Genomic DNA, 115,343 nt, shown 5'->3' with positions numbered 1-115,343 from the left:
GAACAAGAAGTGGCTGCGTGCGCAGTTCGCCTGATCGGATACAAGGAGCAAATACGATGAGCATCAAGGAATACAGCATCGCGACGATCGAGGACTTCGTCGGTCGCGAACTGGGTCTATCGGATTGGGTCGTCGTCGACCAGGCGCGCATCGATGCATTCGCGCAATGTACGGGCGACACGCAATGGATCCACGTGGATGTCGAACGCGCGAAACGCGAGAGTCCCTTCGGCGGAACGATTGCACATGGCTATCTGACGCTCGCGATGCTGGCGGCGCTGGCGATCGAGATCGGTCTCATTCCGGAGGACGCGTCCGCCGGCCTCAACTACGGGCTGGACAAGGTGCGCTTCATGACGCCTGTGAAAGCCGGAGCGCGTGTGCGAAACCGCGTGACGTTGCTGGCGGTGGAGAGAAAGGGCGGCGGCCGGATCATCGTCAAGACGATGAACGAGTTGCAGATCGACGGCGAGGATAAACCAGCATTGATTGCCGAGACACTGGCAATGCTGGTTGCGTAACCGGATGTGTTTAACAAGGCTGAAAAAAGTCGTTTGAGGAGCAGCAAAATGGCGGTAAGCACTGAAAACCTGTCGCAAGGCGAACAAGTGGACGATCTCGCGGCGTCTGCGACGCAAGGCATGTTAGGCCCCAACCCGTTTGTTGGACTGCGTCCGTGTGACGTTCTCGCCACCGCGCAACAGATCGGCGCACAGGCGTTGCGGCAACCCGCTCTCGTCGTGGAGCAGGAAGCGAAGCTGGCCCGTGAGCTGATCGCGGTGCTGAGCGGCAATGGGCAATGCACGCCGCCGCAGGGTGACAAGCGCTTCGGCGACGCAGCGTGGCAGGACAATTCGCTGTACCGCATGACGCTCCAGGGCTATTTCGCGTGGCGTGAAGCACTTTGCGGGTTTGTCGATCGCTCCGCACTCGATCCGAAGACCAAGGAGCGTGCGCAGTTCGTGATGTCGCTGTTCACCGACGCGATGTCGCCGACCAACACGCTGCTCGGCAACCCAGCGGCGCTCAAGAAGATCGTCGATTCCGGCGGCGCGAGCCTGCTCGGCGGCTTCAGGAACATCGTGACGGACATGCTGAAGAATCAGGGCATGCCGGCCCAGGTCGATAAGACGGCATTCGAGGTGGGCAAGAGCCTTGGTACGTCGCGCGGCGCCGTGGTGTTTCGCAACGAAGTGCTGGAATTGATCCAGTACGCGCCGAAGACCACGCACGTCTACAGTCGCCCGCAACTGATCGTGCCGCCACAGATCAACAAGTTCTACGTGTTCGATCTTTCGGAAGGCAAGAGCATTGTCGACTATCTGGTGAAGAGCGAGTTCCAGGTCTTTGCGGTGAGCTGGCGCAATCCCACCGCCGCCCAATCTCACTGGGATCTCGATACCTACGTCACGGCACTGCTCGAAGCGATCGCGGCGGTGCGCGATATCACGGGCAGCGACGATGTCAATCTGCACGGTGCATGCTCCGGCGCGATGACCATCTCGGCATTGCTCGGACATCTGGCAAGCCGCGGCGAAAAAACGGTCAATGCTGCCACGCTGATGGTGGCCGTACTGGACAACACGGCGGACTCGCAACTCGGTCTTTTCGCGACGCCCGAGGCGATCGCGGCGGCCAAGCAAAACAGCACGTCCCGAGGCGTGCTCGCCGGTGAGGAAATGGGCCGCGTGTTCGCCTGGATGAGACCCAACGATCTGGTGTGGAACTACTGGGTCAACAACTACCTGATGGGCAAGACGCCGCCCGCGTTCGACATCCTGTACTGGAACAACGACACAACGCGCTTACCCGCCGGTCTGCACGGGCAGTTGCTCGACATTTTCATGGACAACCTGTTCACGAAGCCTCGCGCTCTGAGCGTCCTCGGCACGCCGATCGACCTGTCCGAGGTGACGTGCGACAAGTACGTGGTGGCCGGCATCACCGATCACATTACGCCCTGGAAAGGCGTCTACAACACGGCTCGGCTGTTTGGCGGCGATACGCGGTTCGTACTGAGTTCGAGCGGCCACATCCAGAGTCTGATCAACCCGCCTGGCAATCCGAAAGCGAAGTTTTACCTCAATCCCGAATTGCCCGCGAACGCCGACGCATGGCTCGCGCGTGCGCAGGCCGAGAAGGACTCGTGGTGGGGCAACTGGCGAGACTGGCTGTGCGCGCGTTCCGGCGAACGGCGAGCCGCGCCAACGGTGCTCGGCAACGAGCGGCATCCGTCGATCACGGCGGCGCCGGGAATCTACGTCATGCAAGCCTGACGTGCCACACGCTGGCGGCGTGGCCGTCATTGAATCAACATACTTTGTCTGGAGAACCGATTATGGAATCAACCCATCCCAACACCCTTTTTGCTGAATACATCAAACTCATCAAGCAGTTCAAGCTGCCCGGAATCGACGCGAGCGCCATTCTGGAGTCGCGCCGCAAGGACATCGAGGCGCTGGCAGCCGCCAACACCACGGCGCTGACGGGCATGCAGTCGCTCGGTCAGAAACAGATGGAGATTTTGAGCGCGACGATGACGCGGCTCCAGTCGCTGGTCGCGCAGCAGAGCGGATCGCAGAGCAAGCCGGCCGCGGGCGAAGCGGTGCAACAGGCGTTGCACAAGGCGCTGTCGGACATGCAGGAACTCGCCGAAACGGCGTATCGCGCCCAGGCTGACAGCTACGTGGTGATCTCGAAGCGCGTAGCCGAGAATGTCGAGGAGTTGAAGGCACTCCTGCAACCGGCGAGATAACGCAGCAAAGTAAAGCGGCACGGCGCCGCGTGGCGCCGATGCTATGACGAAGCGTGTCGCGAGGAGTTTGTGTCCGGATGGGAGAAATGAATAACAGTCCTGAGTCAGTCAGCAGCATGGAAATCCAGATGATCGATCTGGATGGCCAGATCGTGCGCGTCGGCGTCCGGCATGGCAGTGACGCCTCCCCGCCGCTTCTGATCTTCAACGGCATTGGCGCCAATCTGGAACTTGTCGAGCCATTCGTCGAAGCACTGGGCGATGTCAGCGTCATCATCTTCGACATTCCCGGAGTGGGCGGATCACCGGCGCCTCTCGCGCCCTATCGGTTTTCGACACTCTGCGTGCTGGCCGACAAGCTGTTGCGGCGGCTGGGGCATGACGGACCCGTCGATGTGCTCGGTGTGTCGTGGGGCGGCGCGCTCGCGCAGCAGTTCGCGCGGCATTATCCCGTGCGCTGCCGCAGACTGATCCTCGCTGCGACTTCGCCGGGTGTTCTAATGATGCCGGCCAAATTCTCCGTTCTGTCGAAGCTGATCGGTCCCAGGCGTTATACCGATCCGGCCTATCTGGAACGGATCGGGCCGGAGATCTACGGTGGCGCTTACCGGCGCGATCCGGGGTTGCTCAAGGAGCACAGCCGCCATATTCAGCCGCCGCGCGGTCGCGGATACATTTATCAGTTGATGGCCGCCTGGGGCTGGACCAGTCTTCACTGGCTCCGTACGTTGCGTCAGACGACGCTCGTCATGCACGGCAACGACGATCCCATCGTGCCCTTGTCCAACGCCAAGATTCTTGCGTCGCACATCCGCAATGCGACGCTCTATGTCATTGACGACGGTCATCTGTTTCTCATTACGCGAGCGAAAGAAGTCGCACCCGTCGTGCGCAGGTTTCTTCGTCAGGAGGGGACTTGATTTTCCGGATTCGCGACGATCGAAGCGTAAGCCGCGCCTCACCCGATACACGGGAGAACCACAAGGAACTTCGTTTGACCCGTATGCGGCGCGCCGCGACATGTCTGCTCGCTTGCATGATCGTGCTGCTGCTCGTGTGCGCCGTTCATCAGGCGGCGTATCCATGGCTTGCGTGGCTACGATCGTTTGCCGAGGCCGGCACGGTCGGGGCGATTGCGGACTGGTATGCGGTGGTTGCCCTTTTTCGGCATCCGTTCGGTCTGCCGATCCCGCACACGGCGATCATCCCGCAGAACCAGCAACGCATCGCCGAAAGCCTTGGCAATTTCGTCGACGAGAATTTTTTGGCACCGGACCTGGTCACCGGAAGGCTGAAGAACCACAACGCCGCAAAGGCGCTGGCGCAATGGCTGGCCGACGGGGCGAACAGCGAGACTGTCGCGGATGCCGTTGCCGAGTCTCTGCCCGGATTGCTGAACGCAATCGACGAAGAAGACGTAGCGCGGTTCTTCGATCGAATCGTGATGCCGCGACTGCGAACGTTCGATTTGTCTCACGCCGCCGGGCACTGGCTGCAGATTTTCGCTGACGGCGATCGGCACCAGCCATTGGTCGATCGAGGACTTCACGCGTTGGAGCAGTGGCTCGTCAACAACTCGGGCTTGCTGAAGGCGAAATTCAGCGAGGCTTCGCGATACACGCCCGCCAGATTAGATGGTTATATCGTCGACAGATTCGTCGAAGGCATCGTCGCGCTCGTGCATGAAGTGACCGACAACCCGGATCATGTGCTGCGGCGGCAGTTCGACAGCGCCTTGCTGGATCTCGTCGTGCAGTTGCAGACCTCGAGCGCACACCGCCGCTTCGGCAAATTGCTGATGCGGGATTGCATCCGGCATTTCAGGAATGGAGACTACTGTCGCGTGCTGCTGGAGAACGTCCGGCGGCACGTGGCAAATGATCTCGAGCGCGAGTACTCAGTTGCACGCGACATCGCGACCGCTTTGCTCGTTTCACTGGGCAAGGGCATCGCAGGCGCGCCCGCGATCCAGCACAAGCTGAACGCATGGTGGCTCGACGTAGCCCACTCGCTGGCCGTGCGCTATCGCGGCCAACTGCCGGCGCTGATCACCGAGGTCGTGAAAAGCTGGAACGCCCAGGAGGTCAGCCGGAAAATCGAAGCGGAGATCGGCCGTGACCTGCAATATGTTCGTATCAACGGCACGCTGGTCGGTGGCATGGCGGGCGTGTTGCTTCACGCTGCCACGTTCGTCGTGGTGCGGTGAACGCGTGCGCTTCGCTCAATCATCGTTCGAGGAGAGACAATCATGGACATTTGCGGCAACACCTTTCTGGTTACGGGCGGCGGTTCGGGGTTGGGGCGCGCAACTGTCGAGATGCTTGCAGCGGGCGGCGCCAACGTAGTCATCGCCGACTTAAATCATGACGCGGGCCTGCAACTGGCCGCCGCGCTCGGTGAAAAGGTGCACTTTTGCCCGACCGATGTGACGAGTGAAACAGATGTCGAGGCCGCCATTGCGAGCGCGCGCGAACTCGGGGGGAGCCTGCAAGGCGTCGTTCAGTGTGCCGGAATCGTTATCCCGCACAAAGTCCTCGGCAAGGATGGCACGGTCCATCCACTGGCGCTCTTTACCAAGGGTGTCGAGGTGAACCTGATTGGAACCTTCAACGTCGTCCGGCTGGCCGCAAAGACGATGGCTGATAATCTGCCTGATATCGAAGGCGAGCGTGGGGTCATCATCAACACGGCGTCGATCGCCGCATTCGATGGACAGATTGGTCAGGCGTGCTACGCGGCAAGCAAGGCGGGCGTGGCCGGCATGACTTTGCCGCTTGCCCGGGAAATGGCCCGCGCAGGCATCCGCGTGGTGACGATCGCCCCCGGCGTCTTTGAGACGCCAATGGCGGCAGACGTTTCACCGACCGTGCGCGACGCGCTGGCACAAAACGTCCTGTTCCCGCCGCGTCTCGGACGCGCCCTGGAGTTCGCGAGCCTGGTGGCGCATGTACTCGGCAACCTGATGCTGAATGGGGAAGTGATCCGCCTCGATGGGGCGGTGCGGATGCCGCCAAAATAGCGGCCCTATGTGTCAGTTCACCGCACAATGCCGGGTCTAGCTATGCCCGACCAGCCCCAGCGCTTGCGCGCGTGCGACGGCATGCGCGCGTTTGTCGACCGCCAGTTTCACGAAAATGCTCTTGACGTGGGATTTGACCGTTTCAGGGGCAATCCCGAGGTCGCGAGCTATCTCCTTGTTCGACCGGCCCTGCGCGATCAGATCGACGATATTGCGCTCCCTCGCGCTCAGCGCTTCGCGTTCCGCATCCCGTTGACGCTTGCCGTTGGGTTGATGGAGCGCACGCCAGCCGTCAAGCAGACGGTCCAGGTAATTCACCATCCCCCTCGTCTGCGCTGTGTTGCGTGTATCGTCGCGCACGGCCTGCAATAGCGGCCCGATTTCGGGCCCCTGGTCGAGGATCGACTGGTAGATGCCTGCGGGCGCACCCGCTTTCAGCACCTCGCCAAAGACTTCCATGGCCTCGTTACGTTGATTCGCTCGCATCCGGGCAAGTGCGAGCGCAGTGCTCAAACGTAACGCGAGGTAGTCGCCATGTCGGTATTCGGCGCTTCGCCGTGCGGCGTTCAACCATTCGACGGCTTCGTGTGTCCGGTTCTGGGTCATCGCAATGCAGGCCGCGGCGAGCGCGCGATAGTTGTCGATCTCTGCTGACACGGGAGGGGATGCTTGCGGGTCGCGAACTGCGAGTTCATCGAGTTGGGACACGCACGCCGAGGCTTCTGCCATCCTTCCTTCACTGATATGCATGCGCGTGCGCTCGACGAGCGCTGCTGCAATCAGCCGATGCCAACCTCGCCTGTGCCCGAGGGCCTGCGCACGGTCGAGCAACGCGTACGCCTCGGCGGTATTGGAACGCCCGATGGCAATCCGGATGAGCAGGCGATATGCAATCAGCGCGCTATCCAGCAAGGCGGCCAGATCGACGACCGGCATCAGATCGAGGACGAGCGCTTCGGCCTCATCCAGGCGGCCTTGCTCATACCGGATCTGTGCGATCATCGGCGCGCACAGTGCGGCGGAGATGGACTGCGGGCCGGAGTAGCGCTCGGCCAGACGCATCGATTCCATAAAATACTGTTCGGCAAGTACGAAGTGCATCTGTTGCATTTCCGCATGGCCAAGCAGGCATAGCCGGTACACCGAGGAGAACACATTGCGCTGATCTTCCTCGATCGAATAGGGGATCCAGGGGGTCGCATAAAGCGCTTCGAGGTCACCCGCTTTCCAGTGCCCGAACCGCACAACATTGGAAACGACGTTGGTGGTCCAGACATCGGTCGACGGCCGGTCGAGACATGGCTGTGCAATAGCGAGCGCGCGTTGCGGATCGTCCTGCAACGCAGCCAGCACCGAATGAATCGCCTGACATTCCCAATGGATGCGCTCAGTCTCGGTGCCCGTGCCGGCGGCAGCGTCTCGCTCCAGTGCATCGAGCATCGCAAGCGCATCGTCGAAGCGCATTGCCAGCGCCATTCCCCAGGCGATCGCCAGCCTGACCTGCACCTGCCCTCGCATCAGGTGCGCCGGGAACTGGCGTTGCCAGCCCAGCAGCGTGAGCAGATCGCCTTTCGTGACGAGCGCCATCGCGCAGCGGCCCATCAGCGAAATGGCGTCGTCGGTCGCGCCTGCTGCGATTGCGTGCCTGACAGCGTCCGTCCATTGCTCCTGTTGCGCGTACCACTGACACGCGCGGCGGTGCACGTCCGCCACCTCGCCGCGGTACTGCGTTTCCAGCCGCTGGCGCAAGTAGTCTTGCATCAGATGGTGATAGCGGAACCAGTGCCCTTCCACATCCATCGGTTCCAGCAGAAGCTGGCGCGCGGCGATCGCTTCCAGCATGGACTGGCTGCTCTCGGCGCCCGTCACCGCCTCGCACAGCGACGCGCTCAGCCGGTCGAGTATCGCCGTGCGCAGCATGAACTCGACCATCTGCGCGGGCAGACGTTTCAGCATGTCTTCGAGGTAGGACGCGAACGGCCGGGACGCGCCGGATGGCGTGCCTGATTCCGAACCCGGTTTGTATTCTTCGCGTACCAGCACGGAAGCCGAAATGCGTAGTGCCGCGGCCCAACCCTCGGTGTTCGCGAACAGCGACTTGATGGTGGAAGCGCTCAGCTTGCCCGGACACTCGCGCTCGATAAAGCATTGCGTTTCCTGGAAGTTGAAGCGCAGTGTCGAGGCGTCGATTTCCAGCAGTTCATTCCTTGCCCGCAAGCGCGCCAGCGGAAGCGTGGAATCGGCGCGGGTGCAGACCACCAGATGCACGTGCGACGGCACGTGCTCGATGAAGAACGCGACGACATCGTGAATGACGGGAAGGCTGATCAGGTGATAGTCGTCGAGGAAGAGATAGACCTCGTCATCGACTTCGACCAGTTCGTTGATCAGCGTCGCCACGATGGACTGCGCGGGAACGAGGGAGGCTTCGGCTGTCAGGCCGATCGCCGATGCACCGACGTTGCCGCAAGCGTGCCGCAATGCCTGCGCGAGATGGTGGAGAAAGCGGGCGGGTTCGTCGTCGTCTGTATCGAGCGAGAGCCACGCAACGTGCGCGCCGCACGTACGCAGGCGGTTGAGCCACGCGAGCGCCAGCGAAGTCTTGCCGAAACCCGCGGGCGCCTTGATGACCGTGAGCCGCTTGTCTTCGGCGAGCGCCGCCAGCTCGATCAGCCGCGGGCGATCGATCAACCCCGTCGGCAAGCGTGGTGGAAGAAGCTTCGTGGCAAGAAGCAGAGAAGGCCTGCCTGGCGCTATCACGTCGGTCATTTGCATCGGCGGCTCCGGGCACTCGGGTCAACCCTGGCTGCCATCCCCCGTCCATGCGATCGCGCTCCCCTGTACGGGGGATATTGCGCAGCGCCACGCTCAGTCACTATGGATTCCATAGAGGAGATCGAAGTGCAGCCGGACAACAGTCCAGTGCGCCGACTCACCGCTCGCGGCAGCTAACCGGGCGTGCGCCAGTACGGTGCACTGTTCACCCGATGATACGCCAACCACCTCGAAGGAGGAGACATGTCTACCGCATCGAATCACGTTGCAGCGCACAAACTCGGACCGCTTGGCGCGGAGCCGGAGTTCTCTGAAATGAGCCAGATGGTCCAGCAGACGGTGCATCGTTATGCACAAGAAGTGATGCGTCCGGTGGGTATCAAGCTGGACCGCATGACGCCTGAAGAAGTGATCGCGCCGGGCTCGCCGTACTGGGAGGCTCGCGAGAAATTCATCGGACTCGGATTCGGCGTCGACGGACTGCTGGAGCTCGAACCCGCCGAGCGGGCGAAGACGATGTGCATCCTCTTCGAAGAACTGGGCTGGGGCGATGCCGGACTCGCCATCACATACGGCGCAGGGCTGCTGCCCGCGTTGATGAGCGCGTCGTTTGGCAACACATTCTGCCGGGAGCTTTCACCGGACGAAAAGCTCGGCTGCTGGGCGATCACAGAGCCCGATCACGGCTCCGACATGCTGGACGCGAACGGCATGATCTTTCACCCGCAAGGCTCGTACGGCCGGCCCAACTGCGTGGCGACGTTGCGCGGCGATGAAGTGATCATCAACGGGCAAAAGTCGGCGTGGGTGTCCAATGGCATCGTCGCGGACGTATGCATTCTCTACTGCGCCGCGGACAGTGGTTCCGGCGTCGATACGAAGCGCGGAGCGGTGATCATCGTTCCGCTGGATGCCAAAGGCGTGTCGCGCGGCAAGCCGCTCGACAAGGTGGGCCAGCGCCCGCTCAACCAGGGTGAGCTCTTCTTCGAAGACGTCAGACTGTCGAAGGACCACATCCTTGCCGGACCCGACCAGTACCTCGAAGCCGTCTACGCCATTCACACGTTTGCCAACGCGATCATGGCCACTGTGTTCACGGGCACGGCACGCGCCGCGTTCGAACTGGCGCTCGCCTATGCACATGAACGCAAGCAGGGCGGCTTGCCGATCATCCGGCACCAGTCGGTTGCATCGCGTCTCTTTCACATGTTCCGCAAAGTAGAGGCGGCTCGTGCGCTCTCGCAGCGCGTCGTGCACTACAACTTCACGGCGCCGCAACCGTCACTGCATGCGGCGATGACCGCGAAGGTGACGGCAACCCAGACCGCCTTCGAAGTCGCCAACGATGCCCTGCAGATTTTCTGCGGCAACGGCCTCACCCGGGAGTACCCGATCGAAAAGATCTGGCGCGATGCACGCGCGTCGCTGATCGAAGACGGCTGCAACGAAATCCTCGCGATCAAGGGCGGCTACTACCTGATCGACCCGGAACTGCTTTGAACGAGAAGGGACGCTCACACATTCCAATGAAACCGGAAGGAGACGAAGAAATGGCAACGATATACGAAGTGGTGCTGTATGGCGCAAGTGGCTACACGGGCAAATTGACGGCGTGGAAGCTGGCCGAGCGCGGAATCCCCTTTATCGCCGCGGGGCGCAACAAGGAGCGGCTGGAAGAGGAAATGGCGAAGGTGCCCGAACTGGACGGACATGACTACCAGTGCGTAGGAGTCCAGCATGACACGGCTGCGTTGACCGAACTCTTCAGCGGCAAGAAGGCAGTGATCAACATCGTCGGGCCGTTCATGCAGCTGGGACAACCTGTGGTCGAGGCGAGCCTCGCTGCGGGTTGCCATTACTTCGACACGACAGGCGAAACCGACTGGATGTCGCTGCTCAAGCACTCATACGGCGAGGCTTTTGCGGCGAAAGATCTGGCACTGTGTCCGGGCAACTCGTACATGTGGACCGAAGGCAATCTGGCGACCGAGATCGCGCTGGAGACGCCGGGCATCGATACGCTCGACCTGGTTTATCTCGCCAATTCCGAAGTAAGTGTCGCGTCGACGATGTCGTTTCTGCGGATGTGCACGAAGCAGCAGTTTTTCCTGTCCAACAATGAACTGGTGCAATGGCCATGGGCGACGCCGTATCAGGTTCATGTGCCAGGAGAGCACGTGCTGCTGAATGCATTGCCCTGGGGCGGCGGCGGAGAGCCGATCTGGTACGCAGACGATCCGCGCGTGCGCAATTGCCAGACGCTCGTGTCGTTCAGGAACCAGGAGCGCTTTAACGCCGTGGTCGGCCTGTTGAAGAAGTTCGAGGCAGAGTGCCGCCCGCTCGATGCGGCCAGGCAGGAAGAGATCACCAACGAGTGGGGCAAGGCCGTGACCCAGGTCGAGCCCGGGCGCGAGGACCCCGACATCCACCGCTGCACGCTCTCGTGTCAGGGGCGAGGCAATACGAACTCGGTCAGCGTGATTCTGCGCGGCAATTCGCCGTATGCGCAGACGGGTGTACTGGGTGCGGAAGCCGCGCGCCGGGTCCTACGCGGGCAACTGCATGCAACCGGCTTTGTGTCACCGGCGCGCGCGTTCGGCGCACGCAACCTCGTCGCCGCACTGGCGGAAGAAGGCTATCTGGCACACGAGGTGAAAAGCGTATGACAACGGCGGCGGGCGCCGTGCGCTCGCCGCACCCGGAACTCAGTGGTGGAGAGACGAGATGAGCAGCGAAGTGTACATCGCGGGCGTTGGGATGACGTCCTTCGGCAAGCACCTGGACACGAGTGTGAAGCAGCTCACGCGCGTGGCCGTGGGAGATGCGCTCGCCGACGCAGGTTGTGACAGCAGACAAGTGCAAGGGGCGTTTTTCGGCAATTCCACGCAGGGGCATATGGAGGGTCAGCATATGATCCGCGGCCAGCTCGCGTTGCGTGCAATGGGCATCGATAGGATTCCTGTGATCAACGTCGAGAATGCGTGCGCAAGCGCGAGCACCGCGTTTCACCTCGCGGTCAACTACGTCAAGGCGGGCGCCGCCGATATCGTACTGGCGGTGGGCGCGGAGAAGATGTTCTCGCCGGACAAGGCGCGCACGTTCAGCGCATTCGATGGTGCGTGGGACGTGCACGACACGGAAAACGGCAAGCGCAGGCTACTGGAAATGGGCCACGGCATCGAGCCGCCCGAGGGCAGCGTATCGACGAAGCCCTACAGCGTATTCATGGACATCTACGCGTCGATGGGGCGCATGCATATGCGCGAGTTCGGGACCACGCAGCGGCAGTTCGCCGCCGTGTCCGCGAAGAACCACGGGCATTCCGTCCACAATCCGCTCGCGCAGTATCAGCAGGCCTACTCGATCGAAGAGATCCTCAGCGCTGCGCCGATCACGTATCCGCTCACGCTGCCGATGTGCTCGCCTGTCAGCGACGGCGCGGCGGCGGCGATCGTATGCAGCGAGGCCGGGCTCGAATTGCTCAGGGGACGGCGCTCGCGGGCCATCCGGGTTCTCGCATCCGTGCTGCAGACGGGAACCGATCGGCCGGCCGCGGCGCTTGACGAGCATCTGGTCCGGCTGGGTTCATCGAGCGCCTACGAGCAGGCTGGTATCGCGCCGCAGGACGTGTCGGTCGCCGAGGTACACGATGCGACGGCCATCGGCGAAATCATCCAGTCCGAGGTGCTCGGGTTGTGCGAGCGGGGAACAGGTGGCGTTTGCGCCGAACGGGGCGAAACCACGATCGGAGGACGGATTCCGATCAATCCGTCCGGCGGCCTCGAATCGAAAGGACATCCGATCGGCGCCACAGGGTTGGGCCAGATTCATGAGCTCGTCACGCAATTGCGCGGCGAGGCGGGAGCCCGCCAGGTGGAGGACGCGCGCATCGCGATCGCCGAAAACGGCGGCGGTCTGTGCGGTGTTGAGGAGGCCGTGGCCAGCATCACGATTCTGGGTCGATGAGACCGACGCGCCGCGTAAAGCCGAACAGCATCAGCAAGGAACCAAAGGAGAGTGTGTGCCATGAGCACGAGACCCGAAACCACGTTGGCCGCGTTGATCGCCAACCGCGTCGAGACCATGCCGGATCTCGGCGTGCTCACTGTCGAAGGAGCCGGTGTGCGGCCGGATGAGGTGCGCACCTACCGGCAGCTCTGGGAGAACGGCCAGCGGCTCGCGCAGGTACTGATCGATCAGGGCTTGCGTCCCGGCGAACACTTTGCGTTGCTGATGGCCAATCATGCGGAGTTCGTCGAAGCGATGGTCGCCGCATCGATTTCCGGCACCGTTTTCGTGCCGATCGATCCACGCGCGAAGGGCGACAAGCTCGCGTTCATGCTCGAGCACGCGCAATGCCGAGGCGTGATCGCGGCCGACTACACGCTCGATAACCTCATGGCCGTGCGGGGTTCGCTTGCACATCTATCCTGGATCATCGCGCTCGAAACGGATGAGGGCGGGAAGCCGCAGGCGGATTGCCCCGGTGTCGCGTCCTTGCGCGCGTTGCTGCCGGCGCACGTTCCTGATTTACCCGTCATGGCTCGCGACCCGGCCGGCGCGATGCAACTGATCTTCACGTCCGGCACGACCGGCGAGCCGAAGGGCATCGTGATGACGCATCAACGTTACTGCGCAACGTCGGCAGCGGTGTCGGCGCTGTTTGGTTACGTCTGCGATGACCGGCCGTACTCGGGACTCTCGCTCACGCATGCCAACGCCCAGATCGTGACGCTGGGTGCAGCGCTTACGGCAGGCATGCGCGCCGTGCTGTCGCGCCGCTTCACGAAATCGCGTCTGTGGGACATCGCCCGCAAATATGGCTGCACCACGTTCACGCTGCTTGGCGGCATGACGACGGCAATCTACAGCGAACCAGCGAAACCGGACGACGCGAACAACCCCGTGCGTTTCGTTATTTCCGCAGGGATGCCGGCGGCGATCTGGAATGCGTTCGAGGCGCGCTTCGGCGCTCGGATCGTCGAATTCTACGGCGCGGCGGAAGGCGGAATTACCGTGAATCCGCTCGGCGCCGGCCCCGTCGGCAGCATCGGCAAGCCAGTGCCTATCCTCAAGCATCGAATCGTCGACGACGACGGCAACGATTGCGCGCGGGGCGTGCCGGGAGAACTGCTGTTCAGGCCGGCGGACGGTTCGCCGTTCAACGTCGAATACTTCGGCAATCCGGAGGCGTCGGCGAAGAAGTGCAAGGATGGCTGGCTGCACATGGGCGACGTCGTACGCGAGGACGAGAACGGCTGGCTCTTCTTCGAATATCGCAAGGGCGGGGGGATTCGCCACAACGGCGAGTTCATCAATCCGGCACCGATCGAGAAGGTGATCGCCGAGTCGGGGGCGGTCGAGGACGTCTACGTCTATGGCGTGAAGGCGGCGTCCGGTGCGCCGGGTGAAAAAGACGTGGTGGCAGCCGTGGTGCCCAAACGCGCCAACGACTTCGACCCGCAACAGGTGTTCCGCGCCTGCCGCGCGAAGCTGGAAGCGAGTTCGGTCATTTCCTGGGTTCAAGTGGTCCCGGAAATACCGAAGACCGCCTCGGAAAAGCCACTTGAACGATATCTCGTCGACATGTTCGAGGGGCAGCCCGGCAGCGTGTTTGCGGAGCGCGCGTGACGCTTTGCGCAAGGACATCCGCAAGTCCAGAGACGCAGCGGATAACCCGCATATGAACCAAGCGACTTCCGTTCGGCCGGCGTGTGTAGTCGGCCCGAATGGAGCGCTTCTGTACCAACGGAGTAGTCAATGAAAGTACTTGTACCTATCAAGCGCGTCGTCGACGCGAACGTGAGGGTTCGCGTCAAGGCTGACGGCACCGCCGTCGATATCGCGAACGTGAAGATGTCCATGAATCCGTTCGACGAAATCAGCGTCGAAGAGGCCGTGCGCCTGAAGGAAGCGGGCGTCGTGACCGAGGTGATCGCGCTGTCCTGCGGCGTGCCCGCATGCCAGGAAACGCTGCGCACGGCGATGGCGATCGGCGCGGACCGCGGCGTTCTGGTCGAGACGGACGCCGAATTGCAGCCGCTCGCGGTTGCCAAGCTGCTCAAGGCGCTGGTCGACATGGAGCAGCCGCAACTGGTGCTGCTCGGCAAGCAGGCCATCGACGACGACGCCAATCAGGTTGGCCAGATGCTGGCGGCGCTGCTTGGCTGGCCGCAGGCGACGTTCGCATCGAAGGTGACGGTTGAGGCGGGCAAGGCCACCGTTACGCGCGAGATCGACGGCGGTCTGGAAACGATCGAGGTCGATCTGCCCGCCATCGTTACCACCGATTTGCGGTTGAACACGCCGCGCTACGCGACGCTGCCCAACATCATGAAGGCGAAGAAGAAGCCTCTCGATGTCGTGACGCCGGATGCGATGGGTGTCGACGTCACGCCGAGGCTGATGACGCTGAAGCTGGCAGAACCTGCGAAACGCGAAGCGGGCATTCGCGTAGCCGACGCCGCGGAATTGGTGAGCAAGCTGAAAAACGCACAAGTTATCTGATCGAAGGTGAGAAAAATGCCCGTACTCGTTATTGCAGAACACGACAACCAGACGCTCAGGATGGCCACGCTGAACGCCGTTACAGCCGCCGCGCGACTTGGCGAAGACATTCATGTTCTCGTGGCCGGATCGCAATGCGCAAAGGTGTCCGAACAGGCGGCCCACATTGCCGGCGTGACTCGCGTGCTTGCTGTCGACGCCACGCACTATGGCCACGCGTTGGCCGAAAACCTCGCCGCACTCATCGTGAAAGTCGCGGGGCAATACAGTCACATCATTGCGCCGGCCACCACGACCGCGAAGAATGTGATGCCCCGCGTGGCTGCGCTACTCGATGTCGCGCAGATCTCCGACATCGTTGCCGTCGAGTCCGCCGATACGTTCGTGCGACCCATCTACGCGGGCAATGTGCTCGCGACGGTGCGTAGCGCGGACGCCATCAAGGTCGTCACCGTGCGCACGACAGCCTTTGCAGCGGCACCGGCAGAAGGTGGAACGGCCGCGATCGAAGCGCTGGAGCCCGCTCCTGAAGTGCGAGGGTCGCGCTTTGTGAGCCAGCAACTGACGCGCTCGGAGCGCCCGGAGCTGACGTCCGCGAAACGGGTGATCTCGGGCGGCCGAGGCATGGGTTCCGGTGAGAACTTCGCACTGCTGGACGATATTGCCAACAAGCTTGATGCAGCCGTCGGCGCGTCGCGAGCGGCAGTGGACGCCGGATTCGCACCGAATGACTATCAGGTCGGCCAGACAGGCAAGGTGATCGCCCCGCAACTGTATATCGCGGTGGGCATTTCCGGCGCCATCCAGCATCTGGCCGGGATGAAGGACTCGAAGGTGATCGTCGCCATCAACAAGGACGAAGAAGCGCCGATCTTCCAGGTTGCCGACTACTGGATTGTCGGGGACCTCTTCAAGGTGTTGCCGGAGTTGTCCGGTGAACTGGACAGACTGCAACAGAACTGAATCGAGACTAACGATGAGCACCTATATTGCACCGCTGCGCGACATGCGCTTCGTGATGATGGAACTGGCCGACCTCGGCGCGCTGTCTTCATTGCCGGACCTCGAAGAGGTCACCCCGGAACTGGCCGACGCAGTACTCGAGGAGGCAGCGAAACTCGCCGCTGAAGTGCTTGCGCCGCTCAACAAGACAGGCGACGAGCAGGGTGCGCGCCTGACTCAGGGCGGCGTGGTTGCCGCAGACGGTTTTGCGCAAGCGTACCGGCAATTTTCCGCGGGAGGATGGTGCGGGCTCAGCGGCGATTCCGCGTTTGGCGGGCAGGGCCTGCCCGAACTGCTGCACGCGGCGACCGTGGAGATGTGGAATTCCTCCAATATGGCGTTCGCCCTGTGCCCGCTGTTGACGGCCGGCGCCACCGAGGCATTGCGGCAACATGGCTCGGAGGATCTCAAGCAGCGCTATCTGCCTGATCTGATCAGCGGCGCCTGGACAGGCACGATGAATCTGACCGAACCGCAAGCCGGATCGGATCTCGCCGCAGTGCGTACGAAGGCCGTGCCGGACGGCGATCATTATCGCCTTTACGGCCAGAAGATCTTCATCACGTGGGGCGACCACGACATGACGGACAACGTGATTCATCTCGTCCTCGCTCGCACGCCGGATGCGCCGGAGGGCGTGCGCGGCATTTCGCTGTTCCTCGTGCCGAAGTTCCTGCTGAACGCTGACGGCTCGCCGGGACAGCGCAACGATGTCCACTGCGTATCGCTTGAACACAAGTTGGGTATCCACGCAAGTCCAACCTGTGTGATGAGCTTTGGAGACAAGGACGGCGCGATCGGCTATCTCGTCGGACAGGAGAACAAAGGCCTCGCGCATATGTTCACGATGATGAACGAAGCCCGCCAGAAAGTGGGGATTCAGGGGCTGGCGATGGCGGAGCGCGCATATCAGCAAGCCCGCGAATACGCGAAGGAGCGCGTTCAGGGACGCCTTGCGGGCAGCCGTTCGGGCGAGGCGGTCGCCATCGTTCATCACCCGGATGTCCGTCGCATGTTGCTGACGATGAAGGCGCAGATCGAAGCGATGCGCGCGTTCGCCTATGTGATGGCGGCCGACATGGATCACACGCATAGGAACCCGGACGCCACTGAGCGCGCGCGACGCCAGGCACGTGTGGACCTGTTGATCCCGGTGCTGAAGGGATGGTGTACCGAGCTGGGCGTCGAGATCGCATCGCTGGGCGTGCAGGTGCATGGCGGGATGGGCTACATCGAAGAGACGGGCGCCTGCCAGTTTCTCCGCGATGCACGAATCGCGACCATCTACGAAGGCACGACAGGCATCCAGGCGGCAGACCTGGCGGGACGCAAGCTCGCGTCGGACGGTGGGGCGGCAATGTCCGGGCTTGTCGCGGAGATGCGAATCGTCGCACTGGAACTCGAGCGAAGCTCGGACGCGCAGCTTGCGTCGATTGGCACGGCCGTGTCGGCAAGTGTGCAGGCGCTTGAAGACGCCACCACGTGGATGCTGCGCACTTTAGCGGCAAACGTCGACGAGGCGCTTGCGAGTTCTGCCGACTATCTGATGATGACGGGCTATGTCTGCGGCGGATGGCAGATGGCGCGCGCTGCGCTGGCCGCGTCGAAGAAAGCTGCAGCAGGCGAAGATCAGGAATTTCACCGGACGAAGCTCGCGACTGCGCGGTTCTATGTGGAAAAGATCTTGCCGAAAGCCCACGCGCTTCGGGAGACGATCCTGCGCGGCGCCTCCGGTGCGATAGACATTGGGATCGAGCAGTTCTGAATCGAATGAGCAGGAAAGAATTTCTTTTATGGGCAAACGATTTTTCTGTAATTTTGGATAACTAATAAAAAATAGTTGGAGAGAAGTATGAAACGGATTGCATACCTCGCGCTCATAGCGGGTTTGATATGTGACAGCGCAATGGCGCAAAGTGCGGGGAGTTTCGTAACGAGTGTGGGCGGGGCATGGCTGGACTTCGGGTCGTCGTCTGCAACGGCGCTGCAGAGCACTTCGGCGGCAGGCACATTTACGTCGGCTGGAACGGGCGGTCAGATACATAATACGTTCACCGCGGAACTCGCATTCACGTATTTCATCACGGACCATATCGCGCTGGATCTGGCTTCGGGTGTGCCACCCAAGCTCAAACTCTACGCGCAGGGGACGGCCGCCCCATTCGGTTCAGGGGGGCCGACGCTCGCCTTCGGCAATCTGCAACCCCTCGCCACAACCAGATCCTGGCCGCCCATTGTCTTCCTCAAGTACTACTTTGGCGCGGCGCAGTCGCGGCTGCGTCCCTTTGTCGGTGTCGGTGTGAATTACACGTGGTATTCGCATACTGAACTAAATTCGACTTTCAGCTCGGCGTTGCAGCACGTCGCGGGGCCAGGCGGCCAGGCAAAGGCTTCGCTGAGCCCGTCGTGGAATCCGGCGTTCAATGCAGCCCTTCATTGTCTCCATGACTGGAGACAGAGAGGACGGCGGACTCACGCGGATTTTCGATGCCTGTCTGCAGAAGCTGTTCTCGCTCGAGGCAGTTTTGCAGGTGATTGAAGATGCTCAAAGCTGTGGCGATACGAGCGCTCTCCTTGCCGTCTAGGCATTGCTTGCTGTCATTGTTCCAGTAACTATAAGACCAACCAGACTGGTATTCGGCCTGCCGGCGAAAGGGCAACATGGCGTCATGAGCCCGTCATGACAAATATGTAGATTCGGTCCGCACCGAAAGAGTCGGTGTCGAATGCACAAAATATGATCTGAGAGAAGTTAGACAAATGAATCGACACACTCAAAGGATCGGTCATCTCGAGCGCAGTGCCGGGAATGACCGCCTGACGCGCGCCTTGGGCGCACGCCTCAATAGGGCATTGAAGCGCGCCGGCATCAGTTCGGCACGCGCAGCGAAGTGGGTGGGTGTGAGCGAATATGACGTGCAATATTGGCGAGGTGGAATCACCGTGCCGCCGCTGACCGCTTGTACGCGCCTCGCCGCCGTTCTCCATCTCGATGTTCACTGGCTTTGCACGGGGCAGTCTCCGGTCGCCTGATTCGCAGTTCGCGGGAATCGCGGGCCAAGGGGGTATGCTCCCTGGATTCCTGTACGTTGTGAAGTTCGCAGCCCGGTCGGCATCGCACTCGCAATGATGCCGTTTTTTTACGCATTTTTGATGCGGCACAGCAGGCGTCTCTTTCCGCAAACACGGAGGGAGTCGATGTGAAGGCAGTTAAACAAGATGCGGCGTTCGACCAGGCACGGCGCCTCAATAAGTACGAGATGGCGTTGTCGCGAGGCGCCTCGCATATCGCGAGCACGCTGTACGAGGAAAGCATGCTTGCGGCGGTGAGGGAGGTCATTCTTCACTTCGAGGCCTCGCACGGACGCGACGACTTGAAGGCATTTGCGTCCGCCGTTTCTCAGAAGACTGGCGCAGCGCGGGAATCGGCTGGCGGCCAAGGTGCTCCAGCACTTTTTTGAAAGCGGCTGTTTGCCAGAGAAGATACCCAGCGCGCGGCCAGTACCTGTTTCTGCTCGTCAACCTGTCGCCCGGAAGCTGAAAGGCACGTCCTCAGGCGAGGCGAGGCGCGCGAACAGCGTAAGCCGGATGTAGGTTGGCGATCCACAAGTGTCAATCCCGTCCTCGCGTTGTAGCGCTATAAGAGCCGTAATAAGCACTCAGATCGCTATCTCCGTGTTCTTCTGCCCCTCGAAGTACGTGGCGCGGAGGTGCCTCGTGATCGCTCTATCGATGGAAACATCAGTGGGTATACGTGAGCGCGACGCCTGCGATGAGCAATATCGCGCCCGGAACAAGCAGATGCCACAGATGACAAGCGGCCTTTCCCGAGGGAAACCGCTGCGCTAATGGCAGGGTTCAGCGCCGGGCAGCGGGTCGTCGACGACACACTCGTCCGGTGAACGAATTTCATCGCGGTTGATCGAAGGGCGGATGCTGTTTCGTTACGCTTAATGTCGGGCGCGTCCGGCAATTAGCCCGCGAGGGTACGCGGAGCCGATCCAGTCTTACCAGAAGTTCCGAACCCTGCTTTTGGATGTGAATGGGTATATTGGGTAGTGCAAGCACTGCGCGAATGCGCGTTCGCCAGTAGTCTGGTTGCATTACGACATTCGTCTTTGCGGTGTTGTGGCCGTAATCCAGATACTCCAACTCGGAGATCATCGTCTGGATATGAGCCAGATCTTTTTCCGCGTGGTTTGCGTTGACATAAGCGCTTGATGTCTCTCTGATTTATTGTTCGTCAATGTTCCATGGTCGTCAGGTTCGTACCGTTTTGCGCGCGACTTGTCGTGCTGTCGCATAGGAAGCCGTCACCGCCGGGACCGGGACCAGCGGCACCAGTCGTGGTGATCTAGGTTCCTGAGTAACTCTGCACGACGATATTCACGACAGTAGTGAGCGATCACGCCGGTTGCCGCAATCACCAATACGAACACACCGATCACAATCCCAAGCCAAGATTCACCCATTGCAGTCTCCTTCGTTGCGTCCGGTCTGCGATTACGGACCGGTTGACGGTGCACTACAGGCGTTTCTTCTATTCTTGCGTTGAACGTTCATTTGAACGACAGGCCGCAAGTCGGCGGACGTTGCTCAACAAGCCCGCCCGACGGCTTTCAGGACGGCATGGCCCTGTGGGGTGACGCTTAGTTGCCGCTGTCCGGTCGTCAGCAGTTCAATGTTCACCAGTTGACATGCCAGCAGCGTTTGAATTTCCTCTCGGTCGGGTCTGATCTGATCGGGTGCAGCGTTCACCAGCATCAAGGTGGTGAATTCATGCGGACTCAACATGCGTGCCTCCTTATGAAGCGGTATATCGTCAAACTGACGGGCTTAGTGCTGAAACCGATGTCCGGCGTCGCGATTACTGCTCGACATCTTTGCATTGATCTATTTAGTCGCCGTGCGGGGTCCCTTGGCAGTTTCGATGGCCTGCGTGGCCGCTTTGCGGACGGTCTCGCTCGCATGTAGGGAGGTCAGGAAGGTCGATTTCAATACGTTGGTCGCGGCTTCTGTCCCGGCGGGTGCGTTCTTCACAAGGTTGTCTACAAGTGTTCGTGCAGTGTGACTCTCATGCTCGTAATGTGCTTCGGCAACCTTCGTCAATTCCGCTTTGGTGTTCGACGCGATGTCGTATAACTGGCGGCTGTATGAAAGAGCCTGTTCGACTGCGGGCTGTATTAGACCGGCCTGCCACGTGAGGTATTCCTCGGGCGTCTTAACCGACAGCGCTTCATGCCAGTAAGCTTCGTTCGTTGCAAGTGCCGAATGGATAGTTTGCAGATTCAGTTCGATCAGAAGTTGGAAGCTCTCGAACGCCTTATTCGTCAAGGCGAACGTGGTGACAGCGTTGTCGGCCTGCGACGCGATGAATTGATCGGGTTCGAAAATGCTCATTCATGCTCTCCTTAATTATCGTCAATGAGCGCCCGATGGCGGTCGGCAGAGAAAACCGGATGCGCCACCGGACCGCCGGCCCGCAAGGCTGTACCTGACCGAGCGGATGCATTTCCCAATAAGTGGAATCATTCTAACGTCGTAAAAGCAACATTTGGAATGCTCTTATGTAGGGGCATCCCCTAGCTCTGAAGACATCAGAATGTCATCGGTGTGCCCGTCGAGCCTGTACTGGTAGATGGTGGCGAACGTGAGCGACAAAGGTATCGGCATCCCGGTATCGCAACTTGACCTTATGTTCGAAGCGTACGTTCAGCTAGCCATCCCCGGATGGCCGGTGGCGATCGGGTCTCGGCATCGGGCTGTCTGTCGTCCAGAACCCGGTTGATACGCATGGCGGCCGCGTCACCGCCGCAAGCGGCGGAGTAGGGAAGTGCCGGACAATATTGGACACCTTCATCGGAGAGTTGCAGCGGATGGGCCGGATGAACGCGCAGGGCGCGATATGCGGTTGCGTTGCTACGCTTTGTGGCAGCTATGCTTTCCTGCGAAGCTTGGGTTGGATTAGCGTGCAAAATCGTAAGACTGCCCCTTTCTTCTGTCGCTTCTCCGCCGCGAAATTGAGCTTTTTTCTCCGCGGTATTTCGCGTGGTATCTGCAAAAGCAGTTGGCGGAAAGCGCGCGCGGCGGGCGTTTTGCGAAAAGGCTCGCCCGGTTCCTGATCGAGCCATTTGCCAGCATGCCAGATACGCAGCCCTCGACGATGCGCCACGGGCTCAGCGTCGCAAGCAGCCTCATGCTCCATGCGAGACCCGGCGCCCGGCGTGCGGCGCGGGCAAATGCCAGCACCCAGCCGAGCAGCGCGATCTGGAGAAGCGGTACCACGACGATCATCATTGCAGCGGCGATCGCGATCGGTGCAACCGTGCCGTGCGCCAGCGCTGCCGCGGACCGCCAGAGCGTCGTCTCGCTGTGCAGGCCGGGCAGAGAAATCCGAATCACCGGGCAGACATTGGCGATCACGAAGACGATGGGTGCGGCGACGGTTAGCGCCAGCCGCCGATCAACGCCAAGCTGGTTCGCGAGATACAGGACGGCCGAACATTGCGCGCAGACGACGAGAGTCTGTGCGTGTCCAGGAACGAGTTCATGCATTCGAACGAAGATCTTGGGGCGACGGCAATTCCGCGGATGGTCGTCTGTCGAAAGATTAAAGGCATCAAGTTCAACGGTGATGTCTGGCCCGTCAAGAATCCAACCTGAGCTATCACGCCAGCGACCTTGGTGGCAGCGACCGACTGGTTGAGTCCCTCGCCACCGGCCACCTCGATAGTCATGTCCACGCCCTTGCCGCCGGTAAGTTCAAGGACTTGATCCTGCCAATTGGGGTATGTCTTGTAGTTGATTCCTGCATCAGCACCCAGCGCTCTAATTTTTTTCCAGGTTCGCATTGTTGCTGGACGTGCCGATAGCGCGCGCGCCATGTGCAACAGCAATCTGCGCGGCAAACGCCGCATCTTCAGCGTGACAACAGCGAAACGGTTGCAATGCCGAGGATGGTCATCGCGAGCGACGCGCTCACGTGAATGACAATCTCGCCTGCGGCCCAGCCGAGCCGGCCGTCTTGCAAGCGCTGCACGACTTCCGCTGAGAACGTCGAGAAAGTGGAAAGGCCGCCCATCAGGCCGGTAATGACGAAGAGCCGCCATTCGGGCGCGATCTGCGGAACCCGCGCAAATCCCGCGACCGCAACGCCGATGATGTAGCCCGCAATCACGTTGGTGGCGAGCGTGCCGAGCGGCAGGCCGCTAAACATACCGTTCAGGCGGATGCCGAGAAACCAGCGAAATAGCGAGCCGAGCGCGCCGCCAATGGCGACAGCGAGAAAGGACCAATACATGGAAGAAGACCTGACCAGACCGAAGTGTCGACAAACCGGGCTGAGCGTGGGCGAGGCGATGCCGCGTCCGCAGTCATCCGGGCGAAGCAGGCATCATCAGCCACGAGGGCGGTTAAAGGAGAATGCCATCTCCAGCGTCGAAGTCTAACATCGGCGGGGCATGTGGGGACAGGTCCAGGCCGCGCCGAGGGCGTGGCGCGCCGGTTTTTCGTCCGCGCCGGCGCTCGGATCGACGCGCCTCGCGGTGGAGCGGTGCGAGGTGAGCACCGGAACTCCCGGCGTGGCCGGTGCGCTCGCATGGGCAGCGCGTCAACGCCGTGCCCTCACGCGGAACGCGCCGCCCGCTGCGCTCGCACCAAGCCTCACTTCGTGCCTGTTATTCCGGCGTTGCCGAAATCTTGTGAATCGACAGATCCGCGCCGTTGTATTCGTCTTCCTGGTCGAGCCGCAGGCCCACCGTCAAACGGATCGCGCCGTACACGATCGAGCCGCCGAGCGACGCCAACGCGATTCCGCCCAGCGTGCCGATCAACTGCGAGCCGAATGACACACCGCCCATGCCGCCGAGCGCGTGCTGACCGAAAATCCCCGCCGCGATGCCGCCCCACGCGCCGCACAGGCCGTGCAACGGCCACACGCCGAGGACGTCGTCGATGCGCCAGCGGTTCTGCACGCAGGTGAACATATACACGAACAGCGCGCCCGCCATGCCGCCCGTCACCAGTGCGCCGAGCGGATGCATCACGTCGGAGCCGGCGCAGACCGCCACCAGACCGGCGAGCGGACCGTTGTAGGTGAAGCCCGGATCGTTGCGGCCGGCGAACCACGCGCTCAGCGTGCCGCCGACCATCGCCATCAGCGAATTGACGGCGACGAGGCCGCTGATCTTGTCGACCGTCTGTGCGCTCATCACGTTGAAGCCGAACCAGCCGACCGTCAGCACCCACGCGCCCAGCGCGAGAAACGGAATATTCGATGGCGGATGCGCGGCAATGCCGCCGTCCCGATGGTAGCGCCCGTGCCGCGCGCCCAGCAGCAGCACTGCCGGCAACGCGACCCAGCCGCCGAACGCGTGCACCACCACCGAGCCGGCGAAATCGTGAAACGGCGCGCCGAGCACGTGGGCGAGCCAGTCCTGGACGCCAAGACGCCCGTTCCACACGATTCCCTCGAAGAACGGATAAACGAAGCCAACCAGCACGAAGGTCGCGAACAGTTGCGGATTGAATTTCGAGCGCTCCGCGATGCCGCCCGACACGATCGCCGGAATGGCGGCGGCGAAGGTCAGCAGGAAGAAAAAGCGCACCAGCGCGTAGCCGTTGTGCGCGGCCAGCGACTCGGCGCTGCCGAAAAACTGCACGCCGTACGCAATCGTGTAGCCGATGAAGAAATACGCGATCGTCGAGACGGAGAAGTCCACGAGAATCTTGACCAGCGCATTGACCTGATTCTTTTTGCGGACCGTACCGAGTTCGAGAAACGCAAACCCCGCGTGCATGGCCAGCACCATCGCCGCACCGAGCAGAAGAAACAGCGTATCGGTGCCGGTTTTCAGACTTTCCATCGATGTGTCCTGCGTATGCCAAAAAAGCGGGCAATGAATGCAAGAAGTGGGCCAAAGTTGTGCCGAGAAGTGTCGATGCGGTGCAATCCAGCACCGGCGTGGATTCCTCAGATGCATGACACCTGTAAGACGCTGTTTGGTGTGCACCGGGAAAAGACACGAAAAGCACAATTTAAGTGCACATGAATTAGCACGCTGTGGAAATGATCCAGATGAGGGCGGGATATTCGATTTTAATTACTTTTCATTCAAAATCCTGACGCGTTGTGGTGCTTTGCGAGATGTCCGGCCGGCCCGGCAAACGCGCGGTGCACGGTTGACCGCGAGCGTCTTTGTTTTCCTGGGCAAACGTCGACATAATGTGCCGACCCCGTGAATGATCTACGGCCAACGACCTTCAATGCGCACGCATGAGACTCACAACTAAAGGCCTGTTGCTGATCGCCATTCCGGCTGTGTTCGAACTGGCGCTGTTGTCCGGACTGGTCAAGGCCCAGTCCGACGCGGCGCTGGCGGAGCGTTGGGCCATTCATAGTGAGGACGTGCTGCGCCAGAGCGCGGCGATTCTCGATCCGGTGCTGGGCGAATCGGTGGCGCTGCGCGGTGCGGTGCTCGCGAACGACACCCACTTCGCCACGCCAGTCGCGGTATGGGTGGATGTCGACCGCCGCATCGACGAGCTGGCTGAACTGGTCGCCGACAACCCGGCTCAGGTCGAGCGTGTGGTGCAGGTGCGGCAGGCCGTGCAGGCGTATCGCCAATGGTCGGACCGGATTCAGGATCTGTTGCGCTCGGGGTTGCGGCACGACGTTCTCCAACGCTTGCGCGATCCGGCGAAAAGCGACGCGCTCGATCGCTTCCGTCAGCAGATGGTTGCGTTCCAGGCGCAAGAGCGGCGCATCGATGCGCTGCGCTCGACCGCCGCCGGCGTCGCGCGCGAACAGCAGCAGACTTTGATCGCCGCGGCGGCGTTCGGCTCGCTGCTGTTCGTGGCGCTGGCGATCTGGTGGTTCACGCGCGGTGTGCGCGGACGGCTCGCGCTCCTGTCCGACAACGCGGGGCGCCTCGCGGGCAACGAGCCGCTGGCGCCGCTCGACACCGGTCGCGATGAAATCGCCCGCCTCGATCTGACCTTGCATGAGACGAGCCGGCGTCTGCTCGAAGCCGAGCGCATCCAGGCGCGCTTCCAGGCGGACCTCACGCGCCGCACCGGCGAACTGGCGCAGATCAACGAGACATTGCGACAGCAGACCCAGGAAAACGAGATGTTCATCTACAGCGTGTCGCACGATCTGCGTGCACCGTTGGTGAATCTGCAAGGCTTCTCGAAGGAACTGATCCGTGCCTGTGACGAACTGCGCGTGACGGTGCGCGAGTCGTCGCTCGCCGAGCAGTCGCGGCAGCGGATCGAAAGGGTGGTCGACGAAGATATCGGCGAAGCGCTGCATTATCTGCAGACGGCCGTGTTGCGGGCTTCGCACATCATCGATGCGCTGTTGCGGTTGTCACGGGTCGGTCGCGTCGAGTATCGCCGGCAGAAGGTGGACATGCAGGACATCGTGCAGCGCGTGATCGATGCGATGCGGGGCTCGATCCGCACGCGGCGTGCTCGCGTGAGCGTCGGCGAGTTGCCTGCGGTGTGGGGCGATCCGACCGCGCTCGAGCAGGTGTTCGCGAATCTGGTGGGCAATGCGGTGAATTATCTCGACCCGGCGCGCGAGGGCAAGATCGAAATCGGGACGACGCCGGCGCCGCCGGGGGTGCATTCGTTACGCATTTTCTATGTGCGCGACAACGGCCAGGGAATTCCGGCGGTTGCTTTGCCGCGGCTTTTCAACGCTTTTCAGCGCTTGCACGGCAATTCGACCGCCGGCGAGGGCATCGGCCTCGCGCTCGTGCGCCGGATGGTCGAACGACACGGCGGACGCGTGTGGGCGGAGTCGCAGGAGGGGCGGGGCACGACGTTTTATCTGTCGCTGCCCGAAGCCGGTATGCGGTCCGAGGAAGCGGCTGTCGCGGCGCCAGGTTTTCCGTCGATACGGGGCGAGCGCGGTTGGCGCGCGGACCTCGACGGTCGTGAAGGCGCGAAAGCAGGTGACAACCGGACAGTGCATTCCGTCGACACCGCGCCCGGTGTCGGCTCGCGCTGATCGGCGCGGGCGCATGAGCATGCCGGCTATGCGGTTCAGTGCGCGGCGAAGATGCGCCGTGGCTTGAGCAGCTTGCTGCCGCGAATCGACCAGTAACAGCCGCAGGCGAGTAGAACGGCGACGCCTGTCAATGCCTCGATCGGTGCGGGCTGCAAACCGGGCAGGCCGCCGATCGTGAAGAGGCCGCGCGCGACGATCAGCAGTGCCGCCCAGATCGAGCACGCGGCTTGTACCAGCATGCGAGTGCCGGTTACGCGCCGTGCGCGGTTGTCGCTCGACCAGTTGGCCGGCGTGCGCGCGCAGAAGAAAGCAATAGCCATCAGCGTGATGGCGAGGATGAGGATCCAGTCGATCAGTTCCATCGAAAAACACTCCCAAGTCAGCCCCAGACTTTAGAAAGGTTTTGCCGTGCGAACTATCGGACGAATCTCAAATGCAAAATGTTGTGCCGTGTTTCGGCGAACGCCTGGTGCCGCGCGGGCAGGGCGCTCGCCGTCGAATTTCGCGCTAGCTTAAAGCTCGATCCGCGTGCCGAGCAGCACGAGGAACTGGCGCAGCCATTCTGGATGCGCGGGCCATGCGGGGGCGGTGACGAAATTGGCGTCGGTGATCGCGGCGTCGACCGGAATGTCGGCATACTCGCCGCCAGCCAGTTTCACTTCGGGCGCGCAGGCCGGGTACGCGGAAATGCGCTTGCCGCGAATGACGTCGGCGGCAGCCAGCAGTTGCGCGCCGTGACAGACGGCGGCGATCGGCTTGCCCGCTTCGGCGAACTGCCGCACGACTTCGATCACTTTGGGATCGAGCCGGAGATACTCCGGCGCGCGGCCGCCGGCGATCGCCAGCGCGTCATACTGGCGCGGATCGGCGTCGTCGAACGACGCGTTGAGCGTGAATTGATGCCCGGGCTTTTCGGTGTAGGTCTGGTCGCCCTCGAAATCGTGGATCGCGGTCTTGATCCGGTCACCCGCTTTCTTGTTCGGACAGACCGCGTCGACGATATGGCCGACTGCCTGCAGCGCCTGAAACGGCACCATTGTTTCGTAATCCTCGGCGAAGTCGCCGGTCAGAAACAGAATCTTCTTTGCCGCCATCGTATGCCTCCAGTTGATCAATGGAAAACAGCGAACCCATTTCGACATTCATCGATGCTTACGCAGTCTACTCCATCGCGTTTGACGAAACCGCGACGGATTGCGTGAGCGAGCGTCCTCACATGGCGCACCGTGCCGCGAACACGGCGGCTCGCGCTTCCCAGTGAGTCAGTGCGGCGCAACGGCGTATGATGAGCGCGTTTTCGCACGTGGAGGCCGCTCGATGCGGCTCAATTCAAACATGACTTCATCTCTCTATTGTTCGTTGTTGCGCCGCGCGGCGGTCGTGGTCGTCGTATTCGGCGCACTGGCCGCGTGCCAGAAGAACGATGCGTCGGCCGGACAGGTTGCCGGCAAGCTCAACGACGCCGCCCAGCTCGCCGGTCAGAAGCTCGACCAGGCAGCGAGCTACGTCGGCCAGCAGGTCGATGCGACCAAATCCGCCGCGCAGCAGAACCTCGAATCCGCCTCCGCGCCGTCGATCAACATCGACCCGAGCGCCCTTGCTTCGAGCGCGCAGGCCAATCTGCAAAGCGCGGCGAGCGCGACTCACGCGCAACTCGGCAAGGCCGCGTCGCTCACCGGCCAGAGCCTCGAAACGGCGGGGCGCAAGCTGCAGGAGTGGTCGGCGCAGAATACGGCGTCGTCGGCGCACGCGGCGGCTTCGTCAACGGGCGATTCGGCCGATGCGCAAAAGCAGATGGACAAGTGACATGCCAGCCGGTTCGATCGTCCATTTGACGGCCGGGTTAAATGTAATTACCATGGTTACATATTGTGGTCGCCGGGCGGGTGTGTTGTGAATACGAGTAGCCGATTTGCATTTGCGGTGCACGTGCTTGCGCTGTTGTCGCTGCAGGAGGGCGTGCCGCTTTCGTCGGAGATGATCGCGGGCAGCGTGAACACGAATCCCGCGCTGATCCGTCGGCTGTTGACCATGCTGGCCGAGGCGGGTCTCACCACCTCGCAGCTCGGCTCGGGCGGCGGCGCGCTGCTGGCTCGTGCGCCCGCGCAGATCACCTTGCTCGACGTCTACCGCGCGGTGGATGACGCGCAATTGTTCGCGCTGCATCGCGAGGAGCCGAATCCGGCGTGTATGGTCGGGCGTAATATTCAGGGAGTGCTGCGCGGCATCATCGACGAAGCGCAGGAGGCGATGGAAGCGTCGCTCGGCGCTCGTACGTTGGCCGACGCCACAGCCGACGTGGTGCGCGCGGAGAAGCAGCGCGAGCGCAAGCGGCGTGCGCACGGATGAGGCGGTGACGAAGCAGTATCGGAGGGCGCATGTGCGGCACATGCGTCTGAGAAACGGACGGGGCGCGAGCCCTCTTTTTTCCGCGATATATGTAATCAATGTAGTTACATATAAATTCATCACAGGAGTTAGAAAATGAGCAAGCAACTGAAGATCGCGTTGTTCGGTGCGACCGGCATGATCGGGTCGCGGATCGCCGCGGAAGCGGCCCGTCGCGGGCATCAGGTGACGGCGCTGGCGCGCAATCCGGCGCGTGTGCCGACCGACGTGGCGAATCTGCACGCGGCGCAAGCCGATCTGCTCGACGCCGCAAGCGTCGGCGCCGCGGTGCGCGGCCACGATGTCGTGGCCAGCGCTTACGCTCCGCCGCAGGACGATCTCGCGACGCTCGCGAAGGCGACTCACGCGCTCGTCGAAGGCGTGCGCGCGGCGGGGTTGAAGCGCGTCGTCGTGGTGGGCGGCGCGGGTACGCTGGAAGTCGCCCCAGGCAAGCAACTGGTCGATACGGACGGGTTTCCCGACGTGTACAAGGCGATTGCGCTCGCCCATCGCGACGCATTCGACTACTACCGCGGCATCACTGACCTCGACTGGACTTTCTTCGCGCCGGCCGCGCTGATCGCCCCCGGCGAGCGCACCGGCCAGTTCCGCACCGGCGCGAACACGCTGTTGGCCGACGCGGAAGGCAACAGCCGCATTTCCGCGGAAGACTACGCGATCGCGTTCGTCGATGAACTGGAGCAGGGCCGCTTCGTTCGTCAGATCGCGACGGTCGCCTACTGACGCGGACACCGGCGAAGGCGGGCGGCGCGAGCATGCGGTGTTTTCACCGTCCCCGTGGGGGAGCGCGGGCGATCCGGTCCGCGATGGCAGCGGCAAGTCGACAAGGCGGCGCCGCGACACCGCTGCGTCACACGCGGCGCGCCGCGGCGACGCCGATAGCGTAAAGCGCACCGCGAGGAAGGCGAGCTCGCCATGGTGTGCTTTCCAAGCCCGCGCAAGCGCCCTAACATTCGGTTACGCATGTTCGGGCGCGCCGGGCAAAACTGCGGCTACACTGGCGACTCCCGTTTTCCTACGGATTGCCATGCAGTCATGCCCGTCGCGGCGTGAGTCCGAGGCTACGCCGTCCAACGGCGGGCAGCCGGCGACCCGCGCCGTCCCTCATTTTTTCTCAGACCGACCCGGCTCCGGCACGCGCCCGACTGCGTGCGCGCGCGTCGCGGCATGGTTCGGCGCATGGATGGCCGCGCTCGGCATCGCGCTGATCCTGTGCGCCGGCGCGCTGCCCGTGTCGGCGCTGGCTGCCGGCGCGCCCACCAGCGCACCGGCCAGTGCGCCCAGCAGCACGCCGCTGATCCCGGCCTTGCAGAGCCTGATCAACAGCGCGACGGTGACGCCCACGCCAGTCGCGTCGGCCGCGTCGGCCCCCGACGGGGCGTCCGCACCGTCGCCCGCGAGCCAGGCGGAATTGACCCGCTCGCTCGACAGTGTGATCGCCACGCTCGACAACGACCGCCAGCGCACCGCGCTCGTCACCCAGCTCAAGAAGCTGCGCGACGTCTCGCAGAACGTCGCGCCATCCACGCCCGCGCCCGCGCAACCGAGTCCCGGTCTGCTCGGCGCGATCGCGTCGGGCATCGCGTCGTTCGAAGCCGACGTGCATCAGGGCCGCACGCCCGTGCGCTACTGGGGCGGACGCTTCAATGCGGCCGGCAACGAGCTATACACGATCATCACCAGCCAGGGGCGCGAGAGCTTCGGCCGCGTGCTGTTCTCGATGCTGGCGATGCTGGTTGGCTGGGGCGCCTGCGCCGGCGCGCTGATCTATCTGCAATACCGGCTGTACCGGCGCTTTGGCATCGTCATGCAGCTGAATCCGAATCCGACCACGCGCGAACTGCTGGTCTTCGCGCTGCGCCGTGTCGGTCCGTGGATCATCGCCTTCGTCGCGGCGCTGCTGTTCGTGCGCGCGATGCCCGATGCGCTCGGCCGCACGCTCGGCATGGTGGTCGCCTATGCGATCGTCGCGGGCGCGGTGTTTTCGGCGATCTGCCTGATCATGTTCTCGCTGTCCGGCTCGGGGCATCGGCGCATCGCGGTGGGTCTGCTGATCGATCATGCGCGGCGTCTGCTGTTCGCGGTCGGCGTGTGCGGCGCGCTCGGCGATGCGGCCGTCAATTACGACGTCGCGCACCAGCTCGGCTCGAATCTCGCCGCGTTGATTTCGACCGCGGCCAACATGACGGCTGCCGTGCTGACCGGCTATTTCGCGCTCGCGTTTCGCCGGCCGGTCGCGCATCTGATCCGCAACCGGCCCTACGAGCAGCGCCACCATCACAAGGCCGCGACCGACGCGTTCGACGTGCTCGCCGCGCTCTGGCACGTGCCCGTGCTGGTACTGGCGACGGCGTCGGTGGTCGCGACGCTCGGCGGTTCGGGTTCCAGCGAAAACGTGCTGCAGATTTCGGTGGTGACCGCGCTGTTGCTGGTGCTGGCGTTTTTCCTGTCGGCCATCGTGTTGCGCATGACGCGCCCGCGCAGCGCGCGCGCCCGTCGCCGGTCGCCGTATCTGACGCGGCTGTTGCGGTTTTTCGGCACGTTGCTCACGCTCTTCATCTGGCTGTTCTTTTTCGAACTCGCGGCGCGTCTGTGGGGCGTGTCGCTTGCCGCGATGGTCGAGCAGAACGTCGCGGCGCGCGGTATCGCGCATGCCGTGACGGCGATCGTCGCGACCGTGTTCATTGCGTGGCTGCTGTGGATTCTGGTCGATACCGCGATTACCGAAGCGCTCAATCCGGCCGGCCCGCGCACCAAGTCGCGCAGTCCGAGCATGCGCGCGCGCACGATGTTGCCGCTCGTGCGCAACGTACTGCTCGTGACCATCATGACGATTGCGGGCATCGTCACGGCGGCGAACCTCGGCATCAATGTGACGCCGCTGCTGGCGGGCGCCGGTGTGATCGGTCTCGCGATCGGTTTTGGCGCACAGTCGCTCGTGACCGATCTGATCACGGGGCTCTTCATCATCATCGAAGATACGATTTCGGTGGGCGACTGGATCGACGTGGACGGCGGCCATGCGGGCACGGTCGAGCATCTGTCGATCCGCACCGTGCGCCTGCGCGACGGCCAGGGCGCGATTCACGCGATTCCGTTTTCGCAGATCAAGATCGTCAAGAACCTGTCGCGCGACTTTGCTTATGCGGTGTTCGAAGTGCGAATGGCGTTTTCCACCGACGTCGATCTGATCACGCAACTGATTCGCGAGGTCGGTGCGGATCTGATGGCCGACTTCCGTTACCGTCGCGAGATGCTCGGACCGATCGAAGTGTGGGGTCTCGACCGTTTCGATCCGAACTGGATGGTCGTGAAAGGGCAGATCAAGACGCGGCCGCTACAGCAATGGAGCGTGGCGCGCGCGTTCAACCTGCGGCTCAAACGCAAGATGGACGAAGCGGGGATCGAGATTCCGGTGCCGCAGATGCGGGTCTATACGTCGTCGAAGGATAGCGAGGGGCAGCCTTTGCAGGATGACGAAATGGCCGGGTTTGCCGGGCATGCGCATCAGCCTGTCGAGGCGGCGGCCGGCGTATCGACGCATGCCATGCATGCGCCACTGGCCGTGGCGCGCGATGTGTCGCACGAGCCGCGTCCGGCGCCGCCGCCGACCGGCACTGCGCCGATTCCACCGCAGATTCCCACGGCGGGAGAAGCGGGCGGCAAGAGTTGATGGAAAGTCCGGGCGGTGCGGCGACGAGTGTCTGTCAGACCAGCGTCGGCGAGGCGTCCGCGCGCACGACGTCGTTCACGTGGGTAGCGATCTGCGCACCCGACACGCCGTAAATATGCAACGAGACGGCGGGCGCCTCGCCGTCATTGCCCAGCCGATGAATCCCGCCGCGACCGCCACGCACGAACGACACCGCACCCTGTTTGCGCGCCTGCACGCGGGTGGCGCTTGCGCAATGCCGCGCGCCGTCCCATTCGAAGATCGTCTCGCTCAATGTGCCTTCGAGCACCGCATAACCGCACCACGTGTGATGCGCGTGCACGGGACTCATCTGGCGCGGCTGCCACACCAGCGCGGCGATGGCATAACGGCCATGCGCATCGGCGGCTAGCAGGTGACGCCGGTAGTTCTCCGCCGAGCCTTCACGTTGCGCCGGTGTGAGAAACGCCGGGTCCGCGGCCGCTTCGGCGAGCGCAAGGCGCATGCTGCGCGCGAAGAACGTCGAGTGCGCCGGCTCCGGGAATTTCACGCAGGCTTCGAACATCGCGTCGAGCGCATCGCACAGACGCGCGAGTGGCGCCCGCTGAAGAACGTGCAATGACGTTTCTCCTGACAGTTGGGATGGCGTGGTTCGAGCCGCTTGCGCGAGGAGCGAGCGGTAATCGTGAAAGCGGTCGAACGAGGTTGCGGGGGAGTCGTGGCTCATGGTCGTGGCGCAGCGGCAGGGCTGCTCGCCGGTTCTGTGGGATAGCGATATTTATACCTGTTTGACCGAAGAAAGAGTTTCCATATAATTCCCCCTGAGGTCTTAAAAGTAGAATAATTTCCTATGGGGGTGTCGAAGTGGGAATGGATATCATCGATCGCAAGTTGCTTGAACTGCTGCAGGAAGACGCGACCATGCCGATCGCCGAACTGGCGCAGCGCGTGAACCTGTCGCAAACGCCGTGCTGGAAGCGGCTGCAGCGTCTGAAAGAAGCGGGCGTGATTCGGGCGCAGGTGGCGCTTTGCGATGCGCGCAAGCTTGGCGTGGGGACGACGGTGTTCGTCGCCGTGCGCACCAACCAGCACACTGAGGCGTGGGCGCAAACCTTCACGCGTGCCGTGGAGGAGATTCCGGAAGTGGTCGAGGTGTACCGGATGAGCGGGGAGACCGATTATCTGCTGCGCGTGGTGGTGTCCGATATCGACGATTACGACCGGATCTACAAACTGTTGATTGCCGCCGTGCCGCTGTACGACGTGAGTTCGAGCTTTGCGATGGAGCAGATCAAGTATTCGACGGCGTTGCCGGTGCGCGCTTCGGCAGTGACGTAGGCAAGCGCCTCCTTCACGTTGGGGCGGGTGCGGCACTTGCTGCGTCGAATGGCAAGCCGGTGTTGATTCGCAAATTCACGAGTCAACCATGGGCAAGCCCCTCGGCCAAGCGTCACTTGCCGCCCCGTTGCAAGCCATGTGCAAGCTCAGTGCGCGTAGAATGCCGCGTTCGTCAAAACCATCCTCAACCGCTTCGCGAACCGAGCCTGTCTCATGAACAAACCGCCGCGCAAGAAGAACCCGACCTTTGGCGTTGCCGTCTTCATCGTGATTGCGATACTGGTGGTGATCGCCACGATCTTCTATAACGCCATCCGCGAAAAGCACGAGTTCGACAGCCAGAACACGGCGGCGCCATCGATTTCATCGGAAGCGGCTGCCGCGGCGGCCGCCCTCAAGCCGGCCAGCGGCGCGGCGCAGTAACACGACGCGCGCCACGCGCGTGCCGGTGCTTGCCGCTTCACTCTTCCGGCAAGCGAATCATGCTGGCATCCTTGCGGATCAGCGCCGCCGCCGCCAGCATCTGCTTGCACTGATGAGCGAGCAACTTCATGTCATGCACGGCCTCCGTCGAATAGTCCCGTGACTTCTCCGTTTCGACCACCATCGCATCGAGATCGCGGCTCAGCAGTTTGATCTGCTCGGCCTGTTCGGCAGGCAATGGGGTGCCGGCTTCGGCTTCGGTAAGATTGTCGCGCACGACGCTCAACGCGCGCTGCAGCGGTTGTAGCGAGACGTCTTCGACTCGCTGCTGTTGCTGCGCGGAAGTGCGCAACAGCGGCGCGGCCGCCGTGATCTGCGACGCGAGCACGTGGCTGCGCACCAGCAGTCCATTCAACTCCGGCACGAACATCTGCGCGGACTTCGGCTCGAGCATCATCCGCTGAAACGCCTGGCCGAGATTGGCGAACGCAACATGGACGTTCTTGCGCGCGAGCCGGTAGTTGTAGTCGCGATCAAGTGCAGTGGCCGCCGCCGCGGCGGCAGCGGAGGCGCCCGCCGCCGGCCGGGCGGTCGCATTGCTGACGGTGGCGATGCCTGGGTTGGCGCCGGCGTCGGCGATCGGTTGCGGGGCGCCCGCCGTTGCCAGCGCGGGTCCGGCGAAGCCGATCGCCGGATCGGCCATCGCCGCAGCGGGCGCGCGCGCGCCGGCTTCGGTCACGACGGCCGCCACCGCGGCGGCCGGCTTGCCGCTCCACCACCAGCTCGCTTCCAGGTAGTGGCGCGTCGCACTGATCATGGTGTTGACGAGCTTGCCCATCAGCCGGTATTCCCAGTACGGGAACAGATGACTCGCCGCGATCGCGATCGCGCAGCCGACCACGGTGTCGATCGCGCGTTCGCCGATGATGCGCATGCTGCCCGGCGCGAGCAGATGGAACAGCAACAGCACATACGACGACGTGAACACGACGCTCGCCGTGTAGTTGAACAGCAGCAGGCTGTAGCTCATCACCATCGACGCGAACATCGCCACCATGACGATGTGCGGTTCCTTCACGAAGATGATCAGCGCGATGCTCGCCGCGCAGCCGATCAGCGTACCGACGATCCGCTGCCCATTGCGTTGCTTGGTGAGCGAATAGCCGGGCTTGAGAATGATGACGGTGGTCATCACGATCCAGTACGCATTGGTGAGCGGCAGCAGGCGGCCGAGCCAGAAACCCACGGCCACCGCGATCGTCACGCGCAGCGCGTGACGGAAGCTCGGCGAGGCCATCGTCAGGTTCGAAAAAATCTGTCCGAACGGCACGCGGCGGCTCGACACGAAACGGCTCAACGCCTGGTCGATGCGCAACTCGGTTTCGGTCGCGCTCGGCTCGCTCGACAGGCTCTTGCGCATCTTGTCGATCAGCCGCGTGGCGCTCCAGATGCGCCGGAAGCTGGACGACACCGCCGAATAGCCTTCGGGGTTTTTGGCCGGCAGGTCCTGCTTGCGCAACAGTTCGATTTCAAACTCGATCGCGCGCAATTCCGCCTTGACGTTCACCCGCGCACGCGGCGCCTGGTTCTGCAGCACTGCGAGGCCGATTTCCTCGAGGTCTTCGGCGGCCTTGCGAATCAGGTCGCGGTAGAACACCAGCAGATCGGAGCCGCCGAACGTGCTGCGAACCAGCGAATAATCGGTGTGCGCACCGACGAACAATTCGTGAAGGTCGACGGTGTTGATGAACAGATTGAACAGCATTGCGCGGCGCGGTTCGAGCTTGCCGCGTTTGAGTCTGGGCAGATTGCGCAGCACGATGTCGCGCGCGGCGTCCTGACGTTCCACCGCGGCGATCTGCCTGTCGACGAGAATCCGGTAGCACTCGTCGAGATCGTTGTCGATGTCGTAGAACGCGGCGCGCGCAAGCAGATAGTCGGCGCAGGCGAACACACTTTCGGCGAGCGCCTGCTGCTCGATACGATGCAGCATCCAGCGGCTCACGAAGGTCGACCAGTACGTGTACCAGAGGCCGCCCAACAGAATCCACGACGCGTTGACGAGCGCCTGTATCGGCGTGAAGTGCTCCTCCAGCGTCATGATCATCATGAACAGCGTGGCGAAGCTGATCTGCGGCCAACGGTTGCCGTATACGACGATCAGCGACAGCAGGAAGGTGAGCGGCACGACCGTGCACCATAGCGCGACCGGGTTGACCGTGGCGAGGCCGGTGGCGAGCGCGGACAGAAAGCCGATCACCGTGCACGCCAGCATCTCGTTGTGCTTGTACTTGAGCGGACCCGGCATGTCGACGACGCACGCGCCGAGCGCACCGGTGGCGATCGTGAAGCCCAGCTCACGATTGTGAAACACGATCAGGCACAGGATGGCCGGTAATGACACACCGACTGCGATGCGCAGGCCGCCATAAAAGTACTGGCTATAAAGGAATTTTCTTAACTCAACCGAATAGCGCATCGACTACCTGGATTCCATTCACGGAGCAAACACGGTTGAAGGGGGCGGACCTGAACTGCCGTCGAGTCTAACTTATTTTGCGCGGGATTCGACCTCATCCGATTGGCCAGGTTCTGCCTTGGGAGCGCGTTTGTTATGCTGTCGCTTCAGTGCCCGACGCGGCCCGCGCGTCGCGCTTTCGCCGCCCGTCTCACCCGGAATCCATGCTCCAGCTCTTCTACTCGAACCGCTACGAAACGCTTGTCGGCGCGCTGCTCGACGACCTCGCGCAAGCACCGTCCGACCCCTGGACCGCGCAGCCCGTGATCGTCCCGAGCGCCGCCGTGCGGCGACGGCTCGAGCTCGATATCGCGAACCGCCAGGGCATCTGCGCGAACGTCAACTTTGGTTATCTCGCGCAATGGCTGTGGACGCAGATCGGCGGCGTGATCGAAGTGCCGAGGCATTCGCCGTTCGCGCCGGACCGGCTCGTGTGGCGCTGCTACCGTTTGCTCGGTGAAGCCGACGCAGCATTGCCGTGGAATGCGTCGCCGCGTCTGCGTACCTATCTCGACGCGGCGGACGCGTCGATGCGCTTCGAACTCGCGCGGCGCGTGGCCACCGTGCTCGACCACTATCTGACCTATCGCCCCGAATGGCTGCTGCAATGGCAGAAGGGCGGATCGATCTTCGCGAGCGGCGCGGCGGACGACAGCGGTCCGCGTCTTACCGGCGCGAGCGAAGCGGCGCGTGAGGACGAGCGCTGGCAGGCGGCGCTGTGGCGTGCGGTGCTCGCCGAAGTGGCCGGGCTCGCGGGAAATGCCCAGACGCCCGCTGCCGCGTTGCCGCCCGCCTATCGTTTCCTGGAGGAAATCGACCGGCTCGATCTCGAGGCGATCTCCCAAGCCAATTGGCCGGAAGCGGTCAGCGTGTTCGCGCTGCCCACCATGCCGCCTTTGCACGTTGCATTGCTGCGTGCGCTGTCGCGCTGGGTCGACGTGCGTCTTTACGTGATGAACCCGTGCCGCGAGTTCTGGTTCGACGTCGTCAGCGAAGGACGCGTGCAGGCGCTCGACGCCGCCGGCCAGCTCGACTATCAGGAAGTCGGCCATCCGCTGCTTGCCGAATGGGGCCGTCAGACTCAGGCGCAGTTGCACATGCTGCATGAGCTGACCGAGAGCGCCGCGTCCAGCGAGACCGGCGATTTCACCGAGAACCCGGAGCCGAGCTGGCTCGCCGCCGTGCAGAACGGCATGCTCGATCTGCGCGTGGAGACCGACGCCGACGAGTTGCCGATCGAGCGCGGCATCGAGGTCCACGTCTGTCATAGCCTGTCGCGACAGCTCGAAGTGCTGCACGATCGCCTGCTCGGCTGGTTCGACGAGTTCGACGATCTGCAGCCGTCGGACGTGCTGGTCGCGGTTTCCGATCTCGCTGCGGCCGGTCCGTTGATCGACGCGGTGTTCGGCACCACGCCGCTTGGCGATACGCGCCGCATTCCGTATCGGATCACCGGTTTGCCGCCGTCGCAGGCCAATCCGGTTGCGCGCCTGTTGCTCGACTGGCTCGCGTTGCCCGAGCGCAGCGTGGGGGCGCCGGACCTGATCGAATGGCTGCGGGTCGATGCGATCGCGGTGCGCTATGGCATCGATGCGAACTCGCTCGAAGCCGCGCAGGAATGGCTCGCCGCAGCCGGCGCGCGGCGCGGGCTCGCGCCGCTCGAACCGACCGGCGAACACGTGCCGATCGCCCGTCATACGTTTGCTGACGCGCTCACGCGTCTCTATCTCGGCTATGCGATGCCCGACGGCGGCGAACCGGTCGATGCATGGCTGCCGGTCGAAGGCGCCGACGGCTCGGATGCCGAATTGCTCGGCCGCCTGTCGCGTTTCGTCGACGACATCGACAGCTTCGCGGCGCACTGCGCGATCGAGCGCACGCCCACCGAGTGGTCGCAAATGCTGCTCGACACGCTGGCCCAGTGTTTCGACGGTGGCGTCGAGTTTGCCGACTCGCTGGCCGCCGTGCGCGACGCGATCGACAAGATGAGCGATGCGATGCAAGCGGGCGCCGAAGACGTGATGCTGCCTGCCGCCGTGGTGCGCGGCGCGCTTACCGAAGCGCTCGACGACCCTGCGCGCGGTGGCGTGCCCTGGGGCAGCGTGACGTTTTCGTCGCTAACGAGCTTGCGCGGCTTGCCGTTCCGGGTCGTCTGCCTGCTCGGCATGGACGACGGCGTGCTGCCGAGCCTCGCGCGGGCCGACGAGTTCGACCTGATGGCCGCGTTCGGCAAAGCCGGCGACCGCCAGCGCCGCGACGACGAGCGCAATCTGTTCCTCGATCTGCTGCTGGCTGCGCGCAAACGGCTCTTCATCGCGTACACGGGCCGCAGCATTCGCGATAACGCGCCGTTGCCGCCGGCCGCGCTGGTCGACGAACTGCTCGACTATCTCGCGCAGACGTCGGCGGGCGAGGATGCGAGTCCCGCCGACGTGGAGCGCGCGCGCCATGCGTTCATCGTCGATCATCCGTTGCAGGCGTTCGCGTCGGACTATTTTTCCGCGCAGCCCGAGCTGTTCACCTATAACGCGGATCGCGCCGAACTGGCGACATTGCTGGCCGCGCCACAGCATCCCGCCGCCGCGCCGTTCTTCGACCGCCCACTGCCGCCGGAAGACGCGGTGCCCATTGCGTTCGACGAATTCGTGCGCTTCTGGCGACATCCGGCGCGGGCGTTGTTGCGCGATCGCCTCGGCATCGTGCTGTCGGATGCGCAGGGCGAATTGCTCGACACCGAGCCGTTCGATCTGGACTACGCGGGACGTGATGCATTGGCCGATCGCCTGTTGCCCGTGCTGCTCGATGCGGACACCGAAGACGACGCGGTGATGGTCGAGCGCGTGCGCCGCGTCGCCGCGGCCAGTCCCGAGCTGCCAGGTGGCGCGACCGGCGCGGTGTGGCGCGCGCGCGAACTCGGCGCGTTGCATCAGCTTGCCGCGAGCGTGCGCCGCGAGCTGGCCGAGGGTGTCGAACGTTTGCCGTTCGTACTCGACATCGCGCCGCGCTGGCCCGACAGCGGCGAGCTCGCCGGCGCGTTGTTCGGCCCGCACGACGCGGCGCTTCGCGAGGCCGCGAAAGCACCGCTGCAACTGCACGGCACATTGAACCTGCTGAGCGGAACGGGACAGGTGATTTTTCGTTACGCCAAGGCCACGGCGCGAGACTATCTGTCCGCGTGGCTCGCGCATCTGGTCTATTGCGCCGCGCGCCCGGACGGGCCGCGCCGCACCGTGTGGCATGGCAGTGGCGAGAGCTTCGAGCTCACGCCGGTGGCCGCGCCGCTCGACGAACTCGCGCCGCTCGCCGCGTTGTTCAGGGCGGGGCGCATGCTGCCGCTGCGCTTTTTTCCGAAGAGCGCATGGACGCGCGTCAGCGAAAGCGAGTCGGCGGCGCAAGGTGTGTGGATCAACGACCGCGTACGCGGCGAATCCGACGACCCCGCGCTGCGCATCGCGTTGCGCGGCACGCCGCTCACGCTCGACGAGCCGTTCGGCAGCCTCGCGGCCATCGTCTTCAAGCCGTTGATCCAGCATCTGCGGAGCGCATCATGAGCGGCGCCGTGCAGAGTTATGCGCTGGTCGCCGAGGAACTCGACGTCTTCGCCTGTTCGCTCGACGGCGTCAACCAGATCGAGGCGTCGGCGGGCACCGGCAAGACATGGAACATTTGCGCGCTGTATGTGCGGCTGCTGCTCGAAAAGAATTTGAACGCGGATCAGATCCTCGTCGTCACGTTCACGAAGGCGGCGACCGCGGAGCTGCACGAACGCATTCGCGGCCGTCTCGCGGAGCTGCATCGCGCGATCGGGATGGACGACGACGGCGGTGATCCGTTCATCCGGCGTCTGTTTGAAACGACGCTCGCGCCGGAGCGCGGCATCGAACGCGACGCCGCGCTGAAGGTGGTGCGGCGCGCCTTGCGCACCTTCGATCAGGCGGCGATTCACACGATTCACGCGTTCTGTCAGCGTGCGTTGCAGGAAGCGCCATTCGCCGCGGCGATGCCGTTCGCGTTCGAGATGGAGGCCGACGACGACGCCTTGCGCTTCGAAATGGCCGCCGATTTCTGGCGCGAGCAGGTCGAACCGACGGCCCATGCGCATCCCGCCTTCGCCGCGTGGCTGGTGGCCAAACGCGCCGGTCCCGCTTCACTCGACGAGCAACTCGCGCGGCGTCTGAAAAAGCCGTTGGCGCAATTGCGTTGGGGCAGCGTCGACGCAAGCGGCGGCAGCGCCGATCCGCATGCGGGCTTCGATGCCGCCTGCGCGCTCTGGCAGGCGGAGCGCGACGCGATTATCGGTCTGCTTGCGCAGGCGCAGGAACGGCTCAGCAAGACCACGCACAAGCCCGATCACGTGAGCGCCGCGGTCGCCGCATGGACCGACTATTTCGCGCAGGGCGATTGCCATGCGCCGCCGCCGAAGGCCGCGTTGAAGCTCACCGTGTCGGCGTTGAAGAAGGCCACCAAGGCCAAGTTCGAGCCGCCCGAGCATCCGTTCTTCGAACACGCCGAGGCGCTCGCGGCCGCCGTGGCCGCGGCCGAAGCCGCGCAGCGCGCACGCTGGCTCGAACTCGTGCAGACGTGGCTCGACTACGCGCCAGCCGAACTCGTCGCGCGCAAGCGCACTCGCCGGGTGGTGTCGTTCGACGATCTGTTGTCGAATCTGTATCGCGCGCTGGCCGCTCATCCATGGCTTGCCGATGCGCTGCGCACGCGTTATCCCGCTGCGCTCATCGACGAGTTCCAGGATACCGATCCGCTGCAGTTCGCGATTTTCAGCCGCATCTTCGCGCCGGCCGGGCCGCTGTTTCTGGTCGGCGATCCGAAGCAGGCGATCTACAGTTTCCGTGCGGCGGATCTGCACACCTATCTGGCGGCGCGCGCGGCGGCCTCGGCGTGCTACACGCTGGCCGTCAATCAGCGCTCGACGGCGCCGATCGTCGACGCTTGCAACCGGCTCTTCGAAGCGAATCCGCAGGCGTTCGTGCTCGACGGCCTCGACTATCAACCGGTGCGCGCGGGTGAGCGGCGCAGGCCGCCGTTCGCTGATCCCGACGCGAGCGCCGGCGATTTCCGCGTCTGGAGCTTGCCGCAAGGCGACGCCGTGTTGACCAAGCGCGACGCGCAGCGCGAAGCAAGCGAAGCGTGCGCGGCCGAAATCGTGCGGCTGTTGCGCAGCGCGCGCGAAGGCACGGTGACGATCGGCGACGCGCCGCTCGCGCCAGGCAACATCGCGGTGCTGGTGCAAACGCACAAGCAGGGCAGTCTGATCAAACGCGTGCTGGCGGCGTGGGGCGTCGGCAGCGTGGAACTCGCGCAGGCGTCGGTGTTCGCGACGCTCGATGCCGAGCAGATCGAGCGCGTGCTGGCCGCCGTCGATACCCCCGGCGATCTGCGCCGGCTGCGCGCCGCGCTCGCCACCGACTGGCTGGGTCTCGACGCCGCCGCATTGTGGCGGCTCGAGCAGGTTGCCGACGCGCCATCGGTCGCCGACGACCCCGCGCATGCGGCCGACGCGATGGGCTGGGTCGAACGTTTTTCGCGCTATCGCACGCTGTGGCACGAGCGCGGCTTCGCCGTGATGTGGCGCACGCTGATGCGCGAGCTGCGCGTCGCGCAACGGCTGGTTGCGGGTGCGGACGGCGAGCGCCGGTTGACGAACGTGAACCATCTCGCCGAACTCGTGCAGGCGCGGGCCGCGACGCAGCCAGGCATCGCGCCGACCTTGCGCTGGCTCGCCGCGCAGCGCGCGCAGGGCGGCGGCGAGGACGCGCAGTTGCGCCTCGAGTCGGACCGCAATCTCGTGCAGATCGTCACCGTGCACAAATCGAAGGGGCTCGAGTATGCGGTGGTGTTCTGTCTGTTTCTGAACGACGGCGCGTTGCGCGAGCCGCCGTCCTCCGGCTTGCCGGACGCACGCGAGTACCACGACGAAGCGGGCGAGGCGGTGCTTCACTACGGTTGCGACGACGAGCAGGCCGAGCGCGCGTCACGTTACGCGATGCGCGAGCAGGCGGCGGAACGGGCGCGGCTCGTCTATGTCGCGCTGACTCGCGCGGTGTATCGCTGCTATCTGGTTGCGGGCACTTACCTGTCGTCGCGTTCGACCAAAGAGTCGCGCCGCAGCGTGCTGAACTGGCTGGTGGGCGGCGGTGGTCATAGCTTCGACGACTGGCTCTCCGAACCGCCTGACGAAGTCACATTGTCCGCACGCTGGCAGGCGCTGGCGAGCGGGCCGATCACGCTGCAGCCGCTGCCGCAAGTAGCGCGCCGCACGCCGTTGGAAAGTCTTCAGGATCACGGCGCGCAGATGCAGGCGCGCGCCAATCGCCGGCCGTTGCGCGATCAGTGGCGCATGGCGAGCTTCAGCGGGCTGATCGCGGCGGGCGGGAAAGCCGAGGCGGCGCATACGCCAGTGGAAGAGGTGCGGCCCGATCATGATGAGATCGCCGATGCACTCGTGGCCATGCCCGTCTCCGCGCCTGTTGCGCAAGCGCCGTCGCACGCCGGGGACGACATCCTCGCGTTCCCGCGCGGTGCGGCGGCGGGCGACTGTCTGCATCGCATGTTCGAGCTCGCGGATTTCACCGATCCTTCGACGTGGCCGGATGCGATCCGCGGCGCGTTGCGCGAGCGGCCCGCGCCCGCCGTGCCCGAACTCGCCGTGCGGCTGCCCGCGATGATGCACAACCTGCTTGCCGATGTGGTCGCCACCGAACTCGTGCCCGGTATGGCGCTGGCGAGGCTCGATCCGCGCCGGCGTCTGAACGAGCTCGAGTTTCTGTTCGCCGCACCGTCGCTCGATTTTCCCGCGCTGCGGGAGTTGCTGATCGAACACGGTTATCCCGATGTCGCGCTGGAGCCGGGGGTGTTGCGCGGCTTCGTGAAAGGATTTATCGACATGATCGTCGAGTACGACGGACGCTTCTGGATCGTCGACTGGAAGTCGAATCATCTGGGCGATACCGCCGCCGACTACGCCGCCGCGCCGCTCGAAGCGGCGATGGCAAGCCATGCGTATCACCTGCAGGCGCTGCTTTATACGGTTGCACTGCATCGTTATCTGAAAACGCGGGTGCGCGATTATTCGTACGACACGCACATTGGCGGCTATCTGTATCTGTTCGTGCGCGGCGTGCGTCCGCAATGGCGCGATGCCGACGGTCCTGCCGGTGTGCATACGCGGCGGCCCGCGTTCGAACTGGTGGCGCTGCTCGATGCGGCGATGATCGGAGGTGTCGCATGAGCACGTTCGAACAGCGCGCGTCGACACCGCTGGAGCTCGACGACATCGGCGTGAATTTGCCCGCGCCGGCCGATTTCAGCATTGCCCTCGCCGAGGGTTTCGCGCGCCGCATCGGTACGCTGGCGCGGCGCGGCGGTGCATCGGCCGATGCAGTGAAGTGGGCGGCTCGGGGCGCGTTCGCCGCGAGCCGTGCGACGGCAGAAGGCCATGTATGCGTGCCGCTTGCGGCGCTGGCGCGGCGCTTCGAGGCGTCGCGCGCCGAAGTGCGCGCGGCGTTGTTTGAGAGCGGCATGGTGAGCGACGGTTCGCAAAGCGCTGCGGCGTTGCGGCCGCTGGTGATCGACGGGCAAGGGCGCTTGTATCTGGCGCGGTACTACGACTATGAGCGGCGTCTTGCGCGTTCGCTGGTGGCGCATGCGGACGGGGGCGATGGGCGTGCGCGTGATGCGATGGTGGCGGGAACCGGTCTCGATGCCGGTGCCGGCCCTGATGCCGCAGCAGACGCCCGGACTTTGCACGCGCGTCTGCTGCGCTACTTCGGTCCGCCGAAAGACGACGAAGTCGACTGGCAACGTGTCGCCGCGGTCATGGCGCTGTCGGGGCGGCTCACGATCGTCAGCGGTGGACCGGGCACCGGCAAGACCACGACGGTCGTCGGCGTGCTGGCGTGCCTGCTCGATGCCCGCGCCGATTTGCGGATCGCGCTCGCCGCGCCCACCGGTAAAGCGGCGCAGCGGATGCAGGAAGCCTTGCTCGCCCGCGCCGGCGATTTGCCGCCCGAACTCGCCGCGCGTTTGCCGCAGACGTCGTACACCTTGCATCGTTTGCTCGGCTCCGGACCGGGGGGACGCTTCCGGCATCATCGCGACAATCCGCTGCCGTACGACGTCGTCGTGATCGATGAGGCGTCGATGATCGACGTCGCGATGGCCGCGCATCTGCTCGACGCGATTGCCCCGCAAACGCGTCTCGTGATGCTCGGTGACAAGGACCAGCTTGCCGCCGTCGAGGCCGGGGCGGTGTTCGCCGAACTGAGCGCGCGGCCGGCCTTCACGGCGAGCGGGCTGCAGCGGATCGCGGCGGCGCTCGGCATCGAGGCGGCGCGGCTCGAAAGGGCGTTGCCGGAAGTGCCGCGGGACCTCGATACGGCGCCCGACGATTTCTTCGCCTCGTTCGCTACGCCGGACGATTTCGGCGCGCCGCCTGACGATCTGTTCGCGCACGCCGCGGAGCCGGATGCGTTCGACCGGCAGCCGGCGGGCGATCTGTTCGACAGTGCCAGGGACGCTCCGGTCGAAGATCAGCGCGCGTTACCAGCGTCTTCGTCGCGGTCTTTTTCGACGGCATCGGCATCCATCGCTCGCAACCCGTTGGCCGATTGCGTCGTCTGGCTCGAGCGTAACTACCGGTTCGGCCTCGAATCGCCGATCGGCCGTCTGTCGCTCGCGATTCGCAGCGGCTCAGCGAACGCGGCGCTCGACGTTCTACTGATCGATCCTGCCGAAACCTGCCCGGCGGCGTTGCACGAAGACACGCAGCCGACGCTGGCCGAGCGCACCGTCGCACGGCTTGCCGCAGGCTTCGCCCCTTATGCCGACGCGCTCGCTTCAGCGCTCGCCGCCGGTACGCCGGACCCGTTGCCGTTGTTCGACGCATTGAATCGCTTCCGCATTCTGTGCGCGACCCGCTCGGGCCCGCGTGGCGTCGATCAGGTGAATGCAGCAATGGCCGCCCAGGTGCGGCGCGCCGCGGGTGTGACGCTGGCGGTGGGCGCGCAATGGTTCGCGGGGCGTCCGGTGATGGTCACGCGCAACGACTACGCGCTCGGTCTGTTCAACGGCGACATCGGCATTGCGTTACCGGGTGCGGGTGGTGCGCTGCGTGTGTATTTCCGCACCGGCGATGGCGGCCTGCGAGCGGTGTCGCCCGCCGCGCTGCCGCCGCACGATACCGCTTTCGCACTGACGGTTCACAAGTCGCAAGGCTCGGAGTTCGAGCACGCGGTGCTGATGTTGCCGTCGGTGTTCAGCCGGGTGTTGTCGCGTGAGCTCGTGTACACGGCGATTACGCGCGCGAGGGAGCGTGTTGAGGTGGTCGGCGCGCGCGCGGTGCTGGCGCAGGCGATCGCTACGCCGACGCAGCGTGATTCGGGTTTGGCGACGCGGATTGCGGAGGCGTACAAGGGTAAGTGAGGTGGGGGCGGAGTTGCGGCGCGTCGTTCACGCGTGGTTTGGACAGCGCCGGAGTTCGGGTCGCGTTGCACGGCCACAGCATGCTTCGGAGTTGCCGGCGCGGACCATGTAGATGCGCGGCCAATCGCTCTAGGTCACGCGGCGAGCGGGCAACGTGCTCGGCCAGCGCGAGAGAGAGTGTGTGTGCGAATGAACGCGCGAGTCCAGGCATTCAAGCCCCACGCCTCAAACCGTTTCAAACTGCCAGGGTCCGACTCATCCCGCCATCCCATCCGGCTGCACACGTCCATCGACGCGACTGCGCATCGTCTTGCGATACCACAACGTCCACAGCGCGAGGCCGCCGTAGATGCCGTAGCCGATGAACGGCGACACGACCAGAAAGCGCCCGATCGGCCACGTGAGCGCCATCCACGCACGCAGGGCGGTTTCGCACGTGAGGCCCACGCCCCAGACGAGCGTCATCAGCCGCATCGACGAGGCGAGGCCTGGCCGCTCACGCCATAGCGCTTCGAAGTGGGCGGCGCCACCCTCCATTTCGCGGGCGACCGTGGCGCGTGCGAGATAGAAGATCAGCGGACGGCGCAACGGCAGTGACAGCAGGAACGCTACGCCGACAGCGCCCGACACCAGCGACTCGCGCAACAGCAGCACACGGGGACTGCCGCCGAACGCCATCGCCGCGATCGACAGCACGATGCCGGCCAGGACCATCACGCTAAGCGCATCGACGCGTCGGAAGCGCGCCAGCTCGACCAGGCTCCAGACGATCGGAGGCACGGCGGAGGCGATCAATGCGCCGGTCTCGCCGACATGCGGCAGCGAAAACCGGTAGGCGAGCCACGGCAGCAGAAAATTGACGGCCAGTTCGACCACGAAACCAGGTCGGAGCTTCATATGAATTTGCGCTGTAAATGGAGAACGCAGTATCGATGAACACGCGAAGGCGGTGCAAATCGTTTTTTCCATGGGCCGATGCGCCCGACAGGCGGGAGTGCACGGCTTTCGAGCGCCTGTGCGCGGTCCCCACCTACGCTGTGTACACTGACGTTTCCCACCTCGAACCATTCTCATGACATCCCGCTATCCGATCCCGCCGAACGAAATCGAATTGACCGCAGTGCGTGCGCAAGGAGCGGGCGGCCAGAACGTCAACAAGGTGTCGAGCGCGATTCATCTGCGTTTCGACGTGCAGGCGTCGTCGCTGCCGGAGGTATTGAAGATGCGCCTGCTCGCACTGTCCGATCATCGGCTCACGCGTGACGGCGTGGTGATCATCAAGGCGCAGCAGCATCGGACGCAGGAGATGAACCGCGCGGCGGCGCTGGCGCGGCTCGACGAACTGATCGAAAGCGTCAGCGTGACGCGCAAGCCGCGTGTCGCCACCCGGCCAACGCGCGCGTCGAACCGGCGCCGTCTCGACAGCAAGGCAAAACGCGGCGAGATCAAAGCCGGCCGCGGCCGGGTCGATGACTAGCGAGCAGCACGCTGGCAACTACCGCTTGCCCCCCCGCCCCGTTGAATGCCCATCCGCATTCAACGCGCTCGGCACGAAGTCGACGCACAGCACATGCATGCCATCGCGTTCGAACGCAATCGCCGCGGTGTAGCAGTCCTGACCATCAGCCAGCGAATAGTGCGGCCCCATCATCGCGACGCGTCCCGGTGCGGCGAGCGCGTGTTTGAAATAGGCGCGCCGCGACCAGTTGCTACGCGTCTCGGAGTAGAGCGGCGCGAGCCGCAACGGAGGCGGCGGCACCGAGGTGGCCGTGACCGACGACTGCGTCTGCTCGCCCTGTCCGTCGGTGATGAACACCCGGCGCGCCTCGCGCAGATGCCACACTTTTTGCGCCGCCTGACGCAGATCACCGCTTGCCTTGAACTCTTCGGCGGCGGCCAGCACCGCTTGCGCGAATCCTTCGAAGCCGAGCCGCGGATGGCCGGCGTGCTCGCGTTCGTAAGCGGCGAACTTGCTCCAGATCGACTCGACCAGCGCCGGCACCTTCGCGCAGGCCGCCTGCACCGAACCTTTCGGCTGGCCGAGCCAGAAGCCCTGTACGAAATCGACGTCGGCCTGCATCAGGATCATCAGTTCCTCGTCGGTCTCCACGCCTTCGGCCAGCACCAGTGTGCCGGACTGATGAAGCATCGCGATCAGATGGCTGATCATCGAATTGTCGCCTTCACCTTTGCCTGCCCGCGCCACCAGCGAACGGTCGAGCTTGACGATGTCGGGGCGAAAGCGCCACACGCGGTCGAAGTTCGAAAACCCGGTGCCGAAGTCGTCGATGGCAATCAGGAAGTCGCGCGGTTGCGAGGCGGCGAGCATGCTCGCGACGGCGGATTCGTCGTCGGCGGGTTGCTCGAGCACTTCGATCACGATGCGCTCCTGCGGCAGCCCGAAATGCGCGGACAACTCGTCGATGAAGGCGCGCTGCGGCCAGCCGGTCTCGAACACCTGGGGGCGCGTGTTCAGAAACAACCAGCCGGTGGTGATGCCTTGCTCCATGAAGTTCGCGACATGCAAACAACGCGCGATGCGATCGAGCTCGCGCGCGTCGGCGGCCGAGCGGGTGCCGGAAAAGAGCACTTCGGGCGAGACGGGCAGGCCGACCGGATCGAAGGCGCGCAGCAACCCCTCGTAGCCGACCACGCATTGATGCGTGACCGACACCACCGGCTGGAACACGCTGTGCAAAGTCAACGCGCGCCACGTCGCGGTCCATCCGGACTCGCCGCGCACCAGGTGCGGGAGCAGGCCGCTCAGGGTCACTTCGCTGACAGTTGGCATAAAGGCGGGCGAGGGATTGGGCATGGAGACGTCGCGGCAAGCGGGTGACGGAGCGCGCACATCCATGCGGCGCGCAACGGAGGCACAGCCTCGGCGTAAGCAGGGCGAGACCGGTCGAGCTCAGGAACGCGTAGAGCGATGCCAGCCATGCTGGACTCCGGCGAAATTAGTCAAATCGAGTCTAGCAGTTTGCAATTCGCATGAATGTGCGGGTAATCACAGACGCCGGACCCGGGAAATTGCTACGCGGACTGGTCGTCGAGCGTTGTCCGGCATGGCGTTGCAGGCATCGCGCGCGAGCGTTTCGCACACACATGCCTCACGCGAGACCGATTCTCAATCGCAATGAACAGCCTGCATGGAGCGAGCGTAGCAGGGCGGCAAGTGGCCGCCCGCCAAACTCCAGGCCGGGGCGGTGCTCAGACGTTTTTGCGCGCCTTGGCGCTTTTCATCGGCTCCCACGGGGCGTCGTCATGCGCGTCAGCGTCGCGTCTCCCTCGCCGGCAGGTTTGATGCACGGCGGGTATGCTGCTGCTTTTCGTGAAAAGGGAGTGCAGGCATGTCGGAAATCGCGGTGGTCGCAATCTCGGTGGCGAAGCCGGGCTATGAAGAACAACTGCGTCAGGCGCTCGAAGGTATTGTCGGGCCGACGCGCAAGGAAGCGGGCGTGCTTCAGTACGATTTGCACCGCGACGTGCAGGAGCCGCGCCGGTTTGTGTTCGTCGAGCGTTGGGAAAGCCAGGAGGCGCTCGCGGCGCATGCGAAATCCGCGCACATCGACGCGTACAGAAAGGCGGTGGCGGATTGGGTCGAGCACGCGGAAATTCGCGTCGTGTCGAAGATCGCGTAAGCGTGGCGCAGGCGTTGCCCGGACGCTCGGGCAAAGCAATGCGATGACGGCGAGTGAGCCATGAGGCCGGATCCGGCCCACGCGCCGCTCGCCGTTTGTCTTTTAGTGTGTGGCTTGCGGGACGTCGAGGATCAGGATGATGGTCCAGTCGGCGTCGCCGTCGTGGTGATACTGGCGTTCCGCCACGATGAACGGTTGCTGCTTGCCGTCCGGCCCGAGAAACAGCACGTCGCCTTCCATCGGCAGGCATTCGACGGGCGGCAGCGCGAGAAACGCTTCCTGCCCGCCGCGCGGCATCAGTTTTTCAATTTTGCGAGATGCTGCTTCGGTCCATTCGATATCTAGCTGGATGTTGCTCATGCTGTCCTCCGCACCAGGGTGCGCACGGGTTAGGGGATTCCGGCTGGGTGCCGGTCGGTGCGCGACTTTAGCATACCGAAAGCCGGGCGCCGACGGCTCGGCGCGGCACGGCAGCGCGGCGTGCTCGCGCGAGCGTGCGATGGGCTGCGAGACCCTTGCAGCATGTCGCCGGCCATGCCCGCGGGTCCTTTGCCAGTCCATTAGACAGCAAAAAAGCCGAAACCGGCGGTGCCGGCTTCGGCTTTTCCCCTTCGCGGCGCCGCCGCGGGGTGCGCGGTGCGAGTGCGCTTACGAACTGGAAGCGTCGGCCTTCTTGTGATGATGCGGCGACATCTTGTGATGCTTTTCGGGCATGGCCGGCGCGCTTTGCATCGCCTGCTGACGGTTTTGCAAATCTTGCGCGCGCTGCTCGACGTCGGCGGCCTTGGCGGGATCGGTGCTCGTCATGATGCCGTTGTCCTGCGCATACGCTGCGCCCGTTACCGCACCGAGGGAAACCAGGATCGCCAGGGACATTTTTTTCATCGTTACCTCCGCAGATGGATGGACCCACGTATTGCCTGTCCGGTTGGAGAGACAATGCATTCTAGCCAGCAATCTTCGCTCCAGCGGCCGGCTTGTAACGGGGCTAACTATTTGTTACATCTTGTCATGGGCGGCGCGCGGTTGCCGGACGACAGGGCACTCGAACGTTGCGTGCAATCAGAGAGTCATGCCTCAGTTGAATCTAAAAGAATTCGCATCGCTAACTAAAACGCATAAGCGCCGAAGCAACTGAGCGCCGCATCAAACGGATTCGCGCGTTCAGAACCAGCCAATTGCGCGATAGACATGAAATTGCGCTATCCCGATCAATTCATGCAACGCGATCTCGGCACTCACGAGGTTGTCATAGCAAGGCAGTACACCCAGATGGGCGTGCCTTGCGCTGGAGATCAGGGGCTGCGGCGTGAGGCCGAAGCGATGGAAGTCGAGCAGGGCACGCGGCATCTGATACGCGGAGGTGACGAGTATCACCGCGTCGTAACGCGATTGCCCGAGTATGGCCGAGACGTTGCGCGCGTTTTCATACGTAGTGAGGCTGCTGTTGTCGAGCACGATGTCCGCGCGCGGAACCTGCTCGCGCAACAGATAGGGCAAATAGGTATCGGCTTCGGTCGCGTCATGCTGCTGCGGATTGCCGCCGCTCACGATCACCTGGCAGATGAGCGCCGTCCGTTTGCACGCCGCGTAGTTCTCCGCGCTGACCGTGATGCGGCGAAGCACATCGCGCGGCGGCACGAGTACGTCATCGGCGTTGTAAACCGTGCCGCCGCCCAGCAGGATGATCGCCGTGCGTGGCGCAAAGTGGGCGGCGCTCGTGTTCTGCGGAGGGCGCTGAACGAGCGCGAGCAAGGGCTCGGTGAGCCAGCCAGCGGCGAGCAGCCAAAAGAGGAGGGCCAAGCACAACGCAAGAGGACGTCGGGCGCGCTTCCATAGCACGATTGCTGCAAAAAAAAGCGCTAATAAAGTGAATAGAATCAATTTAAATGGGGTAACGTATGTCTTTCGGGATAAATCTACGAGCTTGCTATCGCGCCGCTGCGGTTGCATCGTCGGTTCGTAGACAGAACGCAACACGCCGTTCAGACGGGGGTTCCGAAAACGAGACCAGGCAGCACCTGGTGGACTGGCCACTGCCCGCAAGGCGGCCGGCTTCCAGCCAAGGGCGGGTGCTACGCGCGTCACTGGTGGCGCGGTGACGTGTCGGGCCTAGATGTGTCATAGCTGCACTTTAAGAAAGAAGTGAGATGACCACGTATTCCAACGAAGCGGTACTTGAAGCGCTGCGGCGAGCGCAATATCGTCAGGTTCCCTGGGCCAGAAGGCCGGGCGTGTTTCAATATCTTCGCGCACTGGGCCTGATGGACACGGTTCGGCAGCGCACCGTCGCACCGGCCCCAGGCTTTCATGCACCTGTCGACATCGCCGTGCTCACGGAACGCGGCAGAGCCGAGTTCGCGCGGCTCGCGCATGACGAGCGTCTGCTGAGCTGGAGCGCACAGCGATTGAACGAATACGCCGTCTTAACAGCCGAAGCGCGGTCCACCGCCGCTCTCTGAGCGCAAATCCGCTTCGGTTCGGGCGGTCAACGACACGATCACCCGGTCGCATCACGCGGCTGGCGGCGGCTTTTTGCTTCCGTCATTCAGGAATGAGCGGGTGCTTCGAGCATCGGCGACCATCGTTCAGCGAAAAAAAGCCCGTATCACAAGGATACGGGCGTACCGGAATTACTACTGCCACGCTGTGCTAATGGCGTTAAGTCAGACTGGCACAGTGGGCGGTGGTTCCCCGATTATTTTCGTTGCACGTCCGGCATCAATGATCCGTGATGGCGGCGCTGCAAACCATCCATCACGGCAAGCCGATCGATATGCCCGTGGAGATCCAAGCGGGCAGGCCTACCGATGTCTCGTCGGCTCTTCACGAGGCGTATCCGCACGCGCACGCACGTTGCTCGCGATATCGCCGCGCAAGTCGCCGCGTGGCGCTGGCGGCGTGAAATCCCGGTTGCGCGTCTGACTCTGTTGCCACGCTTCAAGCGTGGCCGAACGGTCCGGCCGCCAGTTCCACGCCTGTTGGCGTTCCTGAGTGAACGCCGGTGCGGCCATTGATGAAATCACAATGCCGCACAGAAGCAGTGACATTGGTTTCATGCGGAGCTCCCGTCAAGCCGATCGACTCAAGGCCTGTTTGCATACGGCTAAGGTATGCCGGGACGCGAAAGCACGTTGTAATTAATAGTAAATGGATGTTTCGTCCACGGGCCATCACGGCTGGATTTGGACCTCAAGCCAGCGCGCGATGGTTGCGCAAGTGGTGGCGGGGCGAAAGCGACGACTGAAAAGGGCGCGCCAGACGGCGGTGCCCACGATGGTGCCGGCGGGCTGTGTAGAGACACGCGCGGCGGCCCGGATAAAACGCCGGGCGCCCGTAGTAGGCGCCCGGAGGTGAAACAGTACGCGTCAAGCCATCTTGACCGGCGCGCGCCACGACTCCGGATTGGTCCAAAACGCGCCGCGCAGGCGATCGCGGCTCGGCGGTGCCGGCGGTTTCGCGGCAGTCGCGCCGATGCGGCCGCGCAGCGAAATTTCACGGCCGCTCGTGCCGAGTCGCTTAACTATTTCGGCGAGCGTACCATCGGCTTGCCATTCGTCGAAGCGACGGCGGCAAGTCGGCGGCGACGGATAGCGGCCAGGCAGTTTGGACCAGCCTTCGCCCGTCGACAGCACCCAAAGCACGGCGTTGACCACCGCTCGCGCTTCCACGCGCGGCCGACCGCGGCGTTCGCTCCGTGCCGGTTCCGCGCAGAACAAAGCCTCGACCAGCGCCCACTCGTTGTCTCTCAAATCGTCGAACAGCATCATGTTTCACCTCAGCGAAGCTAACTCCGGTGCGCTGCCCCGCGCCGCGCACTCTCCATGCACTCGATAGGCGAGTGCCAAGGGGATCGGGCTGCCACGGCTGCTATGCAGTCAGAAGTCATGGCGCCGACCCTGTGTTCATGCAAATGCAGGAAGTGTGCCAAGTTGATTCCGATCGCCTCAAAGCCCTGTGACGGCGGGCCAGCGCAGGCGCCAGCTAGGGGCGTATAAGAATCCAAAAAACCCATCTCGCAAATCGGGACAATCACCAATCTTGTGCAATCAGGCCCGGCCAGCGTGCGTTCGCGCCGTATTGCTGCATTGCAGCGAGACGGCTTATTCCACGGTGGGGCACGCTTTTGGCCTTACAATGCGCATCAAATGAGGTTATTAATGAGGTTGGTAAATGAATGTGACGCTGCGTCAGCTCAGGGTTTTCATCGAGGTCGCGCGCTTGCAGAGTTTCAGCCGGGCTGGCGATGAAATCGGCCTGACGCAATCCGCGGTGAGCCGCTGCGTGCGCGAACTCGAAGGCGAGATCGGCCTCAAGCTGATCGATCGCACGACGCGCGAGGTCCAACTCACGGACGTCGGCGGCAATCTGGTGTCGAGCGTGTCGCGTTTGCTGTTGGACCTCGACGACGCGCTGCGCGAGATCCGCGAAATCGGCGAGCAGCGCCGCGGGCGCGTGGTGGTGGCCGCCAGCCCGACCGTGGCCTGCCGGCTGATGCCGGGCGTGGTGGCATCGTGCGGGCGGCAATTTCCCTATATCACGCTGGGCTTGCGCGACGACGTGCAGAGCGACGTGGTGCGCAAGGTCAAGTCGGGCGAGGTCGATTTCGGCGTGATCATCGGCCCCTTCACCGCCGACGATCTGCTCAGCGAATCGCTGATGACGGATTCGTTCTGCGTGGTGACACGCGACGACCATCCGCTCGCCGCGCACGGCCAGGTTGCGTGGACCGACCTCGAAGGTCAGCAACTCGTCATGCTCGATTACGCGTCGGGCAGCCGGCCGATCATCGACGCCGTGATGCAGGAGCACGGTGTGAGCGCTACGGTGGTGCAGGAGTTGGGGCATTCTGCGACCGTTTTCGGGCTGGTCGAAGCGGGCGTCGGCGTCAGCGTGCTGCCGTGGCTCGCTTTGCCGCTGCCGGCGGGGGCGTCGCTGGTCGCGCGGCCGCTCGTGCCGCGCGCGGAGCGCCGGGTCGAACTGGTGCGCCGGCGCGACCGTTCGTTGTCGCCGGCGGCGGAGGCGGTGTGGGACTTGATCCGTCAACTACCGGAGCGGGCAGAGGATTTGAGTTAGTCCGGTCGTGCGATGAGTCTGGTCGGATTTACTTCAGCCCTCGCGCCGGCGGAAAGAGCGTGGCAAAGGTTCCGCGCAGCGGCGTGAATCTCGACGCTTGCGGGGACCGTCCTCCTCCCACACCCGCAGCCGCCGAATTCGCCGCTGCCGAAGCAGGCGCCGCGCTAAACTGGCGCCTTCCCTGAACGTCAGCCTTTACCTTTCACCCTGTCTGGAAGTCTCGATGAGCGATTTGGACCTGCCTGTGCCCTCCATCCCGAATGCGCGCGATGCCGTGCGCGCGCTGCGTTCTTCGCAGATCCGTGAAGTCGCCAATGCCGGCTTTGGCGTTGAAGACGTCCTGCCGTTCTGGTTCGGCGAGTCCGACCGGGTCACGCCCGCTTTCATCCGCGACGCCGCCAGCACCGCGCTGGCCGCCGGGGCTACGTTCTATACGCATAACCTGGGCATTGCGCCGTTGCGCGCGGCGCTCGCGAGCTACGTCGGCGAACTGCACGGCGCCACCTCGCCGGACCACGTCGCGGTGACGAGCGCCGGTGTCAACGCGCTGATGCTCGCCGCGCAACTGGTCGTGGGCGCCGGTGATCGCGTCGTTGCGGTGACCCCGCTGTGGCCGAATCTGGTCGAAATTCCGAAAATTCTGGGTGCGCACGTGGAAACGGTTGCGCTGGGCTATGGCGAACGCGGCTGGCAGCTCGACGTCGAGCAATTGCTGGCGGCGCTGACACCCGACACCAGAATGCTGATGATCAACTCGCCGAACAATCCGACCGGCTGGGTGATGAGCCGCGACGATCAACGCACCGTCCTCGACCATTGCCGGCGCCACGGCATCTGGATCGTCGCGGACGAAGTCTACGAGCGGCTCTACTACGCGGGCGCCGACGCGGCCAAGACCGGCGCGCCTGCGCGCACCGCGCCGTCGTTCCTCGATCTGGCCGGCCGCGATGAACGCGTGATCTGCGTGAACTCGTTCTCGAAGGCGTGGCTGATGACCGGCTGGCGGCTCGGCTGGATCGTGGCGCCAACCGCATTGATGGAGGATCTGGCCAAGCTGGTCGAGTACAACACATCATGTGCGCCGTCGTTCGTCCAGCAGGCCGGCATTGCAGCCGTCCAGAAAGGCGAGCGGTTCACGCAGGAATTGGTGCTCGACCTGAAGGCTTCGCGCGATCATCTGGTGCGCGCGCTGTCCGCGGTGCCGGGGGTCGACGTCAAGGCGCCGCCTGGCGCGATGTATCTGTTTTTCTCGATGCCTGGCGCGTCGCACAGCCTCGAGCTATGTAAGGCGCTGGTGCGCGAAGTCGGGCTGGGCGTGGCGCCCGGCAGCGCGTTCGGGCCGCAGGGTGAGGGTTTCGTGCGCTGGTGCTATGCGTGCGATACGGCGCGGCTGGACGCGGGCGTCGAGCGTCTGAAGCTATTTCTGGCACGGTCCGGCGGGGTTTAGCGGACGCTTGGGGAAAGGTCTGGTCGGCCGGCTGAAAAGGCCTAATCAAAGAAGCGGAGTTTCTGACAAGATACCTCTGCTTTTGCACTCGGGTACACCGGCTGGAGCGCAATCGGAAAATGCGCGGCGGGTTTCGTCTTTACGCACCGATTGTTTTTGCGTAATATGGCGCTCAGTCACGCGATTCCTTCCAGGAATATCGCTGCTCCGTCCGGCTGGGTTTGGCTCGATAGTCTGTTTCGCCGCCCCCCGGTGCGTGCTCCCATCAATATGACCGATCAGAATCGGGCGAGCGCGTCTTCAGTTCCACATCGTCTGTTTGATCCGGTTCTTTGACCACAGGGTCTGACCTAGCTGCATGAATACCCAAGAGGCGAAGATCGTCCTCGAGACTGCCTTGATCTGCGCGCAGGAGCCGTTAAAGCTCGGCGAATTGCGCAAGCTCTTTGCCGACGGCGTGTCGGCAGACACCGTTCGGAACTTGCTCGAAGACCTCAAGCAGGACTGGTCTGGGCGTGGTGTGGAGCTGGTCGGGCTGGCATCGGGCTGGCGGTTTCAAAGCAAGCCCGCGATGCGTTCGTACCTGGATCGTTTACATCCGGAAAAACCGCCGAAATATTCGCGCGCGGTGCTCGAAACGCTCGCGATCATTGCCTACCGGCAGCCGGTCACGCGGGGCGATATCGAAGAAATTCGCGGTGTCACGGTGAATACGCAGGTCGTCAAGCAACTGGAGGATCGCGGCTGGATCGAGGTGATCGGTCATCGCGACGTGCCGGGGCGTCCGGCGCTGTACGCAACCACGCGGCAGTTCCTCGACGACCTTGGTCTGACCGCGCTGGACGAGTTGCCGCCGCTCTCGGACCCGTCGGCCCAATTGAACGCGGATTTGCTCGGTCAGCATGCGATCGAATTCACCGACATCGAGGCCGCGCACAATCTGGCGAAGAGCGAAGAAGGCGAGGTCGCGGATCACCCGGAGGTGCCGCCGGCCGAGGTGGCAGGGGCAGAGAGTGCCGAAGCCGAAGCGGCCGGGAGTGCCGCAGATGTCACGCCGGCGCCGCAGCCACATCCGGACGCGGTCGACGCGCCGGGCGCACAAGAACATGCTGAAACGGCAGACGCAGCACCGCAGGCCGGCATCGCCGGGTCAGCACAGCATGACGATCCGGTCTCCCAGGCCGATCCGGCAACATCCGCGCACGACTCGGGCGTACTCCGCAATACGGAGCACGCCGCCGAGCCGAATCCGACCACGGCGGCGCAAGACGATCCTGAAGATCGTCGCGATGCCGCGCAGGACGCAGGCATTCTGACCGACGACGAACCCGAGTCGCGCAGCGCCTGACGTAACCGAACTTTTTTGCCACGCCCGCAACGGGCGTGCGCGACCTGACATTTTGAGGTTGTTTTGACACATACCCACGACACCGATTCGTCCGAATCCGAGCGCGCCGTGCCGTCGGCACGGGCCGACGAAACGCGCAACACGCAAGCGTCGGCAGGCGAGGGCGAGCGCCCGGCGCAGACCGCGGAAGCAGACGGTGAAGACCGTCCGCGCCGCGGCCTGCGTCGCGGACCGCGCAGCCTGATCGCGCGGCGCCGAGCCGGGACGAAGACGAAGGGCGCCGAAGGCGTGCCCGCGCCAGCGGCGCCGGTCGTCACCGAGGCGCCGCCGGACGGCGAAGTGGTCGCGCAGGTGCGCATGCCCCGCAAGGATGCAGGCGCCAAGGGCCAAGGCTCGCGGCGCAATGCCCAGGCGGGCGGCGCGAAGCGCGAGGGTGGTCAGCGCGAAGGCGCGCCTCGTGAAGGTCAGCGCGAGCGTCAGCCGCGTGAGGGCGGGCAGCGCCAGAACCGCCGCGGCGGCGAGGTGCCGGCAGCGGCGGGCACGGAAGCCGGTCAGGACGATCTGTTCTCGTACGTGACATCTCCGGCGTTCGACGCGGACAACAGCGCGAGCGGCGGCGTGCGCGCCCCGATGCTGCGTCGTGGCAAGCCGGCTGCGCCCAAGCGTGTGCTGGCCGCGGACGACGACGCGCCGAAGCTGCACAAGGTGCTGGCCGAAGCGGGCATGGGTTCGCGCCGCGACATGGAAGAGCTGATCGTGGCCGGCCGCGTGTCGGTGAACGGCGAGCCGGCTCACATCGGCCAACGCATCATGCCGACCGATCAGGTTCGCATCAACGGCAAGCCGGTCAAGCGCAAGCTGGCCAACAAGCCGCCGCGCGTGCTGCTGTATCACAAGCCGACCGGCGAAATCGTCAGCCACGCGGACCCGGAAGGCCGTCCCTCGGTGTTCGACAAACTGCCGCCGATGAAGACCGCCAAGTGGCTCGCGGTCGGCCGCCTCGACTTCAACACCGAAGGTTTGCTGATGCTGACCACGTCGGGCGATCTGGCGAACCGCTTCATGCACCCGCGTTACAGCGTCGAGCGCGAGTATGCGGTGCGGGTGGTCGGCGAACTGGCCGAAGGCATGCGTCAAAAGCTGCTGCACGGCGTCGAGCTGGATGACGGTCCCGCCAACTTCCTGCGCATTCGCGACGGCGGCGGCGAGGGCACCAATCATTGGTATCACGTCGCGCTCGCCGAAGGGCGCAACCGCGAAGTGCGCCGTATGTTCGAAGCGGCCGGCCTGATGGTCAGCCGCCTGATCCGTACGCGTCACGGCCCGATCTCGCTGCCGAAGGGTCTCAAGCGCGGCCGCTGGGAAGAACTCGAAGACAACCAGGTGCGCACGCTGATGGCGTCGGTTGGTCTGAAGGCGCCGACGGAGGAGCGCGGCGGCCGCAGCTCCGCGCCGGAGCGCAAGCAGCCGGATCCGATGCAAACCTCGATGGGCTTCATCAATCGCGAACCCGTGCTGATGTCGCATAGCCGGTTCGAACAGCAGCCGCGCGGCCAGGGTCAGGGCCGCCGCGGTGCGGCGGGCGGCGGCTTCGGCGGCGGCGCGGGCACCGGTTACGGCAACCGCGGCGCGGGCCGTGGCGCCGGTGGCTTCGGCGGCGCGTTGGGCGGCGGTGCCGCCGGCCCGCGTGGCGGCCGTGAAGTCGACGGCAATCGCGCGCCGTCAGGCAGTGGCAATCGTGCTGGCGGCGGCAAGCGTGCAGCCGGCAACACCGCCAATCCGGGCGGCGGCAATCGTGGCCCCGGAGGCAATCGTGGCGGCAACGCTAATCGCGCGGGCGGCGGTAATGCCAACGCGGGCGGCGCCAATCGCGGCGGCAGCGCGCCGCGCGGCCGTACGCGCGGTCGTTGAGCAAGCGGAATAACCACGTATGACGGCCGGCAGCGTATCGTTCCTTAACGATTTTCGCGGCCGCCGTCGGATTCGATCGATGAATGCCGCAGTTTTATGCCGCGCATAAAACTGCGATGCGGCGGAAAATGGGGCAGGGTTTAACCGCCCCGCTTGTCGGGCCTGGCTCAGAGCTGCGTCAGCCGCTTTGCAAAACGCCCGGCGAGGCGGCCGCGGCGTCGAAAGATTCCCATGAAATCAAGCGGAAATGCGCTTCGTACGGCGTTCTGCGGTTTGCGTTTGTCCCGAAAAATGGCTACAATCGCGAAGTCGCTGGGCGTGCGGCTTTTCATGTGCGGCTCAGGTGCGACCACCGGTAATAAGATGATGGGCGTTTAGCCCATTTTTTTTTGCCGCTCAGTTCATCGTGGTTCGGCATCTCGGGTTCGCACGAACGTGCGCCGGCTTGGCGCACGGCCCGCATTGATTGTTTGCAAAACAAGCGGCAGGCTCGCTGCGCGAACATCTAAGAGGGCACTGTGCAACTGACGGAACTGATTGAAACCACGGTCGTGGGACTCGGCTACGAGCTCGTCGATCTCGAGCGCACCGGGCGCGGCATGATGTGCATCTATATCGACCAGCCGGCCGGCATCGCGATCGAAGACTGCGAGAAAGTCACGCGTCAGCTTCAGCACGTCCTGACGGTCGAAAATATCGATTACGAGCGGCTCGAAGTATCGTCGCCGGGTCTCGACCGCCCGCTAAAAAAACTGGCGGATTTCGAACGCTTCGCAGGCAGCGAAGTGGTTATCACATTGAAAAAGCCATTGGACGGACGGAAATCGTACCGGGGCATCCTGCATGCTCCGCAAGGCGAAACGATCGGTCTGGAATTTGAAGGGAAGGAAGGCGCCGCGATGCTCGATTTCACACTCGCGGACATGGACAAAGCACGCCTCGTTCCGAAAGTTGACTTTAGGAGCCGCAAACAATGAGTCGCGAAGTGTTGATGCTGGTGGATGCGCTGGCACGCGAGAAGAATGTCGACAAAGACGTGGTATTTGCCGCGCTCGAAGCGGCTCTCGCTTCGGCCTCCAAGAAACTCTTCGAAGAAGATGCGGATATCCGCGTCCATATCGACCGTGAAAGCGGCGAGCACGAAACGTTTCGCCGCTGGAAGGTGGTGCCGGACGAAGCCGGTTTGCAGGAACCGGATCAGGAAATTCTGCTGTTCGAAGCACGTGAGCAGAAACCCGAGATCCAACTCGACGAGTACATCGAAGAACCGGTGCCGTCGATCGAATTTGGCCGTATCGGGGCGCAGGCTGCCAAGCAGGTGATCCTGCAGAAGGTGCGCGACGCGGAGCGCGAGCAGATCCTGAACGACTTCCTCGAGCGCGGCGAGCACATCATGACCGGCTCGGTGAAGCGTCTCGACAAGGGCAATTTCATCGTCGAAACCGGCCGTGTCGAAGCGCTGCTGCGCCGCGACCAGCTGATTCCGAAGGAAAACCTGCGCGTGGGCGACCGCGTGCGCGCCTACATCGCGAAGGTCGATCGCACCGCACGCGGTCCGCAGATCGAGCTGTCGCGTACGGCACCCGAATTCCTGATGAAGCTGTTCGAGATGGAAGTGCCGGAAATCGAACAGGGCCTGCTCGAAATCAAGGCCGCTGCCCGCGATCCGGGCGTGCGCGCGAAGATCGGCGTGGTCGCATATGACAAGCGCATTGATCCGATCGGCACCTGCGTCGGCATTCGCGGTTCGCGCGTGCAGGCGGTGCGAAACGAGCTCGGTGGCGAAAACGTCGACATCGTGCTATGGTCGGAAGATCCCGCACAGTTCGTGATCGGCGCGCTCGCGCCGGCAGCCGTCCAGTCGATCGTCGTCGATGAAGAAAAGCACTCGATGGACGTCGTCGTAGACGAAAACGAACTGGCGGTCGCGATCGGCCGCAGCGGCCAGAACGTGCGTCTTGCCAGCGAACTCACCGGCTGGCAGATCAACATCATGACGCCGGACGAATCTGCGCAGAAGCAGAATCAGGAACGCGGTGTATTGCGCGACCTGTTCATGGCGCGTCTCGATGTCGACGAAGAAGTCGCCGACATCCTGATCGACGAAGGCTTCACGAGCCTCGAAGAGATCGCCTATGTGCCGCTCAACGAAATGCTCGAAATCGAAGCATTCGACGAAGACACCGTTCACGAACTGCGTAATCGCTCCCGCGACGCGCTGTTGACGTTGGCGATCGCGAATGAAGAAAAGGTCGAAAATGTAGCACTCGACCTGAAGAGCCTGGACGGCATCGATGCCGACCTGCTCGCGAAGCTTGCTGAACACCAGGTCCAGACGCGCGACGAACTCGCCGAACTGGCCGTGGATGAACTGGTCGAGATGACCGGTATGGAAGAGGATGCCGCTAAGGCGTTGATCATGAAAGCACGTGAACACTGGTTCCAGTGAGAAATGACCATGGCGCACTAAATTGAACGCGGCCGTTAGGCCGCATGACACGATGCTAACCGCAAGGAATCGGTCCTTGCATTAAGAGGAATGAATGGCGAGTAACAACGTAGCCCAATTTGCCGCGGAACTGAAAATGCCTGCAGGCGTGCTGCTCGAGCAGCTGCAGGCGGCGGGCGTCACAAAAGCGAGCGAAGACGACAACCTGTCCGAGGCGGACAAGGCGCGTCTGCTCGACCACTTGCGCAAGTCTCACGGCTCGACTGATGCGGACAAGCGCAAGATCACGCTGACGAAACGGCATACGTCGGAAATCAAGCAATCCGATGCGACGGGTAAAGCTCGCACCATTCAGGTCGAGGTGCGCAAGAAGCGCACTTTCGTCCGCCGCGACGAAACCTCCGCCGAAGGCGGAGATGCATCGAATCATGCGGCCGAAGGCGCCGAGGTCGACGATCTGGAACTTCAGCGTCGTGAAGAGGAAGCTCGTCACGAAGCTGAGCTGCTCGAAAAGCAGGCTCAGGAGCTGAAGGCCCGCCAGGAACAACTCGAACGCGAAGAAGCCGAGCGTCAGGCACGTGAGCAGGCTGCCGAAGCCGAGCGCCGTCGCGCGGAAGAAGAAGCGGCGAAGAAGCGCGCAGCGGCTGCCGTCGAGGCGGCGGCACGCGAGAAGGTGCAGCAGGCGGCGCAAGTCGCGCAGCCGGTAGTCGCGAAGGCCGAGCCGGTGGCTGCCAAGGCAGCGGAGCCGGTGGTGGCCAAGGAAAGCGAGCACGACGACGAACGCGCAGCAGCGGAACGCGCTGCGCAACGCGAAGCTGCGAAGAAGGCGGAAGACGCAGCGCGTCAGGCCGCCGAGAAAGCGCGTGCCGAGCAGGAAGAAATCGCGAAGCGCCGTGCCGCGGCGGAAGCCGAAGCACGCGCAATTCGCGAAATGATGAACACGCCGCGCAAGGCACAGGTCAAGGCGCCGGAACCGGCACCGAAGCCCGCCGAGCCGGCCAAGGCCGCGGAAGCCAAGGGCACGCTGCACAAGCCCGCACGTCCGGCAGGCGAAGCACCGGTGCGTCCGGCTGCGAAGAAGCCGGCTGCTGCGGCTCCGGCATCCCCGAGCGCACCGTCCGCCGGTGACAAGAAGAAGCCGGGCGGCGGCAAGGGCGGCTGGCAGGACGACGCAGCGAAGCGCCGTGGTATCAAGACGCGTGGCGATTCGAGCGGCGGTGTCGATCGCGGCTGGCGCGGCGGCCCGAAGGGTCGCGGCAAGCATCAGGATCAGAACACCACGTTCCAGGCGCCGACCGAACCGATCGTGCGTGAAGTGCATGTGCCGGAAACCATTACGGTCGCCGATCTGGCACACAAGATGGCGGTGAAGGCCTCGGAAGTCATCAAGTCGATGATGAAGCTCGGCCAGATGGTCACGATCAACCAGATGCTGGACCAGGAAACGGCGATGATCATCGTCGAGGAACTGGGTCACCACGCGGTGGCGGCCAAGCTGGACGATCCGGAAGCGATGCTGGTCGAAGGCGAACTGTCCGATGCGGAAGCATTGCCGCGTCCGCCGGTCGTCACGGTCATGGGTCACGTCGACCACGGCAAGACCTCGCTGCTCGACTATATCCGCCGCGCGAAGGTTGCAGCGGGCGAAGCGGGCGGCATTACGCAGCACATCGGCGCTTACCACGTCGAAACGCCGCGTGGCGTGATCACGTTCCTCGACACGCCGGGTCACGAAGCCTTTACGGCCATGCGTGCCCGCGGTGCGAAGGCAACCGACATCGTGATTCTGGTAGTCGCAGCCGACGACGGCGTGATGCCGCAGACGAAGGAAGCGATTGCCCATGCGAAGGCAGGCGGCGTGCCGCTCGTCGTTGCGATCAACAAGATCGACAAGCCGGATGCGAATCCGGAACGCGTGAAGCAGGAACTCGTCGCGGAAGGCGTCGTGCCGGAAGAATACGGTGGCGATTCGCCGTTCGTGTCGGTGTCGGCCAAGACCGGCGCGGGCATCGACGATCTGCTCGAGAACGTGCTGCTGCAAGCCGAAGTGCTGGAACTGAAGGCGCCGGTCGAGGCGCCGGCCAAGGGTCTGGTCATCGAAGCGAAGCTCGATAAGGGTAAGGGCCCGGTCGCAACGATCCTGGTCCAGTCGGGTACGCTGAACCGCGGCGATGTGGTGCTGGCGGGTAGCGCTTACGGTCGCGTGCGAGCCATGCTCGACGAAACCGGCAAGCCGACCAAGTCCGCCGGTCCGTCGATCCCGGTCGAAATCCAGGGTCTGTCGGAAGTCCCGCAAGCAGGCGAAGAAGTCATCGTCATGCCGGATGACCGCAAGGCGCGTGAAGTCGCGCTGTTCCGTCAAGGCAAGTTCCGCGACGTCAAGCTGGCCAAGCAACAGGCCGCGAAGCTCGAGAACATGCTGGAACAGATGGGCGAAGGCGAAGTGCAGTACATGCCGCTCATCGTCAAGGCCGACGTGCAGGGTTCGCAGGAAGCTTTGGTGCAGTCGCTGCTCAAGCTGTCGACCGACGAAGTGCGCGTGCAGATCGTCCACGGCGCCGTGGGCGGCATCAGCGAGTCCGACGTCAACCTGGCCACGGCTTCGAAGGCGGTCATCATCGGCTTCAACACCCGTGCGGATGCCCAGGCTCGCAAGCTGGCGGAATCCAACGGCGTCGACATTCGCTACTACAACATCATCTATGACGCAGTGGATGACGTGAAGGCCGCGATGTCGGGCATGCTGGCACCGGAGAAGCGCGAAGTCGTGACGGGTACGGTCGAAGTGCGCCAGGTCTTCAAGGTACCGAAGATCGGCGCGGTGGCCGGCTGTATGGTCACGGACGGTTTCGTCAAGCGCTCGTCGTCGGTGCGCGTGCTGCGCAACAACGTCGTCATCTTTACGGGCGAGCTCGATTCGCTCAAGCGCTTCAAGGACGACGTGAAGGAAGTCCGTCAGGGCTTCGAGTGCGGTATGTCGATCAAGAACTTCAACGACATCGTCGAAGGCGATCAGTTCGAAGTCTTCGAGGTCACCGAAGTCGCGCGTTCGCTGTAATTCACGCGACACGGCTCAACGGGCGGAGCGGGCTTTGACGCCCGCCCCGCCCGTTGTTTTTGGGCCCACTGTTTTGTGCGCAAGCCCCCTGGTCATGCTTTGAAAAGCGCGCCGCTTATATACCGCGCAAAAAAATCACCTCGGTTTGCGCGAACCATTTTTTGCATCCGTCAGATCGGATCACACAACACCATGCCTAAGAAACGTTCTTCTCCCAATCGCAACGTGCAGATCGCCGATCAGATCCAGCGCGATCTGTCCGAGCTGCTGCGCGAGGTCAAGGATCCGCGCATCGGCATCGTCACCATTCAGAGCATCGAGCTGACGCCGGACTACGCGCACGCGAAGGTCTATTTCACGACGCTGACCGGCGACCCGCAACAGACGCTCGAAGCGCTCACGCACGCGGCCGGCCATCTGCACAATCAGCTCTTCAAGCGACTGCATATCCATACCGTGCCGACGCTGCATTTCCACTACGACAAGACGATCGAGCGCGCCGTCGAAATGTCGCGTCTGATCGACGAGGCGAATGCCAATCGCGCGAAGGAAGACTGAGCGCACCGTGAGCGGCCGCGCTCGTTGCCATGCCTGAGCCGCGATGCGCTCAGTGCCGTTTTGTATTCATTGAAGTTTCCGCCTTTCCGACATGACAGCACCTCAACGCCCCCGCGTGCCGCGTCGCGCGCTCGACGGGGTCCTGCTGCTCGACAAGCCGTTAGGCCTGTCGAGCAACGACGCGCTGATCCGCGCGAAGCGTCTCTATCTGGCGAAAAAAGCCGGCCATACCGGCACGCTCGACCCTCTTGCGACAGGCCTGCTGCCGCTGTGTTTCGGCGAAGCCACCAAGTTTTCGCAAGATCTGCTCGAAGCCGACAAGACCTACGAGGCGACCATGCGCCTCGGCATTCGCACGACTACCGGCGACGCCGAGGGCGAAGCGATCGACACGCATGAAGTGACGTGCAGCGAGGCCGCGGTGCAGGCGGTGCTGCCAAAGTTTCTCGGCGACATCGTCCAGGTACCGCCGATGTATTCGGCGCTCAAGCGCGACGGCAAACCGCTGTACGAATATGCACGCGCTGGGCAGACCCTGGAGCGGGAAGGGCGTCAGGTAACGATTCTCAGACTCGAATTGCTCGCGTGCGCGCTGCCGGACGTGACATTTCGCGTGACTTGCAGCAAGGGCACCTACGTGCGCACGCTGGCCGAGGATATCGGCGAAGCGCTGGGTTGCGGCGCCCATCTGGTCGCGCTGCGGCGCACGGGTGTCGGGGCGCTGACGCTCGCGAATTCAGTGACGCTCGATGCGTTGTCCGATGCAAGCGAAAGCGAGCGCGACTCGTGGCTGCAGCCGGTAGACGCGTTGCTGTCGACGTTCCCGCTCGTGCGGTTGAACGAAGACGACACGCGCCGTTTTCTGCATGGTCAACGCCTCAAGCTGTCCGAGTTGACCATTGGCGGCGACGCCGTGAACGCGCCGCGCGTAAGAGTGTATGCGGGGCAAGGCCGCCTGCTGGGCGTCGCGAAGCAAGGCGAGGGCGTGCTCGCGCCCGAACGGCTGGTGGTAACGACGGCGAGCTAGATCGCTGTCGTGACTTTAAGCAGACGCGTCCGGCGACGGCGTCCGGCCTGCTGCAAAGTGCAAAGAAAAAGGCGGGACCGCGATCGAGCGGTCCCGCCTTCTTTCATCTTGAGCACCTCGTAGGACTGAAGCGGAGCCTCAGTGCGCCGCGGCGGCCGCCGCGCCTGCATCGCCGCCCGCGCGTTCCGGCCGCGTGATCCAGATCAGCGCGATCAGTGCCACGAAAATGCCGGCGGAAACAAAGAACAGATCGTTCACGCCCAATTGCGCGGCTTGCTGCGTGGCCATCGAGTTGAAGAGACCATACGCCTGCGGCTGACTGAAGCCTGCCGCGCCCATCTGCCGGATCGACTGATCGAACACCGGGTTGTAGGCGTTCGCCTGTTCGGCCAGTTGCGCGTGATGCATGATCGTGCGGTGATCCCACGCGGTCTGGAAAATCGAAGTGCCGATACCGCCGCACATGATCCGCACGAAATTCGACAGACCCGACGCCGCCGGAATACGGTTGCCGGGCAAGCCCGACAGCGTGATCGACACGAGCGGAATGAAGAATCCCGCCATACCGATACCCTGAATCAACGTGGGCAGCAGCAGCGAATACGTATCGACGCCGGTCGTATAACGCGAGCGCATCCAGAAACACAGCGCGAAGACGAGGAAAGACAATGTCGCGATATAGCGCGGATCGGTACGCGGCAAGATCTTGCCCGTGATCGGCGACAGCAGCACGGCGAAAAGACCGACGGGCGCCATCACCAGCCCCGCTTCGGTCGCGGTGTAGCCGATATCGGTTTGCAGCCACAGCGGCAGCAACACCAGATTGCCGAAGTAGAGCCCGTAGCCGACCGACAGCGCGATCGTGCCGCCCGTGAAGTTGCGCCGGCTGAACAGCGACAGATCCACCACCGGATGCTCGGCCGTCAACTCCCACACGATGAAGAACGCGAGCGCGATCACCGCGGCCAGTGCCAGCACGACGACGGTCGTCGACGAGAACCAGTCGAGATCCTTACCCTTGTCGAGCATCACCTGCAGCGAGCCGACCCAGACGATCAGCAGGCCGAGGCCGACGCCGTCGATCGGTGCTTTCCGGATCGCTGAATCACGGTTGCGGAAGATCATCCACGTCGCCCCCGCGGCGATGATGCCGACCGGAATGTTGACGTAGAAAATCCATGGCCACGAGATGTTGTCGGAAATCCAGCCGCCCAGAATCGGACCGGCCACCGGCGCAATCAGCGTGGTCATCGCCCACATCGACAACGCCATCGGCGCCTTCGCGCGGGGATAGCTGGCGAGCAGCAGCGTTTGCGACAACGGGATCATCGGGCCGGCCACCGCGCCTTGCAGCACGCGCGAAGCCAGCAGGAACGGCAGCGTCGGGGCGAGACCGCACAGCCATGACGAAATCACGAACAGCACGATCGACGCCATGAACAGGCGCACCTGGCCGATGCGGTCGGTGAGCCAGCCGGTCAGCGGCACGGAGATCGCGTTCGCGACCGCGAACGAGGTGATCACCCACGTGCCCTGGTCGGCCGACACGCCGAGGTCGCCTGAGATCGACGGAATCGAAACGTTCGCGATCGACGTGTCCAAAACGTTCATGAACACGGCGAGCGACACCGCGATGGTGCCGATCACCAGTTGCGCGCCCTCGAGTGGCGGGTGAGGGGCTTGCGCCTGAGCCTGAGCCATTAAAGAAGCCTTCTATGAATCGTCGTGTGGCTGCCTAGCTCTTCGCTGCGGGCTTCGCGGCGGCACCGGTCTGCGCCGACTTCGGCGTACCGCCGTTCGGCCCGGCGTTTTCCGCGATGATGCGCGCGATTTCCGCGTCGGCTTCGTCGCCGTATTTATCGAAGACGTTGGTCTGGTAGGCCGTATTCGACGCGTTGCCGAGCTGGCCGCCGCTGGCGTCCTTGATGTTCACGTCGGCTTGCATCGACAGACCGATGCGCAGCGGGTTCTTGTCGAGTTCCTGCGGATCGAGCGCGATACGCACCGGCAGACGCTGCACCACCTTGATCCAGTTGCCGGTCGCGTTTTGCGCGGGCAGCAGCGAGAACGCCGAACCCGTGCCTGCGGAGAAGCCGACTACCTTGCCGTGAAACGGCACCGACGAACCGTACACGTCGGCGGTCAGTTCCACCGGCTGGCCGATGCGCATGTGCTTGAGCTGCACTTCCTTGAAGTTCGCGTCGACCCACACGTCGTGCAGCGGCACGATGGCCATCAACGGGGTACCCGGCGAGACGCGCTGGCCGACCTGCACCGAGCGCTTCGCAACATAGCCGGTCACCGGCGCGGGCAGGACGTTACGCGCATGGTTCAGGTACGCGTCGCGGACCTTCGCGGCGGCGGCCTGCACGTTCGGATGGTTCGCGATCGTGGTGTTGGCGGTCAGCGCGCGGTTCGACGCCAGTTGCTGCTTCGCGGCGTCGACGGCGGCTTGCGCGCTCTTCACCGCGTCGCGGGCGTGCGAGATTTCTTCCAGCGACACCGCGCCGGTTTGCGCGACCGTCAGACGGCGCTTCAGGTCGTCCTGAGCGCGCGACAGATCGGCCTGACGCAGTTCGACTTGAGCCTGGTATTGATTGTCGTCGGCGAACAGGCCGCGCACCTGGCGCACCGTTTGCGCGAGATTCGCCTCGGCCTGTTCGAGCGCGACGCGCGCATCGGCCGGATCGAGCACGACGAGCGGATCGCCCGCCTTGACGACCTGCGTGTCGTCCGCATTCACGGCGATCACGGTGCCCGTGACTTGCGGCGTGATCTGCACGACGTTGCCGCTCACGTACGCGTCGTCGGTGTCTTCATGGAAGCGCGCGACGAGGAAGTAGTACAGGCCATAGGCGACCGCGGCGATCAGAATCACGATGACGAGCAGCGTCATCATGCGCTTGCGTTTGCCGTTGTTCGCCGGTTGTGCCGGCTGTGCGTTAGGCGCGGGCTGTTGGGGGGTGCTCATTGATGTGCTCCGGGTTCTCTTGAACGTCGTCGTTTATTCGGATGTTGGTGTGCGTGCTGCGCGGCGCGTGGTCAGTTCGCCGCGGCGGTCGCGGTGGTCGCCGACGCCGGGGCATCGGTCGGTACCACGAGGCCGGTCTGCGTTGCGTCGAAACCGCCGCCGAGCGCCTTGATGAGGCCGATCTGCATGTCGCGGCGGCGCATCTTCAGGCCCGTCACCGTCTGTTCGGCGGCGAGCAGATTCTGGTCGGCGGTCAGCACCTGCAATTGCGGCGACAGGCCGGCCTTGTACCGGATCACGGCCAGTTGATAGGCCTTGCTCGACGCCTCGAGCGCGCGTTGCGCGTCGCCTTCCTGCTGGTCGATCGAGCGGATCGACGACACCTGCGTCGCGACCTGCTGGAGCGCGTTGATCAGCGTCTGATTGTAGTTCGCGACGTTGAGGTCGAAATCGGCAAAACGGCCCTTCAATTGCGAGCGCAATGCGCCGGCGTCGAAGATCGGCAGGTGGATCGCCGGACCGAACTGGATCTGACGGCTCGACGCGGTCAGGAAACGGCCCCAGCCGAACGCATCGAAACCAAAGCCGGCCGCGAGGTTCACGTCGGGGAAGAATTCGGCTTTCGCTTCCTTCACGTCGTGCATGGCCGCTTCGACCTGCCAGCGCGCAGCGACGATATCCGCCCGGCGCGCCACGAGGTCGGCCGGGATATTGTTCGGCAGCGCGACCGTGTCGCCGACTGTCAGCGTCGGCTTGGCGATTTGCAGGCCGCGGTCCGGACCCTTGCCGAGCAGCGCGCCCAGCTGGTAGCGCACGACGGTGATCTGGCCGTCGAGGTCGGTCAGGTTCGACTGGCTGGTCGCGATGTTGCCCGTCGCGGTTTGCCGCTCGACGTTGGTGTCGAGGCCGGCCACCACGCGGCCATCGGTGATGCGGCCAATGTCCTTGCGGTTGGCGATTTCTCGCTCGGCGATTTCACGGAACGCGTACAGCTGGGCGAGCTGGTTGTAGGTGCTCGCCACGGACGCAGCGAGCGTCACGCGCGCCTGCTGCATGTCCGCCTGAGCGGCCCTTTCCTGCGACACGGCCTGGCCGAGGCGCTCACGATTCTTGCCCCACAGGTCGAGGTCCCACGACGCGCTCGCGAGTACGTTGTTCTCGCTATACCACGTGCCGCCGTACGGAGGCGGGTAGAGTGCGTTGGCGGAGAAGATCTCGCGGGTCCACGAATAGCTGGCGTTGACCTTCGGGAACAGCGCCGAGCGCGAGCTTTCGATGTACGAGGACGCCTTCGCCAGACGCGCCTGTGCCTGCGCAATCGACGGACTGCCGTCGAGCGCTTCCGTGATCAGTTCGGACAACTGCGGGTCGCCGAACTGCTGGGCCCAGTCGAGCGACGGCCATTGACCGCCTTCGCCGGGCAGACTCCGCGCTGACTCGTACTGCGTCGGCGACGAGATCTGCGTGTCGTTCTTCATGCCGAAGTAGTTCGCGCACCCCGTGAGGGCAAGCGCCGTCACCGCAGCGGCGACAGCGGCCCGGCTCGAAAGCGCGGGCGCGGACAGGGAAAGGGATTTCATCGCTCGACTCTTTGAGTGGAATGTAATGATGGACGCTGCAAGCAATTTCTTACAATTTGCTGTCAAAATTGCTTGCTGCGTCACGGGTTAGTCCCGTTTGATCACCGGAATTGACGAGCACACGACGCAGCATGCTCTTCAGGAAGCCCACCTCTTCGGCGGTGAAACCGTTCAGCAGGCTGTCCAGCACGCCGTTGAAGATGCCCGGCATTCTGGCTGCGATCGCATGGCCTTCCGGGGTCAGCGCAAGGCGTACGACCCGGCGGTCTTCGTTGCTGCGCACGCGGGTCAACAGTCCGCGCTTCTCCAGACGGTCGACCAGGCGCGTGACGGCGCTTGCGTCGATGCCGTATTCACGTGCCAGTTCGGCGGCCAGCAGGCATTTTCCGCTGGCGACCATGAACAGGATGCTGCCCTGCTGACTGGTGATGCCCAACTCCGCCATGCTGCGCTGGGTGATCAGGTTCGACATGGTCGATTTCACCCGCGAGAGGAGATAGCCGACGCTTTCGCCTAGCTGATACTCGCTGACGTTCGGCGCAGGATGGGGGGACGGCTCCGTCATGATTCTCGTGCGAATGCAATGGTTGACTAGGCAGGATTATAGGGCGCGGTTGATTGACGCGGCAAGCGTTATTACAGCTTAGGCAAGGATCTGTCCGCTCCCAAGCCGGAATAAATGAGGCTTTGCGTAGGTTTGCGCTGACAGAATCAGGTTGCTGTCTTACGCTCCGTTGCGTCGAAGATGCCGGGTCTATCAGGGAATACCAGAAAGCTTCATTCTTGCGTGCTACAATGTTGGGTTCCCAAAAGTGCGCTTTGGGCTTGTCGTGGTTGGTATCAGTAAGTCGTAACCGGCATAAGCAAGCGGCGCACTCCAACTGTCTCCAGGTTTCCTATGACCCGCGCCCTACGCAACATCGCCATCATTGCTCACGTCGACCACGGCAAGACCACGCTCGTCGACCAGCTCCTCCGTCAGACCGCCACCTTCCGTGACAACCAGCAAGTCGCCGAGCGCGTGATGGACTCGAACGACATCGAAAAGGAACGTGGCATCACGATCCTGTCGAAGAACTGCGCGGTTGAATACGAAGGCACGCACATCAACATCGTCGACACCCCGGGCCACGCCGACTTCGGCGGCGAAGTGGAGCGCGTGCTGTCGATGGTCGACTCGGTGCTGCTGCTGGTCGACGCCGTCGAGGGCCCGATGCCGCAAACGCGCTTCGTGACCAAGAAGGCGCTGGCGCTCGGGCTGAAGCCGATCGTCGTGATCAACAAGGTGGATCGCCCGGGTGCGCGGATCGACTGGGTGATCAACCAGACTTTCGACCTGTTCGACAAGCTGGGCGCAACCGACGAGCAGCTCGACTTCCCGATCGTCTACGCATCGGGCCTGAACGGCTACGCCGGCCTGGCGCCGGACGTGCGCGAAGGCGACATGCGTCCGCTGTTCGAAGCCGTGCTCAAGCACGTGCCGGTGCGCGCGGCCGATCCGGAAGCGCCCCTGCAGCTGCAGATCACGTCGCTGGATTATTCGTCGTACGTCGGCCGTATCGGCGTGGGCCGCATCACGCGTGGCCGTATCAAGCCGGGCATGGCGGTTGCCGTGCGTTCGGGCCCGGATGGCGCGATCCTGAACCGCAAGATCAACCAGGTGCTGTCGTTCAAGGGCCTCGAGCGCGTCCAGGTCGACTCGGCTGAAGCCGGCGACATCGTGCTGATCAACGGTATTGAAGAAATCGGCATCGGCGTGACCATCTGCGCACCGGAACAGCCGGACGCGCTGCCGATGATCACCGTCGACGAACCCACGCTGACGATGAACTTCCTCGTTAATTCGTCGCCGCTGGCCGGCCGCGAAGGCAAGTTCGTCACGAGCCGTCAGATCCGTGACCGCCTCATGAAGGAGCTGAACCACAACGTCGCGCTGCGCGTGAAGGAAACCGGCGACGAAACCACCTTCGAAGTGGCGGGCCGCGGTGAACTGCACCTGACCATTCTCGTTGAAAACATGCGTCGCGAAGGCTACGAGCTGGCCGTGTCGCGTCCGCGCGTGGTGATGCAGGAAATCGACGGCGTGAAGCACGAGCCGTACGAAAACCTGACCGTCGACATGGAAGACGGCCACCAGGGCGGCGTGATGGAAGAGTTGGGTCGCCGCAAGGGTGAAATGCTCGACATGGCGTCGGACGGCCGCGGCCGCACGCGTCTCGAGTACCGCATTTCGGCGCGTGGCCTGATCGGCTTCCAGTCGGAGTTCCTGACGCTCACGCGCGGCACGGGCCTGATGAGCCACACGTTCGACTCGTACCAGCCGGTCAAGGAAGGCGCGGTCGGCGAGCGCCGTAACGGCGTGCTGATTTCGCAGGACGACGGCGCGGCAGTCGCGTACGCACTGTGGAAGCTGCAGGATCGCGGCCGTATGTTCGTGTCGCCGGGCGAGCCGCTGTACGAAGGCATGATCATCGGCATCCACAGCCGTGACAACGACCTGGTCGTGAACCCGATCAAGGGCAAGCAGCTGACCAACGTGCGTTCGTCGGGTACCGACGAAGCAGTGCGCCTCGTGCCGCCGATCCAGATGTCGCTGGAATACGCGGTCGAATTCATCGACGACGACGAACTGGTCGAAGTCACGCCGCAATCGATCCGTCTGCGCAAGCGCTATCTGAAGGAACACGAGCGCCGTAGCGCAAGCCGCAAGGGCGCGGTGGACTAAGCAGGCCTCGGCCTGTGCCGGTTCGCAGCGATTCTTTGCTGCACGGCGTTGAAGACGAAAGCCACCTTCGGGTGGCTTTCGTCATTTTCGGGCTTGAGAAAGGCGTGTTGCATGCGGTTGCTGCAGCTCATCGTCTATTCGTCCCCGTTTCCGCAGAACACTATTGCGCGCTGCGAAAGGAGTCCTGCGATCGGTCGTGAAAGCCCGTCGCGACGGGCTCGGGCGACAATCCGTCTGCTATCTGCGCCATTCGTTCTGTGATATGCTCCCCGGGTGCAAAGTTTTAGGTCCTTCCAAGCAAGACTTGATTCGCGCAATCCGCTAAACGGTCAGGCCGTGTCGCGGAAGGTTCTGTAACCCGCTATTTCTCGAGAAACTCGAAGAAAGGTGAGCGTAAAAATGATGAAGCAATTCCAGTCGAACTCTTATCTGTTCGGCGGCAATGCTCCGTACGTAGAAGAAATGTACGAAGCGTATCTCGATAATCCGGCGTCAGTGCCCGAGAACTGGCGCAGCTATTTCGACGCGTTGCAGAACGTTCCTGCATCGGATGGCAGCAATGCCAACGACGTGGCCCATGGCCCGATCGTCGAATCGTTTGCTCAACGGGCCAAGGCTAATGCCTTCATCCCGCGCACGGCTGCCGGCGGCGAAGATCTCGCAACCGCCCGCAAGCAGGTTTATGTGCAGTCCCTCATCGGCGCATATCGCTTCCTCGGCTCGCAATGGGCCAATCTCGATCCTCTGAAGCGCCGCGAACGTCCCGCTATTCCCGAACTTGAACCCGCGTTCTACGACTTCACCGAAGCCGACATGGACCAGGAGTTCAGCGCAACGAATCTGTATTTCGGCTTCGAGCGTGCGTCGCTGCGCGAGATCGTCAAGGCATTGCGCGACACGTACTGCGGCACGATCGGCGCCGAGTACATGTACATCAGCGATCCGGAACAGAAGCGCTGGTGGAAGGAGAAGCTCGAGTCGATCCGTTCGACACCGAACTTCACCAAAGAAAAGAAGAAGCACATCCTGAATCGCCTGACGGCCGCTGAAGGCCTCGAGCGTTTCCTGCACACGAAGTATGTCGGCCAGAAGCGCTTCTCGCTCGAAGGCGGCGAAAGCTTCATCGCGTCGATGGACGAAGTCGTGCGTCACGGCGGCGCCAACGGCGTTCAGGAAATCGTCATCGGCATGGCTCACCGTGGCCGTTTGAACGTGCTGGTGAATACGCTCGGCAAGATGCCGGCCGACCTGTTTGCCGAATTCGAAGGCAAGCACGTCGACGACCTGCCGGCCGGCGACGTGAAGTACCACAAGGGTTTCTCGTCGGACGTTTCGACCGAAGGCGGCCCGGTTCACCTGTCGCTCGCGTTCAACCCGTCGCATCTCGAAATCGTCAACCCGGTGGTCGAAGGTTCGGCGAAGGCCCGTATGGACCGTCGCGGCGACGACAGCGGCCTGCAAGTGCTGCCGGTGCAGATCCACGGCGACGCGGCTTTCGCGGGCCAAGGCGTCGTGATGGAAACGCTGAACCTCGCGCAAACGCGCGGTTACGGCACGCACGGCACGCTGCACATCGTCATCAACAACCAGATCGGCTTCACGACGTCGGACCCGCGCGACTCGCGCTCCACGTTGTACTGCTCGGACGTCGTCAAGATGATCGAAGCGCCGGTGCTGCACGTGAACGGCGACGATCCTGAAGCGGTCGTTCTGGCGACGCAACTGGCGATCGACTTCCGGATGCAGTTCCACAAGGACGTCGTCGTCGACATCGTCTGCTTCCGCAAGCTGGGTCACAACGAGCAGGACACGCCGGCGGTCACGCAGCCGCTGATGTACAAGACGATTGCGAAGCACCCGGGCACGCGCGCGCTGTACGCTGAAAAGCTGGTGCAACAGGGCGTGATCACCGCGGAAGAAGGCGACGAGTTCGTCAAGGCTTACCGCAAGGCGATGGACGAAGGCCATCACACGATCGACCCGGTGCTCTCGAACTACAAGAGCAAGTACGCGGTCGACTGGGTGCCGTTCCTGAACCGCAAGTGGACCGATGCAGCCGACACGGCCGTGCCGCTCGCCGAACTGAAGCGCCTCGCTGAGCGAGTCACCACGATCCCGGAAAACTTCAAGGTTCACCCGCTGGTCGAGCGCGTCATCAACGACCGTCGCGCGATGGGCCGTGGCGAAGCGAAGCTCGACTGGGGCATGGGCGAACACCTGGCATTCGCGTCGCTGGTCGCATCGGGCTATGCAGTGCGCCTGACCGGTCAGGACTCGGGCCGCGGCACGTTCACGCACCGTCACGCGGTGCTGCACGATCAGAACCGCGAACGTTGGAACGACGGCACCTACGTGCCGCTGCAGAACATCGCCGAAGGTCAGGCGAAGTTCACGGTGATCGACTCGGTGCTGTCGGAAGAAGCGGTGCTGGGCTTCGAATACGGCTACTCGACCGCTGAACCGAATACGTTCGTCGCATGGGAGGCGCAGTTCGGCGACTTCGTGAACGGCGCGCAAGTCGTGATCGACCAGTTCATCTCGTCGGGCGAAGTGAAGTGGGGCCGCGTGTCGGGTCTCACGATGCTGCTGCCGCACGGCTACGAAGGCCAGGGTCCGGAGCACTCGTCGGCGCGTATCGAGCGTTTCCTGCAACTGTGCGCAGACCACAACATGCAGGTCGTTCAGCCGACCACGCCGGCGCAGATTTTCCACCTGCTGCGCCGTCAGATGATCCGCCTGTTCCGCAAGCCGCTGATCGTCGCGACGCCGAAGTCGCTGCTGCGTCACAAGGAAGCCGTGTCGGATCTGTCGGAACTGGCGAAGGGTTCGTTCCAGCCGGTGCTCGCCGAAACCGACGAGACCATCGACGCGAAGAAGGTCAAGCGCGTGATCGTGTGCTCGGGCCGCGTGTACTACGACCTGCTCGCGCATCGCCGCGAATCGAAGTCGAACGACGTCGCGATCGTCCGTATCGAACAGCTCTATCCGTTCGCGCATAAGCAGTTCGAAGCGGAAATCAAGAAGTACGACAACGCGACCGAAGTGGTCTGGGTGCAGGACGAGCCGCAGAATCAGGGCCCGTGGTTCTACATCGAGCACCACCTGAAGGAAGGCATGAAGGAAGGACAGAAGCTGGCGTACAGCGGCCGTCCGGCTTCGGCCTCGCCGGCAGTCGGCTACTACGCGAAGCACTACGAGCAGCAGAAGGCGCTGATCGAAGGTGCTTTCGGCCGCCTCAAGAGCGCGTCGATCGCTAAATAAGAGAACAGACGAACCGGGAAGGCGCGCTGCGCTTTCCCGTACCGCGTCTGGTGATCCAGTGAAGGTTCATCCGCGGTCATGGTTCGCAGGCGGTCGTCGTTCCCCGCGCCGTCACCCGATACGTATTCAGGATATTCATAATGGCTATTGTTGAAGTCAAGGTTCCCCAGCTTTCCGAGTCGGTCTCGGAAGCCACGATGCTGCAGTGGAAGAAGAAGCCCGGCGAGGCTGTTGCTGTTGACGAAATTCTCATCGAAATCGAGACCGACAAGGTCGTGCTCGAAGTGCCGGCACCCTCGGCCGGCGTGCTCGCGCAAATCATCTCGAACGACGGCGACATCGTCGTCGCCGATCAGGTGATCGCGAAGATCGACACGGAAGGCACCGCAGGCGCCGCGGCTGTCGAAGCTGAAGTCAAACCGGCTCCGGTTGCCGCTGCGGCCGCCGCACCGGCGCCGGCTGCGCAAGCCGCTGCCGCCACGGGTTCGAACACCGCTGCTTCGCCGGCTGCCGGCAAGCTGATGGCGGAGAAGGGCCTGTCGTCGGGCGACGTCGCCGGCACCGGCCGCGATGGCCGCATCACCAAGGGCGACGTGCTGACCGCGGGCGCCCCGGCTGCCAAGGCAGCACCCGCACCGGCTGCCGCACCGAAGGCTGCGAAGCCGTCGCTGCCGGACGTCAAGGCGCCGACATCGGCCGACCAGTGGCTGAAGGACCGCCCGGAACAACGCGTGCCGATGTCGCGTCTGCGCGCGCGTATCGCCGAGCGTCTGCTCGAGTCGCAGCAAACCAACGCCATCCTGACCACGTTCAACGAAGTGAACATGGCACCGGTGATGGACCTGCGCAACAAGTACAAGGACAAGTTCGAGAAGGAACATGGCGTGAAGCTCGGCTTCATGTCGTTCTTCGTGAAGGCGGCGGTTCACGCACTGAAGAAGTTCCCGTTGGTGAACGCGTCGATCGACGGTAACGATATCGTCTATCACGGCTACTTCGACATCGGTATCGCTGTCGGGTCGCCGCGTGGTCTGGTGGTGCCGATCCTGCGCAACGCGGATCAACTGAGCCTTGCCGACATCGAGAAGAAAATCGCCGAATTCGGCCAGAAGGCCAAGGACGGCAAGCTGTCGATCGAAGAAATGACCGGCGGTACGTTCTCGATCTCGAACGGTGGTGTGTTCGGCTCGATGCTGTCGACCCCGATCATCAACCCGCCGCAATCCGCCATTCTGGGCGTGCACGCGACGAAGGAACGCGCTGTGGTCGAAAACGGCCAGATCGTTATCCGCCCGATGAACTACCTGGCGCTGTCGTACGACCACCGCATCATCGACGGCCGCGAAGCGGTGCTGTCGCTGGTCGCGATGAAGGACGCGCTGGAAGATCCGGCGCGCCTGCTGCTCGACCTGTAATCGCCGTCCCGGCGTCGCCGGCTTGTTCGCCTGGGTTGATATCAGGCAAGCCGGCGCCACCTGAGTAGTACGTCTTTAGCATTCCGCAGTACAGGAACGGCACGCGCCACGAAACGTGGCCGCGCGCCGTTCCGTTATCAAAAGGATTGTCATGTCCAAAGAATTTGACGTCGTCGTGATCGGCGCAGGCCCTGGCGGTTATATCGCCGCCATCCGCGCAGCGCAGCTCGGCAAGACCGTCGCATGTATCGAAAAGTGGAAGAACCCGGCCGGCACGTTGAAGCTCGGCGGCACGTGCCTGAACGTGGGTTGCATTCCGTCGAAGGCGCTGCTTGCGTCGTCGGAAGAGTTTGAAAACGCATCGCATCACCTCGCGGACCACGGCATTTCCGTGGAAAACGTCAAGGTCGATATCTCGAAGATGATGGCCCGCAAGGACGGCATCGTCGAGAAGATGACCAAGGGCATCGAATTCCTGTTCCGCAAGAACAAGATCACGTGGCTCAAGGGCCACGGCAAGTTCACCGGCAAGACGGACGCCGGCGTGCAGATCGAAGTGAGCGGCGAAGGCGAAACCGAAGTGGTCACGGCGAAGAACGTGATCATCGCGACGGGTTCGAAGGCGCGCCATCTGCCGAACATTCCGGTCGACAACAAGATCGTCTCCGACAACGAAGGCGCACTGGCGTTCGACACCGCTCCGAAGAAGCTGGCCGTGATCGGCGCCGGCGTGATCGGTCTCGAACTGGGTTCGGTGTGGCGCCGTCTAGGCGCGGAAGTGACCGTGCTCGAAGCGCTGCCGGAATTCCTCGGCGCGGCTGACCAGGCGCTCTCGAAAGAAGCGGCCAAGCAGTTCAAGAAGCAGGGTCTCGACATCCAGGTCGGCGTGAAGGTCGGCGAAGTGACGACGACCGACAAGAGCGTGTCGATCGCCTACACGGACAAGGACGGCAACGCGAAGACGCTCGAAGCGGACCGCCTGATCGTGTCGATCGGCCGCGTGCCGAACACCGACAACCTCGGTCTCGAAGTGATCGGCCTGAAGGCCAACGAGCGCGGCTTCATCGACGTCGACGACCACTGCGCGACGGCGGTGCCGAACGTGTACGCGATCGGCGACGTGGTGCGTGGTCCGATGCTCGCGCACAAGGCCGAAGATGAAGGCGTGCTGGTCGCCGAGATCATCGACGGTCAGAAGCCGCACATTGACTACAACTGCATTCCGTGGGTGATCTACACCGAACCGGAAATCGCGTGGGTCGGCAAGACGGAGCAGCAGTTGAAGGCGGAAGGCCGCGAAGTCAAGACGGGCCAGTTCCCGTTCATGGCGAACGGGCGCGCACTGGGCATCAACAAGGCGGATGGTTTCGTCAAGATGATCGCCGACGCGAAGACCGACGAACTGCTCGGCGTGCACATCATCTCGGCAAACGCATCGGACCTGATCGCGGAAGCCGTGGTGGCGATGGAATTCAAGGCGGCGTCGGAAGATCTCGGCCGCATTTGCCATCCGCACCCGTCGCTGTCGGAAGTCATGCGCGAAGCGGCGCTGGCCGTCGACAAGCGCGCGCTGAACATGTAATCACGCGCACGCCTGACTGAACGTACTCTGGCATCACCACAAAGGCGGGCGGGTTCAATCCCTCCCGCCTTTCTTTTTGCAGCAACACCATGAACGTCACCGAATACTACGAAAAAGAACTGCAGACGCGCGGATATCAATCGGACCCGGCGCAACGCGCGGCGGTCGACCGGCTGCAGCGGTGTTATGAAGAGTGGGTCGAGTACAAATCGCGCCGCTCGAATGCGTTCAAGAAACTGATCAATCGTCCGGACCTGCCGCGCGGCGTGTACATGTGGGGCGGCGTCGGGCGTGGCAAGAGCTTCCTGATGGACAGCTTCTACATGATCGTGCCGCTGCATCGCAAAACACGTCTGCATTTCCACGAGTTCATGCGCGAAGTGCATCGCGAGCTGGAAGACCTGAAGGGCATGGCCGATCCGCTCGACGAACTCGCGCGCCGGATCGCCAAGCGCTACCGCCTGATCTGCTTCGACGAATTCCACGTGTCGGACATCGCCGACGCGATGATCCTGTATCGCCTGCTCGACAAGCTGTTCGAGAACGGCGTGCAGTTCGTGATGACGTCCAACTACGATCCGGACACGCTGTATCCGGACGGCCTGCATCGCGATCGCATGCTGCCGGCCATCGAGCTGATCAAGGAAAAACTCGACGTGATCAACGTCGATGCGGGTATCGACTATCGGCAACGCACGCTGGCGCAGGTGGAGGTGTATCACTCGCCGCTCGGCGCCACCGCCGACAAGGCGTTGCGCGACGCGTTCGCGCGCCTCGCCGCGGTGCCCGACGAAAGCCCGCTTCTGCACATCGAGAAGCGCGAGTTGAAGGCGCTGCGCCGCGCGGACGGCGTCGTGTGGTTCGACTTCTCGACGCTATGCGGCGGCCCGCGCTCGCAGAACGACTACCTCGAACTGGCGAGCCGCTTTCACGCGGTGATCCTCTCCGGCGTACCGCAGATGTCAGCGCGTATGGCCTCGGAAGCACGCCGCTTCACGTGGCTGATCGACGTGTTTTACGACCACAAGGTCAAGCTGTTGATGTCCGCGGCGGTGCCGCCCGAGCAACTGTATGTCGATGGCCCGATGGCCAACGAATTCACGCGCACGGTGTCGCGGATTGTCGAGATGCAGTCGAAGGAGTACCTCGATACACCGAGACGGATCGTCGATACGTCGCTGACCTGAGTTGATCCTGGCCGGCCTCGGTCGCGCGAAGCAGGGGGGCGGTCAAGTTAAAGCGTGAGCAATATAAATCGGCCTGCTCACACGTTGTGTTTTCAAGATTCAGATTGATCCGATATTGCCCGTGCGGGCAATTGGCTATCTTTTGTTGCTGGTCTGATAAAGGAGAAGCCATGAATCCGCACCACGATATCACTGATGAAGAATGGCAACGTGTCGCGCCGTTGCTGCCGGAACTGCGTCCGCGCTCAGAGTTGCGTGGACGGCCGCTAGCCAATACCCGCTCAGTACTCAACGGGGTACTGTGGGTCATGTACAGCGGTGCGACCTGGTCGGCCATGCCGCGCCGCTACCCTTCGTATCAAACGTGTCATCGCCGCTTCAAGATCTGGTACGAATCCGGCGTGCTCAAGCGCGTGACGGATCAACTGCTCGGCACGGCGAGCGAAGAACTCTGCAATCTGATGGAATCGCGTATGCGCAGGCACGTGAGCGCGGCAGACAAGCGCGCCGTAGCGGCCGGCGCGGCTGTCGTACCTGCTGCCGCGCCGGCCGTGTACAACCCGGCGCGAGGCAACCCGCTGCCGTCGTCGCCGTTCGCCTACACATCGCCTTTCAAGCATGCCGCATGACGGCTTCCACCGGTTTCACGCAACAGAAAGAAACGGCCGCGCGATGGCACTCGCCGGCCGCTTCTTTCGCACGCTTCTTTTGCACACTTCTTTTGCATTCAGCCAGACGAGCGTGCGAGCCAAAGTTCATCTAGCTGAAAACTCGGGCCAATGCTCAAAAACCTGGCACCCTATTGCTGACGAACCCATGTTTGCGAGCGGCCCAGCAGCGCCACGCCAATATAGCCGCGCACCACCAGTTTGTTGCCACCATCTTCCAGGTGCATCTTGCACTTGTAGAGCTTGCCGTTTTCCGGGTCGAGAATCTGTCCGTGGTCCCAGCCGTCGCCGTCCTTCTTCATGTCGCTAATGATGGTCATGCCGAGAATCGGTTGATCCTTGCGCGCGTCAGTACATGCCGTGCAGCGGCGGTCCGGCTGATCGTTCGCATTGAGACCTTTGATCACCTTGCCGCTCAACTGACCGCTGCCATCGTCGGTGATCTGCACGAGCGCTTTAGGCTGACCGGTGTGATCGTCGATGGTCTTCCACGTGCCCACCGCCGTGTCGGTCTGCGCCATGGCCGTTGCGGCTCCGGCAAGCAGCACACCGGCGAGCGCAGCGTGTCTGGCCGTGCGAAGCGCGATGGCGCGAGCGCGTTGAGTGAATTGCGTCATTGTTTCCTCCTTGATAAAAGACGGCGCGATCATGGTCGCGCGGCGTTATTGGCATCTCGGGCGGTTATCGGGTGATGTCTGCCGTAATGCCTCGTCATGCCTCTCAGGTCTGACTGCGACCCGGGCGGCGATCGGCAACTCGCGGCCTGCCTGCTGGCAGGTCGCCGGCCGCATCGTCAGCGCAGAATACGTGAAAGCGCGCGCGCCGTTTGATAGGGGAGCCTCTAAACAGCGCGCGCCGCTTGCGCGGAGCGTCAATTCAACTGGTAGGAGGAGGTCGCGTCGATGCGCGGGCGGTGCGAAGCGCTTTCGACCGGCGCGCCGCCGCCGCCTTCGCCACCGACAGATCGAGGCTGTGGTACTTCGCGTCCGAAATGCGCAAGCCGAACGCAATCGACGAGAGCCTCGACGGCGACGGCGTGTCCGCGCGCAGATAGACGCGCGCCATATCGAACGAGACATACGGCGTGAAGGTGCGCAGATAGGTGAAGCCGAGCGCGAACGCGCGCTTGACTTCGAACATGGCGCCCCAGCCCGAATCGCCCGATGCTTCGCCCGTTTGATAACCTTGCGCGAACCGCTGCGCGCAGAACGAGATCTGCTCCGGGGTCGGCAGCGAAACCGCGCTGTACTGCCGATGACCGGGACCACAGTGCCGATTTTCAGCGGCCAGTCGTTGGTCTGCGAGAAGCTTGCCCCCGGTCTTCACGCAATTGATCGACGCCGGATTGGTGACGGTCGCGCCGGGCACGTTCGAGTCGCCCGATTTCGACACGCCCAGAACGTCGAAGGCCTTCGACACGCTGATGCTGGCCCGGCGCACCTGCCCGGTTTGCATGCAGTCAGCCGGTGCCGGCGGAGAGTGTGGCCGAGGTGTTGGTGAACCGCAGCAAATGGGATATGGCGGAACGCAACCGCGTGCTGGCCGCGCTCGATGCGAACGGTCGGCGCCGCCAGGACACGGCGCCTTACCTGGGTATCAGCCGCAAGGTCTGTGGGAGAAGATGCGTAAGTACCAAATTTTCGATCAAGAGCCCGAAACGCGCAAAAGTGAGTAATAATCGAAAGTTGCACTAAAACAAAAACTGTTCAAGCAGGAAATACATGGACCGAAAGTCGAAGGTACGGCAGATTGCCCTCGCCGCATTCATCGCATGGGGAGCCGCGCAAGGGGCTCAGGCTCAGGCAGTTGAGACCAATGGTGGGAGCGCTGCTGTCGTTCCCGAGCCGGGCACGACCACCGCGTTACCGGCCACTGTGCCGGGCGGACAGGCGGAGACCACAGCACTGACCCCGGACGAAAACCGGCAGTCCGCCGCAGGCAATGTGGCGGAATTGCAGCAGATGATCCATGGGTCGGAGCTCAGCGAATTGCGCACCACCTACAACGGCAGTTATGGCGCGAGCATGCTGTTTTACGGCAAGGAGATGACCTACTACATCGCGCTGTTCCAGCAGAAAAATTTCTGGCGCGTGATCAAGACGCAGGATGCCGCGCGTGCCGACATGATTTACAAGGATTTCGCGCGTCAGACGGTGCAACTGTCGGACGTCGAGATTCGCCGCACACAACTCGAGGCGCAGAAGGCGTTCACGCAGCGGATGATCGCGTTGTCGCAGGACCGTGCGAGCCGCTTGCAGGCCGACCTCGAGATCGCGCGTCAGCAACAGAGCATCGTCGCGACGCAGCAGGAACAGAAGCGTGCCGAAACCACCGCGCTGGCACAGCAGAAGCTTGCCGCGCAAGACCAGTTGCGCGCCGCGCAGCGCCAGGTGCGCGAGCTTCAGCGTCAGCTGGAAAGCGGGCTGCCTTCGCATTGAGGATCGTCGGATGGGAAGGGCGGGGTGGAGCGCCGCCTGACTCATCGGCGGGGACGCTGTTTTCGGGTATTGAGGCGGTGGGGTATTCGCCGCCTGTCAGCGCGTTTGGCGTCCTTTCCTGGTCATGCTCACGGTGTTCGTTGCAGGCGCGGCGTCCGACCTTCTGAAGTAGGCGTTCCCTACGTGATCTTCGGCGAGTTTGCTGCGCGCCTCACATCCTCACCCACTCTCCGATCACCACCGGCTTCTAATGCCGCCTCTTTCTCGTTTCCGACGACACCGCCTCGCCCGGCGCGTGATGCGGATCTGTCAAATCGACGGCAATCGGGTCGCTCGCCGGAAAGCTTTCCTCCAGCGCTTCATCAAGACGGCGATCGGCCGACTGAGCCGACTGCGGCGTTTCCCTCGGCTGAGAAATCACCTGTGATGCGACATGCTTCTTGCTGGTCATGACATGCTCCGTTGGAAGAGAGTCGACTATTCAGCATAGCGCAAGCATGCACTCGACACAGAGCGGCATGGGCATATAAACATCATTTGAAACCGCCCAGCATCGATTCGTTTTCCGTGTGTCGCCAGACAGCGAAGCGGCAAAACAAAAGCATCAGCCGGCCGCGTGGCCCGGCATGGCAGACGGCATCGTGCGAACCGGCAGGCGCCCCGCTCGGGAGGAGAGCAGACAGGCTCAGCCAACCACAAGGCAGCGAACGAACATGGACGGGAAGCAACCTTTGCGCGCGCGGCGCCTGAGCGCCTCACACGTCGTGGAAGCGGAGCTGGACCATCTGGATTGGGCAACCAAACAACCGGCGCTGCGCATGCTGGACGCCGTATACTGGCGCCGTCGCGTGCTGGCGGTCAAATGCAGATTCGAGCTGACAGAGAAGCAGGTGATGCAACTGGAAAAGATTTTGCAGCGGCTCGGCTAGCCGACGTCGTAGCCGAGCGCCGCGGCGGCGGTTTATTCGTTGCCGCCGTTGTTGCCGCCGACATTGCCGGAGCTGCCGCCATGATTGCCGCCGCCGTGGTTGCCGCCGTCACCACCGGTGCCGAACAGACGCCGGCGGCGTGTCACGACCACCGGAGCGTCGGCGTTGCCGCTGTTGCGATCGGACGAAGGGCGGTCCGACGATGCGCCGTACGACTCGCGCGGTTCACGTGGCTCCCGATGATCGCGGGGCTCACGCGAGCCATGCGGGCCGCGCGTGGTATGTTCGCCATGCGAGGGACGCCCCGCGCGCGGCGCCGGACGCGTGCCGGTGTCGAGCTGGATTGTCGAGATCGCGCGCTTGTAGATGCCTTGCAGGCCGACAGGCGTGCGCAGCATCACCAGGTACTGATCGAACGACTCGATGCACCCGGTCAGGCGAATGCCGTTGACAAGGTAAATCTCGACGCGCTTTCGTTCTTTGCGCGCAGCGTTCATGAAGTCGTTTTGCGGGTGCGATTCTGCGGAAGCCATGGACAATTCAGGTTAGAAAGACGGTGGTTCGCCGCAATTCTACCCTGTGTGGGGGCAGAACGCGCTGGGTGGGCGAACTGCGTCCACTATAACGGCTTGCGCGCGCGGAAGCATGCGATAACTATTGACTGTAACGTTGAGTTACGAATCTGCTGAGCAATGGCGGAAAAAGAGGGGTGGACCGCGCCCACGCGGAATAAATCGTGGGGCGCGTGCGTTTAGTTCATACATGGCAGCGTTGCATTCCGCGCGCGGCCGGCCGGCTTCCGGCAACCTTTAAAGCCGGACGCTCCTCAGGAGACTCACCATGAAAGCATCCCGCATTGTGTCCGCGTTCCTCGTGTTGCTGGCGCTGGCATTCGGTTCGCTCGCGACGAGCGGCTGCACCTCCGCGACCGACAACAGCGCGTCGGGCACCAGCGGCAACAGCAACGGCGGCGGCGGCTACTGAGCTTCGTCGCGGGGTGAATTTCGAAGCGGAAGTGATCGCTTGGCTCCCGCAGTTGCGCCGCTATGCGCGCGCGCTGACGGGCGACCGCGCCTGGGCCGACGATCTCGTGCAGGATACGGCGGAGCGAGCGCTTGCGCGCTGGTCGGCGTTCCGGCCCAACAGCAACTTGCGCGCATGGCTGCTGACCATCCTGCGGCATCTTTATATCGATCAGTTGCGCGGCCGCCGAGAATTCGCCGTCGACGACGAAAGCGCGCCGTGGCGCAATCTAGAAGCGCCGCAAGGCGAGGTCGACGGTCTGGTGCTGCGCGATCTGCAGCGCGCGCTGTATTGCCTGCCGGTCGAGCAGCGCGAAGTGCTGCTGCTGGTTTGCGTCGAAGAGCTGTCTTATCAGGAAGCGTCGAGCGCGCTCGGCGTGCCGATCGGCACGGTGATGTCGCGGCTCTCGCGCGCGCGTGAGCACCTGCGCGTGCTGTTGACGGAAGGTCCGGCTGAAGGGGCGGACAAGGGTCCGGCACGCAAGACCGTGCCGTTGAAAGTGGTGAGAAATCCGTCATGAATAACGACGACTACGATTCCGGCCTGCCCGAAGGGCTCGATCTGCGAGCGCTGTCGGCGTTAGTTGACGGTGAATTGCCGGGCGCGCGGCGCGCCGAGATCGAGGCGCAGCTGGAGCGGCATCCGCAGGCCGCCGCGCGGGTGGCCGCGTGGCGCGCGCAGAAAGCCGCCTTGCGCGCGCTGTGCGGGGTGCCGCAGCGCAGCGGCCGCAGCGAACCGCAGGCGCGCCATGAGCGGCATGAGCGCACCGGGCTTCCCGACGCCGACGAGCCTGCCTTCATCGTGGTGCGCCGCACGCCGCCGTGGTGGCAACGCGTGGGCATCGCGGCGTGCTGGCTCGCGGCCGGCGCGGGGCTCGCGCTCGCGTTGGGACCGCTTGCGCCGCGCCTGACGGGCGGCGCGTGGGGCGGCCTGGGCGGGCAGCCGCCGAGCTTCGCTCAGCGTGCCGACATCGCGTACGCGGTGTACACGCCGGAGCGGCGTCATCCGGTGGAAGTCGCCGCGAGCGAAGAGGAGCATCTGATCAGCTGGCTGTCCAAACGGCTGAACCGGCCGCTGTCGGTGCCGTCGTTGCAGGAGTATGGTTACTCGCTGGTGGGCGGTCGATTGTTGCCCGGCGAAGCGGGCCCGGCCGCGCAGTTCATGTACGAGAACGGCAGCGGCGCGCGCCTCACGCTATACGTGACCGGCACCGCGCGGGACGAAACCGCGTTCCGCCTGTTGCGCGACGGCAACCGCCGCACCTTCTACTGGATCAATGACGGCATGGGCTATGCGCTGTCCGGGCAGATCGCGGAAGGCAAGCTGCGCTCGATCGCGATCGACGTGTGCAGCGCGCTCGGCGGCAAGCCGGAGGCCTGGCAGTAGCGGCCGGCACGACCGACTGCGAGAAGCGGGCGAGCGCACAACCGGCCCGCCCGCGAAAGAGACCAACCGCCGCGTCCCTCATCCGCTGGAGAAAACGCTTTGCCGCCGACTCTGCCACCGAACGTTTCCGCCGCGCAGTTCGATCGCGCGCTCGCCGGCTGGCGTGCGATCGTCGGCGATGCGCGGGTGGTGACGTCCGCAGCGGGGCTCGCCGCGTATCTCGATCCATTCGCGCCCGGCGAGCGCGCGGCGTTCTCGGCGAGCGCCGCGCTGCTGCCCGCTTCGGTCGACGAGATTCGCGCGGTGCTGCGCATCGCCAATCAATATCGCATTCCGTTGTGGACAGTTTCGACCGGCCGCAACTTCGCCTACGGCGGCGCGGCGCCGCGTCTCGCGGGATCGGTCGTGCTCGATCTGCAGCGCATGAACCGCATCGTCGAAGTGAACGAGACGCTCGCGTACGCGCTGGTCGAACCGGGCGTCAGCTACTTCGATCTGTATGCGCATCTGCGCGACAAAGGCTACAGGCTGTGGGTCGATCCGCCCGCGGCCGGTTGGGGCAGCGTGGTCGGCAATACGCTCGAGCGCGGCTTCGGCTACACCGACTACGGTGACCACGCCGCGACGCAGTGTGGCATGGAAGTGGTGCTCGCCAACGGCGACGTGCTGCGCACCGGCATGGGTGGGATCGACATCGGCACTGCATGGCAGCTGTACCAGCCGGGTTACGGACCCTCGTTCGATGCAATGTTCATGCAGTCGAACTACGGCATCGTCACCAAGCTCGGGGTCTGGCTGATGCCCGCGCCGCCCGCGTATCTGCTCGGCGAAATCCAGTTTCGTCAGGAGGCCGATCTCGAAGCGATCGTGGAGATTCTGCGGCCCTTGCGGCTCGATGAAACGATCCGCAACCACGTGGTGATCGAAGGCGGCTTGCGCCGCGCGGCGGGTTTGTCGGCGCGCGCGCAGTGGTACGAAGGCGAGGGCGCGATGCCCGAGAGCGCGGTGGCCGCGATGCTCGACAAGCTGAACGTCGGCCGCTGGAATCTGCATTTCGCGCTGTACGGCACGCCCGAGCTGATCGACGCGCGCTATGCCATCGTGCAGCGCGCCTTCGCGCGCGTGCCGCAGGCGAAGTTCTTCGCCGCGCGTTATGCGGGCGACGCACAGCCCACCGGCGGCGGCGAGCGCAACCTCGCCGGCATTCCCGCGATGACCGCCTTCCGCATGCTCGACTGGCGCGGCGGCGCGGGCGCGCACGTGGACTTTGCGCCGGTGTGTCCGGCGACCGGGCGCGACGCGTTGCGTCAATATACGATGGTCAAGGCGCGCGCCGCGGAATACGGCTTCGATTACTACGGCGGCTTCACGGCGGGCGTTCGGCATCTGCATCACATCTTCGCGGCGATCTTCGACCGCGACGACGTGAACCAGGTCGAGCAGGCCGGCGCGCTGCTGCGCTCGCTGATGAGCGATACGCGGGCGGCGGGCTATGGCCAGTACCGCGCGCATCTCGCGTACATGGATTTCGCCGCGGCCCAATACAGCTTTAACGATGGCGCGCTGCTGCGGCTGTCGGAAACGATCAAGGACGCGCTCGACCCGAACGGCATTCTCGCGCCGGGCAAGCAGGGCATCTGGCCGCAAGCATGGCGCGGGCGGCGCGGCTATACCTGACGGAGGGCGAGCGCATCTGCGCGACGCGCCATACACACAGCGGCAGGACTCCGATATGGACCGACGCACTTTCATGATGACCGGCGCATGGTTGTCGACCGTGGCAGGCGGCGCATGGCCGTGGCTCGCGAGCGCGGCTGCGCAAAGCGGCACGCTGGCGATCGTCGACTCGACGCTGGCTTGCGGCCCGTCGTTCGCGCGATACGCGGCGCACATGAAGCTGCCGCTTTTCGACACCGGCGAGGACATCGGCGCGCTCTGGTACACGACGCTCGCGCCGCTTCTCGATCAGAATCCGATGGGCGCGCGGCGCGCGTTGATCGGCGTGACACGCGCCTGCGACTACTTCGTGCTCAAGGAACTCGCCATCCGATCAGCGCATCTGGCCGAACCCAGTCACGCGCAGCGCGGCGGAGCGGCCGCGCGGCACGCGCACGTCGCGTTCGCATTCACGCCGCGCAGCGCGCGCCGAAGTGGCACTTAGAACTTGTACGCCTTGTTCTTCGGATCGAAAGTCGCGTCGTCGAAGCTCTTCGGTGTGATCGTTTCGAAGACGATCCGCTCGAACAGGTTGCCGGCGTTGTCGTAAGACTCGACGGTGCGGAAGTACGGATGCCGAAGGTCGAGCCCGAGCGTTTCCTTCTTTGCGTAGAACTGCGGCTGGCCGGTGGGCGTTTCGAACGTGAAGGTCACCACGCGCACGCCGTCGAGCGTTTTGACTTCCACCTGGGTCGAGCGCGGCAAGCCGGCCTCGATGTATTTCTTGCCTTCGGCCAGGTATTGGCTGGCGATGTACTCGGTGCCGAGATCGCGCAACCGATGGTTCGATTGCGAGCGCGCGAGCGTGCCGTCCAGCGAGGTCCACAACGGCATCACGTTCATGATGCCGCCGAGGTGCCCATACATTTCGTCGCTGCGTTTGGACTCGTCGTAAAGGATTTCCTGGCCCGCATGGGCGCCGTCGGGCAGCCACTTCGCGTAGATCCGCAGCGGGTCGCGCGTGAGCCGCACGAGCATGTGATCGGGCTTGTCGGGCCACTGGCCGCGAATGCGTTCCGAGCGCGACATGGTGAACTCGTACGACGGGTAGCCGTTCGGCCCTTCCTTGATATAGCGCGGCAGCGCGAGCGGATCGAGCGACTGGAACAGCGCGACCAGTTGCGCGTCGTCGAGCTTCTCCAGCGCGCCGCTCCGTTGGGCGGCGCGCAGCCATTTGACCTGCTGATCCAGCGTGAGCTTGCCGACCTGCGACGATGGCGTGGCAGGCGCCTTGACGGCGCTGGCGGCATCGAGCGGGGGCGGCGTGTCGTCGTTCTGCGCGAACGCTGCCGGCGCCGGGGAGAGCACCGCAGCGAGCGTCACGGCGGCAATCGCCGCGCGTGTCACAAACTTGCGCGACTGCACCGCACACGAAGACGCGGCGCTCCACCGCGCGAGCGCCGCCATCCTCCCGAAGCGCGTGAAGGCCGCAAGGCGGCATGAGCGTGCGGGCAGGCGGTGCGTCATGAATCTCTCCGTAATGTCGCGCGGGGCTCACGCGAGGCCCACGCGAGGCTCACGCGAGCGCGCGCCGGTCGCGCAAAAGCGCATTGCCTGTCAGGCAGGCTTTTGCTTCGCGAGTTCCTCATCGCGCAGCGCGCGGCGCAGAATCTTGCCGACGTTGGTTTGCGGCAACTCGTCGCGGAACTCGACCAGCTTCGGCACCTTGTAGCCGGTCAGATTCTTGCGGCAATGCGCGATCACCTGTTCGGCGGTCAGCGACGGATTGCGCCTGACGACGAACACCTTCACCCGTTCACCCTGCGCCGCGTCGGGCACGCCGATTGCGGCCACATCGCGCACATCCGGAAGCGCGGCGATCACGTCTTCGACTTCGTTCGGATAGACGTTGAAGCCCGACACCAGGATCATGTCCTTCTTGCGGTCGATCAGACGGATGAAGCCGCGCGAGTCCATCACGCCGATGTCGCCGGTGGCGAGCCAGCCGTCGTCGTCGATCGCCCTGGCGGTTTCTTCGGGGCGGTTCCAGTAGCCTTTCATCACCTGCGGTCCCTTCACGCACAGCTCGCCCGCTTCGCCGATGCTGGCCCAGCTGCCGTCGTCCTTTCTGAAGCGCACGTGCGTGGACGGCGCGGGCAAGCCGATCGAGCCTTCGAAGTCGCGCATGTTGTTCAGATCGACCGGATTCATCGTCACGATCGGCGAGCACTCGGTGAGCCCGTAGCCTTCGATGATCGGTTTGCCGGTCACGGCCTTGAAGCGGTCGGCCACCGCTTTTTGCGTGGCCATGCCGCCCGCCATCGCGAGCTTGAGGTTCGAGAAGTCGCGCTTGCGGAATTCTTCGTTGTCGAGGAACGCGTTGTAGAGCGTGTTGACGGCGGTCATGCCGGTGAATGTCTCGTGGCGGATGATCATCATCACGCGCTTCATGTCGCGCGGATTGGCGATCAGGATGTTGCGCCCGCCGAGTCCCATGAAAATCAGCGCATTCACGGTCAGCGAGTAGATGTGATAGAGCGGCAGCGGCGTGAGCACCGTTTCGATGGCGCCGTTCAACTGGTGCTCGGACCACGCCTTCGCCTGCAACAGATTGGCGATCATGTTCCTGTGCGTGAGCATCGCGCCTTTCGCGACCCCGGTGGTGCCGCCGGTGTACTGCAGGAACGCGATGTCCTCGTGCGTGGCGCGCACCGGCGTCAACGGCCGCGAGTAGCCGCTCGAGAGCGCGTCGAGCAGCGGCACCGCCTGCGGCAGGCGGTATGCGGGCACCATCTTCTTCACGTGCCGCAACATGAAGTTGAGCAGACGCCCCTTCAGATTCAGGCCGTCGGCGAGCAGGTCGCCGAGACCCGTCACGATCACGTTTTTCACCTTGGTGCCGGGCAGCGCGTCTTCGACGGTCTTCGCGAAGTTCTCGAACACGATGATGGTTTGCGCGCCACTGTCCTTCAGCTGATGCGCGAGTTCGCGCACCGTGTAGAGCGGATTCACGTTGACCACCACCGCGCCGGCCTTCAGCGCGCCGAACAACGACACCGGGTACTGGAACGTGTTCGGCAGCATGATCGCGACGCGCTCGCCGGGCTTCACGCCGATACTTTGCAGATACGCGGCGAACGCGGTGGCCTTGCGGCCCAGTTCGCCGTACGTCAGATTCGCGCCGACGCTTACGTACGCGACCCGCTCGCGGAACCGCGCGATGCATTCGTCGAAGAACTGCACGAGCGACGCATATTGCGTGACGTCGATGTCGTGCGGCACCTCCGCCGGATAGGACGCGTACCAGATGCCGTCGGTGTTGGGCGCGCCGTGCGCGGCGGCGTTCGGCGTCACATCCGGCGTGCGCGCGGCCGGTGCCGATGCGGATGCTTCGCCCGCGGCGTGCGCCGCTGCCGCGGGCCCGGCGGCGGACGGAAGAGCGGCTTGAGTAGGCTGGGTCATGGGTCGTCTCCTGAAGCCGTAGCTTCATCTGTTTGTGTGCTGGTTTCGTGGCCGGTCATCGAAGCAAGCTAAACACGCGGTCGGCAGCGAGTGAAGCGGAATGCGCCGTAAATCAATGCAGAAACGTCCGCACGGTTCAGCGTTCGAGAATCGCGACCACCCCTTGGCCGCCTGCCGCGCAGATCGAGATCAGCCCGCGCGCGGTGCCGGCCGGTTTGTCGAGTTGCGCGAGCAGCTTCGCGAGGCCGGCGACGATGCGCCCGCCCGTCGCCGCGAACGGATGACCGGTCGCGAGCGAGCTGCCGTTCACGTTCAGTTTCGTCCGATCGAGCGCGCCGAGCGGGCCGGCGAGGCCCAACTGCGTGCGGCAATACTCGTCATCCTGCCACGCCGCGAGCGTGCATAACACCTGCGCGGCGAAAGCTTCGTGGATTTCGTAGAAATCGAAGTCCTGCAGCGTGAGGCCCGCGCGCGCCAGCATGCGCGGCACCGCATAGACGGGCGCCATCAGCAGGCCTTCCTTTTTGTCGAAAAAGTCGACGGCGGCCGTCTCCGACCAGCTCAGATACGCGAGTACCGGCAGCCCGCGGCGAGCCGCCCAGTCCTCGCTCGCGAGCAGCACGGCGGAGGCGCCGTCGGTGAGCGGTGTCGAGTTGCCGGCGGTCAGCGTGCCGGCGTCGCGATCGAACACGGGTTTCATGCTCGCGAGCTTTTCGAGCGTCAGATCGGCGCGCAGGTTGTTGTCGCGCGCGAGGCCGCGGTACGGCGTCATCAGATCGTTGACGAAGCCGCGCGCGTACGCTTCGCCGAGCTTGCGATGGCTCTCGTAGGCAAGCACGTCCTGCGCCTCGCGTGAAATGTTCCAGCGCTTGGCCATCAGTTCGCAGTGCTCGCCCATCGACAGTCCCGTGCGTGGCTCGCCGTTGCGCGGCAGCAGCGGCTTGAAGAACATGCCGGGGCGCAACTTGGCCAGCGCGCCGACGCGCTGGCCGGCGCTCCTGCCGCGGTTCGCTTCGAGCAGGATCTTGCGCATTTTTTCGTTGACGCCGATCGGCGCATCGGACGTCGTGTCGACGCCGCCCGCGATGCCCGCGTCGATCTGCCCGAGCGCGATCTTGTTGGCGACGAGAATCGCCGCTTCGAGGCCGGTGCCGCAAGCCTGCTGCACGTCGTAAGCGGGCGTTTCCTTCGCGAGCGTCGTGGACAGCACCGCTTCGCGCGTCAGATTGAAGTCGCGCGAATGCTTGATCACCGCGCCCGCCGCGACTTCGCCCAGGCGCTCACCGTGCAGTTCGTAGCGGTCGATCAGCCCTTGCAGCGTGAAGGTCAGCATGTCCTGATTCGACGCGGTCGCGTACGCGGTATTCGAGCGGGCAAACGGAATCCGGTTGCCCCCGACGATGGCGACGCGGCGCACGGCGGCTAGCGGGTGGGACATGCTCGGCTCCTTCGGGTCGTGTTCTGGTTATCGAGTAATGCGAACGGTGCTGCCGATGTCGGCGTGAGCCGATCGGCGATCGCGACCTCCTGATACAACAACGAATGCCGGCGGCTTTAATTCCACTGCGCGCCCGCGCAAAAACAGGCTCGTGCGTCATTGCAGCCGCCACTGCATACGGCCGCGCAAATGCGGCTTTTCTCCGGCGATGTCGCGCACCTCGATATCGCGTTCGATCAGCGACGGCGACGCGCTCCACAACGATGCTTCTCCGGGCAGCAGCAGCGGCAGCTTGAATTCGGCGCTGAGCGTGGCTTCGGCGAGCGGCTTCGGTGGTTGCAGCGCGGAGGCGGCGCGCGCGAGCGTCCACATCCCGTGCGCGATCGCGCGCGGAAAGCCGAACGCCTTCGCCGACAGCGCGGTGAGGTGGATCGGGTTGTAGTCGCCGGACACGCTCGCGTAGTCGCGGCCCAGTTGCGGCGCGAGCTGCCAGCGCGACATGCGTTGCAGCGCCTGCGGGCCGAATTCGAGCGGATCGAGCGGGTTGCCGCTCGCCGGCACCGCACGTTTCAGATAGACGCTGTCACCGTCCCACACGGCCTCGCCGCGCCGGTACATGCGGGTGTGCAGCACGAACGCCTGACCCTTGTCGTGACGCAGCAGCGCGCCGAATTCCACCTCCACGCGCAGCAGGTCCTTGTACGTGAGCGGGCGGCGCAGCCGCACGTGGTTGGCCAGATGCACGAGCCCGAGCGCGGGCCACGGAAACGCCGGATCGGTCAGCATCAGCAGATGCAGCGGAAACGCGAGCAGATGCGGATAGGTGAGCGGCACGCCATGCTCGGGAATGAAGCCGCACACGCGCGCATAACGCCAGACCGGCCCCGGATCGAGCGCGACGGCGGGGCGCACGAGGCGCAGCGGCGGCAATTGCGGGGCGTGCGTTGAACGCCCACGCTTGACGATGCCCGACAACGCGCGCGCATAGAGCTTCGCCGGCGCGGGCAAGGTTTCGACGACGACGGTTTTGAGCCGCACCGCATCAGGCCGCGTGGCGCCCGAGATAAGACCGTCTCCGAACGGGTCGCCCGGTTCACGCATGGTCACGCTCCAATGAGGCTTTGTCCGCACACGCGCACAATCTGGCCAGTGACGCCGGCCGACCCCGGATGCGCGAGCCACGCGATGGTCTGCGCGACGTCGACCGGCTGGCCGCCCTGGCCCAGCGAATTCATGCGGCGGCCCGCTTCGCGGATCGTCCACGGAATCTTCGCGGTCATCTGTGTTTCGATGAAGCCGGGCGCGACCGCGTTGATCGTGATGCCGCGCGCACGCAGTTGCGGCGCCATGCTTTGCACCCGGCCGATCACGCCGGCCTTCGAGGTCGCGTAATTGGTCTGGCCGGAATTGCCCGCAATCCCGCTGATCGACGACACGCCGACGATCCGGCCGCCGTCGCGCAGGATGCCGGCGGCGAGCAGCGCGTCGTCGATGCGTTCCTGCGCGCCCAGATTGATGTCGATGACGCTTTGCCACGTCGCCTCGGTCATCTTCGCGATGGTCTTGTCCTTGGTGATGCCGGCGTTGTGCACGACGATGTCGACGCCCTGTTCGTCGAGCGCGGCGGCGATCTGCGCGGCGGCTTCCGGCGCGGCGATGTCGAACGCGAGGGCGGTGCCGTTCAACTGGCGCAGGGTCGCGTCGAGCGCATCGCGCGCGGACGGGATGTCGATGCCGATCACGTGCGCGCCTTCGGCCGCGAGCACGCTCGCAATCGACGCGCCGATGCCGCGCGCGGCACCGGTCACGAGCGCGCGCCGGCCCGCGAGCGGCTGCGACCAGTCGAAGGCGGGCACGGTGGAGGCGCTTGCGGCGTCGGCTGGGCGGCCTGCAGCGCCTGCGTCGATGCGCACCACCTGGCCCGATACGTAGGCCGAACGCGGCGACAGAAAAAAGCGCAGCGTCGCTTCGGCGCCACCCTCGGCGCCTTGCGCGACATACACGAGATTCGCCGTGATGCCGCGCCGGGCCTCCTTGCCGAGCGAACGCGTGAGGCCTTCCAGCGCGCGTTGCGCGGTCCACTGACGCGGGCTCGCGCAGGTTTCCGGCGGCCGCCCGAGCACGACGATCCGTGCGCACTTGCCGAGCGAGCGCAGCGTGTCGTGAAAGAACCCGTGCAGCGGCGCCAGATGACTGCTGTCTTCGATACCGCTCGCGTCGAACAGCAGCGCGGCGAGCTTGCCTTGAGAGCCGGCTTCGGCGGATTCGAAGCGCCCGGTCATCAGGCCATGCCGATGCGCGAGCGGCACCCACAGGCCGGCGCTTTCATGCGCAACGCTCGTCACGCCGATGCTCGCGACCAGGTTCGCGAGCACGTCGAGCAGCCGTGGCTCACGGCCCGCGCCGATGGCGACCAGACCGTCGAACTCGGGCCGGTCCGCGCGATAGCGGCGCAGCACCTCGGGCTTCGGCAAGCCGAGCGAGCGCGCGAGGCCCGCGCCGAACGGCGAGTTGACGAACTTCAGATACGAGTCGTTCATGTTTTTGGTTGCTCCGCTGGAGGCGCCCCCGGGAAGTCCCCCGAGGGGATGCCCCAACGACCGAAGGAAGCCCTGTGGCATCGGACCTGTGTCAGTGTGCACTGAGTTGGGCGTATCCGGTGGGGCGTCCCACGATGTTTTTTCACGCGCCAAGGCTTGCATTCGGGCACTCAGGCCGCGAGTTCAAGCGCTTTGTCGAGCGTCTCCTTGCGTTTTTGCAGATTGGCGAGCATGTCGAAGTCGGCCGGGAAGTCGTCGACCTTCACGACCTGCGCGTCATAGTGGGCGTAGTCGTCGAGCACGCGCCGCTCGTCGGCGTCGATCAGGCCTTGCTGCGCGGCCGCTTCGGTCCAGGCCGCGAGGTGCGCGAGGCTTTGCGGCATCGGAGCGAGCAGGCCTTGCTTGACTGCGTCGCGCAGCTTCTGGTCGATCTGCGTGAAGCGCGGGTTCAGCTCGAACACGAGCTCGCCGTAGCCGAGCGCGTCGACGTCCGGATGCGGCACGTACGAGTCGGACACGAGCCGCTCGCGCGCTGCGCCCGGCGTTTGCATCAGTTCGGCGATTTCGCCGCCAAGCCGGTCCGACGGCTCGCGATACGGCAGGCCGAACGGGAACGCGAGCACCCGCACGAGGCCCGCGGCGAAGCGGTTCGGGTAGTTCGCGAGCACGCCGTCGAGCGCCTGCTGCGCCTTGTACAGCGAATCCTCGACGCCCCAGCGCACCAGCGGCAGATCGTCCTGCTGACGGCCTTCGTCTTCGAAACGCTTGAGCGTGGCGGAGATCAGGTACAGCTGCGAGAGCACGTCGCCGAGTCGCCCGGAGAGGCGCTCACGGCGTTTCAGATCGCCGCCGAGCACGAACATCGAGACGTCGGCGAGCAGCGCGAAGGCGGTCGAGATGCGGGTGGCCGCGCGGTAATACCCGTGCAGGGGCGCGTGAGCGGCACGCGGCTTGACGATGAACGCGCCGCCGGTGACGCCGTACACGAAGCTGCGCACCACGTTCGACAGCGTGAAGCTGACGTGGCCGAAGAACGCCGTGTCGAAATCGCGCAGCGCCTTCGCGTGATCCGTCTCGCGCGTCGCGGCCATTTCCTTCAGCACGTACGGATGACAGCGAATCGCGCCCTGGCCGAAGATGATCAGGCAACGCGTGAGAATGTTCGCGCCTTCCACGGTGATCGAGATCGGCACCTGCTGATAGGCGCGCGCGAGAAAGTTCGACGGCCCCATGCAGATGCCCTTGCCAGCGACGACGTCCATGCCATCGTTGATGACCATGCGGGCCCGCTCGGTGATGTGATACTTCGCGATCGCCGAGATCACCGATGGCTTTTCGCCGAGGTCCACCGCCTGCGCGGACAGGCGGCGCGCGGCGTCCATCACGTACAGGTTGCCGCCCATGCGGCCGAGCGCTTCCTGCACGCCTTCGAACTTGCCGACGGCGGTGCGGAACTGGCGGCGAACCGCGGCATACGCGCCGGTGCCGCGCACGGCGATCTTCGCCATCCCGACATTCGACGACGGCAGCGAAATCGCGCGGCCCGCCGCGAGACATTCCATCAGCATGCGCCAGCCGTTGCCGACCTGCGCGCGTCCGCCGATCACCCAGTCGAGCGGAATGAACACGTCCTTGCCGGAGTTCGGGCCGTTCTGGAACACCGCGTTCAACGGCCAATGACGCCGGCCGATGTTCACGCCGGGGTGAGCGGTCGGAATCAGTGCGCAGGTAATGCCGGGTTCTTCGTCGCCGCCAAGCAGGCGGTCGGGATCGAGCGCACGGAACGCGAGACCGAGCACGGTCGCGATCGGCCCGAGCGTGATGTAGCGCTTGTCCCACGTGAGGCGAAAGCCCAGCGTTTCGCGGCCGTCGAACACGCCCTTGCAGATGATGCCGACATCCGGAATCGCGGCGGCGTCGGAGCCCGCATAAGGACTCGTCAACGCGAAGCAGGGGATTTCTTCGCCGCGCGCGAGGCGCGGCAGGTAGTGGTTTTTCTGCTCTTCGGTGCCGTAGTGCATCAGCAGTTCGGCGGGGCCGAGCGAGTTCGGCACCATCACCGACACGGCCGCGGCCGAGCAGCGTGTGGCAAGCTTCATGATGACCTGCGAATGCGCGTACGCGGAGAACTGCTTGCCGCCGTATTGCTTCGGAATGATCATGCCGAGAAAGCCGCACTCCTTGATGAACTGCCAGGTTTTCGGCGACAGGTCCTGCCAGACCATCGTGGTTTCCCAGTCGTTCGCGAGGTCGCACAACTGCTCGCATTCGACGTCGAGGAAGGCCTGCTCTTCGGCGCTCAGCGTGGCTGGGCCGTAGCCGAGCAGCGTGTCCCAATGCGGGCGTCCCGAGAACAGTTCGGCGTCCCACCAGACCGTGCCGGCTTCGATCGCGTCACGCTCGGTCGGCGACATCTCCGGCAGGATCTTGCGGAAGATCTCGAGCACCGGTTTCGTCAGCCACGCGCGGCGCAGCGGCTTGAGCGCGAGCACGAGGGCAGGGAGGACGAACACGATCGCGAAGAGCGTCGTGAGAATGGGACCCGCCGCCCCGCTAAGGTGTGCGGCGGCCACCCAGACGATCATGACGGCCAGCCACCACGACACGCGTGCCTGAATGTAGACGAGCGCGAGAGCGGCAATGACGAGCACCAGGATGAACCACGGCATGACGTTTACTCCTGTTTCGATGGTGTGGGCGAACGCGTCCACGAGGCGCGGACGCGTTCGCGTTCCTGTAGATCTTCCGCGTCTTCTACATGGGGCGGTGTGGGGGCTTCCCCGTGCGCCCTGGGTGTTTCGAGCCGTGCCTGCGTCGGTAGCGAATGGCGTTCCTGACGCAGTCCATAGTGTTGTCTTCGTGTTGTCCCTGTCGCTGTCTGGCCGTGTGTGTCCTGTAGCCTGTCATGGCGGGCTCGATGCCGGTCGGCCGGGCATCGACTACCGTTATGAAACTTCGGCATCCTTGCCATATTGCGCGGTGGCTCGCGCGATCTGGCAACATCTTTATGCGCCGATGCAGACCGCCCGCGACGGCGCCACTCGCATCGACCCGTGTTTCGCCTTTATGCCGAGCCGTGCAAAGCGGACCGGAACGAAGCCGCTTCGATGTTGCCGCCACGGCGTTCAACCTCTGACGAACCCTCCGCCGACGTACCCATGCCGCTTTGCATTTGCGGTGCAGCCGAGGTTGGGTCTGCATGCGGCGATCGGTACTCGCCGACGCGCTCAGGACCGCCCTCGGCGCAAGGTTGCGCACCACCTTGCGTATCGCCTTCGCTCGCATCGCCGAGCACGGCCGCGAACGTGGCCAGTTGCGAACCGTCCGGCAATGGCGCCTTGAGCGCGGCCACCATCAGCGACGCAAGACGTGCGATCAACTGCAGGTCGTTCATCGACTTGCCCTGCGAGAACTCGGAAATCAGGCTGTCGGTATCGGTGCCGGCCAGCACGCCCGACAAAGCCCCGATCGCGAAGTGCAGCCGCCAGCCGAGTTCCTCGCGCGGCAGATGCGGCAGCGCGCGCTGGAAGGCATCGAAAAAACGCACGGCCACCGACGCGTAATGCCCGTTCAGAAAGTCGCGAATGAATGACGACGGGTCGGTATAGGCGCGCCCGAGCAAGCGCAGAAAGGCCTTGCCGCCGACGCGCGGATCGCGTGACAGACGCAGCGCCGGAATGAACATCGCGCCCAGCACGTGCTCGCAGGTCAAACGCGCGCCGAGCATCGCATCGAAGCGGTCGAGCAGCTTGAGCCGTTCGTCGTTGAGCTGGTCGAGGCGGCGCGAGAGCATCGAATGAATCAGCGATTCCTTGCTGCCGAAGTGATAGTTGACCGCTGCGAGATTGACTTCGGCGCGCGAAGTAATCTGGCGCAGCGACATGGCCTCATAGCCGCATTCGATGAATAGCGTTTCGGCGGTGTCGAGGATGCGGGACTTTGTATCGCCGGCATGCCGGCCTGTTGTGCGAACTGCCATGTTGCGTCTCCCGGTTGCCGGGCGCCCGGCCCGCAAACAAGCGATTCAAATCGAAATTTGAAACAGTCGTTTTTTTCAGGATAAGGAAGGAGGGTTCGTGCGATCAAGGGGGCAAAGTCGACTAACTCCTCTAGAAGACCTGACGAGGGTCGTCTTAACGCCATGCGTGACGCGTCGTTCGCGCGGAAATAAAAAGGCCGCTCCGATGTGAATCGGAACGGCCTCGTATTGCTTGCTACCTGAGTTTGGCCTTGTATGGCGTGACGCGCGTTCGAGCCGCGGCGGTTCGAGCCGCCTTTGCGGCTATTGCGTCCGAGAACGCGCCGGCAAAATGGCCGTTCAGTTCGAACGCTTAAAGCTGTCCGGCAACGGCCCTATTGGGGGAGTGCGCGGCGATCTCCATGGCCGACTGCGTCATGTCGATACCGCGACGCTCGCGGCTGAATGGAATCAGCGCGGCAATCACCACGGCGACGATGCCGATCACCACCGCCATCACGAGCGCGTAGTTGTTGCCGTGCGCTTCGGAAGCGCGTGCCTGCAGCGGACCATTCACCGACGCGATCAGATTGCCGAGCTGATACACGAGACCAGGGAAGGTCGCGCGAATTTCATCGGGCGAGATTTCGTTCAGGTGCACCGGGATCACGCCCCACGCGCCCTGCACGGAGATCTGCATCAGGAACGCGCCGAGCGCGAGCAGCACCGGCGTGCTCGAAAACGCCCACAACGGCAGGACCGGCAACGCGATCAACGCGGCGATGAAGATCGCGCGCTTGCGGCCGATCTTTTCCGACGCCCAGCCGAAGAACAGGCCGCCGCAAATCGCGCCGATGTTCAGCACGACCGTGATCCACGACACCGTATGCGCATCGAACTGATGCTGCACGCGCAGGAAGGTCGGATACAGATCCTGCGAGCCGTGGGAGAAGACGTTGAACGCGGTCATCAGCACGATTGCGTAAATGGACAAGCCGACGTTCTGCTTCAACGTGGCGATCAGGCCCGGCCGCGCTTTCTTTTCGAGCGTCTTGAAGGCCGGCGATTCCGGCACGTGCGCGCGCACGTACAGCACGAGCAGCGCGGGCAGCACGCCGACGAAGAACATGCCGCGCCAGCCGATGTATTGATAGAAGACGCCGAACACGATGGATGCGAGCAGGTAGCCGCTCGGATAACCGGCCTGCAGCAGACCCGAAACGATGCCGCGCGACTTCGGCGGCACCGTTTCCATGGTCAGTGCGCCGCCGACGCCCCATTCACCGCCCATCGCGATGCCGAACAGCGCGCGCAGCACCAGCAGCGTCATCAGATTGGGTGAGAGGCCGGACAGCAGTTCCAGCAGCGAGAAGCACGCGATGTTGAGCATCAGCGTGGGGCGGCGGCCGTATTTGTCGGCAAGCCGGCCGAAAATCAACGCGCCGACCGGGCGCATCATCAAGGTCAACATAATCGCGACGGCAACCGACGGAATAGTCGTATTGAATTCCGCCGCGATATCCTTCAATACGAACACCATTAGAAAGAAATCAAATGCGTCGAGCGTCCAGCCGAGATAGGCGGCGATCGTGACGTTTCTCTGTTCCCGAGTCCAGCTCATTGATTGTTCCCCTCAGTCTCCAATAACCCGTGTTTTACGACGGGCGGCTCCGTAGCCCCCTACGCCCTCTAGACAAGGGCTTGCGGCGAGTGTACGCCGACCGTTAAACGCCTGCATGGTTGAAGCTGCTTTTATCGGTATTAATACCTGGAGCGAATTCGATGTTGAATTATGAATGCATGCTGAATGTTTGACAAATGTAATTGTTGTATTGAGGGTGTCAGTTTAAGTGTTTGTTATTTGTAATGTACATTTGACTTGAAAGCGGTGAATCAGGGTAATGCGACCGATTCCTTTCCCCGTTCCGCAGAGGTGGCACCCGTCGAATTCAGATTGGCGAGGGCCGACGCGCCCCGCCATAGCTGCCGCGCGCGCGGCATTCGCCATGCGCATATAAGGGAGGCTGATAAATGACAATTCCGTATCTTTGCCTGCTTATCGTGGCGCTGCAGCCCGTTTTCTCGGACCATGCTGGCGAAGGTCAGCAAGCGCTACGACAACCGCACGCCTCGCGCGTATCTCGCCGGACTCGACGGCTGGCGCGCGCGTGCTGAATCAGGAATTATTGATTCCCGTGCTGTTTGCGGTTGGCGGCGCACTGCTGGCTTTTCAGGCCTGGGCGAAGTGGGCGCCTGCGTTGCAGTCTGGTTGGAGATTCAACTGGGATGGAGCGGGTAGAGGAGCGCGATCGGATTGCCTTGTGCGGCGACTTTGGCCCGGTGTGATGTCGTCGCAAGAAGCGCGAGGGATGCCGCTGACACGGGCAAGCACTTCTGCAAAACAACGCACGGTACGCAGGCAAAAGAAGCAGCCAGAAACAAAAAACCCCGCGAAGCGCAAAGGCTCAACGGGGTGTTTCGTTTCACTTGAAGAGGGGTGGTGCCCAGGAGAGGACTCGAACCTCCACGGTGTTGCCACCGCTAGGACCTGAACCTAGTGCGTCTACCAATTCCGCCACCTGGGCACGTCTTCAAGCTAGACCGCTATTTTAGCAAGCTGATTCAGCGTGTCAATCCCTGCTTCAAACAAACATCGCTTTATCAACCGCCCGGTTAAGTCGTGCAACGAAGCAATGCTTCGCTACCCAACTCCGTCCTGCCAACTACGCAAACTGATCGCTCAAACGAGTGAATCGGACCACGTAGCTTCCTACAAAAATTAAAGCCACCCGCAGGCGGCTCTAATTTTGAATCTGGTGCCCAAGAGAGGACTCGAACCTCCACAGTGTTGCCACCGCTAGGACCTGAACCTAGTGCGTCTACCAATTTCGCCACCTGGGCAGGCGATGAACAGCAAAGACCGCCATTATAGCGACAGATTGGGACCTGTCAAGCGTTTCTCCAAAGTTGCTTAAACATCTCGCCGACGAGGCCGCACGCGCCTGCCGGCAACCATTGACGGGCCGCGTGGCGCGCAAGACGGGTGTTAGAATGCCTCGCAGTAGTTCGTTGGTACGGTGCCACACGCCCGTCGACTCAGCCTTGAACGAGCCGGACCCGAGCAGTCTTTTCTGTGCATTTGCAGGTGCAATTCAAGCGCAACGCAAACGCTTCTTCAGCCGAGCCACATCGCCGACCGACGTCCATGCAACGAGAAAAAATCATCGACAAGCCCTTGAGCAAATTTCCGTATCCGATTCCAAGCCGCGAAGAAATTCTGGGCGTCCTGCGCACGAGTGAAACGCCGCTTGCCGCGAACGACATCGCCGAAGCGCTGTCGATCAAGCGCCAGGAGCGCGAAGGATTTTTCAAGCGCTTAGGCGCGATGGAGCGCGACGGCCAGATCCGGCTCGACCAGCGCAATCTCTATCAATTGACGCATCCGTCGAACTTCGTCGCGGGCCGTGTGCAAGGTCATCGCGACGGCTTCGGCTTCCTGATCCGCGATGACGGTCAGGACGATCTGTTCCTGCCCACCGGCGAGATGCAGAAGGTCATGCACAACGATCGGGTGCTCGCGCGCATCGTCGGTTATGACCGGCGCGGCCGCCCGGAAGGGCATATCGTCGAAGTGACGGATCGCGCCAACAAGCGCGTGATCGGCCGCCTGCTCAACGAGAACGGCGCGCTGATCGTCGCGCCCGAAGACAAGCGCATCGGCCACGACATCCTGATCACGCAGAACACCAAAAAGGCCAAGGTCGGCCAGGTGGTGGTGGTCGAGCTGACCGATTTCCCGAGCCGTCATTCGCAGCCGCTCGGCCGCGTGGTGGAAGTGCTCGGCGATATCGACGACCCCGGCATGGAAATCGAAATCGCGGTGCGCAAGTACGGCGTGCCGCACGAGTTCAGCCCGGATGCGCTCGACGAAGCCTCGAAGCTGCCCGACGAAGTCCGTCCGGTCGACGCGCGTCACCGCATCGATCTGCGCGACGTGCCGCTCGTCACGATCGACGGCGAAGACGCCCGCGACTTCGACGACGCCGTGTATTGCGAACCGGTGCAGGTCGGCCGTGGCGAGGGCTTCCGTCTGATCGTCGCGATCGCGGACGTGTCGCACTACGTGCTGCCGAAGAGCGGGCTCGATGCCGACGCGATCGAACGCAGCACGTCGGTGTATTTCCCGCGCCGCGTGATTCCGATGCTGCCGGAGAAACTGTCGAACGGCTTGTGCTCGCTGAACCCGCACGTCGATCGTTGCGTGCTCGTGTGCGACATGATCGTCACCGCGCGCGGCGAAGTGAAGGCGTATCAGTTCTATCCCGGTGTGATGCATTCGGCCGCGCGTCTGACCTATACGGAAGTCGCCGCGGTGCTGAAAAACACCAAGGGTCCGGAGGCCGCGCGGCGAGCCGCATTGCTGCCGCAATTGCAGAATCTGTACGGCGTCTACAAGTCGTTGTTCGCGGCGCGCCAGAAACGCGGCGCGATCGACTTCGATACGACCGAGACGTACATCGTCTGCAACGCGCAGGGCAAGATCGAGCAGATCGTGCCGCGCACCCGCAACGACGCGCACAAGCTGATCGAGGAATGCATGCTGGCCGCGAACGTCTGCGCGGCCGACTTCCTCAAGCGCAACAAGCATGCGGGTCTGTTCCGCGTGCACGCCGGGCCGACTGCGGAAAAGCTCGAGAATCTGCGCACCTTCCTGCGCGGCATGGGCTTGACGCTCGCCGGCGGCGACACGCCGCACGCGAGCGATTACGCCGCGCTGATGGCGCAGATCCGCGAGCGGCCCGATGCGCAGATGCTGCAAACCATGCTGCTGCGCTCGATGCAGCAGGCGGTCTACAGCCCAGAGAACATCGGCCACTTCGGTCTCGCGTATGAGGCGTATGCGCACTTCACGAGCCCGATTCGCCGCTATCCCGATCTGCTCACGCACCGCGCGATCTACGCGATCCTGCAGGGCCGCAAGTATCAGCCGGAGCCGCCGCAAGGCGTCGAGCTGAATACCGCGCTGTCGCCGCGCGCCCGCGCGATGCAACAGGCCGACGACGAAAAGCGCGGCCGCCAGCGCGGCAACAACGTCGCGATCTGGGAAGAACTCGGACTACATTGCTCGGCTAACGAGCGCCGCGCCGACGAAGCATCGCGTGACGTCGAAGCATGGCTGAAGTGCTATTTCATGCGCGACAAGCTCGGCGAAGAGTACGGCGGCATGGTGAACGGCGTGACGTCGTTCGGCATCTTCGTGCAGCTCGATTCGCTCTTTATCGAAGGCCTCGTGCACGTGACCGAACTCGGCTCCGACTACTTCCAGTACGACGAGATCAAGAACGAGCTGCGCGGCGAGCGCACCGGCATTCGTTATCGTCTGTCGGATCGGGTGCGGGTGCAGGTGAGCCGCGTCGATCTCGACGCGCGCAAGATCGATTTCCGGCTCGTGCGCGACACGCCGATCAAGCCGCCCGCGGCGCGTGGGGCGCTGGCCGACAAGGGCGCCGGTGACAGCGGCGGCGCGCGCGTGCGTTCGCTGCCGCCGGCCGAAGCCGGTGCGTCGGCGCCGGGCGGCGCGCGGCGCAAGAAGGCCGCGCCCGCGCAAACCGTGGCGGTCAAGGAAGCGCGCGCGGCGCGTGGTGCGGCGAAGAAGCATGGTGCCGCGGCCAATGCAGCGTCGAAGCCGCAGGCACGCAAGAAACGCTGAAGCGGTTTCACCGCCTGAACCGCGCGCATCGGGTACGTTCACACGTGCCGGTTGCGCGCGGTCTGCGTTTTATCGTGGCACGCAGGTCAGCGCACGAGCGCGGCAGGCATGCAAAGTATTCACGCGAAGTACTCAGACTCGTATTCATCACAGCAGCGCGCGTTGCAGTCGCGCTCAATCAAAGGTTGTTCAGTCATGGCACGTCTCAAGGTTTTATACGGTTTTCACGCAGTGACCGCGCGTATCCGGCACGATGCGTCGACGGTCGAGGATGTTTATTACGACGCGACGCGCAAAGACCGTCGCATGACCGAATTCCTGCACTCGGCGAAGGAAGCCGGCGTGCGTCTGATCGCCGCCGACGAAACGCGTCTGTGGGGCCTCGCGCACACCGAGCGTCACCAGGGCGTGGTGGCCCGCGCGGGCGACATGCCGCTCGCGCAGAATCTGGCCGAACTGCTCGACGGCATCAACGGTTCGCCGCTGATCCTGGTGCTCGACGGCGTGACCGATCCGCACAATCTCGGCGCCTGCCTGCGCGTGGCCGATGCCGCCGGCGCACATGCGGTGATCGCGCCGCGTGATCGCGCGGTCGGTTTGAACGCGACCGCTGCGAAGGTCGCGAGCGGCGCGGCCGACACCGTGCCTTACATCACGGTGACGAATCTCGCGCGTGCACTGCGCGAATTGAAGGATGCGGGCGTATGGGTGGTCGGCACGGCCGGCGAGGCGACCAAGAGTCTCTACGACACCGAGCTCGACGGTCCGGTGGCGCTCGTGATGGGCGCCGAAGGCGAGGGTATGCGCCGTCTCACGCGCGACACCTGTGACGTAGTCATGCAGATTCCGATGGCGGGCACGGTCGAAAGCCTGAACGTTTCCGTGGCGTCGGGCGTCTGTCTGTTCGAAGCGGTGCGGCAGCGGGCGGTGAAGAAGTAATCGCCCGGCACTCGCGCATCACTCAGGTAAACTAGCGGTCTTATCGCTTTAACTGCTCGCCAGCCTCCTCTCATGACTCAAGACGAACTCAAACAACTGGTCGGCCAGGCCGCCGCCGACTATGTGAACGCCAACGTGCCCGAAGGCGCGGTGATCGGCGTCGGCACCGGCTCGACCGCGAACTGTTTCATCGACGCGCTGGCCGCCAACAAGGCGCGCTATCGCGGCGCTGTGTCGAGTTCGCTCGCCACCACCGCGCGTCTGCAATCGCACGGCTTCAAGGTGCTCGACCTGAACGAGATCGATTCGCTGCCGGTGTACGTGGACGGCGCCGACGAGATCGACCGCAGCGGCGCCATGATCAAGGGCGGCGGCGGCGCGCTGACGCGCGAAAAGATCGTGGCGTCGGTGTCGGACGTATTTGTGTGCATCGCGGATGCCAGCAAACTGGTCGACACGCTCGGCAACTTCCCGCTGCCGATCGAAGTGGTGCCGATGGCGCGCACCGCGATCGGCCGCCGCGTCACCGCGCTCGGCGGCGTGCCGGTGGTGCGCGTGACGAAAGAGGGCGTGCCGTTCATCACCGACAACGGCAACGAGATCATCGACGTCAAGGGTCTGCGCATCAGCGACCCGCGCACGCTGGAAACGCACATCAATGCGTGGCCGGGTGTGGTGACCGCGGGCCTGTTCGCGGGCCGTGGCGCGAACCTGTGCCTGCTCGGCACGGACACCGGCGTCGAGACGATCGAATACAGCAAGGGCTGATCGGGGTCGTTCTGAAATCGCGCGTGAACCTGCAATTTGCCGGTTTGCGCGCGATTTGCCTTTGTATGAATCGTTGGCGCTGGCGCGCGGCTTGCCTGATTGCCGTGCCGTGCGCTGCCAACGTCGAGTTGCCGCGGACGTAGGCCGCATATCGTTTCGCGCGTCGCTCCGTGAGACGCTATGTGAGTGTCCGGTCGGTGCGCAATGTCCTGATCATTGCGGCGAGTACAACGCCTCTGTCACACCTCATCGCTTCGACGATCACTGCCCCGAACCGGCTCTGTCCAGTCGGCGTACGCAGGCGCATAGCTCTCATCCTTCATCCGCGCGAACCCATGGCCCGAAGGCGAGCAGAGCCTTTCGCCACCGCATGCGCAATCCACGGTTTCGCATAGGCATACGAGCATCCGGCCAATTATTCGCGCACTGTCGCGCGTCGAATGTGGGCACCCGCACGCACAGCAATTAATGCGGCACATACACTCGTTGCTAGGCCCAAGAGGTGCGTTTTTCCCGACAGCTAGGAGAGGTCATGAAAGTGGCGATCGTGCACGACTGGCTCGTCGCATCCGGCAGTGCGGAGAAAGTGCTCGAGCAGATCATCGAGTGCTTTCCCGACGCCGACCTTTTCAGCCTGGTCGATTTTCTCGATGATCGCCGGCTGCTGCGCGGCAAGTCCGTCACGACGTCGTTCATTCAGCACCTGCCGTTCGCGCGGCGCCGCTATCGCGCGTATTTGCCGTTGATGCTGCGTGCCATCGGGCAGTTCGATCTCGCGGATTACGACCTGATTATCACGAGTTCGCGCATGCTCGCCAAGGGTGTGCCGGTGGGCCCGGATCAGACACATGTGAGCTACGTGCATTCGCCGATGAGCGAGGCGTGGGATCTGCAACACCAATATCTGCGTGAAGCGAGGCTCACGCACGGGCCGAAGTCGTGGGCAGCCCGCGCGTGGCTGCATTATCTGCGCAGTTGGGATACCCGTTCGACGAGCGGTGTCGACAGCCTGATTGCGAACTCGCATTGCGCGGCGCGCCGCATGATGAAGACTTACCGGCGCGAGGCCGCCGTGATTCCGCCGCCCGTCGACGTGCATGAATTCGAAGTGCGCGAGCAAAAGGACGACTTCTATCTGAGCGTGTCGCGCATGGCGTCGGACAAGCGCCTCGATCTGATCGTCGAGACCTTCAACGCGACGCCGCAGCGCAAGCTGGTCGTCATCGGCGACGGGCCGCAGATGGCGGCGCTGCGCGCGAGAGCCGGGCCGAACGTGACGATCCTCGGGTATCAGCCGCCCGAGGTTCTGAAGGATTATCTGCAACGCGCGCGGGCCTTCGTGTTCGCAGCCGAGGAAGATTTCGGCATCGCTCCGCTCGAAGCGCAGGCGTGCGGCACGCCGGTGATTGCCTTCGGCAAGGGCGACGCGCTGGACAGGTTGACGCCGCTTGGCGACGCGCATCCCACCGGCATATATTTCGCATCCCAAACGGTCGTGTCGATGCGCGAGGCGATCGAACGCTTCGAACGGCTGCGTGAGCGCATCACGCCGGCGGCTTGCCGCGCGAATGCCGAACGGTTTTCGGCAGCGGTGTTCCGGCGCGCATTCATGGCCGAGGTCACCCGGACGATCGCCGCCGCCGGCATGCGTCAGCGCGTTGGAACGGTGGAGGTGGGCGAGCACGATCTGGAGACCGAGGACCTTGCATGGTCGGACAAGCCCGCATCCGGGAGCAATTTGGGACCGTGATGTGCTTGCGCCGGATTGTGACGGGTGACCCGGCATGATCCGCAGTTGGCTCGGGGTATCTATTTATTCGCATATTGAGCAATGAACAATATGCGAATAAATGGACTTTCGTCGCACCGCAGTAGGCCGCACATGGCCGTCCGGACTATGCCTGTCCGACTGGCTATCGCTGTCGATCCGCCCGTTTAGCCTTGCACGTACTCGCGCATCTTCGATGCGCGAGTACGTGCGGACGAAGACGATGCGGGTCATGTCAAAGAAGGCGTTGCACGACTTTATAAAGAGACATCCGGGGTGCGCGCAGTGCGCTATTGACGTGGCAGTAGCGCAGGCTTGCCTCGCGTATGGCTATAACGACCTGAAGCAGACGTTCGCCAGTGTGGACTATGTGCCGCCGCAATACATCGTTTTTCGATGCAGGCGGCAGCCGGTTCAGGATCGTCGCGGCGATTCACTACAACAGGCTGTCGTCATTCGTTCGTCATGTATGACGCATGCGGAGTACGACCTTTGGACGAGGAAGAACTTAAACTCATGAACGCCGATCGCCTTCCGGGACCTTTTCCCGACGTTGCCCAAACCTGGGTCACGCTGCAAAACCAGTTGCCGATCACGCCTATTCGTACCGAAGAGGATTACCAGCAGATGGTGCGGGTCGCCAACTCGCTCGCCGATCAGCTGAACGGCAACAACGAGGATCCTCTGGCCGACCTGTTCGCGATCGTCACGGAACTCGTCGCAAACTGGGAAGCGCACAACGTGACGATTCCCAAAGCGGAGCCACGCGAAGTATTGCGGCATCTGCTGGAAACACACGGACTCAAGCAGAAGGACCTGATAGGTATCGCGTCGCCCACCGTGGTAAGCGATATTCTCGCGGGGCGGCGCGCCATCAGCAAGAAAGTGGCGAAGGCGCTTGCCTTGCGTTTTCATATCGACGTCAGCGCGTTTCTGTGAAAATCGCGCAATGCCGGTTTCGTGCCGCGCGCGGCGTGGAGCGTTAGCAGGCCGGCTCGGACTTCGACCCGTTCCATCCGCGCGGGCGCTGGCCGCTTGCAATTCCACCTTTGGCGTCGGCGCAACAGCATGGACGCGGCGACCGTTTGAGAGCACGCAGGAGCGCGCCGTGGCCCACGCCGGCACGGCCGCTTGTGTCGCGTATGCCGGCTCACGTGACGGAACGGGCGCGTGGCGGCGCGGCGGCCATGCCCGCCGCAACCGGCCCGGATCGAAGGCGATGGGTGGCTGCCTCGCGCGAAGCGGCTGCTTCGCGCGGTCAGCGTATCGCTTCCTGCCACGCGCCGCGCATTGCCCGCAGGCCCACTCGCCATTTACGCAGCGCAAGCGCCACGCCGCCGCGTGCGAATGCCAGCGACAATGCGCGCAGAAACCCCGGGTCAGCGCGCTCGCCAATCAGCGTCGAGTAAGCGACGAACGCCCATCGGCCGTGCGGGCTCAGGTATTCCCACATGATGAGGCGCAGATTGAATGACGCGTTGTAGAAAGCTGCGTCGTTGAAAGCGAAGCGCGGGTCTTCGTCGCTGCACTGCACGGGGAAGTGCTCGACCAGCAGCGAAGGGTCATAGATTAGAGCCCAGCCGCGCCGTTGCACGTCCAGACTGAACGCCATCTCGCAGTGAGCTTGCGCGCCGTGGCCGCGCAAGCGCGAGTCGAACCGCAGCGCGCCGATCGCCTCACGGCGAAACGCCATGTTGACGCCTTTGAGCACGTGCACCCGGCGCGCTTCGCCATGGCCGATATGGTGGTTGCCGATGATCCGTCCATACCAGCGCACGAGGCCCACCCGCGGCGTGTGGCCCTGCACGATGCCGTGCCGTTCATGCACGATGTCGCGGCCGCCCAGGCCACCGAGCGTGGGATCGTCGTTGAACGCGCGAGCGATGCGCGCGATCCAGTCGCTATGCGGCGCGGCGTCGTCTTCGGTGAAGCAGAGCACATTGCCGCTCGCGCTTTCGATGCCGAGGTTGTAAGCGGCAACCATACCGGGCTTGCGCATCAGCACGACGAAGCGGCGCGGATCGGGCCGGTTCGCTTCGCGTGTGCGCAGCCAGTCGAGTGTGGCGTAGTCGTCGTGGCGCGCAACCACGATCACTTCGTCGGCGCGACGCTCCTGCGCGTCGAGTGCCGCGAGACAGCGGGCCAGGTCGGCCGTGCGCCGGTGCGTCGGCACGATCACCGACACTTTCACGAACGGTTGCCGCACTGGCATGGTCAGAACGCGTTGCGCCCGACGAAGCCCTTGAAGATGGTGATGAACACGATCTTCATGTCGAACCAGAACGACCAGTTCTGAATGTAGAAGAGGTCGAACTTGACGCGCGCTTCCATCTTTTCCACCTTGGTGGTGGCGCCGCGATAGCCGTTCACCTGAGCCCAGCCGGTGATGCCGGGCTTGATCCGGTAGCGGTGCATGTAGCCATACACCTGATCCTTGTAGAGATCGTCGTGTTCGACCGCGTGCGGGCGCGGGCCGACCACCGACATCTGGCCGAGCAGCACGTTCAGGAACTGCGGCAGCTCGTCGAGACTGGTGCGGCGCATGAAGCCGCCGAGTTTCGTCACGCGCGTATCGTTGCGCGAAGCCTGGGTGACCTGGCCGTGCGTTTCGTGATGAACGGTCATCGAGCGGAACTTGTAGATCGCGAACGGCTCGCCGTCGACACCCTTGCGCGTCTGGCGAAAGAACACGGGCCCGGGCGAGCTGAGCTTGATGCCGATCGCGAGCACGACGAACACCGGCGCGAGCGCGAGCAGCGCGAGCGCAGCGAACAGACGGTCGAACATCAGCTTCGGCCACATCTGCGGCGGCGAGAAGGGCGTCGCGCTCAGATTGAGCGTGGGTAACCCGACGACGTCGACCAGCGCGTGGTTGAACAGCGAGAGGCTGCGTACATCGGGAATGAAACGCAGGTTCACGAAGTCGTGCCTGAAGATATGCGTGAAGCGATAGATCGTATGTTCTTCGGAAAGCGGCAGCGCGAGCCACACTTCGCTTACGCGCTCGTTGCGCACCTTGTTGACGAACGCATCGAGATCGGTCAGCACTGGCAGGCGTTTCAGGCGCGTGGCATAGTTGGCGGCGCCTTCGATGCTGGTGTCGAAGACGCACACCGGTTTGAAGCCGGCTTGCGGCGCATGTTCGAGATGCGCGAGCAGCGTACGCGAGAAGCCTGGCGCGCCGACGATCGCGACGGTGCGGACATTCATCCCGCGTCGCCGCACGCTGCGCAGCACGACGTGCGTGATGCAGCGGGTGGCGATGATCATCGCGCCGGAGATCAGCGTCGAGTAACCGAACCACAGCCGCGACACCGCGTCCATACGATGCAGCGTGAATACCAGCACGAGGCCGGTGACGGACACCACCAGCCACGCCGCCGTGATTCTCGCCAGCACCGGCGCCAACGCCTTGCCGCGCCACGTTTCATACACACCGAAGCCCGGAAACAACAGCAACACGAGCAGACAGTTGAACGCGATCAGAAGACGCTCGGTGTCTGACAACTCGATCGGCGTCGAGAAGCGCAGCCAATGTCCGAGCAGGCTGCCGGCAATCACGAACATCGCATCGAGAACCCGCGTAGTATTCCTGAACATATTTTTCTTTATTCTGGTGGTCGGGCGGCACCTTGCTTATTCGACGGTTTCGGCCTGGCGCAGGCGCGGCAGAAGACGGTCGAATTCGCGTTTGACGAGGCCGTAGCATTCGCATGCACGCGCTTCGAGGCCCTTGCGATCGAGCACCTTGATGTGGCCGCGGCTGTGATGAATCAGGCCTTCATCGTGCAGCTTGCCGGCGGCTTCGGTAATGCCTTCGCGGCGCACGCCGAGCATGTCGGCGATCAGTTGCTGGGTTACCGTCAGATCATTCGATGCGACGCGGTCCACTTCGATCAGCAGCCAGCGGCACAGCTGCTTGTTCAGCGCGTGGTGACGATTGCAGGCAGCGGTTTGCGCGACTTGCGTGAGCAGGGCGTGCATATACAGCAGCATCAGGCGGCGCAGGAAGTCCGAACGCGCGAATTGCTGTTTGAGCGCCTGTGCGCTCATCCGGTATGCGAAGCCGGCGCATTGCACCTGCACACGGTTCGGCATGGTTTCGCCGCCGGTGAGCACCGGCACGCCGGTCATGCCTTCGCGGCCGACCGCGGCGATTTCGACCGAGCTGCCGTCTTCCATCGTCGAGAGCATCGAGATGATCGCGGTCGTCGGGAAGTAGACATGATGAATGCGTTGACCCGAATCGCACAGCAACTGCTCGGTGCGCAGATGAACCAGTTCGAGATGGGGAGCTAGCGCTTGCCATTCGTGCGACGGCAATGCTCCAAGCAAGTGGTTACCGTGCAGATCGGATTGAAGTGTCAACATGATCGGTCCTCGCGTGAAAGTCGCGTTGAGGGCGGCTTTCTGTTTTTGATCCGATGTCTGCATCCGTGAAGAAATCACAACTGCCTGGCGAGCAGTGAAGGATGGACAGACTCGGCCCCGTATTGGCCTGGTGCGCCGCCGCCGTTGTTGTGGACCCTGCTGCGGTGACGCTGCGTTGCGCTCAGCTATTAGCGAGGAGTGTG

Annotated in this window: 92 protein-coding genes, 2 tRNA genes, 3 pseudogenes and 1 riboswitch (1 of these 98 cut by a window edge); of the genes and pseudogenes, 57 read left to right on the top strand and 40 right to left on the bottom strand. The window is 63.7% G+C overall.

Annotated elements, in window-relative coordinates; translation table 11 throughout:
- From B0G69_RS16705 to B0G69_RS16675, 7 genes are all read left to right on the top strand, one after another.
- On the top strand, positions 1–34 hold the end of the coding sequence (locus tag B0G69_RS16705) for a fatty acid--CoA ligase (RefSeq protein WP_121318742.1). The gene continues 1,610 nt to the left of window position 1, outside the view; the window shows 34 of its 1,644 coding nt (coding positions 1,611–1,644); its start codon lies off the left edge, out of view; the stop codon is at positions 32–34.
- A 22-nt stretch (positions 35–56) separates the two neighbouring features.
- Entirely contained in the window at positions 57–521 is a 465-nt protein-coding gene (locus tag B0G69_RS16700) for a MaoC family dehydratase (protein WP_121318740.1), read from the top strand.
- A gap of 48 nt (positions 522–569) precedes the next feature.
- Positions 570–2,276 carry an alpha/beta fold hydrolase gene (locus B0G69_RS16695; protein WP_199731236.1) on the top strand — a complete coding sequence of 569 codons (1,707 nt, stop codon included), beginning with the start codon at positions 570–572 and terminating at the stop codon, positions 2,274–2,276.
- Between the two features lie 62 nt (positions 2,277–2,338).
- The gene (locus B0G69_RS16690; protein WP_121318736.1) at positions 2,339–2,755 is read left to right on the top strand and encodes a phasin family protein; all 417 of its coding nucleotides are present in this window, start codon (positions 2,339–2,341) and stop codon (positions 2,753–2,755) included.
- Positions 2,756–2,841: 86 nt separating this feature from the next.
- Entirely contained in the window at positions 2,842–3,675 is an 834-nt protein-coding gene (gene phaZ / locus B0G69_RS16685; RefSeq protein WP_121318734.1) for a poly(3-hydroxyalkanoate) depolymerase, read from the top strand.
- 83 nt (positions 3,676–3,758) lie between these two features.
- The gene (locus tag B0G69_RS16680) at positions 3,759–4,961 is read left to right on the top strand and encodes a DUF445 domain-containing protein (RefSeq protein ID WP_121318732.1); all 1,203 of its coding nucleotides are present in this window, start codon (positions 3,759–3,761) and stop codon (positions 4,959–4,961) included.
- A gap of 42 nt (positions 4,962–5,003) precedes the next feature.
- Positions 5,004–5,774: an SDR family NAD(P)-dependent oxidoreductase gene (locus B0G69_RS16675; protein ID WP_121318729.1), complete on the top strand. Its 771-nt coding sequence runs from the start codon at positions 5,004–5,006 to the stop codon at positions 5,772–5,774.
- A 36-nt stretch (positions 5,775–5,810) separates the two neighbouring features.
- Here the strand turns inward: B0G69_RS16675 and B0G69_RS16670 are convergent, their stop codons facing one another.
- On the bottom strand, positions 5,811–8,549 hold the full coding sequence (locus tag B0G69_RS16670; protein ID WP_241991337.1) for a LuxR C-terminal-related transcriptional regulator: 2,739 nt from the start codon (positions 8,547–8,549) through the stop codon (positions 5,811–5,813).
- A gap of 243 nt (positions 8,550–8,792) precedes the next feature.
- On the opposite strand from B0G69_RS16670, the gene B0G69_RS16665 reads away from it, so the two are divergent.
- The 9 genes from B0G69_RS16665 to B0G69_RS16620 all read left to right on the top strand — a co-directional run bounded on the left by B0G69_RS16665 (position 8,793) and on the right by B0G69_RS16620 (position 19,519).
- The gene (locus tag B0G69_RS16665) at positions 8,793–10,049 is read left to right on the top strand and encodes an acyl-CoA dehydrogenase family protein (protein ID WP_121318727.1); all 1,257 of its coding nucleotides are present in this window, start codon (positions 8,793–8,795) and stop codon (positions 10,047–10,049) included.
- Positions 10,050–10,099: 50 nt separating this feature from the next.
- A complete protein-coding gene (locus B0G69_RS16660; RefSeq protein ID WP_121318724.1) occupies positions 10,100–11,215 on the top strand; it encodes a DUF5938 domain-containing protein in 1,116 nt (371 codons plus the stop codon).
- A gap of 58 nt (positions 11,216–11,273) precedes the next feature.
- Positions 11,274–12,515 (top strand): thiolase family protein, encoded by a 1,242-nt coding sequence (locus B0G69_RS16655; protein ID WP_121318722.1) that lies wholly within the window; start codon positions 11,274–11,276, stop codon positions 12,513–12,515.
- Between the two features lie 60 nt (positions 12,516–12,575).
- Positions 12,576–14,180, top strand: a complete 1,605-nt coding sequence (locus B0G69_RS16650) for an AMP-binding protein (protein WP_121318719.1) — start codon at positions 12,576–12,578, stop codon at positions 14,178–14,180.
- Between the two features lie 129 nt (positions 14,181–14,309).
- Entirely contained in the window at positions 14,310–15,056 is a 747-nt protein-coding gene (locus B0G69_RS16645) for an electron transfer flavoprotein subunit beta/FixA family protein (protein ID WP_121318717.1), read from the top strand.
- A 15-nt stretch (positions 15,057–15,071) separates the two neighbouring features.
- Positions 15,072–16,019 (top strand): FAD-binding protein, encoded by a 948-nt coding sequence (locus B0G69_RS16640; protein WP_121318715.1) that lies wholly within the window; start codon positions 15,072–15,074, stop codon positions 16,017–16,019.
- A gap of 13 nt (positions 16,020–16,032) precedes the next feature.
- Positions 16,033–17,823, top strand: coding sequence for an acyl-CoA dehydrogenase C-terminal domain-containing protein (locus B0G69_RS16635; protein WP_121318713.1), 1,791 nt, complete (start codon positions 16,033–16,035; stop codon positions 17,821–17,823).
- 87 nt (positions 17,824–17,910) lie between these two features.
- The gene (locus B0G69_RS16630; RefSeq protein WP_121318711.1) at positions 17,911–18,597 is read left to right on the top strand and encodes an OmpW family outer membrane protein; all 687 of its coding nucleotides are present in this window, start codon (positions 17,911–17,913) and stop codon (positions 18,595–18,597) included.
- Between the two features lie 661 nt (positions 18,598–19,258).
- Positions 19,259–19,519 (top strand): hypothetical protein, encoded by a 261-nt coding sequence (locus B0G69_RS16620; RefSeq protein WP_121318706.1) that lies wholly within the window; start codon positions 19,259–19,261, stop codon positions 19,517–19,519.
- A gap of 1,135 nt (positions 19,520–20,654) precedes the next feature.
- Here B0G69_RS16620 and B0G69_RS16615 read toward each other — a convergent pair.
- From B0G69_RS16615 to B0G69_RS16585, 6 genes are all read right to left on the bottom strand, one after another.
- The gene (locus B0G69_RS16615; RefSeq protein WP_121318704.1) at positions 20,655–20,852 is read right to left on the bottom strand and encodes a hypothetical protein; all 198 of its coding nucleotides are present in this window, start codon (positions 20,850–20,852) and stop codon (positions 20,655–20,657) included.
- Between the two features lie 99 nt (positions 20,853–20,951).
- A complete protein-coding gene (locus B0G69_RS16610; RefSeq protein WP_121318701.1) occupies positions 20,952–21,458 on the bottom strand; it encodes a phasin family protein in 507 nt (168 codons plus the stop codon).
- Between the two features lie 564 nt (positions 21,459–22,022).
- On the bottom strand, positions 22,023–22,613 hold the full coding sequence (locus B0G69_RS16600) for a paraquat-inducible protein A (protein WP_121318698.1): 591 nt from the start codon (positions 22,611–22,613) through the stop codon (positions 22,023–22,025).
- Positions 22,505–22,909, bottom strand: a complete 405-nt coding sequence (locus B0G69_RS16595; protein WP_241991336.1) for a zinc-binding dehydrogenase — start codon at positions 22,907–22,909, stop codon at positions 22,505–22,507. The genes B0G69_RS16600 and B0G69_RS16595 overlap by 109 nt, the downstream gene beginning before the upstream one ends.
- 68 nt (positions 22,910–22,977) lie before the next feature.
- Positions 22,978–23,358 carry a fluoride efflux transporter CrcB gene (gene crcB, locus B0G69_RS16590; protein ID WP_121318696.1) on the bottom strand — a complete coding sequence of 127 codons (381 nt, stop codon included), beginning with the start codon at positions 23,356–23,358 and terminating at the stop codon, positions 22,978–22,980.
- Positions 23,359–23,438: 80 nt separating this feature from the next.
- Positions 23,439–23,500: riboswitch (Fluoride riboswitch) on the bottom strand.
- Positions 23,501–23,734: 234 nt separating this feature from the next.
- The gene (locus B0G69_RS16585) at positions 23,735–24,922 is read right to left on the bottom strand and encodes an ammonium transporter (RefSeq protein ID WP_121318694.1); all 1,188 of its coding nucleotides are present in this window, start codon (positions 24,920–24,922) and stop codon (positions 23,735–23,737) included.
- A gap of 410 nt (positions 24,923–25,332) precedes the next feature.
- Here B0G69_RS16585 and B0G69_RS16580 point away from each other — a divergent pair, with 410 nt between their 5' ends.
- The gene (locus tag B0G69_RS16580; RefSeq protein ID WP_121318691.1) at positions 25,333–27,072 is read left to right on the top strand and encodes a sensor histidine kinase; all 1,740 of its coding nucleotides are present in this window, start codon (positions 25,333–25,335) and stop codon (positions 27,070–27,072) included.
- Positions 27,073–27,107: 35 nt separating this feature from the next.
- Here the strand turns inward: B0G69_RS16580 and B0G69_RS16575 are convergent, their stop codons facing one another.
- Entirely contained in the window at positions 27,108–27,434 is a 327-nt protein-coding gene (locus tag B0G69_RS16575; RefSeq protein ID WP_121318689.1) for a hypothetical protein, read from the bottom strand.
- Between the two features lie 150 nt (positions 27,435–27,584).
- A complete protein-coding gene (locus B0G69_RS16570) occupies positions 27,585–28,166 on the bottom strand; it encodes a DJ-1/PfpI family protein (RefSeq protein WP_121318687.1) in 582 nt (193 codons plus the stop codon).
- A 241-nt stretch (positions 28,167–28,407) separates the two neighbouring features.
- Here B0G69_RS16570 and B0G69_RS16565 point away from each other — a divergent pair, with 241 nt between their 5' ends.
- The 4 genes from B0G69_RS16565 to B0G69_RS16550 all read left to right on the top strand — a co-directional run bounded on the left by B0G69_RS16565 (position 28,408) and on the right by B0G69_RS16550 (position 33,154).
- Positions 28,408–28,878, top strand: coding sequence for a hypothetical protein (locus B0G69_RS16565; RefSeq protein WP_121319483.1), 471 nt, complete (start codon positions 28,408–28,410; stop codon positions 28,876–28,878).
- An 87-nt stretch (positions 28,879–28,965) separates the two neighbouring features.
- Positions 28,966–29,421 carry an Rrf2 family transcriptional regulator gene (locus B0G69_RS16560; RefSeq protein ID WP_121318684.1) on the top strand — a complete coding sequence of 152 codons (456 nt, stop codon included), beginning with the start codon at positions 28,966–28,968 and terminating at the stop codon, positions 29,419–29,421.
- A gap of 135 nt (positions 29,422–29,556) precedes the next feature.
- On the top strand, positions 29,557–30,204 hold the full coding sequence (locus B0G69_RS16555; protein WP_121318682.1) for an NAD(P)H-binding protein: 648 nt from the start codon (positions 29,557–29,559) through the stop codon (positions 30,202–30,204).
- A gap of 304 nt (positions 30,205–30,508) precedes the next feature.
- The gene (locus B0G69_RS16550) at positions 30,509–33,154 is read left to right on the top strand and encodes a mechanosensitive ion channel family protein (protein ID WP_121318680.1); all 2,646 of its coding nucleotides are present in this window, start codon (positions 30,509–30,511) and stop codon (positions 33,152–33,154) included.
- A gap of 34 nt (positions 33,155–33,188) precedes the next feature.
- Here the strand turns inward: B0G69_RS16550 and B0G69_RS16545 are convergent, their stop codons facing one another.
- Positions 33,189–33,860, bottom strand: coding sequence for a cysteine dioxygenase family protein (locus tag B0G69_RS16545; RefSeq protein WP_121318678.1), 672 nt, complete (start codon positions 33,858–33,860; stop codon positions 33,189–33,191).
- 137 nt (positions 33,861–33,997) lie between these two features.
- Between B0G69_RS16545 and B0G69_RS16540 the strand changes: the two genes are divergently transcribed.
- Both B0G69_RS16540 and B0G69_RS16535 read left to right on the top strand, forming a co-directional pair.
- A complete protein-coding gene (locus B0G69_RS16540; RefSeq protein ID WP_121318675.1) occupies positions 33,998–34,471 on the top strand; it encodes an Lrp/AsnC family transcriptional regulator in 474 nt (157 codons plus the stop codon).
- A gap of 213 nt (positions 34,472–34,684) precedes the next feature.
- Positions 34,685–34,894, top strand: coding sequence for a hypothetical protein (locus B0G69_RS16535; RefSeq protein WP_121318672.1), 210 nt, complete (start codon positions 34,685–34,687; stop codon positions 34,892–34,894).
- Positions 34,895–34,931: 37 nt separating this feature from the next.
- Here B0G69_RS16535 and B0G69_RS16530 read toward each other — a convergent pair whose 3' ends face one another.
- Positions 34,932–37,373, bottom strand: a complete 2,442-nt coding sequence (locus tag B0G69_RS16530) for an FUSC family membrane protein (RefSeq protein WP_121318669.1) — start codon at positions 37,371–37,373, stop codon at positions 34,932–34,934.
- Between the two features lie 203 nt (positions 37,374–37,576).
- On the opposite strand from B0G69_RS16530, the gene recC reads away from it, so the two are divergent.
- From recC to B0G69_RS16515, 3 genes are read left to right on the top strand one after another with little or no spacing between them, the layout of a single operon-like run.
- The gene (recC, locus tag B0G69_RS16525; protein ID WP_121318667.1) at positions 37,577–40,963 is read left to right on the top strand and encodes an exodeoxyribonuclease V subunit gamma; all 3,387 of its coding nucleotides are present in this window, start codon (positions 37,577–37,579) and stop codon (positions 40,961–40,963) included.
- Complete coding sequence (gene recB / locus B0G69_RS16520) at positions 40,960–44,658, top strand: exodeoxyribonuclease V subunit beta (RefSeq protein ID WP_121318665.1); 3,699 nt, start codon at positions 40,960–40,962, stop codon at positions 44,656–44,658. The genes recC and recB overlap by 4 nt, the downstream gene beginning before the upstream one ends.
- The gene (locus B0G69_RS16515; RefSeq protein ID WP_121318663.1) at positions 44,655–46,850 is read left to right on the top strand and encodes an AAA family ATPase; all 2,196 of its coding nucleotides are present in this window, start codon (positions 44,655–44,657) and stop codon (positions 46,848–46,850) included. The genes recB and B0G69_RS16515 overlap by 4 nt, the downstream gene beginning before the upstream one ends.
- A gap of 255 nt (positions 46,851–47,105) precedes the next feature.
- Here B0G69_RS16515 and B0G69_RS16510 read toward each other — a convergent pair whose 3' ends face one another.
- The gene (locus tag B0G69_RS16510) at positions 47,106–47,747 is read right to left on the bottom strand and encodes a VC0807 family protein (RefSeq protein WP_121318661.1); all 642 of its coding nucleotides are present in this window, start codon (positions 47,745–47,747) and stop codon (positions 47,106–47,108) included.
- 175 nt (positions 47,748–47,922) lie between these two features.
- On the opposite strand from B0G69_RS16510, the gene arfB reads away from it, so the two are divergent.
- Positions 47,923–48,327, top strand: a complete 405-nt coding sequence (gene arfB / locus B0G69_RS16505) for an alternative ribosome rescue aminoacyl-tRNA hydrolase ArfB (RefSeq protein ID WP_121318658.1) — start codon at positions 47,923–47,925, stop codon at positions 48,325–48,327.
- Between the two features lie 18 nt (positions 48,328–48,345).
- Here the strand turns inward: arfB and B0G69_RS16500 are convergent, their stop codons facing one another.
- A complete protein-coding gene (locus B0G69_RS16500; protein WP_121318655.1) occupies positions 48,346–49,641 on the bottom strand; it encodes an EAL domain-containing protein in 1,296 nt (431 codons plus the stop codon).
- 559 nt (positions 49,642–50,200) lie between these two features.
- On the opposite strand from B0G69_RS16500, the gene B0G69_RS16495 reads away from it, so the two are divergent.
- Positions 50,201–50,491, top strand: coding sequence for a putative quinol monooxygenase (locus tag B0G69_RS16495; RefSeq protein WP_121318652.1), 291 nt, complete (start codon positions 50,201–50,203; stop codon positions 50,489–50,491).
- 102 nt (positions 50,492–50,593) lie between these two features.
- On the opposite strand, the gene B0G69_RS16490 is transcribed toward B0G69_RS16495, so the two are convergent.
- The 3 genes from B0G69_RS16490 to B0G69_RS16480 form a co-directional block, all read right to left on the bottom strand.
- Positions 50,594–50,851 (bottom strand): hypothetical protein, encoded by a 258-nt coding sequence (locus tag B0G69_RS16490; protein ID WP_007182306.1) that lies wholly within the window; start codon positions 50,849–50,851, stop codon positions 50,594–50,596.
- 288 nt (positions 50,852–51,139) lie between these two features.
- Positions 51,140–51,376: a hypothetical protein gene (locus B0G69_RS16485; protein ID WP_121318650.1), complete on the bottom strand. Its 237-nt coding sequence runs from the start codon at positions 51,374–51,376 to the stop codon at positions 51,140–51,142.
- A gap of 279 nt (positions 51,377–51,655) precedes the next feature.
- Positions 51,656–52,444, bottom strand: a complete 789-nt coding sequence (locus B0G69_RS16480) for a YdcF family protein (protein ID WP_121318647.1) — start codon at positions 52,442–52,444, stop codon at positions 51,656–51,658.
- A 197-nt stretch (positions 52,445–52,641) separates the two neighbouring features.
- On the opposite strand from B0G69_RS16480, the gene B0G69_RS16475 reads away from it, so the two are divergent.
- Positions 52,642–52,953: a hypothetical protein gene (locus tag B0G69_RS16475; RefSeq protein ID WP_121318645.1), complete on the top strand. Its 312-nt coding sequence runs from the start codon at positions 52,642–52,644 to the stop codon at positions 52,951–52,953.
- 342 nt (positions 52,954–53,295) lie between these two features.
- Here B0G69_RS16475 and B0G69_RS16470 read toward each other — a convergent pair whose 3' ends face one another.
- Together B0G69_RS16470 and B0G69_RS16465 are read right to left on the bottom strand one after the other, a co-directional pair.
- Entirely contained in the window at positions 53,296–53,550 is a 255-nt protein-coding gene (locus B0G69_RS16470) for a hypothetical protein (RefSeq protein ID WP_121318642.1), read from the bottom strand.
- 321 nt (positions 53,551–53,871) lie between these two features.
- Positions 53,872–54,258, bottom strand: a pseudogene (locus B0G69_RS16465) (transposase); the annotation flags it as partial.
- A 406-nt stretch (positions 54,259–54,664) separates the two neighbouring features.
- Here B0G69_RS16465 and B0G69_RS16460 point away from each other — a divergent pair.
- The 4 genes from B0G69_RS16460 (at position 54,665) to rluB (ending at position 60,273) form a co-directional block, all read left to right on the top strand.
- Entirely contained in the window at positions 54,665–55,567 is a 903-nt protein-coding gene (locus tag B0G69_RS16460; RefSeq protein ID WP_121318639.1) for a LysR family transcriptional regulator, read from the top strand.
- Between the two features lie 223 nt (positions 55,568–55,790).
- Positions 55,791–57,014, top strand: coding sequence for a pyridoxal phosphate-dependent aminotransferase (locus tag B0G69_RS16455; RefSeq protein WP_121318636.1), 1,224 nt, complete (start codon positions 55,791–55,793; stop codon positions 57,012–57,014).
- Positions 57,015–57,372: 358 nt separating this feature from the next.
- A complete protein-coding gene (gene scpB / locus B0G69_RS16450) occupies positions 57,373–58,362 on the top strand; it encodes an SMC-Scp complex subunit ScpB (RefSeq protein WP_121318634.1) in 990 nt (329 codons plus the stop codon).
- A gap of 63 nt (positions 58,363–58,425) precedes the next feature.
- Entirely contained in the window at positions 58,426–60,273 is a 1,848-nt protein-coding gene (gene rluB / locus B0G69_RS16445) for a 23S rRNA pseudouridine(2605) synthase RluB (protein WP_121318631.1), read from the top strand.
- 167 nt (positions 60,274–60,440) lie between these two features.
- Here the strand turns inward: rluB and B0G69_RS41020 are convergent, their stop codons facing one another.
- A complete protein-coding gene (locus B0G69_RS41020) occupies positions 60,441–60,605 on the bottom strand; it encodes a hypothetical protein (protein WP_158608941.1) in 165 nt (54 codons plus the stop codon).
- A gap of 186 nt (positions 60,606–60,791) precedes the next feature.
- Here B0G69_RS41020 and rimP point away from each other — a divergent pair, with 186 nt between their 5' ends.
- The 5 genes from rimP to truB all read left to right on the top strand — a co-directional run bounded on the left by rimP (position 60,792) and on the right by truB (position 67,365).
- Positions 60,792–61,250 (top strand): ribosome maturation factor RimP, encoded by a 459-nt coding sequence (gene rimP, locus B0G69_RS16440; RefSeq protein WP_121318629.1) that lies wholly within the window; start codon positions 60,792–60,794, stop codon positions 61,248–61,250.
- Entirely contained in the window at positions 61,247–62,722 is a 1,476-nt protein-coding gene (nusA, locus tag B0G69_RS16435) for a transcription termination factor NusA (RefSeq protein WP_121318627.1), read from the top strand. Before rimP ends, nusA begins: the two co-directional genes overlap by 4 nt.
- Positions 62,723–62,816: 94 nt before the next feature.
- Positions 62,817–65,780, top strand: coding sequence for a translation initiation factor IF-2 (infB, locus tag B0G69_RS16430; RefSeq protein WP_121318624.1), 2,964 nt, complete (start codon positions 62,817–62,819; stop codon positions 65,778–65,780).
- 192 nt (positions 65,781–65,972) lie between these two features.
- Positions 65,973–66,338: a 30S ribosome-binding factor RbfA gene (gene rbfA / locus B0G69_RS16425; RefSeq protein WP_121318621.1), complete on the top strand. Its 366-nt coding sequence runs from the start codon at positions 65,973–65,975 to the stop codon at positions 66,336–66,338.
- Between the two features lie 91 nt (positions 66,339–66,429).
- Entirely contained in the window at positions 66,430–67,365 is a 936-nt protein-coding gene (gene truB / locus B0G69_RS16420) for a tRNA pseudouridine(55) synthase TruB (protein ID WP_121318619.1), read from the top strand.
- A 138-nt stretch (positions 67,366–67,503) separates the two neighbouring features.
- Here the strand turns inward: truB and B0G69_RS16415 are convergent, their stop codons facing one another.
- The 4 genes from B0G69_RS16415 to B0G69_RS16400 form a co-directional block, all read right to left on the bottom strand.
- A complete protein-coding gene (locus B0G69_RS16415; RefSeq protein ID WP_121318617.1) occupies positions 67,504–69,066 on the bottom strand; it encodes a DHA2 family efflux MFS transporter permease subunit in 1,563 nt (520 codons plus the stop codon).
- 34 nt (positions 69,067–69,100) lie between these two features.
- The gene (locus B0G69_RS16410) at positions 69,101–70,336 is read right to left on the bottom strand and encodes an EmrA/EmrK family multidrug efflux transporter periplasmic adaptor subunit (RefSeq protein ID WP_121318615.1); all 1,236 of its coding nucleotides are present in this window, start codon (positions 70,334–70,336) and stop codon (positions 69,101–69,103) included.
- 71 nt (positions 70,337–70,407) lie between these two features.
- Complete coding sequence (locus tag B0G69_RS16405; RefSeq protein ID WP_121318613.1) at positions 70,408–71,916, bottom strand: efflux transporter outer membrane subunit; 1,509 nt, start codon at positions 71,914–71,916, stop codon at positions 70,408–70,410.
- A gap of 49 nt (positions 71,917–71,965) precedes the next feature.
- Entirely contained in the window at positions 71,966–72,481 is a 516-nt protein-coding gene (locus tag B0G69_RS16400; protein WP_121318611.1) for a MarR family winged helix-turn-helix transcriptional regulator, read from the bottom strand.
- Positions 72,482–72,814: 333 nt separating this feature from the next.
- On the opposite strand from B0G69_RS16400, the gene typA reads away from it, so the two are divergent.
- The 6 genes from typA (at position 72,815) to B0G69_RS16370 (ending at position 82,715) form a co-directional block, all read left to right on the top strand.
- Entirely contained in the window at positions 72,815–74,641 is a 1,827-nt protein-coding gene (gene typA, locus B0G69_RS16395) for a translational GTPase TypA (protein WP_121318609.1), read from the top strand.
- A gap of 399 nt (positions 74,642–75,040) precedes the next feature.
- Positions 75,041–77,902 carry a 2-oxoglutarate dehydrogenase E1 component gene (locus B0G69_RS16390; RefSeq protein ID WP_121318607.1) on the top strand — a complete coding sequence of 954 codons (2,862 nt, stop codon included), beginning with the start codon at positions 75,041–75,043 and terminating at the stop codon, positions 77,900–77,902.
- 140 nt (positions 77,903–78,042) lie between these two features.
- A complete protein-coding gene (gene odhB / locus B0G69_RS16385) occupies positions 78,043–79,317 on the top strand; it encodes a 2-oxoglutarate dehydrogenase complex dihydrolipoyllysine-residue succinyltransferase (protein WP_121318605.1) in 1,275 nt (424 codons plus the stop codon).
- 151 nt (positions 79,318–79,468) lie between these two features.
- Positions 79,469–80,899, top strand: a complete 1,431-nt coding sequence (gene lpdA, locus B0G69_RS16380; protein ID WP_121318603.1) for a dihydrolipoyl dehydrogenase — start codon at positions 79,469–79,471, stop codon at positions 80,897–80,899.
- Positions 80,900–80,988: 89 nt separating this feature from the next.
- Positions 80,989–82,086, top strand: a complete 1,098-nt coding sequence (gene zapE, locus B0G69_RS16375) for a cell division protein ZapE (RefSeq protein ID WP_121318601.1) — start codon at positions 80,989–80,991, stop codon at positions 82,084–82,086.
- Between the two features lie 170 nt (positions 82,087–82,256).
- Entirely contained in the window at positions 82,257–82,715 is a 459-nt protein-coding gene (locus B0G69_RS16370; protein WP_121318599.1) for a transposase, read from the top strand.
- Between the two features lie 170 nt (positions 82,716–82,885).
- Here the strand turns inward: B0G69_RS16370 and B0G69_RS16365 are convergent, their stop codons facing one another.
- Positions 82,886–83,371 carry a DUF2147 domain-containing protein gene (locus tag B0G69_RS16365; protein ID WP_121318598.1) on the bottom strand — a complete coding sequence of 162 codons (486 nt, stop codon included), beginning with the start codon at positions 83,369–83,371 and terminating at the stop codon, positions 82,886–82,888.
- A 254-nt stretch (positions 83,372–83,625) separates the two neighbouring features.
- A pseudogene (locus B0G69_RS16360) lies at positions 83,626–84,209 on the bottom strand (ShlB/FhaC/HecB family hemolysin secretion/activation protein); the annotation flags it as partial.
- Between the two features lie 2 nt (positions 84,210–84,211).
- Between B0G69_RS16360 and B0G69_RS16355 the strand changes: the two are divergent.
- Positions 84,212–84,429 (top strand): annotated as a pseudogene (locus B0G69_RS16355) (helix-turn-helix domain-containing protein); the annotation flags it as partial.
- 46 nt (positions 84,430–84,475) lie between these two features.
- Positions 84,476–85,192 (top strand): DUF2968 domain-containing protein, encoded by a 717-nt coding sequence (locus tag B0G69_RS16350; protein WP_121318596.1) that lies wholly within the window; start codon positions 84,476–84,478, stop codon positions 85,190–85,192.
- A gap of 247 nt (positions 85,193–85,439) precedes the next feature.
- Here B0G69_RS16350 and B0G69_RS16345 read toward each other — a convergent pair whose 3' ends face one another.
- On the bottom strand, positions 85,440–85,643 hold the full coding sequence (locus B0G69_RS16345; RefSeq protein ID WP_121318594.1) for a hypothetical protein: 204 nt from the start codon (positions 85,641–85,643) through the stop codon (positions 85,440–85,442).
- Positions 85,644–85,905: 262 nt separating this feature from the next.
- On the opposite strand from B0G69_RS16345, the gene B0G69_RS16340 reads away from it, so the two are divergent.
- A complete protein-coding gene (locus tag B0G69_RS16340; RefSeq protein ID WP_121318592.1) occupies positions 85,906–86,121 on the top strand; it encodes a hypothetical protein in 216 nt (71 codons plus the stop codon).
- 32 nt (positions 86,122–86,153) lie between these two features.
- Here B0G69_RS16340 and hfq read toward each other — a convergent pair whose 3' ends face one another.
- Positions 86,154–86,654, bottom strand: a complete 501-nt coding sequence (gene hfq / locus B0G69_RS16335) for an RNA chaperone Hfq (protein ID WP_121318590.1) — start codon at positions 86,652–86,654, stop codon at positions 86,154–86,156.
- Between the two features lie 307 nt (positions 86,655–86,961).
- Here hfq and B0G69_RS41420 point away from each other — a divergent pair, with 307 nt between their 5' ends.
- The 5 genes from B0G69_RS41420 to B0G69_RS16315 all read left to right on the top strand — a co-directional run bounded on the left by B0G69_RS41420 (position 86,962) and on the right by B0G69_RS16315 (position 90,691).
- Entirely contained in the window at positions 86,962–87,105 is a 144-nt protein-coding gene (locus B0G69_RS41420) for a hypothetical protein (protein WP_199731232.1), read from the top strand.
- Positions 87,106–87,118: 13 nt separating this feature from the next.
- The gene (locus tag B0G69_RS16330; RefSeq protein ID WP_121318588.1) at positions 87,119–87,664 is read left to right on the top strand and encodes a sigma-70 family RNA polymerase sigma factor; all 546 of its coding nucleotides are present in this window, start codon (positions 87,119–87,121) and stop codon (positions 87,662–87,664) included.
- The gene (locus B0G69_RS16325; protein ID WP_121318586.1) at positions 87,661–88,530 is read left to right on the top strand and encodes an anti-sigma factor; all 870 of its coding nucleotides are present in this window, start codon (positions 87,661–87,663) and stop codon (positions 88,528–88,530) included. The genes B0G69_RS16330 and B0G69_RS16325 overlap by 4 nt, the downstream gene beginning before the upstream one ends.
- Before the next feature lie 99 nt (positions 88,531–88,629).
- Complete coding sequence (locus B0G69_RS16320) at positions 88,630–90,207, top strand: FAD-binding oxidoreductase (protein WP_121318584.1); 1,578 nt, start codon at positions 88,630–88,632, stop codon at positions 90,205–90,207.
- 55 nt (positions 90,208–90,262) lie between these two features.
- Positions 90,263–90,691 carry a hypothetical protein gene (locus tag B0G69_RS16315; RefSeq protein ID WP_121318582.1) on the top strand — a complete coding sequence of 143 codons (429 nt, stop codon included), beginning with the start codon at positions 90,263–90,265 and terminating at the stop codon, positions 90,689–90,691.
- Here B0G69_RS16315 and B0G69_RS16310 read toward each other — a convergent pair.
- From B0G69_RS16310 to B0G69_RS16265, 10 genes are all read right to left on the bottom strand, one after another.
- Entirely contained in the window at positions 90,688–91,713 is a 1,026-nt protein-coding gene (locus tag B0G69_RS16310) for a DUF1571 domain-containing protein (protein WP_241991335.1), read from the bottom strand. The genes B0G69_RS16315 and B0G69_RS16310 overlap by 4 nt on opposite strands.
- Positions 91,714–91,803: 90 nt before the next feature.
- Complete coding sequence (locus tag B0G69_RS16305) at positions 91,804–93,648, bottom strand: AMP-binding protein (protein ID WP_121318580.1); 1,845 nt, start codon at positions 93,646–93,648, stop codon at positions 91,804–91,806.
- Positions 93,649–93,784: 136 nt separating this feature from the next.
- Positions 93,785–95,086, bottom strand: a complete 1,302-nt coding sequence (locus B0G69_RS16300; protein WP_121318578.1) for an acetyl-CoA C-acetyltransferase — start codon at positions 95,084–95,086, stop codon at positions 93,785–93,787.
- A gap of 156 nt (positions 95,087–95,242) precedes the next feature.
- The gene (locus B0G69_RS16295; protein WP_121318576.1) at positions 95,243–96,187 is read right to left on the bottom strand and encodes a MaoC/PaaZ C-terminal domain-containing protein; all 945 of its coding nucleotides are present in this window, start codon (positions 96,185–96,187) and stop codon (positions 95,243–95,245) included.
- Positions 96,188–96,189: 2 nt separating this feature from the next.
- Positions 96,190–97,626, bottom strand: a complete 1,437-nt coding sequence (locus B0G69_RS16290; RefSeq protein WP_121318574.1) for a 3-oxoacyl-ACP reductase — start codon at positions 97,624–97,626, stop codon at positions 96,190–96,192.
- 170 nt (positions 97,627–97,796) lie between these two features.
- Positions 97,797–100,295 carry an acyl-CoA dehydrogenase gene (locus B0G69_RS16285; protein ID WP_121318572.1) on the bottom strand — a complete coding sequence of 833 codons (2,499 nt, stop codon included), beginning with the start codon at positions 100,293–100,295 and terminating at the stop codon, positions 97,797–97,799.
- A gap of 395 nt (positions 100,296–100,690) precedes the next feature.
- Complete coding sequence (locus tag B0G69_RS16280) at positions 100,691–101,605, bottom strand: TetR/AcrR family transcriptional regulator (RefSeq protein WP_121318570.1); 915 nt, start codon at positions 101,603–101,605, stop codon at positions 100,691–100,693.
- Positions 101,606–101,957: 352 nt separating this feature from the next.
- Positions 101,958–103,205, bottom strand: a complete 1,248-nt coding sequence (locus B0G69_RS16275) for an MFS transporter (protein WP_121318568.1) — start codon at positions 103,203–103,205, stop codon at positions 101,958–101,960.
- A gap of 877 nt (positions 103,206–104,082) precedes the next feature.
- Positions 104,083–104,169, bottom strand: a tRNA-Leu gene (locus B0G69_RS16270).
- A 229-nt stretch (positions 104,170–104,398) separates the two neighbouring features.
- A tRNA-Leu gene (locus B0G69_RS16265) sits at positions 104,399–104,485 on the bottom strand.
- A 304-nt stretch (positions 104,486–104,789) separates the two neighbouring features.
- Between B0G69_RS16265 and rnr the strand changes: the two genes are divergently transcribed.
- From rnr to B0G69_RS16235, 5 genes are all read left to right on the top strand, one after another.
- On the top strand, positions 104,790–107,294 hold the full coding sequence (gene rnr, locus B0G69_RS16260; RefSeq protein WP_121319479.1) for a ribonuclease R: 2,505 nt from the start codon (positions 104,790–104,792) through the stop codon (positions 107,292–107,294).
- Between the two features lie 195 nt (positions 107,295–107,489).
- Entirely contained in the window at positions 107,490–108,233 is a 744-nt protein-coding gene (rlmB, locus tag B0G69_RS16255; protein ID WP_121319478.1) for a 23S rRNA (guanosine(2251)-2'-O)-methyltransferase RlmB, read from the top strand.
- A gap of 72 nt (positions 108,234–108,305) precedes the next feature.
- A complete protein-coding gene (gene rpiA / locus B0G69_RS16250; protein WP_121318566.1) occupies positions 108,306–109,001 on the top strand; it encodes a ribose-5-phosphate isomerase RpiA in 696 nt (231 codons plus the stop codon).
- A gap of 532 nt (positions 109,002–109,533) precedes the next feature.
- Positions 109,534–110,751: a glycosyltransferase gene (locus B0G69_RS16245; protein ID WP_121318564.1), complete on the top strand. Its 1,218-nt coding sequence runs from the start codon at positions 109,534–109,536 to the stop codon at positions 110,749–110,751.
- 534 nt (positions 110,752–111,285) lie between these two features.
- Positions 111,286–111,708 carry a transcriptional regulator gene (locus tag B0G69_RS16235; RefSeq protein ID WP_121318562.1) on the top strand — a complete coding sequence of 141 codons (423 nt, stop codon included), beginning with the start codon at positions 111,286–111,288 and terminating at the stop codon, positions 111,706–111,708.
- Between the two features lie 319 nt (positions 111,709–112,027).
- Here the strand turns inward: B0G69_RS16235 and B0G69_RS16230 are convergent, their stop codons facing one another.
- From B0G69_RS16230 to B0G69_RS16220, 3 genes are read right to left on the bottom strand one after another with little or no spacing between them, the layout of a single operon-like run.
- Positions 112,028–112,981: a glycosyltransferase gene (locus tag B0G69_RS16230; RefSeq protein WP_121318560.1), complete on the bottom strand. Its 954-nt coding sequence runs from the start codon at positions 112,979–112,981 to the stop codon at positions 112,028–112,030.
- Positions 112,982–112,983: 2 nt separating this feature from the next.
- On the bottom strand, positions 112,984–114,369 hold the full coding sequence (locus B0G69_RS16225) for an undecaprenyl-phosphate glucose phosphotransferase (RefSeq protein ID WP_121318558.1): 1,386 nt from the start codon (positions 114,367–114,369) through the stop codon (positions 112,984–112,986).
- A gap of 36 nt (positions 114,370–114,405) precedes the next feature.
- Complete coding sequence (locus B0G69_RS16220) at positions 114,406–115,140, bottom strand: Crp/Fnr family transcriptional regulator (protein WP_006048767.1); 735 nt, start codon at positions 115,138–115,140, stop codon at positions 114,406–114,408.
- Positions 115,141–115,343 lie beyond the last annotated feature (203 nt).

Source organism: Paraburkholderia sp. RAU2J (assembly GCF_003634845.1).
Lineage (GTDB): Bacteria > Pseudomonadota > Gammaproteobacteria > Burkholderiales > Burkholderiaceae > Paraburkholderia > Paraburkholderia fynbosensis.
The sequence above is the reverse complement of the archived record's forward strand: the minus strand, read 5'-3'. Positions and strand labels throughout refer to the sequence as shown.

Excerpts from the sequence above, each read along its gene's own strand:
- B0G69_RS16460 (WP_121318639.1), top strand. The coding sequence starts at position 54,665 with ATGAATGTGACGCTGCGTCAGCTCAGGGTTTTCATCGAGGTCGCGCGC.
- B0G69_RS16535 (WP_121318672.1), top strand. The coding sequence starts at position 34,685 with ATGAACAAACCGCCGCGCAAGAAGAACCCGACCTTTGGCGTTGCCGTC.
- B0G69_RS16365 (WP_121318598.1), bottom strand. The coding sequence starts at position 83,371 with ATGACGCAATTCACTCAACGCGCTCGCGCCATCGCGCTTCGCACGGCC.
- B0G69_RS16555 (WP_121318682.1), top strand. The coding sequence starts at position 29,557 with ATGAGCAAGCAACTGAAGATCGCGTTGTTCGGTGCGACCGGCATGATC.
- crcB (WP_121318696.1), bottom strand. The coding sequence starts at position 23,358 with ATGTATTGGTCCTTTCTCGCTGTCGCCATTGGCGGCGCGCTCGGCTCG.
- B0G69_RS16350 (WP_121318596.1), top strand. The coding sequence starts at position 84,476 with ATGGACCGAAAGTCGAAGGTACGGCAGATTGCCCTCGCCGCATTCATC.
- B0G69_RS16490 (WP_007182306.1), bottom strand. The coding sequence starts at position 50,851 with ATGAGCAACATCCAGCTAGATATCGAATGGACCGAAGCAGCATCTCGC.
- B0G69_RS16675 (WP_121318729.1), top strand. The coding sequence starts at position 5,004 with ATGGACATTTGCGGCAACACCTTTCTGGTTACGGGCGGCGGTTCGGGG.
- B0G69_RS16235 (WP_121318562.1), top strand. The coding sequence starts at position 111,286 with ATGAACGCCGATCGCCTTCCGGGACCTTTTCCCGACGTTGCCCAAACC.
- B0G69_RS16660 (WP_121318724.1), top strand. The coding sequence starts at position 10,100 with ATGGCAACGATATACGAAGTGGTGCTGTATGGCGCAAGTGGCTACACG.
- B0G69_RS16325 (WP_121318586.1), top strand. The coding sequence starts at position 87,661 with ATGAATAACGACGACTACGATTCCGGCCTGCCCGAAGGGCTCGATCTG.
- B0G69_RS16615 (WP_121318704.1), bottom strand. The coding sequence starts at position 20,852 with ATGTTGAGTCCGCATGAATTCACCACCTTGATGCTGGTGAACGCTGCA.
- B0G69_RS16645 (WP_121318717.1), top strand. The coding sequence starts at position 14,310 with ATGAAAGTACTTGTACCTATCAAGCGCGTCGTCGACGCGAACGTGAGG.
- truB (WP_121318619.1), top strand. The coding sequence starts at position 66,430 with ATGACAGCACCTCAACGCCCCCGCGTGCCGCGTCGCGCGCTCGACGGG.
- rpiA (WP_121318566.1), top strand. The coding sequence starts at position 108,306 with ATGACTCAAGACGAACTCAAACAACTGGTCGGCCAGGCCGCCGCCGAC.
- hfq (WP_121318590.1), bottom strand. The coding sequence starts at position 86,654 with ATGGCTTCCGCAGAATCGCACCCGCAAAACGACTTCATGAACGCTGCG.
- arfB (WP_121318658.1), top strand. The coding sequence starts at position 47,923 with ATGACATCCCGCTATCCGATCCCGCCGAACGAAATCGAATTGACCGCA.
- B0G69_RS16570 (WP_121318687.1), bottom strand. The coding sequence starts at position 28,166 with ATGGCGGCAAAGAAGATTCTGTTTCTGACCGGCGACTTCGCCGAGGAT.
- B0G69_RS16580 (WP_121318691.1), top strand. The coding sequence starts at position 25,333 with ATGAGACTCACAACTAAAGGCCTGTTGCTGATCGCCATTCCGGCTGTG.
- infB (WP_121318624.1), top strand. The coding sequence starts at position 62,817 with ATGGCGAGTAACAACGTAGCCCAATTTGCCGCGGAACTGAAAATGCCT.
- rnr (WP_121319479.1), top strand. The coding sequence starts at position 104,790 with ATGCAACGAGAAAAAATCATCGACAAGCCCTTGAGCAAATTTCCGTAT.
- typA (WP_121318609.1), top strand. The coding sequence starts at position 72,815 with ATGACCCGCGCCCTACGCAACATCGCCATCATTGCTCACGTCGACCAC.
- B0G69_RS16280 (WP_121318570.1), bottom strand. The coding sequence starts at position 101,605 with ATGGCAGTTCGCACAACAGGCCGGCATGCCGGCGATACAAAGTCCCGC.
- B0G69_RS16415 (WP_121318617.1), bottom strand. The coding sequence starts at position 69,066 with ATGGCTCAGGCTCAGGCGCAAGCCCCTCACCCGCCACTCGAGGGCGCG.
- B0G69_RS16290 (WP_121318574.1), bottom strand. The coding sequence starts at position 97,626 with ATGAACGACTCGTATCTGAAGTTCGTCAACTCGCCGTTCGGCGCGGGC.
- B0G69_RS16475 (WP_121318645.1), top strand. The coding sequence starts at position 52,642 with ATGACCACGTATTCCAACGAAGCGGTACTTGAAGCGCTGCGGCGAGCG.
- B0G69_RS16370 (WP_121318599.1), top strand. The coding sequence starts at position 82,257 with ATGAATCCGCACCACGATATCACTGATGAAGAATGGCAACGTGTCGCG.
- B0G69_RS16510 (WP_121318661.1), bottom strand. The coding sequence starts at position 47,747 with ATGAAGCTCCGACCTGGTTTCGTGGTCGAACTGGCCGTCAATTTTCTG.
- B0G69_RS16295 (WP_121318576.1), bottom strand. The coding sequence starts at position 96,187 with ATGCGTGAACCGGGCGACCCGTTCGGAGACGGTCTTATCTCGGGCGCC.
- B0G69_RS16400 (WP_121318611.1), bottom strand. The coding sequence starts at position 72,481 with ATGACGGAGCCGTCCCCCCATCCTGCGCCGAACGTCAGCGAGTATCAG.
- B0G69_RS16545 (WP_121318678.1), bottom strand. The coding sequence starts at position 33,860 with ATGAGCCACGACTCCCCCGCAACCTCGTTCGACCGCTTTCACGATTAC.
- B0G69_RS16315 (WP_121318582.1), top strand. The coding sequence starts at position 90,263 with ATGGACCGACGCACTTTCATGATGACCGGCGCATGGTTGTCGACCGTG.
- recB (WP_121318665.1), top strand. The coding sequence starts at position 40,960 with ATGAGCGGCGCCGTGCAGAGTTATGCGCTGGTCGCCGAGGAACTCGAC.
- B0G69_RS16480 (WP_121318647.1), bottom strand. The coding sequence starts at position 52,444 with ATGCAACCGCAGCGGCGCGATAGCAAGCTCGTAGATTTATCCCGAAAG.
- B0G69_RS16470 (WP_121318642.1), bottom strand. The coding sequence starts at position 53,550 with ATGAAACCAATGTCACTGCTTCTGTGCGGCATTGTGATTTCATCAATG.
- B0G69_RS16405 (WP_121318613.1), bottom strand. The coding sequence starts at position 71,916 with ATGAAATCCCTTTCCCTGTCCGCGCCCGCGCTTTCGAGCCGGGCCGCT.
- B0G69_RS16565 (WP_121319483.1), top strand. The coding sequence starts at position 28,408 with ATGACTTCATCTCTCTATTGTTCGTTGTTGCGCCGCGCGGCGGTCGTG.
- B0G69_RS16610 (WP_121318701.1), bottom strand. The coding sequence starts at position 21,458 with ATGAGCATTTTCGAACCCGATCAATTCATCGCGTCGCAGGCCGACAAC.
- B0G69_RS16485 (WP_121318650.1), bottom strand. The coding sequence starts at position 51,376 with ATGAAAAAAATGTCCCTGGCGATCCTGGTTTCCCTCGGTGCGGTAACG.
- B0G69_RS16300 (WP_121318578.1), bottom strand. The coding sequence starts at position 95,086 with ATGTCCCACCCGCTAGCCGCCGTGCGCCGCGTCGCCATCGTCGGGGGC.
- B0G69_RS16635 (WP_121318713.1), top strand. The coding sequence starts at position 16,033 with ATGAGCACCTATATTGCACCGCTGCGCGACATGCGCTTCGTGATGATG.
- lpdA (WP_121318603.1), top strand. The coding sequence starts at position 79,469 with ATGTCCAAAGAATTTGACGTCGTCGTGATCGGCGCAGGCCCTGGCGGT.
- rbfA (WP_121318621.1), top strand. The coding sequence starts at position 65,973 with ATGCCTAAGAAACGTTCTTCTCCCAATCGCAACGTGCAGATCGCCGAT.
- B0G69_RS16305 (WP_121318580.1), bottom strand. The coding sequence starts at position 93,648 with ATGACCCAGCCTACTCAAGCCGCTCTTCCGTCCGCCGCCGGGCCCGCG.
- B0G69_RS16670 (WP_241991337.1), bottom strand. The coding sequence starts at position 8,549 with ATGCAAATGACCGACGTGATAGCGCCAGGCAGGCCTTCTCTGCTTCTT.
- B0G69_RS16630 (WP_121318711.1), top strand. The coding sequence starts at position 17,911 with ATGAAACGGATTGCATACCTCGCGCTCATAGCGGGTTTGATATGTGAC.
- B0G69_RS16680 (WP_121318732.1), top strand. The coding sequence starts at position 3,759 with ATGCGGCGCGCCGCGACATGTCTGCTCGCTTGCATGATCGTGCTGCTG.
- B0G69_RS16220 (WP_006048767.1), bottom strand. The coding sequence starts at position 115,140 with ATGTTGACACTTCAATCCGATCTGCACGGTAACCACTTGCTTGGAGCA.
- B0G69_RS16530 (WP_121318669.1), bottom strand. The coding sequence starts at position 37,373 with ATGCGCTATTCGGTTGAGTTAAGAAAATTCCTTTATAGCCAGTACTTT.
- B0G69_RS16495 (WP_121318652.1), top strand. The coding sequence starts at position 50,201 with ATGTCGGAAATCGCGGTGGTCGCAATCTCGGTGGCGAAGCCGGGCTAT.
- B0G69_RS41020 (WP_158608941.1), bottom strand. The coding sequence starts at position 60,605 with ATGAAAAGCCGCACGCCCAGCGACTTCGCGATTGTAGCCATTTTTCGG.
- B0G69_RS16550 (WP_121318680.1), top strand. The coding sequence starts at position 30,509 with ATGCAGTCATGCCCGTCGCGGCGTGAGTCCGAGGCTACGCCGTCCAAC.
- B0G69_RS16340 (WP_121318592.1), top strand. The coding sequence starts at position 85,906 with ATGGACGGGAAGCAACCTTTGCGCGCGCGGCGCCTGAGCGCCTCACAC.
- B0G69_RS16690 (WP_121318736.1), top strand. The coding sequence starts at position 2,339 with ATGGAATCAACCCATCCCAACACCCTTTTTGCTGAATACATCAAACTC.
- recC (WP_121318667.1), top strand. The coding sequence starts at position 37,577 with ATGCTCCAGCTCTTCTACTCGAACCGCTACGAAACGCTTGTCGGCGCG.
- odhB (WP_121318605.1), top strand. The coding sequence starts at position 78,043 with ATGGCTATTGTTGAAGTCAAGGTTCCCCAGCTTTCCGAGTCGGTCTCG.
- nusA (WP_121318627.1), top strand. The coding sequence starts at position 61,247 with ATGAGTCGCGAAGTGTTGATGCTGGTGGATGCGCTGGCACGCGAGAAG.
- B0G69_RS16640 (WP_121318715.1), top strand. The coding sequence starts at position 15,072 with ATGCCCGTACTCGTTATTGCAGAACACGACAACCAGACGCTCAGGATG.
- B0G69_RS16500 (WP_121318655.1), bottom strand. The coding sequence starts at position 49,641 with ATGCCAACTGTCAGCGAAGTGACCCTGAGCGGCCTGCTCCCGCACCTG.
- B0G69_RS16665 (WP_121318727.1), top strand. The coding sequence starts at position 8,793 with ATGTCTACCGCATCGAATCACGTTGCAGCGCACAAACTCGGACCGCTT.
- B0G69_RS16285 (WP_121318572.1), bottom strand. The coding sequence starts at position 100,295 with ATGCCGTGGTTCATCCTGGTGCTCGTCATTGCCGCTCTCGCGCTCGTC.
- zapE (WP_121318601.1), top strand. The coding sequence starts at position 80,989 with ATGAACGTCACCGAATACTACGAAAAAGAACTGCAGACGCGCGGATAT.
- B0G69_RS16275 (WP_121318568.1), bottom strand. The coding sequence starts at position 103,205 with ATGAGCTGGACTCGGGAACAGAGAAACGTCACGATCGCCGCCTATCTC.
- B0G69_RS16595 (WP_241991336.1), bottom strand. The coding sequence starts at position 22,909 with ATGCGAACCTGGAAAAAAATTAGAGCGCTGGGTGCTGATGCAGGAATC.
- B0G69_RS16515 (WP_121318663.1), top strand. The coding sequence starts at position 44,655 with ATGAGCACGTTCGAACAGCGCGCGTCGACACCGCTGGAGCTCGACGAC.
- scpB (WP_121318634.1), top strand. The coding sequence starts at position 57,373 with ATGAATACCCAAGAGGCGAAGATCGTCCTCGAGACTGCCTTGATCTGC.
- B0G69_RS16345 (WP_121318594.1), bottom strand. The coding sequence starts at position 85,643 with ATGACCAGCAAGAAGCATGTCGCATCACAGGTGATTTCTCAGCCGAGG.
- B0G69_RS16585 (WP_121318694.1), bottom strand. The coding sequence starts at position 24,922 with ATGGAAAGTCTGAAAACCGGCACCGATACGCTGTTTCTTCTGCTCGGT.
- phaZ (WP_121318734.1), top strand. The coding sequence starts at position 2,842 with ATGAATAACAGTCCTGAGTCAGTCAGCAGCATGGAAATCCAGATGATC.
- B0G69_RS16700 (WP_121318740.1), top strand. The coding sequence starts at position 57 with ATGAGCATCAAGGAATACAGCATCGCGACGATCGAGGACTTCGTCGGT.
- rlmB (WP_121319478.1), top strand. The coding sequence starts at position 107,490 with ATGGCACGTCTCAAGGTTTTATACGGTTTTCACGCAGTGACCGCGCGT.
- B0G69_RS16695 (WP_199731236.1), top strand. The coding sequence starts at position 570 with ATGGCGGTAAGCACTGAAAACCTGTCGCAAGGCGAACAAGTGGACGAT.
- B0G69_RS16225 (WP_121318558.1), bottom strand. The coding sequence starts at position 114,369 with ATGTTCAGGAATACTACGCGGGTTCTCGATGCGATGTTCGTGATTGCC.
- B0G69_RS16245 (WP_121318564.1), top strand. The coding sequence starts at position 109,534 with ATGAAAGTGGCGATCGTGCACGACTGGCTCGTCGCATCCGGCAGTGCG.
- B0G69_RS16650 (WP_121318719.1), top strand. The coding sequence starts at position 12,576 with ATGAGCACGAGACCCGAAACCACGTTGGCCGCGTTGATCGCCAACCGC.
- B0G69_RS16410 (WP_121318615.1), bottom strand. The coding sequence starts at position 70,336 with ATGAGCACCCCCCAACAGCCCGCGCCTAACGCACAGCCGGCACAACCG.
- B0G69_RS16600 (WP_121318698.1), bottom strand. The coding sequence starts at position 22,613 with ATGCATGAACTCGTTCCTGGACACGCACAGACTCTCGTCGTCTGCGCG.
- B0G69_RS16575 (WP_121318689.1), bottom strand. The coding sequence starts at position 27,434 with ATGGAACTGATCGACTGGATCCTCATCCTCGCCATCACGCTGATGGCT.
- B0G69_RS16455 (WP_121318636.1), top strand. The coding sequence starts at position 55,791 with ATGAGCGATTTGGACCTGCCTGTGCCCTCCATCCCGAATGCGCGCGAT.
- B0G69_RS16230 (WP_121318560.1), bottom strand. The coding sequence starts at position 112,981 with ATGCCAGTGCGGCAACCGTTCGTGAAAGTGTCGGTGATCGTGCCGACG.
- B0G69_RS41420 (WP_199731232.1), top strand. The coding sequence starts at position 86,962 with ATGAAAGCATCCCGCATTGTGTCCGCGTTCCTCGTGTTGCTGGCGCTG.
- B0G69_RS16390 (WP_121318607.1), top strand. The coding sequence starts at position 75,041 with ATGATGAAGCAATTCCAGTCGAACTCTTATCTGTTCGGCGGCAATGCT.
- B0G69_RS16655 (WP_121318722.1), top strand. The coding sequence starts at position 11,274 with ATGAGCAGCGAAGTGTACATCGCGGGCGTTGGGATGACGTCCTTCGGC.
- B0G69_RS16310 (WP_241991335.1), bottom strand. The coding sequence starts at position 91,713 with ATGACGCACCGCCTGCCCGCACGCTCATGCCGCCTTGCGGCCTTCACG.